Below are 93,795 nucleotides of genomic sequence, written 5' to 3' on the forward strand. Positions count from 1 at the left end.
CTCCCCGGAACGGCTCGCCGAGGTCGAGGACCTACTCAACAACCGTCCTCGTAGGACCCTCGGATGGGATACTCCTCTGAAGGCATACGACAAGACGCTCGTTGCGATGACCGCTTGAGACCGCCGTGTAGCCCGCTATACATTCGCACTCACAAGACGTCCTGGACCTTGTCGGCCGGTCGTGCGAGCACGGTCCCCTTGTCGGTCTTCACGATCGGACGCTCGATGAGGATGGGGTGATCGACCATGGCGGCAATCAGTTCGTCGTCCGACGCGTCGGCGAGACCCAGTTCTTTGTAGACGGCTTCCTTCGTGCGGATGGCCTGCGACGGCGTCAGGCCCGCGTCGTCGAGCAGCTTGCGTAGCCCGTCCTTCGTCGGCGGAGTCTCGAGGTACTTGACGACGGTCGGCTCGATCCCCGCCTCCTGGATCGCCTTCAGCACCGTCCGGGACGTGTTGCAGCGAGGGTTGTGGTAGATGATCGCGCTGGTGGTCATGACAGAGGATCTTGCCACTGTTTGTCCACGGGGCCCGGCGGGTAGGCGTCGGGAATGACTGATCGACGAGTAGTGATTGCCGGAGGACACGGAAAAATCGCTCAGCAGTTGACCGAAGTGCTGACTGCGCAGGGCGATCGGGCGGTGGCGTTGATCCGAAATCCCGACCACAGCAACGCCGTGGCGGCCCTGGGCGCGTTGCCGGAGGTCATCGATCTCGAACACGCATCGGTCGACGACGTCGCCGCACTCTTGCACGACGCCGACGCGGCCGTCTTCGCTGCGGGCGCGGGAGCGTCGGGAGGCGTCGAACGCAAGGACACCGTGGACCGGGCGGGCTCGGTGTTGCTGGCCGACGCGGCCGAGAAGGCAGGCGTGAAGCGGTTCGTCCAGGTCAGCTCGTTCGGCGCGGGCGAACCCGTCGCCGACGACGCCGAGGACACGTGGAAGGCGTACATCGCGGCCAAGACCGCGGCCGAAGAGGACCTGAAAGCGCGAACGAAGCTGGACTGGACCATCGTTCGACCGGGCGGATTGACCGACGACGACCCGACGGGACACGTCACGCTGTCGGAACCACCGCTGGAGCGCGGAACCGTGCCGCGTGCCGACGTCGCGCACGTCATCGCCCTGGTGCTCGAAACGCCGTCGACGATCGGGAAGACCGTGATGTTGACGTCGGGGGACACCCCGGTCGAGGACGCAGTCAAGGGCGTGTAGCCGGCGTAGGTTCTCCGTATGCACGTGCGTATCGACCCGGCGTCGAAGACCCCGCTGTACGAACAACTTCGCGCCGGGATCCTCGACCAGGTGCGTAGCGGAGAACTGATCGCGGAGACCAAGATTCCGACGGTGCGCGGTCTCGCCGAGGAATTGCAGATCGCGCCGCACACCGTTGCGAAGGCGTACAAGGAACTCGAAGCCCAGGGCGTCATCGAAGCACGCGGTCGGCTCGGAACCTTCATCGCGTCGGGTGGTGACCCCACCGAGGACAACGCCGCACGCGCAGCCGTCGCGTACGTGGCGGAGTTGCGCGCGTTGGGAATGGACGACGATCGCATCAGAGAACTCGTCGACACAGCACTCCGTCGAGGTTGACGCTTCAACAACGATGTGCCAGGGTGGTCGGGTCCCGTTGCCGTGCCCGAAGGAATTCTCATGAACTCGACCATCTTCCGCGACTTCGCCACCCTGGTTGCCCGGATCGGCCTGGGCATCGTCTTCATCGCCCACGGTTGGCAGAAGCTCAACACCAACGGTCTCGACGCCACCAAAGCCGGATTCGAAGGAATGGGCGTACCGCTACCTGCCGTGTCCGCCTACTTCGCGACGTTCGTCGAGCTGGTCGGCGGCATCGCGCTTCTGCTCGGCATCTTCACCCCGATCGTCGGCATCCTGCTGTTCCTCGACATGGTCGGTGCGTTCGCGTTCGTGCACTACGACCTCGGAGTCTTCGTGTCCGAGGGTGGCTACGAACTCGTCGTCGCGCTGGGCGTCGGCTCGCTGTTGCTCGCGGCTGTCGGTGCCGGACGCTTCAGCCTCGACGGTGTCTTCGGCGGTAAGACGAGCTTCTCGAAAGCTCGCGCATAACGCTTGCGGCACAGGCGCTTTGCACCCGTGCGCGCGAATGTACAGCCCGCTCTACATTCGCGCGCACGTGGCGCGCTAGCGCCAACTGGGCAGCCACAACTGCCGCTGCCACATCTCGGGCGTGATGGGCATGGCCGTCAGGATGGGCCACAACCAGATGAAGTTCGCGATGACGAGGCCGACGTAGAGGCACACCAACAGCAGTCCGGTGCCTCTCCGTTCGGCCGAGGCACGCGCCGATCCGATGATCTGCCCGAGTATCAGCGCGAAGCCCATCACCATGAACGGCGCGAGGGCGACGGCGTAGAAGTAATACATCTGACGATCGAGCGTCAGGAACCACGGCAGAAAACCCGCGGCGTAACCGGTGAGCACGACGGCGAAGCGCCAGTCGCGTCGCACGAACACCATCCACATGCACCAGAGCAGCATCGGGACGGCGAGCCACCACATGGCCGGGGTACCGATCAACATGATGGCTTTGACGCACGACCCCGCCGAGCAGCCCTGGACGGTGTCGCCGTCGGCGAAGTAGTACAGCATGGGCCGCAGACCCATCGGCCACGTCCACGGCTTCGATTCCCACGGGTGGTGATTGCCGGCCGAGTTCGTCAGACCGGAGTGGAAGTCCAGCACGTTGCCGCTGTAGTACCACAGTGACCGCAGCGCGCCCGGCACGAACGAGAAAGGCCCGTCCGTCCCGATCTGATTTCCGACGGCGTGACGATCGACGCCGTTCTCGCTCGCGAACCACCCTGCGTACGTGCACAGATAGACGAACACGGGGATCACGACGAGTGCGTAGAGGCCCGGACCGATGTCGCGCACGGCAGTGCCGAGCCAGGGGCGTCGAACACCGTTCGCGCGTCGGGCCGCGAGATCGAAAGCGACACACAGCAGTCCGAAGAAGGCAATGAAGTACACGCCGGACCACTTGGTGCCACATGCGAGTCCGAGCAGTATGCCCGCGCCGAACCTCCACCACCGCACGCCGAGTCGGGGGCCGAATTCGCTTGCGTCGATGCGTCCTTCGAGCCGGACCCTGGCCATGCGCGCGCGTACGTCGTCGCGGTCCACGACGAGACATCCCATCGCCGCGGTGACGAAGAACGCCAGGAAGATGTCGAGCATCCCGATGCGCGACGACACGAACGTGACTCCGTCGACGATCAACAGGATTCCGGCGATCGCACCTACAAGAGTCGACCGTGCCAAGCGTCGCACCGTGCGAATCACGATCAGCACCAACAACGTTCCGAGCAGCGCGGCCGAGAAGCGCCACCCCCAGCCGTTGTAGCCGAAGATCGCCTCGCCGACCGCGATCAACTGCTTGCCGACGGGCGGGTGCACGACGAGCCCGTACGCCGGGTTGTCCTCGATTCCGCCGCCGGTGAGGACCTGCCACCCTTGCGGCGCGTAGTGCTTCTCGTCGAACACCGGAGTGCCGGCATCGGTCGGGTAGCGCAGCATCGCGAACCGTGTGACGGCGGCGATGGCCGTGATGACCAGTGTGACGATCCAACCCCGCATGCGGTCGACGTCGCGGTAGAGATCGGCAGCCCGAGACGTCGGACCGGGACTGACGACGTACCGCTCGGTCAACAAGGTCACATGCCGATGGTAGGCGGCGGGCCGCGATACGGGACGATGGAGGCATGCTGATCCTTGCCGCAACCCCCATGGGCGACGTCGGCGACGCGTCGCCACGACTGCGCGACGCGCTCGCGACGGCCGAGGTCGTCGCGGCCGAGGACACGCGTCGCACCAAGCAGTTGGCGTCGGCGCTCGGGGTGACGATCACCGGCAAGGTGGTCAGCTTCTACGACCAGGTCGAGTCCAACCGTCTGCCGATGCTCGTCGACGCCGTCCGCGAAGGGAAGAAAGTCCTTCTCGTCACCGATGCGGGCATGCCGTCGGTCAGCGATCCCGGCTATCGACTCGTCGCCGCGTGCGTCGAGAACGACCTGCCGGTCACGTGCCTCCCTGGCCCCTCCGCGGTGACGACGGCACTTGCGCTCTCCGGTCTGCCCGTCGAACGCTTCTGTTTCGACGGCTTCCCACCGCGCAAGCAGGGACAGCGTCGTGCGTTCTTCGAGACCCTGAAGACCGAACCGCGGGCGTGCGTGTTCTTCGAGGCGCCGCATCGTCTGGATGCGTGCCTGGCCGACGCGGTCGCCGTGCTCGGCTCCGAACGACGCGCCGCCGTCTGCCGAGAGCTCACCAAGACCTACGAAGAGGTCAAGCGTGGAACCCTCGGCGAACTCGCGACGTGGGCCGCCGACGGGGTCCGCGGCGAGATCACCGTGGTTCTCGCCGGCGCACAACGCGTCGTCGAGAACCCCGAGGACCTGATCGACGACGTCGAAGAGCTGGTCGCGTCGGGCATGCGGCTCAAGGACGCGTGCGCCCAGCTGGCGGTGAACGGCGTCGGCAAGCGGGAACTGTACGAGGCAGTCCTCGCATCGCGGGCGGGAGTGGAGCCTGCGGAATGACCAGATCTACACCAGGGCGGGAGTGGAGCCTGCGGAATGACCAGGACCTACGTCTAACCCACGACCTGCTGCCGTAGCCCCTCGGTCGCGGCTTCGAGCACCGTCTTGGTGCCCTTCTTGACGAGGAAACCGGGCACCGGGATCTTCGGGTCGACCGTCAGCGAGAACGCGACGTGCGTGCCCTTCTCGGTCGCCGTCAGCGTGTACTCGCCGTGCTGCGCCTTCTGCTGCGAGCTTTCGACGAGATCCCACGACACCTTGTCGTCCGACCAGGTGTATTCGACGACCTGATCGTCGTTGATACCGAGGATCGACACGGCCATCTTGACGTGGTGCGGCTTCCCGTCGTCGTACCGATCCACGACCTCGATCTTCTTGTGGACCGGCGACCACGACGGCAACCCTTCGACGTCGGCGAGAACCTCGAGCACAGCTGCGGGTTCGGCCGCGATGTCGACCTCTTTGTTTCCTGTTACTGCCATGGTTGCAACGTTACTCACGCAGTGCTCGGGGCGGCGTCGAATGCGCAGTGCGATCGCACGAACTCGCCGATCTCGATCATCGCCCGACGTGCCTCCGGCAGGAAATCGGCCGCCTGGAAGACGTGCACCTGCTCGTCCCACACCTGCAGTTCGCACTCGACGCCCGCCTCCTCGAGGCGGATGGCCATGAGTTCGGCGTCGGCGAGAACCATTTCGGTCGAACCGACCTGGATCAATACCGGCGGAAGACCGGTCAGATCGGCGTCGACCGGCGAGATGCGAGGCCCGCGCTTGCCCTCGACGACGATCTTCGCGTCGACCCGGTCGGCCATCACCGTCAGCGCCGGAACCGCACCGGCCGGGAACACGGCACACTTCCGCGCGTTCTCGTGCTCGATCTTGCGCGTCGGGTCCATGTCGGTCAGTGGTGACATGACGAAGATGCCCGCAGGTCTGGGCAGGTTCACGGTCCGCAAAGCCAACGCGACCATGAACGCCAGATAACCGCCGGCGGAGTCACCTGCGATGAAGATCTGATCGGGCCGATAGCCGGCCGCAAGCAGGTAACGGTAGCCGTCGACGCCGTCTTCGACCGCGTGTGAGATCGGGTTTCTCGGCATCATGCGGTAGTCCACCGACAGAACCGGCGCGTCGGCGCTCTGCGAGACACGGGAGACGAGTCGGCGGTGGGTGTTCATGCCGCAACAGACGAACGCGCCTCCGTGCAGGTAGAGCACGACGTTGTCCTCCGAGACGCCGTCGGCGGTGACCCATTCCGCCCCACAGTCGGCGAGTTCGACGCGTCGGCTCCTGGTGCCCTTGAGCTGGGGAACCAACCGTCCGGCGTAATCGATCACGTGAAACGGCCACGGAAGATGTGCCGTCCTGGCCCAGACGGACAGAAACGGACGGACCGTGTGCTGCAGATACGCGGCGAGTGCCTTCGACGCCAGGCTTCCGCTGGGCATGTCGGCCCGGCTCGACGTGTGGGTAGCCGGGGTGAATCCCGGCCTTGGCGTAGCGGTGAGCACCGTTGTCATGCGCTCGCCTCCGATCTGCAGTTGCGTAGGACCATCGGTAACGGACAATAACCAGAGACTTAGGTCCTTTAAACGTAGAGTCGTGTTCGACGTCACACCGTTATGCAAACTAGGTGTAAAGGTGATCGCACATGGCCCTGATGCCCGTTACCGAATCCATGTTCCTGATCGCGGAATCGCGGGAGCACCCGATGCACGTCGGGGGTCTCCAACTGTTCGTTCCCGCAGGTGAACCGCATGATCTCGCAGACGAGATCCACCGCAGGTTCACAGGCGGTGAGGTGCACGACTTGTTCCGCAAACGGCCAGGCAGGCCAGTCGACATCGTCGGCAAACTCGCGTGGTCTCGCGAGACCGACATCGACTTCGAATACCACGTACGACGCGTGGTTCTTCCGTCTCCCGGGAGGATTCGAGAATTGTTCCAATTCCTCTCTCTTCACCACAGTACGCCTCTTGACAGATACCGTCCGATGTGGGAGCTGCACATCGTCGAGGGGTTGGCCGACGGGAGGATCGCGCTCTACACCAAGGTGCACCACTCGCTCGTCGACGGCGTGTCCGCTCTGAAGCTGATGCTGAACACGCTGACCGAGGATCCGGACGACCGAAACGGCGTCGCGACGTGGGACCCGAGCCTGTTCGACGGCAAGCCGAAGCGTCGCAGTCCGTCGACTCTCGAACGGATCACCGGAGGTCTGTCGACGGGGCTCGGACTCGCGGGGGACATGTTCGATTTCGTCCCGGCCGCGGCGCGCATCGGACTGCGTGCGTTGCGTGACGAAGGTGCGCAGCTGCCGCTGCGCGCACCGCGGACGATGTTCAACGTTCCGATCGGAGGTGCGAGACGATTCGCCGCCGATACGTGGTCGATCGAGCGAATGCGTTCGGTGGCAGAGAGATTGGACATCACGCTCAACGACGTGGTGCTGGCGATGTGTGCAGGCGCCCTACGTGCCTACCTGCTCGGCGAGAACGCGCTCCCCGAATCTCCTTTGATCGCAATGGTTCCCGTGTCGCTGCGCAAGCCGGGTGAGGGCGACGCGGCAGGCAACTCGGTGACGACCATTCTGTGCAATCTCGGCACGCACGAGTCGGACCCGATGACCCGATTGCAGTGCATCACCGAATCGACGACGCGCGGCAAGGACATGATGCGCGAGCTGAACACGTTGGAGTCCTTGGCATTCGGGGCCGTGACGATGCTGCCGTTGCTGTTCGGTCCGGTTCCGGGATTCGTGCGTAGCACCCCGCCGCCGTTCAACGTCATCATCTCCAACGTTCCGGGCTCGCCGAAGGAGCTGTACTGGAACGGAGCACGTCTCGACGGCATCTACCCGGCATCGATCGTATGCGACGGCATGGCGCTCAACATCACCGTCGCCAGCAACGGGGATTCGCTGAACTTCGGGCTCGTCGGATGTCGTCGTAGCGTCCCGCATCTGCAGCGGATGTTGACGCATCTCGAGACGTCACTGCAGGAGTTGGAGAAGGCGGCGTAGCCGCACGTGCGCGCGAATGTATAGCCCGCTACACATTCGCACGCACGGCGCGTAGTGCCTACTCGTACTTCGGGAACACCGGCGACGGCGCGGGCAATGCCTCACCGGGCACGATGCGCGTCGCGATGTCGCTGAACTGGTGCGCCGGGTTGCCGAGCTGTTCGAGGATCTTCGCCGCCGAACCGGGCATCACCGGCTGCACGAGAATGCCGACGATGCGCAGTACCTCGAGCGTCACGTACAGGACGGTCGCCATGCGGGCCGGATCGGTCTTGCGCAGCACCCACGGTTCCTGCTGCGAGAAGTACCGGTTGGTCTCGCCGAGCACCGACCAGATCGCCTCTAGTGCGGAATGCAGCGCCTGGACGTCGAACTCCTTGCGGCAGATGTCCAGTAGCGCGTCGGCGCGGGCCAGCAGAGCCTCGTCGTCCGCGGTGAACTCGCCGGGCGTCGGAACCTTGCCCTCGAGATTCTTCGCGACCATGGTCAGCGACCGCTGGGCCAAGTTGCCGAGTTCGTTGGACAGGTCCGCGTTCATCCGCGTCACAATGGCCTCGGGGCTGTAGCTGCCGTCCTGGCCGTAGGACACCTCGCGTAGCAGGAAGAAGCGCAGCGGGTCCAGACCGAACTCGGCGACCAGATCGAACGGGTCGACGACGTTGCCGACCGACTTGGACATCTTCTCGCCCTTGTTGTTCAGGAAGCCGTGCACGAACACACGCTGCGGCAACTCGATACCCGCCGACATCAGGAACGCAGGCCAGAACACGGTGTGGAACCGCGTGATGTCCTTGCCGATGATGTGCAGGCTCGCGGGCCAGAACTTTCGGAACTTCTCCGACGACGTATCGGGGTAGCCGACGCCGGTTAGGTAGTTCGTCAACGCGTCGACCCACACGTACATGACGTGGTCGGGGTCGTTCGGAACCTGGACGCCCCAGTCGAACGTCGTCCGAGAGATCGACAGATCCTTCAGTCCACTCTTGACGAAGTTGACGATCTCGTTGCGACGCGTCGCAGGTGCGATGAACTCCGGCTGCGTCTCGTACAGCTCCAGCAGCTTGTCCTGATAGGCCGACAGCCGGAAGAAGTAGGTGGACTCCTCCGTCCACTCGACGGGCGTCTTCGTCTCGGTGGCGACACGCGATCCGTCGTCGACGACCGTCGTCTCACCCTCGGTGTAGAAGGCCTCGTCGCGCACCGAGTACCAGCCCGCGTACGTGTCGAGATAGATGTCTCCGCGCTCGACCATCTTGGTCCAGATGGCCTTGCTCGCCTCGAGATGATCGGCGTCCGTCGTACGGATGAACCGGTCGTAGGAGATGTCGAGCGTCTTGTCCAGCTCCTGGAACACATCCGAGTTACGTGCTGCCAGGTCGCGGACGTCGATGCCTTCCTTGACTGCGGTCTGCTGCATCTTCAGGCCGTGCTCGTCCGTGCCCGTCAGGAACATGACGTCGAATCCGTCGAGGCGCTTGAAGCGCGCGATGACGTCGGTCGAGATGTACTCGTACGCATGCCCGATGTGCGGGGCACCGTTCGGGTACGCGATCGCGGTCGTGACGTAGAAGGTGGGCCGTGAGGCATCAGCTGGCGCAGTCATGGTGGCGCCTACTCTATCGGCGTGAGAAGAGAACGTCCCGCGCCACCTTTGCCCGAGCCGCTGCACAGCCTCGTCGACGCGCACACACACCTCGACGCGTGCGGTGCCACCGATGCCGCGTCGACGGCCGAGATTCTCGATCGCGCCGAATCCGTCGGCGTCGGACGCGTGGTGACCGTGGCCGACGACCTGGCTGCCGCGCGTTTCGCCGTCGACGCAGCCCAGTGGGACCCGCGGGTGTGGGCGGCCGTCGCCATTCATCCCACCCGCGCCAACGTGCTCGACGACGCCGTGAAGGCCGAGATCGAGCGGTTGGCATCCGATCCTCGCGTCGTCGCTGTCGGGGAGACCGGCCTCGATTACTACTGGCCGGGCAAGCTGGACGGCTGCGCGACGATCGACGAGCAGCACGACGGCTTTCGCTGGCACATCGATCTCGCGAAGCGTCTCGGCAAGCCGCTGATGATCCACAACCGCGAGGCCGACGAGGATCTGCTGTCCGTGTTGAAGCACGAAGGCGCTCCCGAGACGGTGATCTTCCACTGCTTCTCGTCGGGACCCGAGATCGCGCGAGCCTGCATCGACGCGGGCTACGTGCTCAGTCTGTCGGGCACCGTCAGTTTCAAGAACGCGCACGCTCTGCGTGAGGCGGCAGTGCTGATTCCCGACGACCAACTGCTCGTCGAGACCGATGCGCCGTTCCTGACGCCGCACCCGTTCCGGGGTGCGCCCAACGAGTCGTACTGCCTGCCGTACACGGCGCGGGCACTGGCGGAGATTCGTGGCCAGGATCCTGTCGAGCTGGCGTCGCACGTCACCGAGAACGCCGAGCGGGTGTATGCGCTGCGCGCCCGTGCGTGAACAGTCGGACCCTGGGCCAACCAAGCGCGCACGGGTGGCGTAGCCGCACCTCGGTTGCGGGAACTCCACCTTTTCGTTACCGTACCGTGATCCCCCCGCCGGGCGTTTCGCGAAACGGTAACGCTCCCGAGTCCAGGAATTGCTTTGTCTGGTATTACCCGCCTGAATTCGACCAGGTCGCTCACGTTGTATCTGGTAGTCGCCGCTCTGCTGGCCACTCTCATCGTCGGCGGCGCTGTCGCGGTCGCACGTCACAAGACGGTGACGATCGACGTCGACGGTGAGCTGATCTCACTCAGCACGATGACGTCCGACGTCAACGGAGCGTTGGAAGCCGCCGGTTACGCCCCGGGTGACAAGGATCTCGTCGCCCCGGCCGGTGACACCGAGCTGTCCGACGGCGAAACCGTCGTCCTGCGTCGCGCGCGTGAGCTGAACGTGACCGTCGACGGCCAGGAAGAGCAGATCTGGACAACGGCGCTGACCGTCGACGAGGCGTTGTCACAGATGGATCTCGCCGAGGACGTGCACGTGTCCGCGTCGCGCGGTGAGCGTCTGCCGCTCGAGGGAACGAATCTCGACGTCGCGACGCCGAAGGAGGTCTCCGTCGTCGACGGTGCCGCGGCGCCGACGCCTCTGACCCTGGCCGCGCCGACCGTGCGCGAGTTCCTCGAGGAAGCGGGAATGCCGCTCGAGCAGGCCGACACCGTGACGCCGGGTCCCGACGAGAAGGTCACCGAGGGTGCCCAGATCGTCGTGACGCGCGACCGTACCGAGACCAAGTCGGAGACCACCGAGGTCGCAGCCCCCGAGCAGCGCATCGAGGATCCGACGATGAACATGAGCCGCACCGTCGTCGAGAATCCTGGTTCGCCGGGCGTCTCGGACATCACGTGGAACATCAACCTCGTCAACGGCCAGGAAGTCGGACGCGAGAAGGTCACCGAGGTCGTCAAGGTCCCCGCGCAGCCGAAGGTCGTCCGGGTCGGCGCGAAACCCGGCACCGAGGTCCCTCCCGTCGAGAACGGCGCCATCTGGGATGCGCTCGCACAGTGCGAGGCCACCGGTAACTGGGCCATCAACACCGGCAACGGTTTCTACGGCGGCGTGCAGTTCGACCAGAACACGTGGGAGCGCCAGGGCGGCCTCCGCTACGCGCCTCGTGCCGACCTCGCGACGCGCGAGGAGCAGATCGCGATTGCGTCGGTCACCCAGAAGTCGCAGGGCTGGGGCGCGTGGCCTGCCTGCACCAGCCGTCTCGGCTACCGGTAGCGGGTGCGTACAGTCTTCGAAGTGTCAGAACATGTGAGGGAACCCGCGGCGTTGCTCGGGCCCGCGGAAGTGCGATCTCTCGCCGCAGAATTGGACGTCCGTCCCACCAAGACGCTCGGACAGAACTTCGTGCACGACGCCAACACCGTGCGTCGCATCGTCGCGTCGGCAGGCGTCGGTGGCGCCGACACCGTTCTCGAAGTCGGCCCCGGTCTCGGATCGCTGACGCTTGCGCTCCTCGATGTCGCCGACGCGGTCGTCGCCGTCGAGATCGACCCGAAACTCGCCGCGCGGTTGCCGGTCACGGCCGCCGAACGTGCGCCGTCGCAGGCCGATCAGCTCACCGTCGTTCTGTCCGACGCGATGAAGGTGCGTGCGTCGGACATTCCGGGTGAGCCGTCCGCGCTGGTGGCCAACCTTCCGTACAACGTCGCGGTTCCCGTTCTGCTGCACCTGTTCTCGGAGTTGCCGTCGCTACGCACCGCGCTGGTGATGGTGCAGGCAGAGGTCGCCGACCGTCTCGCCGCGGACCCGGGCAGCAAGATCTACGGCATCCCGAGCGTCAAGGCCAACTTCTTCGGCACCGTCAAACGTGCAGGCTCCGTTGGTCGTTCGGTGTTCTGGCCGGTGCCCAAGGTCGAATCCGGGCTCGTGCGTATCGACCGGTACGAGAACCCGCCGTGGTCGATGGACGACGAACATCGCCGTCGCGTGTTCTCGGTCGTCGATGCCGCATTCGCGCAGCGGCGCAAGACATTACGTGCGGCGTTGTCCGGTTGGGCGGGTTCGGCAGTCGAAGCCGAGCGTCGTCTGCGTGCGGCGGACATCGACCCGTCGGCGCGTGGGGAGACTCTCGACGCGGCCGCGTACGTGCGTCTTGCCGGCGTCACCCCGTCTTCCTGATCGGCATCGATGTCACGCGGCATCCGATAGACAGTTGCTACGGACCATCGATGCCGGCGGGAGCGCGCACACTCGCCAGGTACCGCTCACTCACTTTGCTGTGCCATTCGGCGACCTTCCGGCATTCGTCGCGCAGTTCGGCGGGTTCGACGACGGTGAAATCGGTGTCGAAGGCGTACAGCCACCGCGCGATCGACTGCAGCGAATCGCCCGACAACACGATCGTGCACGTGTCGTCGGTGCCGGATTCGAGTGTGCCCCAGTGCTCGTCGACCATCGGCGCGATCGTCTCGATGGCCGCGTGCAACAGGATTCGCGCTTTCACCTGCGTGTACGCGTGGTCGATTCCTTTCGCGACGAACGCCGCGGCACCGCCGTCGGGAAGTTCGCGACGCGTGAACCGCGGACCCGTCGGGATTTTCGGTTCCATGCGGTCGACGCGGAAGGACCGCCAGTCGTCGCGCATGATGTCCCATCCGAGCAGATACCAGCGGGCACCGGCACGCACGAGGCTGTACGGCTCGACCTCGCGCCTGGCTTCGGTGCCGTCGTGCCTGCGGTAGTCGAAGCGCAGGCGTTCACGGTTGTGACAGACGCCCGCCACGGTCGCGAGAACCGACGCGTCGACGGCCGAGCGCGCGGGCCGCTCGACGACGTCGATCCGCAACGCGTCGAGTCGATGTTGGATGCGCGACGGCATCACCTGACGCAATTTGGTCAGCGCCCGCAGCGAGGCCTCGCCGATGCCCGCGACCGAGCCGCCGGCCGCGCTCTGCAGGCCGAACGCGACGGCGAGCGCTTCGTCGTCGTCGAGAAGCAGCGGGGGCATCTCGGCGCCTGCACCCAGCTGATATCCGCCGCCGACGCCCGAGGTGGCGTTGACCGGGTAGCCGATCTCGCGGAGCTTGTCGACGTCGCGGCGCACGGTTCGCGGCGTGACATTCAGGCGCTCGGCGAGGTCCGCGCCCGCCCAGTCCCGACGTGTCTGCAGCAGCGACAACAATCTGAGCAGTCGTGCCGATGTTTCCCGCATAGCTCAGATGATGGCATCGATCGCGGACGATTGCCGTCCTCGATCAGCGGGCAGGAGGAGTGTCGTCGCATTTCTCCACTACTGTTGACTCTCGTGCTCTCAGTCGTTCCCAGCCCCGTCGTCGTTCGGGCGCCGTCGAAGGTCAACCTCCACCTGTCGGTCGGTGACCAGCGCGCCGACGGCTATCACGAGCTGACGACGGTCTTCCAGGCGCTGTCGCTGTCCGACGAGGTCTCGGTCGTGCCCGCGAAAGCTCTGAGGGTGTCCGTGCGGGGCGAGAACGCGTCGTCCGTTCCGACCGACGAGCGGAACCTCGTGTGGAAAGCTGCGGTCCTGCTTGCCGGCGCGGTCGGCCGCGAGCCGCTCGTCGACATCACCATCGACAAGGGCATCCCCGTCGCCGGTGGCATGGCGGGTGGCAGCACCGACGCGGCGGCGACGTTGGTCGCATTGAACGCGCTGTGGGAGCTCGATCTGTCGCGTGAGGAACTGACCGACTTGGCCGCCCAGCTCGGCAGCGACGTGCCGTTCGTTCTGCACGGCGGCACCGCCGTCGGAACCGGACGCGGTGAGAAACTGCTTCCCGTGTTGTCGCGCAACACGTTCCACTGGGTGCTCGCGCTCGCCAAGGGCGGCTTGCAGACTCCCGCCGTGTTCCGCGAACTGGACGAACTTCGCGAGAAGGGTTCACCGCCGCGCATCGGTGAACCCGAAGAGCTGATGCATGCCCTGGCATCCGGGGATGCGACGGCGTTGGCGCCGTTGCTCGGCAACGATCTGCAAGCCGCCGCGGTGTCGTTGCTCCCGCAATTGCGTCGTACCTTGCGCGCGGGCGTCGCGGCAGGCGCGTTGGCGGGCATCGTGTCGGGTTCGGGCCCGACGTGTGCGTTCCTGTGTGCCGACTCCGACACTGCCGTCGCGGTCGGTGCCGAACTGTCCGGTGCAGGCGTGTGCCGCACCGTGCGTGTTGCGAGCGGTCCGGTTCCCGGCGCTCGTGTCGTTACTAGTGAATCGATTGGTTTTTCTTGATGGTCAATCTCGTCAACCTCGAAAACGTCTCGAAGTCCTTCGGCGTCAAGCCACTTCTCGACGGTGTCTCCCTCGGCGTGCAGGAGGGCGAACGCATCGGAATGTTCGGCCTCAACGGCGGCGGGAAGACGACGACGCTCGAGGTGCTCGCCGGGCTCGAACCGCCGGACTCGGGCCGCGTCAGCCGCGTCGGGGGACTGCGGATGGCCGTCGTCACGCAGCGCGGTGTCCTGCCGCCCGGATCGACCGTCGGACAGGTGGTTCTGGATCCGCTCGGCATGGCAGAACACGAATGGGCCGGTGACGCGCGCGTCCGAAACATATTGACGGGCATCGGAATCGCCGATCTCGGTCCCGAGGGCAGTTCGGGTCTCGACGCGTCGATCGACAACCTGTCCGGAGGCGAGCGCCGACGCGTCGCACTGGCGGCGGCTCTCGTACAGGATCTCGACCTTCTCGTACTCGACGAGCCCACCAACCACCTCGACGTCGAAGGTGTGCAATGGCTTGCGGCGCACTTGGTTTCGCGACGCAGTGCACTCGTCGTCGTCACGCACGACCGCTGGTTCCTCGACACCGTCGCGACGCGGACGTGGGAGGTCGTCGGCGGCCGCGTCGAAGCGTACGAGGGTGGCTACAACGACTGGATCTTCGCGCGGGCCGAACGCGCTCGTCAGGCCGACGCGTCGGAGGAACGTCGACGCAACCTGGCGCGCAAGGAACTCGCATGGCTGCGCCGCGGTGCGCCCGCTCGAACGTCGAAGCCGAAGTACCGCATCGAAGCCGCCGAGGCGCTGATCGCCGACGTCCCCGCGCCCCGTGACTCCGTGGCGCTGGCGTCGTTCGCGACCCGCAGGCTGGGGCGTGTCGTCATCGAACTCGAGGATGCGCGTCTGGAGACGCCCGACGGCCGGGTCCTGGTGCGGGACTTCACGTGGCGTCTCGCGCCGGGAGAACGCGTCGGCCTCGTCGGCGTCAACGGCTCGGGCAAGACTACTCTGCTGCGCACGCTGGCCGGCGAACTGGAACCGGCGGCGGGCAAGCGAATTCAGGGCCAGACCGTCAAGATCGGCTGGCTGAAGCAGGAATTGGACGACCTGCCGAAGACCCTGCGGGTACTCGAAGCCGTCAAGGAGGTCGCCGAGCGAATCACGCTGGGCGACAAGGAAATTTCGGCAGGCCAGCTCGCGGAGCGGCTGGGGTTCACGCCTGCGCGTCAGCGCACTCCTGTCGGCGATCTGTCCGGTGGAGAACGACGCCGCCTGCAGCTCACCCGTGTGCTGATGGCCGAGCCCAACGTGCTGCTGCTCGACGAGCCGACCAACGACCTCGACATCGACACGCTGCAGCAGCTCGAAGATCTGCTCGACGGCTGGGCAGGCACGCTCGTCGTCATCAGTCACGACCGGTACCTGATCGAGCGCATCTGTGACTCGACGTGGGCACTGTTCGGCGACGGCAAGCTGACCAACCTTCCGGGCGGCATCGAGGAGTACCTGCGCAGGCGCGCGGTGCTGGCGGCGGACGCGGCCCCGGATTCCCTGACGACCGGTGGCCCGGCGAAGAAGGCCGTGCGCGACGCGGCATCGGAACGCGCGGCGCGCAAGGAACTGAGCAAGCTGGAAAAGCTCGTCGTACGGCTGTCCGATCGGGAAGTGGCGCTGCACGCCGAACTCGCTGCGGCCGCGACGGATCCGGGCAAGCTCGTCGAGCTGGACACGGAACTGAAGAAAGTCGTCGCCGACAAGGACGTCGCCGAGGAGCGATGGATGGAGCTCGCCGCCGAACTCGACTGACGTGCGTGGTCGCATCGTTGCGTACGGTGTGAAGATGGGATCTGGCGAATCGCACACACCGGCCGCGACGGCCCGAGCAACGACGTCGGTCGTCCGGACCGCCCTGGGAGATGCCTTCGACGAACTTCACCCGAAGGTGCAGTGGCGCTTCGGTTTGTCGGCGTCCGACGAGCGTTGCCAGGTCGGGGTCGGCGTCATGGAGGAGATGACGCACTCGGCGCTGATTCCGCCTCCGATGTTGTGGCTGGGGGCGCGACGGGGTCTGTTCCCCGGAGGCAAGGCCCGCGACGTTCCGTTCACGATCGTCAACTACGCCTACGTGGACGAGCTCGGGCGTGACACCCTCTCGTTCGTGCGTCGCTTCTCGTTCGCCGGTTCGCCACAGGGGATGAATTCGGTGATGGTGACGCCGACCGTATCCACGAGTCCAGGGCATGCGCTGGACTACCTGGGATTTCACTCGGACATGATCGTGCGCACGACGTGCAGCGTCGACGACGACGGTGGCCTGGTTCTGGAAAGCGGCGCCCCGAAAGTGTTGGGCGTGCCCACTCCACACCTCGCGTCGGCGACGACCATCGGTCGCGAATGGTGGGACGAACACGAGCAGCGACACCGCATCCAGATCGAGGTGACGTCACCGGTGATGGGTCGTCTGTTCCTCTACCGCGGGTGGTTCACGGCCGAGGAGCGGCCGTGCCCGGCGGGCGACATTCCCGCGTCCGCCAAGCCGACGCGGCTCGAACGCCGGGAGTAGCTCCCACACGGGTGTGGACCTTCCGGCCCCCTCGGACGGAAGGTCCACACCCGTTCAGGGGGAGGGTCAGCGATATCCCTTGGCGGGGTTGAGCAGATCCAGCACGATGGTCTGGCCGTTGGAGCGGACGTGGATTTCCGGGTTCTGAAGTCCGCCGGAGACGAGGTACTCACCGAGGAGCTGCAGCAGCTCGTCGGGACCGACGGAGGTGTCGGGAGTGCGGATGTCGCCGGTGCGGCTGCCCAACTCGTTCTGCGTCAAGCGTCCGGCGATACGTACCGATGCGACGCCCATGGCGGTGCGACGGTCGGGTGCACCGCTGCGGCCGATGCTCGACGAGGAGCTCGTGCTGTTCGATGCATGCGTGTTCGACCGGCCGTTGGTGGGCAGGCCGTGCTCGGAGATCTGCTCGCTACTGGTCACTTCAACCTCGTTCGATTCCTGGGATGGCTGCTCGGTCTTGGTGGTGTCGACATGCTTCTTCGCGTCGGACGTGCGGGAACTCGACTCCGACGCCTGGGGCTTCACCTTGTCGAGCGATGCTTCTGCGGGCGCCGAAGTGCTCGTGCGATCCACCGATTCCGGAGTGTCGGACTTGGCCGCGGAGACTCCCGGAGCCAGTGTGGGAGTGGGCGTGGTCAACCGGTGAGCCGGCGCCTGGCCGATCTTGATACCCGCCAGCGGATAGCTGGATCCCTGTGTCATCTTCAACCCCGAGTCGTCGGCATGAACCCTTCGGCTTCGAGCTCTAAACAAACTCGAAGCCCGTTCGGACCTCGGAAGAATAACACTTCGTCTGTTTAAGGGGTGATCTTCTCGCGTTCTTTCCGATTCTGGATGCGAAACCATGCTGTGAAGCCCCACAGAACGAACGCGGCGTACACGAGATACAGCACAGCCGACGGGTAGAAACCGGCGCTGAACAGGAGGGGAACGCCCACGGCGTCGACGGCGATCCAGATCAGCCAGAACTCGGTGATGCCACGGGCCATTCCGAACGTGGCGAGCAGCGAGCCGGTGAAGATCCAGGCGTCGGCCCACTTTCCGTAGGAGCCGAGGTAGTCGAAGAGCTGCGCGAAGCCGACGGTACCCACCACCATGACGGCGATCATCGCCACGCGTTCCCGCGTCGAAGCCCAGTGGGGCATCACCGGCCGTGCGTGGGTTCGTGCGGTTCGCGCCCAGCGCCACCAGCCGTAGACGCTGACCGTGATGAACAGCAGCTGCCTGCCGGCCTGGCCGTAGAGGTCGAGTGCCTGCGGAGTGTGGAACACGCCGCCGAGAAACACCGTGAACAGCAGGGCGTTGGCGACGATGCCCACCGGCCACGCCCAGACGACGCGTCGCATCCCGCCGATCGCCGACGCCAACCCGAACCCGTTTCCGACGATCTCCCGCCAGAGAATTGCATGACCCGCGATGGATACCTGCGCGTCGAGCAGCTGGATGAGCACTATTCGCCTGCGGCGACCAGAGGCTCTAGCGTCAGTTCCGGCATTTCCTTCTCGAGGTACTGCAGACGCCACTTGTCGCTGACGAGCGCGAGCAACGCCCCGTCGGTGCGCGTGAAGACCTCGACGCCGCGCTGACGGCCCAACTCGGTGGCCGACTCGGCGTCGGTGCGGCGCGCGACGGAGTATCCGAGCGGCTCGAGTCGGGCGTCGACGCCGAATTCGGTCTTCATGCGGGCCGTGACGACCTCGAACTGCATCGGGCCGACGGCAGCGAGCACAGGGGAGGCGTCGCCGCGAATGTCGTTGCGCAACACCTGTACGACGCCTTCCGAGTCCATCTGCTCGACGGCACGTCGGAACTTCTTGTACTTGTCCGCGCTGTCGACGCGCAGGGCCGCGAAGTGCTCGGGCGCGAAGGACGGGATCGGCGGGTACTCGACCTTCTTGTCGGTGAACAGCGTGTGCCCGGGCGCCAGCGCGGTCGCGTTGACGAGGCCGACGACGTCGCCCGGGTAGGCGTTCTCGACGGTGGAGCGTTCGCGGCCGAACACCGTCAGCGCGTACTTGGTGGTGAACGGCTTCCCGGTCTGTGCGTGGGTGACGACCATGCCGCGTTCGAACACGCCGGAGACGACGCGCATGAACGCGAGACGGTCGCGGTGTGCGGTGTCCATGCCCGCCTGCACCTTGAAGACGACGGCGCTGAACGGGTCGGTGACCTCGCGCGTGCCGCCCTTGATGTCCTCACGGGCGCCGGGCGCGGGTGCGAGGGCGACCAACGTGTCGAGGATCTGGCGGACACCGAAGTTCAGCATCGCGGAGCCGAAGATGACCGGTGACGTCTGGCCGGCGAGGAACAATTCCTGATCGTGAGCCTGTCCGCTCGAGACGAGCAGCTCGCTCTCCTCGAGCGCGGTCTCCCACTCCGAGCCCTCGCGCGCGAGAGCGGCGTCGGCGTCGAGCAGTTCCTCGGGGGCGATGGTCGCGCCACCTGCCGTGCGCGTGAAGCGAATGTAGTTGCCTGCCCGGACGTCGAGAAGCCCGCGGAAGTCGCCCGCGATACCGACGGGCCAGTACAGCGGCGTGGGCGTCAGTCCGATGCGCTGCTCGATCTCGTCGAGCAGTTCCAACGGTGACTGGCCGGGGCGGTCCCACTTGTTGATCACGGTGATGACCGGGATACCGAACTGGCGGCAGACCTGGAACAGCTTGAGGGTCTGCGGTTCGAGGCCCTTCGCGGCGTCGATGAGCATGACGGCCGCGTCGACGGCCGTCAGCACGCGGTAGGTGTCCTCGGAGAAGTCGGCGTGACCAGGGGTGTCGACGAGGTTGATGACGTTGGTGTCGTCGACGGTCGGATCGACCTGGTAGTTGAACTGCAGCGCCGTGGAACTGACGGAGATACCGCGGGCCTTCTCCATCTCCATCCAGTCGGACACCGTCGAACGACGACCGGCCTTGCCGTGAATGGCACCGGCCTCGGAGATCACACGGGCGTGCAGTGCGAGCGCTTCGGTGAGCGTCGACTTACCGGCGTCCGGGTGCGAGATGACGGCGAAGGTGCGACGACGGGCGACTTCGGACGCGAGTTCCTTGTGCGCGTTCTTCGGCTGGCTCGGTGCCGACTCGGTGGGGGTAGTGCCGACGTCTACCGAATCGGGCGTACTCAAGCGAACCTCTTTTGGGTGGAGTGGGGTTTGTTGCCGGTACCAGGGTACTCGGAGCCAGGAGCGGTAACGGTTCCCGCACGGAGCTTCGATGGAATACCCGTAAGCGCGACGCTGGACGAGCGAGGAGACGCCCATGAGTAAGTTCACGGAAGAAATGTTCGCCACGGCGGCGAGCAGTCCCCGCGGGCTCGTCACGGGTGAACCCGACGAGGCTCTCCGACAGTCGTGGGGCGAGATCCATCGGGTGGCGCGCAAGATGGCGGGAGCGCTTGCCGACGCGGGCATCGGCCACGGTGACGCCATCGGCATTCTCGCCGGTCAACCCGTCGACATCGCCCCTGCGTGTCAGGCGGCGTGGATGCGCGGTGGTTCGGTCACCATGCTGCATCAGCCGACGCCGCGCACCGATCTGGCGGTGTGGGGTGAGGACACCGAGACGGTCGTGACCATGATCGAGGCCAAAGCGGTGATCCTCGGTGCCCCGTTCGACATCGCCGCGCCGGTGCTCGAGGAGCGCGGCATCACGGTGCTGAAGATCGAGGACATGCGGGGCGGTCGCGACGTCGACCCGATTCCGACCGACGAGTCCGATATCGCGTTGCAGCAGTTGACCTCCGGATCCACCGGGTCGCCGAAGGCCGTGCGGATCACGCACGAGAACTTCTACGTCAACGCCTACGCGATGATCGATCGCATCAAGTTCGACGTCGACTCCGACGTCATGATCAGCTGGCTCCCGCTGTTCCACGACATGGGGATGGTCGGGTTCCTGACCGTGCCGATGCAGGTCGGTGCCGAGGTCGTCAGCGTGACGCCACTCGAATTTCTGCGTTCACCTCTGTTGTGGGCCAAGCTGATTCACAAGTATCGCGGGACCGTCACGGCCGCACCGAATTTCGCGTACTCGCTGTTGGCTCGCCGGCTTCGTCAGGCCGAGGACGGTATGGATCTCGACCTCAGCACGCTGCGGTACGCGTGGAACGGTGCCGAGCCGGTCGACCCCGACACCATGATCGCGTTGGCGGAGGCCGGTGCGCCGTACGGGCTCGATCCACATGCCCTTGCTCCGGTGTACGGAATGGCGGAAACGACGCTGGCAGTGTCCATTCCGGATCCGGGGCAGGGGCAGGTTCTCGACGTCGTCGACGCGGACCTGCTCGAAGCCATGGGCCGTGCCGTTCCCGCGACGAAGGGCAACGTCCGACGGCTCGCGACGCTCGGCAAGATGGTTCCAGGGCTCGAGGGACGCGTCGTCGACAAGGAGGGGCAGGTTCTCACCCCGCGCGGTGTCGGCATCATCGAGGTCCGCGGCAAGGCCGTCACGCCGGGGTACATCACCGTCGACGGTCCGGTGCCCACCCAGGATTCCGACGGGTGGCTCGATACCGGCGACGTCGGCTACTTCACCGAAGAAGGACTCGTCGTGGTGTGCGGTCGCATCAAGGACGTCATCATCATGGGCGGCCGCAACATCTATCCGACCGACATCGAGCGAGCCGCCGCGTCGGTCGAGGGAGTGCGGCCGGGTAACGCCGTCGCGATCCGGCTCGACGCGGGGGAGAAGCGCGAAAGCTTCGCCGTCGCAGTCGAAACGAACGACTATCAGAATCCCGACGAGGTCAAGCGCATCGAACGCGAACTCGTGCACGCGGTGTACTCGGAGGTCGGAGTGCGCCCGCGTACCGTCGCCGTGCTCGGGCCGGGTTCGATTCCGAAGACGTCGTCGGGCAAGCTGCGTCGCGCGAATTCGGCTGCGTTGCTGGGCTAGTCGTGCGTGCGAATGTATAGAGGGCTACACATTCGCACGCACGGGAGCGTCAGCGCATGTGCACTTGATTCTGCGCGGCCTCCAGCCCGACGCGCAGGATCAGTTCGGCCGCGTCGGCGGCTTCCTCGCAGATGACGCCGAGGTCCTTGCGTTCCGCGGCCGAGAACGGTTTGAGAACGTAGGAGGCCGGATCCATCCGGCCCGGCGGGCGGCCGACGCCGACGCGCACGCGCTGGTAGTCCTTCGTCGACAGGTGCTGCGAGATCGACCGCAATCCGTTGTGGCCGCCCTCGCCGCCGCCGACCTTGAGTCGAATGGTGCCGAAGTCGATGTCCAGCTCGTCGTGAATCACGATGATGTTCGCCGGTTCGACGGAGAAGAAGCGCGCCAGCGCCGCGACGGGTTGGCCGGACAGGTTCATGAACGTCCGAGGCTTCGCGACGACGACGGGGCGATCGTTCGAACGTGCCTGCACGACATCGGAATTCGACTTCTTGTGCGACGAGAACTTCGCGCCGATGCGTGCCGCGAGTACGTCCGCGACCATGAAGCCCACGTTGTGGCGAGTTGTCTCGTACTGCGGCCCCGGATTGCCGAGGCCGACGATCAGCGCGGTGTCGTTCACGGTGTTCATACTTTCTCATCGAGCGGCGAAACGAAAAACGCGCCGCTCCCGACCATGGGGAGCGGCGCGTTTCGAGCAGGTGAGATCAGCTCTCGTCGGAGCTCTCCTCGGATGCACCTTCTTCGTCGACGACGTCGCCGGTCGGAGCCTCGTCGCCTTCGGCCTCTGCCTCGAGTGCAGCCTCGGACGGAGCCTCGACGACGTTGACGAGCAGCGTCTCCGGGTCGGACACCAGGGTGACGCCGGACGGCAGCGTCAGGTCTGCTGCGGTGATCTGGGTGCCGATCTCGGCGCCCTCGACCGAGACCTCGAGGGACTCGGGGATGGACAGCGCGTCTGCCTCGATCTCGACGGCGGCGGTGTCGGTGGTGACGAGTGCGCCCGGAGCTGCATCGCCCTCGACGACGATGTTGACCTCGACGGTGACGCGCTCGCCCTTCTTCAGAACGAGGAGGTCGGCGTGCTCGATGTTGCGCTTGATCGGGTGAACGACGACCGACTTGGTCAGCGCGAGCTGCTCCTTGCCGTCGATGTCGAGCGACAGAACAGCGTTGGTGCCGTCCTTACGCAGGATGGCGGCGAATGCGCGGTAGTCGACCGCGAGGTGCTGGGGGTCGGTGCCGTGTCCGTACAGAACTGCGGGGACCTGGCCGTCGCGACGCGTGCGACGAGCTGCGCCCTTGCCGAATTCGGTGCGGACGATCGCTTTGAGGTTGTTGGTGTCTGACATGAAGAACGGCTCCTGCATTCACTGGGTGGACTTGGCTTCGTCGGGGCAGACACGAACGAGCAAGGCCCAGGGGCCGAGCCGCGTCGATCACGGTAGTTCCTGTCGGGGACCTACCCTCGCCGAGACAACCCGGAATACTTTACACCATGGGCGCCTGCGGCGCACGTGCACGACAATGCATAGCGGGCTATGTGTTTTCGTGCACGAGTCGTGTCGCGACATCACGCGCCACGTGGACCGCGTCGTCGCGTGCTCCCGCGGTGCTCATGACGACGGCACCCTCGTGGATCAGGGACAGTCGCACCGAGAGTTCGTGGGGCGACGCCAGGCCTGCTTCGGTGGCCAAGCGCTCGAACAGTGCCCGCGTCCACTCCTTCTCCGAGCGGATGACGTCGAGTGCCGGGTGGTCCGTGCCGCCGTACTCGGCGAACGCGTTGACGAACCCGCATCCGCGGTGGTTGTCGCGCATCCACGCGGCCAACGCGTCGTAGACGCCGAGGATGCGCTCGGATCCCGCGGGCAGTGGCTCCAGGTAGTCGAGGACGAAAGCGCACCACCGTTCGAAGCGCCGCTGCAGGTAGTGCATGACCAGCCCGTCCTTGGATCCGAACCGGTCGTAAAGGGTCTTCTTCGTCGTGCCTGCCTCGTCGGCGATGAGGTCGACGCCGACAGCACGAATTCCGCGGTCGTAGAACAGCGCGCTGGCGACGGTCAGGATGCGTTCGCCGGCAGGCGTGAGCGCCTTCGTCATGTGGTCTCCTTCACAGGTCCACTGCAAGTATACAGACCTGTATGGTTACCTCGCTGGTATGACTCGAACGGACGTTGTTGCCTCGATCTCTCTCGTGATCCTGTGGAGCTCCGGGTTCATCGGCGCGGAACTGGGGACGGCCTACACGTCGGCGAACACGCTGTTGGGCTGGCGCTACGTGGTCGCCGTCGTGATCCTGGGGCTGTGGTGCTGGTTCAGGGGACTGCGCCCGACGTGGACGAGCGTTCGCAGACAGGTGGTGCTCGGCTTCTTCTGTCAGTTCCTCTACCTCGCGTGCATCTTCGCGGGTGTCGCGGCCGGGGTCCCCGCCGGCACGTCCGCACTGATCGCCGCGATGCAGCCCCTCGTCGTCGCCGCGTTGTCGACGCGTCTGCTCGGCGAGCGGTTCGGGCGAGAGCGTGCGGTCGCGATGGCCGTCGGCTTCGGCGGGGTGATTCTCGTCGTCGCGGGTGACCTCGGTGGCGGCAGCGCGGCGTGGCCGGCGTATCTGCTCCCGGTCGTCGGGATGCTCTCGTTGTCCGTCGGCACCGTGCTCGAGCGCAGGATGCAGACGAACGATCCGATCCCCCTCGCGATGTTCGTTCAGGGTGCAGTCGCGGCGACGTTGTTCATGGCGTGGAACGTCGTCACCGACGACGTGGCGCCTCCCATGACGTCGGGATTCTGGGTGGCCGTCGGGTGGCTGGTCGTGTTGTCGACGTTCGGCGCGTACGGCGTCTACCTGTTCGTGGTGCGACGCCGCGGCGCGACCACCGCGAGCAGTCTGCTGCTTCTGACGCCCGCGACGACGATGGTGTGGGCCTTCCTGATGTTCGACGCGCCGATCACGTGGTTGGCGGTGATCGGCGCCTCCGTCGTCTGTGCGCGCGAATATATAGCCCGCTGTACATTCGCGCTCACGAGGCGCGAAGCGCCGCGACCATCTCGTCCAATTGCTCGACGGTGACGAAGTAGTGCGGCGACGCCCGGACGACGGCGTCGAGTCCACGCTGTGTCATGTCGACGAGCGTCGAACGCCGATGGCTGACGGTGACCGTCACGTTTCGCTGAGCGAGGGCATCGCGTACGTCGATCGGCGCCTTGCCGTCGACGGTGAACGAGACGATGCCGCTCTTGCGCTCACCGAGGTCGTGCACGGTCACCCCGCCCACACCACGCAGCGCCGCGCGCAGATACTCGGCGCGTTCGACGACGGCTTCCTGGACGTTGTCGATGCCGATGTCGAGCAGATAGTCGACGGCAGTACCCAACGCCAGCCGGGCCGCGACGTCGCATTCCCAGAACTCGAAGCGCGTCACGTCGGGCGCGAGCCGGAAGTCGTTCTCGCCCGTCCACTGCGCGCTGTGCAGGTCGAGAGCGGGCGGTTCGAGGGTCGTCGCCAACTCGGGACGCATGTACAGAAATCCGGTGCCGCGCGGTCCTCGCAACCACTTTCGACCGGTCGCGCTGAGTGCGTCGACGCCGAGTTCGTCGACGTCGACGCGTATCTGGCCGATCGACTGGCACGCATCGAGCAGTACGAGCGCGTCGTGGCGGTGAGCCAGTTCGGCGACCTCACGCGCCGGATTGACCAATCCACCGTTGGTCGGTGCATGCACGAGCGAGACGACGCGGACGGAATCGTCGAGCATCTTCTCGAACGCGTCGAGGTCGATCTGCCCGCTCGGATCGCTCGGCACGAACTCGACGACGGCTCCGACAGCCTCGGCCCGCTGCAGCGCCGCGATCGCGTTGCTCGCGTACTCGACCTCGCACAGCAGCACGCGGTCGCCCTCGGCCAGCGGGATCGAATAGAAGAAATCGCTCCACGCGCGAGTTGCGCTGTCGCTCAACGCAATGTCCGACGCGTGTGCTCCGATCAACGTCGCGATCGAACTCTTGACGCCCGCGAGATCGGACATGCGTTCGTTCGCTGCCCGGTAGCCGCCGACCTCCGCTTCCCGACGCAGATGCGCGACGGCGGTCTCGACGACCGGTGTCGGTGGGAGCGAGGATCCTGCGCTGTCGAGGAACACGGTGGTCTCCGCGGCAGGGGTATCGCGACGGATTCGGTCCAGGTCGAACATCTCGGCGCCTTCCGGAGACGGTATTTGTCGGTGCGCTGTGGTGAACTCGTGGCTAGTGTCGAAGACAGGCTTTCACACGGGAAGCCGTTCGGGCGCCAACGGCCCGCGCGTTTTCGGTGATACCACCCGGGGTAGTGGGGACGAGAGCTAGGAGGCTCCCATGTCGTCCAACGAGAAGTCCCTCGAATTGAGTTCGCGCCCAGCGGCAGAAGCATATGTCGCAAGTGTCTGTTTCAAACTCGGTCCACCGCAGCTCATCGGTGCCGAATTGGAATTTCTGACGCACACTGCCGACGGCGACAGGCCGTCTCTCGACCATCTCGCGACCGCTCTGGGAGAGTTCGCGCCGCGCAGCATCTCACCTGATTCACCCGCCTCGCCTCTGCCGGGCGGAAGCGCCGTCACCATCGAACCGGGCGGCCAGATAGAACTTTCCAGCTCGCCGTTCGCTTCGGTGCGCGAACTACAGGACGCAGTCGATTCCGACGCCCTCCACGTCGAGGACCTGCTCCGCACTCACGGCGTCGCCCTCTCGTCGATTCCCGCGGACACCGAGCGTGCCGCGAGGCGCCTTCTGGTTCTGCCGCGTTACTGCGCGATGGAGAACCGCTTCACCACCATCGGCCCGTTCGGCAAACTGATGATGTGCAACACCGCCGCGACGCAGATCAGCGTCGACGCCGGGGCGGACCGCGCCGACGTCACGCGCAGGTGGCAGATGCTCGAGGCCATCGGTCCTGCATTCGTCGCGGCCTTCGCGTGTTCGCCGCAGCTGCACGGCGCGCCGGACGACGGGTGGGCGTCGCAACGCATGCGCACGTGGCTGGAATTGGACGGCTCGCGCACCGACGTCCCGAGCACCGGTGACCCCATGACCGACTACGCAGCCTGGGCCGTCGACGTGCCGTTGCTGTGTATTCGCGGGGAGACCGAGAACTGGGAGGCCCCGGAGGGAATGTCGTTCGCGGACTGGATCGCCGACGAAGCACCGATCGGCCGCCGTCCCACCGAAGCCGACCTGGACTACCACCTCACGACGCTGTTTCCGCACGTACGGGCATGCGGGCATCTCGAGATCCGATATCTCGACGCGCAGCCGGACAACCAGTGGGTCGTTCCCGCCGCCGCGTTCGACGCGTTGTTGTCCAGCCCGGCCGTCACCGACGCGGCCTGTTCGATTGCAGGTCCGACGTCGGGCCGGTGGACGGACGCAGCCCGGGTCGGCCTCGCCGACGCCGAATTCCGGCACGGGGCCGAGGATGTGCTGCGCCTCGCCGCCGAACATTCCGTCGAGTACGGCGAGATGCTCATGCTCACCGCCGAGCGATGTCGCCGCGGCGAAACACCGACGTCGACCGTTCCGAGACGTTCGACCGACAGGGAGCCGGTATGACCGAGACCGAGCAGCTGAGAAGTGCCGTCGAGAAGGTCCTGACGCGCAGCCGGGCCCGCAGCGAAGCCCTCACTCAGTGCGTCGACGAGACGGATCTGATCGCACAGCATTCGCCGCAGATGAGCCCACTGGTGTGGGACCTCGCGCATATCGGCAACCAGGAAGAGCTCTGGCTGGTTCGCGACGTCGGTGGCCGTGAGCCGGTGCGCCGCGACATCGACGAACTGTACGACGCGTTCAAGCACTCCAGGTCGAGCCGGCCGTCGCTACCGCTTCTGACGCCCGACGAAGCGCGCGCGTACGTCTCGACGGTGCGCGACAAGGTGTGGGACGTGCTGGGCACCAGCCCGCTGGACGGCCGTCGACTCGAACGCGACGGGTTCGCGTTCGGCATGGTCGCGCAGCACGAACAGCAGCACGACGAGACGATGTTGGCGACGCATCAGTTGCGCGTCGGCCCTGCGGTGCTGACGGCGCCTCCGCCCCCGCCGGCCCGTGTGCCCGCGTCGGGGGAGGTCGTCGTCGCAGGTGGGGAGTTCACGATGGGGACCTCGCTCGACCCGTGGGCGCTCGACAACGAACGGCCTGCACATTCGACTTACGTGCCGTCGTTCGCGATCGACGTCGCCCCTGTCACCAACGCTCAGTACGCCGCGTTCATCGATGCGGGCGGCTACGAACGGCCCGAACTGTGGAGCGAACGCGGCTGGGCGCATCGGACTGCCGAGAAGCTGCAGGCACCGCAGTTCTGGGAGCGCGACTCGGGCGGTGCGTGGTGGCGTCGGGCGTTCGGTGTCTCGGCGCAGGTACGTCCGGATCAGCCCGTCGTGCACGTGTGCTTCTTCGAGGCCGAGGCGTATGCGCGCTGGGCAGGCAAGCGTCTGCCCACCGAGGCCGAGTGGGAGAAGGCCGCGCGGTTCGACCCGACGACGGGGACAGTGCGCAAGTACCCGTGGGGCGACGCCGAACCCAGCGAGGCGCACGCCAACCTCGGTCAACGACATCTCGAGCCGGCCGACGTCGGCGCCTACCCGGCAGGGGCGTCGGCGCAGGGCGTGCAGCAGCTGATCGGCGACGTCTGGGAGTGGACGTCGTCGAGCTTCGAGCCGTATCCGGGATTCGAGGCGTTCCCGTACGCGGAGTACTCCGAGGTGTTCTGGAGTGGGGACTATCGCGTGCTGCGCGGTGGTTCCTTCGGCACCGACGAGGTCGCCTGCCGCGGCACGTTCCGCAACTGGGACCACCCGATTCGCAGGCAGATATTCTCCGGAATCCGCTGTGCGCGAGACGTCGTCGATGTGTAGGCATCTGGGCTATCTCGGGCCCCTCCGTGGGGTCGGTGACGTACTGACGGCCGGTTCCCATTCTCTGCGTGTGCAGTCCTACGCACCGAAGGACATGCGCGGCGGGGGAACCATCAATGCCGACGGTTTCGGTGCCGCGTGGTGGGGTCGAGGTGGTGTGTCCTCCTACCGCAATGCGATGCCGATCTGGTCCGATCCTGCCGTCGACGACGTTCTGGCCGGCGTCGAATCCACGGCGGTCGTCGCCGCAGTACGGTCCGCGACGGTCGGCATGCCGGTCGAACGCAGCGCCTGCGCGCCGTTCACCGACGACACCTGGGCCTTCAGCCACAACGGGGTCGTGTTCGGGTTTCCCGAGGTACTGGTCGAACTCGCGTCCGAGGTCCCGACGCTCGATCTGTTGACGCTGCCCGCTCCGACGGATTCCGCCGCATTGTGGGTCATCCTGAGGCACCTCCTGCGCGACCACGAACCCGAGAAGGCCCTGCGTGAGTTGGCATCCCGGGTTCAGGCCGCGTCGCCGAAACCTCGGCTCAATCTCCTTCTCGGCGACGGCCGAACCCTGTACGCCACCACCATGTATCACTCGCTCGCGGTGTTGGACACCGGCGACTCCGTCACCGTGGCGTCCGAACCGCTCGACGACAACCCCGCGTGGACCCCGATCGGCGATCACCAATTCGTGTGCGCTCGACCGGGTCACATCGACATCACCGATCTTTGACCGAAGGAGACCCATGTCCGACACCGCGCTCGACGTCCACATCTCGCCGGAACGGCTGCTCGACGATCTACGCGCCGATGTGCGGCAGGGTCTGACGGCGTCGCCGAAGTGGTTGTCGCCCAAATGGTTCTACGATGCCGCGGGCAGCGAGCTGTTCGAGCAGATCACCGAACTCCCCGAATACTTCCCGACCCGCACCGAGCGTGCTCTCATCAAAGCGCACGCGTACGACATCGCCGAGCGCACCGACGCCGCGATTCTCGTCGAGCTCGGTTCCGGCTCGTCGGACAAGACCCGTCTGCTGCTTGCCGCCGGAACGAAGCACGGCTCGCTGCGCAAGTACGTTCCGCAGGACGTGTCTCCGTCCGCGTTGACGGGAGCGATCGAGCAGCTCTCGCAGGAGTTTCCCGCGCTCGAGATACAGGGGATCGTCAGCGATTTCACCGACACGCTGCACAACCTGCCTGCCGACGGACGTCGGACCATCGCATTCCTGGGCGGCACGCTCGGCAATCTCGTGCCCGACGAGAGAGCGATCTTTCTCGCCGACATCGCGCAGGCACTCGTCGCCGACGAATTCCTCGTTCTGGGAGTGGGTTTGGTGATCGATCCCGACGTTCTCGTTCCGGCGTACGACGACTCGATCGGCACCACGGCCGAATTCAATCGGAACGTGTTGTCGGTACTCAACTCTCGCCTGGGTGCCGACTTCGATCCCGAGAAGTTCGAGCACGTCGCTCTGTGGAACTCCGAGGCCGAGTGGATCGAGATGCGCCTTCGTGCCAAGGGAACACAGCACGTCCGGATCGACGATCTCGATCTGGACGTCACCTTCGAGGACGGCGAAGAGCTGCGGACGGAGATCTCGGCGAAGTTCAGGCGCGACGGTATCGAGCAGGAACTCGTCGACGCGGGCTTCCGCATCGACGAGTTCTGGACCGATCCGCAGGATCGATTCGCGTTGATCCTTGCGCGAAGGGCGCCTTCGGCGCCTGTGCGCGGATAGCTGGCCTGGGCTACGACTTTCCATGCACGGGTGGCTATGCCTCACTCAGCGCGACAACCGGCGAGATCCTGGTGGCTCGACGCGACGGGACCAGCGATGCGACGAGGGCGAGCACTGCGGCGCACAGCACCGTCCCCGCGATGACGGCCCACGGGAGTGTCGGCACCGTGATGCCCGACTGCGCGATCGACCCCAGCAGCGACTGCGCCGCGGCCCACCCGTAGACGATGCCGAGCAGCAGCCCGAACCCCATCGATGCGATCACCATCTGCGCGCTCTCGGACACGATCATGCTGCGAATCTGCTTGCGCGTGAAGCCGAGTGCGCGCAACAGCCCCAGCTCGCGGGTCCGCTGCATGACGCTGAGCGACAAGTTGTTCACCATTCCGACCGCGGCGATCACACCGGAGAACCCGATCAAGCCGGTCATGATACCGACGGTCACGGTCAGAACCTGATCGAGCGACTCGGCACTGAACTCGTTCTCGAGCATCGAACGGTAGCTGTACATCGCGACGGAGAACGTCACCACCAGCGTCACCCCGATCAGCAGACCCAGCGCGGTGCGCGTACTCCGTTCGGGGTACCGCGTGGCGTTGGCTGACGCCAGCCGCGCCGACGGCGAGGCTCCGAACAGTCGACCCACCACCCGCAGCAACCACGGCACGATCCGACGCGCACCCACCATGACTCCCGTGAACGACGCGGCCCCGCCGGCGAACGCAACGAGAACACCTGCGGGCGTGACGGTTCCGACGACGACACCCAGGCCGAGCAGAATCACGCCTCCCGCGATCAGGACGATCGCCGACGCCGTACGCGCGGTGCGTCGTGGCGCACTGCCTCCTGGCACGTCGACGACGGCCCCGGTGGCCTGGATCGGCGTGACGTCCAGTACCCGTTTCGCCCCGATGTACGACGCGGCCCACGTGGTTCCGACGACGATGACGACGGGCGTCGCAACAAGGGGCTGAACCGTCGTGTAGGCGACGTCGGGCAGCTTGCCGGAAGACACGGCAATCGCCCGCGCGAGGTGGCTGGATGCGACGCCCACCACGAGTCCGACTGCCGCTCCGAAGAATCCGACGGACAGTCCTTCGCGCGACACCGAACGGCGTAGCTCGCGGCCGGACGCGCCCAGAAGTCGGAGCAACGCAATGGTTTTGGTGCGTCCCGCCACGATGGTCCCGAAGGTGTTGGCCGTGACGACCGCAGCAACGTACAACGCCAGCAGAATGAAGACCATGGCGACGCAGTACAGTGCGATCGCGACCGAGCCCTCGCCGTCGTCCCCGAAGATGTCGAGCAGGAACGCCGTCGCCTGGATCAGGACGACACCGAAGAACGACGCCAACGCCGTCACCAGAATGCTCGCACCGTGCTCTCGTCGTCCGGACGAGTTCGTCATCGCCCTCATGCCGCCGTCTCCATCGCGAGCATGTAGCTGGAGATCTGTTCGGGTGTCGATCGGCGACGCTCGTCGACGATGTGTCCGTCGGCGAGAAACACGATGCGATCGGCGTACCCGGCCGCGACGGGGTCGTGGGTGACCATGACGATCGACTGTCCGTACTCGCGCACGGCTGCGGCAAGCAGCGACAGCACTTCGCGCCCGGTGCGGGAATCGAGATTCCCGGTGGGCTCATCGGCGAAGATCAGGTGTGGACGCGACCCGAGTGCCCGAGCGATCGCGACGCGTTGCTGTTGGCCGCCGGACAATTGATGTGGCCGATGACCCGTCCGTGCACCGAGACCGAGCGTCGAGATCAGATGCTCGACCCAGGCCGCTTCCGCATCGCTGGGTGCGCGGCCGTCGAGCTCGAACGGCAACATGATGTTCGCCCGGACGTCCAGCGTCGGAACGAGATTGAACGACTGGAAGATGAACCCGATCTGCCGACGCCGCAGTTCGGTGAGGGCGTCGTCGCCGAGATCGGTGATGTCGGTGTCGGCGAGCGCGACGCGGCCGGACGTGACCGAGTCCAAGCCGGCCATGACATGCATCAGCGTCGACTTGCCGGAGCCCGACGGCCCCATGATCGCGGTGAATTCGCCGCGATGGATGTCGAGGGACACGCCGTCGAGAGCGTGGACGGTGTTCGTCGTGTCCCCGTAGCTTTTGCGAACCTGGTGTACCCGAGCGACGGGCGGATGTGTTGTGGTCATGCCTGAAACGCTAGAAGCGCGCGGCCGCAGAAGAATCAGGCTGCAGGCCAGTCGTCGTACATCTCGGGGATGATGTGTGGCTAAGGGTGCGTCAGCTCACCAACCCGTGCTCGAACGCGTACACCACCAACTGCACTCGGTCACGCACGTCGAGTTTGGTGAAGATTCGGCTGATGTGGGTCTTGACCGTCGCCTCGCTGAGGTACTCGCTCGTCGCGATCTCGGAGTTGCTCATGCCTTTCGCCGCGAGCCGGAAGATCTCCTGTTCGCGGGCGGTCAAGCGAGTGAACGGCTCCGGAACGACCGGGTCGGCAGGTGTCTCGGTGAAGTGGTTCAGCAGCGCCGTCGTCGCCGACGCGGCGATCACCGAATTTCCTGCATGCACCGTGCGGATGGCGGCCAGTAGGAACTCGGGGTCCGCGTCCTTGAGCACGAATCCGCTCGCGCCCGCCTTGATGGCGCGCGCTGCGCTTTCGTCGAGGTCGAAGGTCGTCAGCACCACGATCTTCGGGGGAGTCGCCGACGCGGCGACGATCTCCTCGGTGGCCGCGATACCGTCCAGCACGGGCATGCGGATATCCATCAGCACGACGTCGGGGGATGCTGTCGTCGCCAAGTCGACTCCCTCACGGCCGTTTCCGGCCTCGCCGACGAACTCGAGATCGGGTTGCGACGACACGAGCATCCTGATGCCTGCTCGAAACAGTTGCTGGTCGTCGACGAGCGCGACGCGGATCCGTGTCATCGGGCTACCGGGATTCGTGCCACGAGTGTCCATACTCCTTCGTCGAGACCGGTCGTCAACGTTCCCCCGGACAGTGCTGCCCGCTCACGCATTCCTACCAGGCCGTGTCCGCCCGAACCTTCGGTGCTGCGCACGCGGTTGCGCACGGTCATGGTCGTGCCTGCGTCGTCGGACTCCAGGTGTACCGAGACCGGGTGCGACGAATCCCCGTGGCGGAGGGCATTGGTCAACGCCTCCTGCGCGATGCGATACAACGTGAGCTGTCCACTCGCACCGAGCGCGTCGACGTCCTCTGCGCCGGTGAGGTCGATTCGCAGCCCCGCCGTGCGCATGCGATCCACGAGTGTGCCGAGGTCCTGCGACTCGGTAGCGGGGACGTCGTCGGCGCTGTGACGGAGTTGGGCGAGCACTCCGCGGACGTCGCGCAACGCATCGCGCGCGGTGGCCCCGATGGTGCCGAGGGCCTTGTCGACCGACTCGGGATCCGAGGCGCGTGCGTAGCGGGCGCCGTCGGCCTGTGCGATGACGACGGCGAGGGAGTGCGCGACGATGTCGTGCATGTCGCGGGCGATGCGGTTGCGCTCGTGCTCGACGGCCATGTCCTGCAACGCCTGTGCCTGTTCCATCTCGGCCAGGGCCCGCTGATGTTTCTCCTCGATCGTGGTGCGATTCGCCAGCGCGATGCGGCCGAGCGACCACGACAGCCCGAGTATCGCCCACGATCCGACGAGCACGATGACGAGTTGGCGGACGTACTCGCCCGCGGTGCGCGTGCCCTCGTACAGGAAGTCTGCGTCGCCGCCGACGAACGTGAGGAACAGTGCGGCGACGACACCGCCCACCACCACCGACGCCAGGCCGAGCTGACGGATACGAGTGGATCCGTACGCGGCCGTCGCGAAGAGCACGAACAGGATGGCGATGTTGGCTGCCTGGGTGCCGAGGCCCGCGGCCATCTGACCGATCGCGCAGATCCACGACAGACCGAGCGCCGACGCCGGGGACAGCCTCCGCAACGCAAGTGCCACACCGTATCCGACGAGGACGACGATGGCGGCGACACCGTTGTGTGCGATCGCCGCGCTGGACAGAAGCACCATGAAGACGACGGCGAAACCGACGTCGAGGGCGATCTGAAAGCGCGTGAGCGACCTGAACACCCGATCCACCCTAGTGCGGCTGCGCCACCCGCGCGTGCATAGTCGGACTCCAGTCCAACTAATCACGCACGGGCCGCGCAGCGGCATCAGTTGGTGCGGCGACGAGCCTTCTCGAGCGCGGCGAGGGTCGTCAGTACCGTCGTGCGCTGCTTGTCGAGATCCTTCAGACGCGCACGAGCGGGCAGGCTCTGCTGGCCGTCGAGCGCGGCGATCTGCTCGTCGATTCCGGTGAGCTGACCGAGCAGCTTCTGAACGCGCGACTGCAGCTCGATCAGGTCGATGCCGGTGACACCGGCCTGCGCCTTCTTCGGTGCGGGTGCCTTCGCGGGAGCCGAGGACGAAGACGACGAGGTGCTCGGAGCCACACGCGGGGCAGCGACGGCCGCAGCGGCCCTGGGGCGCAACGCTTTGCGGACGGCGGCCGGGTCCGGCAGCTTCTCGAGGCGGATGCTGTTCAGGACGGCGCGGGCGTCACGAGCGGTGACGCGGTACTCACGCTCTTCCTCGTCGTCCGATGCGAGCGTGCCGCCGAGGGGGCGGAGGCCGTACATGCCGATGAAGTGCTTGGCCTCGTCGATGATGGCTTCTTTTTCACGGCACAGGCCGCAGCGAGGCTCGTTGCGATAGTCCTCGATCGAGTCGGTGCTGCCGCACCAGACGCACCCACCCGGGGTCCAACGAGCGATTCGGACGGTAGAAGTTGCAGCCGGGCTGTCCAGAGTTTGTGCGTCGATCACGACGAACCATCTTAGGGCACAACGCAAGCCGTCCCGCACACCCCCTCCCGGCCGAACTGCGCTTTTCGATCACCGTAGTGATCAAGCTCATTCGACCAGGGGGGATGTGCGGGACGGTGCGAAAAGATACCGAGCGGACTGCTGAAGCCTATGCAGATCCGTTGAACAGGCTTGTGACGGAACCGTTTTCGAAGACCTCGCGGATGGTGCGGGCGAGGAGCGGCGCGATGGACAGCTCGGTGAGCGTGTCGAAGCGCTTGTCCTCGGTGATCGGCAGGGTGTTGGTGACGACGACTTCCTTGGCACCGCATGCAGCCAGACGCTCTGCGGCCGGGTTGCTCAGGACGCCGTGGGTGGCGGCGATGACGACGTCGCCTGCGCCGGCTTCCTTGAGGACCTTGACGGCTCCGGCGATGGTGCCGCCGGTGTCGATCATGTCGTCGATCAGGATGCAGGTGCGGCCTTCGACGTCACCGACGACGCGGTTGGACTTGACCTGGTTGGGCACCAACGGATCACGCGTCTTGTGGATGAAGGCGAGCGGTGCGCCGTCGAAGCTGTCGGCCCACTTCTCGGCGACGCGGACGCGGCCCGAGTCGGGGGAGACCACGGTGATGTGCTCGAGGCTGTACTTGTCGCGGATGTGCTCGGCGAGCTGGCTGTGCGCGTGCATGTGATCGACGGGGCCGTCGAAGAAGCCCTGGATCTGATCGGTGTGCAGGTCGACGGTGATGATGCGGTCGGCGCCTGCGGTCTTCAGCAGGTCGGCGACGAGGCGAGCCGAAATCGGTTCGCGGCCACGGTGCTTCTTGTCCTGGCGGGCGTACGGGTAGAACGGCAGGATCGCGGTGATGCGCTTGGCCGAACCACGCTTCAAAGCGTCGATCATGATGAGCTGTTCCATCAACCAGGTGTTGAGTGGGAACGGGTGGCTCTGCAGCACGAATGCGTCGGAGCCGCGAACCGACTCCTCGAAGCGGACGAAGATCTCGCCGTTGGCGAAGTCCCGCGCCGTCTGAGGGGTGACTTCGATCCCCAGTTCTTTCGCCACCTGCTGTGCGAGTTCCGGATGGGCTCGACCCGAGAAGAGCATGAGGTTCTTCTGGTTGTCGATCCAATTAGGGGTGGTCACTACTGTTCGCCGTCCTTCGATTCATGCGACTCGGCGGCCAGTGCGCGTGCTGCAGCTTCCGCTGCGGCCGTGCCTGGACGCTTCTTCTCGACCCAGCCCTCTATGTTGCGCTGGGAACCAGCGGAAACGGCGAGCGTCCCCGGTGGTACATCGTTGCGGAGCACTGTTCCTGCTCCGGTGTAGGCGCCGTCGCCCACGCGGACGGGAGCGACGAACATGTTGTCCGATCCCGTGCGTACGTGAGAGCCGACCACGGTCCGCGACTTGTTGACGCCGTCGTAGTTCACGAAGACCGACGACGCTCCGATGTTGGAGTGTTCGCCGATCGTCGCATCGCCGACGTAGGTCAGGTGCGGGACCTTGGAATGGTTGCCGATGGTGGAGTTCTTCGTCTCGACGAACGTGCCCACCTTGGAGCCGGTGCCGATCTCCGACCCCGGACGGAGATATGCGAAGGGCCCGACGGTGGCGCCGGGCCCGATGTGTGCCAGCTCTGCCTGCGTGCGAACGACGCAGGCGCGATCGCCGACGACGACGTCGCGCAGCGTGGTCTCCGGGCCGACGACGGCGTCCTCGCCGACGTGCGTGTTGCCGAGCAACTGCACTCCCGGCTCGAGACGCACGTCCGCGCCGAGAGTGACGTCGATGTCGATCCACGTCGTCGACGGGTCGACGACGGTCACGCCCGCCCGCATGTGCTTCTCGACGATGTGGCGGTTCAGCACGGCCGTCACGCGCGCGAGCTGAACGCGGTCGTTGACGCCCATGACGAGGTCGGGGTCGGCGAGCTGCGTGCCGTAGACGGACAGGCCGCTGCTCTTGCTGATCTTGACCACGTCGGTCAGGTACAGCTCCTGTTGCGCGTTCTGCGTACTGATCCGTCCGAGTGCCGTACGCAGTGCGGCCGCGTCGAACGCGTAGACACCGGAGTTGACCTCGGTGATCGAGATCTGCTCGGGGGTGGCGTCGGAGTGCTCGACGATCTCGCCGACCTCACCGTCGTCGGTACGCACGATGCGCCCGTATCCGTTGGCGTCGGCGGGGACGAACGTCAGGATCGTCGCGGCGGCCTTGGTCGGAGCACTCAGGTGCTCGTCGAGCAGAGCCTTGAGGGTGTGGCCGTCGAGAAGGGGCACGTCCGCGGCGGTGACGACGACGGTGCCCTCGAAGTCCTCGGGCAGTGCCTGCAGTCCGCACTGCACCGCATGGCCGGTACCGAGCTGCTTGTCCTGGACGGCCGTGTGGATGGTGCGTCCGAGTTCGACGCCGAGCTCGTCGACGGCCTCGGTGACGCGCTCGCGGTCGTGGCCGACGACGGTGACGAGGTAGTCCGGCCCCAGGTCGGCGGCTGCGTGCAGCGCGTGGGCGAGCATCGTGCGGCCGGCGAGTGCGTGGAGAACCTTCGGAGTCTTCGACCGCATTCGGGTGCCTGCACCCGCTGCGAGAACGACCACGGCGGTGTGCACTGGCAACTGAGCTCCTCGGCGAAAATCGCGCATAACTGATCCAAAGGCTTCTTCGCTCCGCCGCCAGGACTCGAACCTGAACTATCTGAACCAAAATCAGAGGTGCTGCCATTACACCACGGCGGATCATGACCAGCGGTTTCGTAGTGACCCCGCGACCCAATCACCCAGGTTACGCAGCCACGGCTCCACCGCCGAGCGCAACGAGTCTCGCATGAGATGTGGTTGTCAGTCGAACCGCTGCCGTAAAACGTGTCCGACGCACCATTAGGCTCGTGACCGAGGCTCCGCGACGGTCGGGGGACGAGCGAGAACCGTGGGAGGCTGTCATGTCCGAACCCGAGCGTCCGCCGCGCGTACGCATGACCGGGACGCAGCGCCGCGAGCAGTTGATCGAGATCGGTCGCTCGTTGTTCGCCGAGCGCGGGTACGAGGCGACGTCGGTCGAGGAGATCGCCGGTCGCGCGCACGTGTCCAAGCCCGTCGTCTACGAACATTTCGGTGGCAAGGAAGGCCTCTACGCCGTCATCGTCGACCGCGAGATGTCCACTCTGTTGTGGATGATCACGTCGTCGCTCGAGAACAACAGGTCGCGCATCCGCGTCGAACGTGTCGCGTTGGCCCTGCTCACGTACGTCGAGGAGCGCACCGACGGCTTCCGCATCCTGGTGCGAGACTCTCCCGTCGCCGCTGCCGACGGCAAGTACTCGTCCCTGCTCAACGACGCCGTCAGCAAGGTCGGGCACATACTCGCGGGCGACTTCACGCGTCGCGGATTCGATGCCGGTTTCGCGCCCCTGTACGCGCAGGCACTCGTCGGCATGGTGTCGATGACGGCACAGTGGTGGCTCGACGTCCGTGAACCGTCCAAGGAAGTGGTAGCGGCTCACGTTGTCAATCTGTGTTGGAACGGTCTCACCAATCTGGAGGCTGCACCGCAATTGGGCGAGGAATGAGCGGTCCATTTTCACTCTCGTGAGCAAAAGAGCGAGTACAGTCGCTTTCACTGCGGTGAGATGCACGTCACACGTGCAGGTGATAATTGTTCGGACCGGAAGCAAGTTGAGAGAGGCCGTAAAGCCACCGGGTGGTACCGTTCGTTCGTAATTTGCGCAGTGGCGGCCCAGTATTGCGAAGGCGGAATCAATGGTCAGACAGGCCCGCGCCGAGATAACTCGCGACACCGTCTTGGCGGGCGCAGCGAACGTATTCCTGCGTCTCGGCTACGCGAATGCGAGTCTCAGCGAGATCATTTCTCAGTCTCAGGTCACCAAGGGTGCTCTGTACTTCCACTTCGGGTCGAAGGAAGAGCTGGCCCGCGCGGTCATCGACGAGGGAAACACGCGACTGACGACGGCGTGCAGGCAGTTCAACGACGGCCGCATCCCCGCTCTCGAAGCAGCGATCGGTATCTCGTACATCGTGGTGGATCTGTCGGTCAGCGATCCCATGGTGTCGGCCATGCTGCGGCTCAGCCACCAGATCGGCGACTACCGCGGAACCCAGGGCAACGTCATGGCCGGGTGGGCGGATGCGTTCGACACCCTGGCGGCCAAGGCCATCAAGCAGGGCGACATCGATTCGACCGCAGACTCCAGGACCATCGGCTCGCTGGTCCTCGAGATCCTGACCGGCGTGCACATGGTGGCCGTGGCCACGGCCAACACTGCCGAGTTGCCGTCGCGCATGGAACGTCTGTGGTACTACCTGCTCCCGTCTCTCGTGACGCCGGGCAAGCTCGAGTACTTCCGTGAGTTCGCAGCACGACGGGTCATCCGGCACTAGGGCTTCCGCCTCGCCAGGTACGGCCGGATAGGATCGAGCGCGATCGCCGGTTTTCCGCCCCGTCCTGCGGGGTGGATGCCGGACTGACAGTCGTGCCGATCTTGCTCAGGAGCCCCGCAGTTGCCTTCCGATTCTTCGCTTCATCTGTCGGGTCTCGCGCGCGTCGCTCTCGCCGACGCGACGCTGCAGTCCGTCGCCGAGGCGGTGGGTGCCGCCGAACGCACTCTGGTCGGCCCCAACGCGTCGAGGCCGTTCGTCGCGGCAGCGATGGCCGAGCGGACGCAGGTTCTGGTGGTCACCGCGACCGGGCGTGAAGCCGACGAGCTGACCGCCGAACTCGAGCAGATCCTCGGTGACTCGGTGGTGCAGTTCCCGTCGTGGGAGACGCTGCCGCACGAGCGTCTCTCGCCCAGCGCGGACACCGTCGGCAAGCGACTGCAGGTGCTGCGCCGCCTCGCGCGTCCCGACGACGCCGATTACGGCCCGCCCATCCAGGTCATCGTCACGACGGTCCGCTCACTCGTGCAACCGATGTCTCCGGGGCTGGGGGAGATCGAGCCGGTCACGTTGAAGGTCGGCGTCGAGACCGACTTCGACGGCCTGATCCACCGTCTCGTCGAGCTCGCCTACACCCGCGTGGACATGGTCGGCAAACGTGGAGAGTTCGCCGTCCGCGGCGGCATCCTCGACATCTTCTCGCCGACGGCCGATCACCCGGTGCGCGTCGAGTTCTGGGGTGACGAGGTCACCGAGCTCCGCGCGTTCTCCGTCGCCGATCAGCGATCTCTGGCCGACGTCCAGGTCGATTCGGTCATCGCCCCGCCGTGTCGGGAACTGATCCTGACGCAGGAAGTCCGCGATCGTGCCGCGGCGCTGAGCGCGGACAACCAGGCCGACGCGGCTCTCGTCGAGATGCTCGACAAATTGTCCGGTGGCGTTCCGGTCGAAGGCATGGAGGCGCTGCTGCCGTTGCTTCAGCCCGGCGAACTCCAGCTGCTCGCCGACATCCTTCCGCGTGGTGCTCACGTCCTGCTCTGCGATCCCGAGCGAATCCGTACGCGCGCAACCGATTTGGTGCGCACCGGGCAGGAATTTCTCGAAGCGTCGTGGACGGCGGCGTCCGTCGGCGGCGCGGCCCCACTCGACGCGTCGACACTCGATACGTCCAGCCTGGGCGGTGTCGGCCTCGATCTCGGTGCATCCGCCTATCGCTCGCTGCGGCAGGTTCGGGAATCCGCCGAGGCACACGGTCGCCCGTGGTGGACCATCAGTCCGCTGGCTTCCGGCAGTGACGACGAGGTCGAACTCGCCATCGAAGGTGTCCCCGAGGTCCGCGGCTCCGAGGAACTACTGGCCGGTGTCTTCGCGATGTTGCGCGGACATGTGTCGACGGGCGGTCGCGCCGTCATCGCCGTCGCCGGGGCGGGCACCGCTACGCGCATCATCGAGCGACTCGGCGAGGCGGATGTGCCTGCGGCGCACATCGACTCGGGTGCCGAGCCGCTGCCCGACGTCGTCAGCGTCCTGTGCGGTTCGCTGCACGAGGGACTGATTCTGCCCGACGCTGGACTCGTCGTCGTCACCGAAAGCGACCTCACCGGCAACCGCGTCACCGCGGCCGAAGGCCGAAAGATGCCCGCCAAGAGGCGGAATCAGGTCGACCCGCTCGCACTGGTCGCGGGCGACAGCGTCGTACACGATCAGCACGGCATCGGCCGGTTCGTCGAGATGATCGAGCGGACGGTCGGCGGTGCGCGTCGGGAATACCTCGTCATCGAATACGCACCGAGCAAGCGCGGTCATCCCGGTGACCGGTTGTTCGTGCCGATGGACTCGCTCGACCAGCTCTCGCGCTACGTCGGCGGTGAGCTGCCTGCGCTGAGCAAGCTCGGCGGATCCGACTGGGCCAATACGAAACGCAAGGCGCGCAAGGCCGTTCGCGAAATCGCAGGCGAGCTCGTGCAGCTGTACGCCGCACGCCAGGCCGCGCCAGGTCACGCATTCGGCCCGGATACGCCGTGGCAGCGCGAGATGGAAGACGCGTTCGGGTTCACCGAGACGATGGACCAGATGACGGCCATCACCGAAGTCAAGGCCGACATGGAGAAGGCGGTTCCGATGGACCGCGTCATCCTCGGCGACGTCGGATACGGCAAGACCGAGATCGCGGTGCGCGCGGCGTTCAAGGCGGTGCAGGACGGGAAACAGGTCGCCGTGCTCGTGCCGACAACCCTTCTGGCGCAACAGCACCTGCAGACGTTCCAGGCCCGCATGGCGTCGTTCCCGGTGACAGTGAAGGGTCTGTCCCGCTTCACCCACGGCGCCGACGCCAAAGAGGTGATGACCGGTCTCGCCGACGGGACCGTCGACATCGTCGTCGGAACGCACCGCCTGTTGCAGACCGGCGTCACGTGGAAGGACCTCGGTCTCGTCATCGTCGACGAGGAGCAGCGATTCGGCGTCGAGCACAAGGAGCACATCAAGTCGCTGCGGACGCACGTCGACGTCCTGACGATGTCGGCGACGCCTATTCCTCGTACGTTGGAGATGAGTCTTGCCGGCATCCGGGAGATGTCGACCATCCTCACCCCGCCCGAGGAGCGCCACCCGATCCTCACGTACGTCGGTGCGTACAACGACAAGCAGGTGGCCGCGGCTATCCGACGCGAACTCCTGCGCGACGGCCAGGTGTTCTTCGTCCACAACCGTGTCAGCTCGATCGACAAGGCAGCCAAGCGTATTCGTGACCTGGTGCCCGAGGCGCGCGTCGCGACGGCTCACGGCCAGATGAACGAGGAGACGCTGGAGAAGACGGTGCAGGGCTTCTGGCAGCGCGAGACCGATGTGCTGGTGTGTACCACCATCATCGAGACCGGCCTCGACATCTCCAATGCCAACACACTCATCGTCGAACGCAGTGATTCTCTCGGTCTGTCGCAGCTGCATCAGCTGCGAGGACGCGTCGGGCGAAGCCGCGAACGGGGATACGCGTACTTCCTGTACCCGGCCGAGAAGCCGTTGACCGAGACCGCGTACGACAGGCTCGCGACCATTTCGCAAAACTCCGATCTCGGTGCCGGTATGGCCGTCGCGATGAAGGACCTCGAAATCCGCGGCGCCGGTAACGTTCTCGGCGCCGAGCAGTCCGGTCACGTGGCGGGCGTCGGATTCGATCTGTACGTGCGGCTCGTCGGTGAGGCCGTCGAGGCCTACCGCGCGGCGGCCGACGGCAAGCCGATCACGACGGACGAGGCGCCCAAGGAGGTGCGTATCGATCTTCCGGTCGACGCGCACATTCCGCCCGACTACGTCACCAGCGATCGGCTTCGGCTGGAGGCGTACCGAAAGCTCGCTGCCGCATCGGATTCCGACGAGATCAAGGCTGTCGTCGACGAGCTGACCGACCGATACGGTCCGCTGCCCGAGGAAGTCGGACGGTTGGTGTCGGTCGCGAAACTTCGGCTCATCGCGAAGGAGTACGCCCTCACCGACATCACTGTCGCGGGAACCCAGGTCAAGCTGGCTCCGATGGATCTTCCCGACTCCAAACAGATTCGCCTCAAGCGGCTCTACCCGAACGCGCAGTACCGTGCCACCACCGGCGTCGTGCAGCTGCCGCTGCCGCGCGTCGAGGGTGGTGGCGTCGGCGCCGCCCGTGTACGCGACGTCGAACTGGTCCAGTTCATCGCCGATCTGATCTTGTCCTTGGACGGCAAGCCGTCTCGATCGGTGCTGCTGGAGCAGACTGTGGGGGTGTGATGACGGTAGTGCTGCTCGATCCGGCCCGGCCGACGATGGTCCCGGCCGAGGCGATCGAATTCCTCAGCGGGGTAGTGGAATTCACCGAGGAAGTACCGGTGCGGACCAGATGGCTCTTCTCCGGGACCGCGCGCGCCGACGGGTCCGCGGCCGTGCTCGTCAGCACCGATCCCCGTAATCCCGATGTGCTGGATCGGATCAGGCGCGGTGACCGCGTCGTCGAGTCGCCCAAGCTACCCGGCGACGACCTCATCGCAGCTGTGGTACTGATGGATCGCCTCCGCACGATCGGGGGATGGGAAGCGCAGCAGACACATGCGTCGCTCAGTGGCTACCTCCTCGAAGAGACCTACGAGCTGCTCGACGCCATCCACAGCGGCAACCTCGTCGATCTGAAGGAGGAACTCGGCGACATTCTGCTGCAGGTACTCTTCCACTCACGCATCGCGCAGGACGCCGAGGAGAACGCGTTCGACGTCGACGACGTCGCCGCCGGTCTGGTCACCAAACTGACCCACCGGACACCCCATCTGACCGACGGTTCGACGGGTCCGATCGACGTCGCCACGCAGGAGAAGGCGTGGGAAGAACGCAAGGCGGCCGAGAAGGCGCGTGGATCCTGCCTCGACGGCATCGCGATGGCCCAGCCCGCACTTGCGTTGGCGCAGAAGGTCGTTGCGCGCGCTACCAAGGCCGGGCTGCCCGATGAACTCGTACCCGACGACCTGCGCACCGTCCACATCGGGGTCGACCACAGTCACGGCGGCGAGAGCGCCGAGGACCTGTTGCGTCGGAACGTCCTCGACTTCGCCCGGCGCGTCCGAGGTGCCGAGGAATCCGCCAAGCTCCACGGCGCGCAGCCGGGAAAGCTCACCGCCATCGAGTGGATCGAGAATTGGGGCCGGAAGTAGGGGTTTTCGTTTCCCCGCTTTCCGGAGCGAGGGTGACATTCGGTCACTCGGAGTGACCGAGGGCCGCCCTCGCTCCAGCCGGGCCCGCGGCCACCCCCGCATGAATGACGCTTCCAAGCCATCAGATCGTATGGATGAACCATTCAAGCGATCGCGGCCCCGACTACCTACGCCAGAACAGATGGTGCGTCACGCCGCTGGGGCTGGGGACAACTTCGTGTTCGAAGCGGTCGTTCAGCTCGTCGGGCGATTCCCAGAGCTTCAGGCCGTCCCCGAGCTCCAAGTCGGAGACGGCTACATGCATGGTGTCGACGAGGTCCGCGTCGAGGAACTCGCGGATGGTGGTGACGCCACCACCCAATCGCACGTCCCGGCCGTCGGCTGCTTTCTTCGCCTGGTCGAGCACGGTTGCGGCGTCGGCGTCGACGAAATGGAAGGTCGTCTCGCCGAGCGTGATCGACGGGCGTTCGTGGTGCGTCAGAACGAAAACGGGTGTGTGGAAGGGCGGTTCGTCACCCCACCAGCCCTCCCACTCGAGGTTCTCCCACGGCCCCCGTTGCGGCCCGAACTTGTTGCGGCCCATGATCTCGGCGCCGATGTTGTGCGCGAAGTCCCGCGTGAAGTAGTCGTCGAGACCGCGGGTGCCGCCCGGATCGGTGCGGTTCGGCCAACTCGCGGTGGCGCCGGCCCACGCGAACATGCCGGAGTGATCGAATCCGAACGGGCTCTCGAAGCTCTGATTCACCCCCGCCGCGACGCCGTCGCTGGAGACGTTGAAATTCTGGACTCGTACTAGCTGTGGCACGTGCGCTCCCGTCGTAGATGATTGAAGTACGGGAAATGGACCGAGCAGGCACCCGAAACTCATCGCATGAATGGCGCGCCCAAGCTATCTGATCGTATGAATGTGACATTCAAGCGATCAGCCGAACAGCGTCGAACCCCAGTACTCCGATTCGCCCAACCCTGGGGGACAGGCGAACACAGCCGATCCGACGTGCTGGATGTACTCGTTCATCGCGTCGTGGCGAGCGAGGTTCAACTGCATGGGAACGAACTGAGTCAGCGGGTCGCGGCAGTACGCGATGAAGAACAGTCCGGCGTCGAGGTGGCCGAAGCCGTCGGATCCGTCGGTGAAGTTGTAGCCGCGGCGCAGCAGTTGCACCCCACCCAGTTCTTCCTTCGACGCCAGCCGTACGTGCGCGTCCTTGTCGATCAGGAACCCTTGCGGCCCTTTCGATTCCAGATCCAGGTCGTCGAACTCGTCGCGAAGACCCAGCGGTGCACCGGTTCCCTTGCTGCGGCCGATCACTCGTTCCTGCTCGTTCAGCACCGTGCGGTCCCAGGATTCGATCAGCATGCGAATGCGTCGTGCCACGAGGAACGACCCGCCGCGCATCCATTCCTGATCGCTGTCGCCGACCCACACGAATTCGTCCAGGGCGCCGGGGTCCTCGGCTTTCAGGTTGGCCGTTCCGTCCTTGAAACCGAACAGGTTTCGCGGGGTCGCCTGTGACGTCGAGGTCGACGACGTCCGCCCGAATCCGAGCTGCGACCACTTGACCGACACGGTGCCGAAGCCCACCCGAGCCAGATTTCGAATTGCGTGGACAGCAACTTGGGGATCATCAGCGCAGGCCTGGATACACAGATCGCCGCCGGACCTGAGAGGATCCAAGTTGTCGCCGGGGAAATGCTGCAGGTCGGCCAACGACGCCGGTCGCGAACCCTCCAGGCCGAACCGCGTGAACAATCCCGGCCCGAACCCGATCGTCAAGGTCAACGACGAGGCCGAAAGCCCCAGTGCCTCACCGGTGTCCGTCGGCGGCTTGTATTCGCCCGCGTCGACTGCGCCGCCGTCGAATGTCTCTTCGCCCCGCGTCAATCTCTCGGCCATGAGTGTCCACTCACGGAGCATCGCAACGAAGTCGTCGCGCGAATCCGTCGTGACGTCGAAGGCGACGAAGTGCATGCGGTCCTGTGCAGGCGTGACGATGCCTGCCTGGTGGTCGCCGCGAAAGGCGACGACGTCCGACGCCGCGTCTTCCTCACGAGACCCGGCACAACCGCCGGCGATGGCCCCGGCTCCGACGAGAGCTGCCCCCGCCCCGACGGCGCCGAAGAGGCGCCGTCGGGAAAAGCCGTTGTTCCTAGGTTCCTGCGACGACACCTTGCACCTGGCTCACTTCTGCGGACAGGGCGTCGATCTTGTTCGACAGTTCCTGTCGCTGGGGTTCGGTGACGGTGTCGTAGGAGACGAAGCCGTCACCCTGGCGGTACTGGGCGAGTTCTGCATCGAGCTCGGCGAACCGGGAGTCGATCTGCGTTCCCAGTGCGGCGTCACGCTGATCGATGATCGGACGCACCGCGGCGACGGCAGCCTGCGAACCGTCGACGTTGGCCTGGAAGTCCCACAGGTCGGTGTGAGAGAAGAAGTCCTCTTCACCGCTGATCTTGGTTTTCGCGACCTCGTCGAGGAGTCCCTGTGCACCACCGGCGACCTGGATCGGATCGACCGTGAAGTCGTCGGCCTTCACCTTCTGGGCGAGTTCGGCGATGTCGGCCTGCAGCTGATCGGCCATGGCGTTCGTGTCGGGCTGAATTCCCTGCTCCCACAAATCTTTTTCGATCCGGTGGAAGCCGGTCCACGTGTCTCCGGGCTCGACGTCGGGTTCACGCAGATCGATGCGGGGATCGAGGTCGTCGGGGAAGCTCTCGGCCACAGGCTCGATGCGTTCGTAGTAGCTACGGGTGACGGGGAACTGAGCCTTCGCGGCGTCGATGTCACCGGCCTTGACCGAGGTCACGAACTGAGCGACGGTCTCCTGCAGTGCGTCGACCTGGCTGACGACGTAGCGCTTGTATCCCGACGCGGCCTCCTCGAGCAGACCGTCGTCGTCGGCCTGGCGGACCGCATCGCCGGTGACGACGAAGTCGCCGCGGATGCCGTCGCCGACCATGCCTGCCTTGCATGCCGTGTGGTACGTGCCCGGGTCGGGCAGCGACACGATGAGTTGACGCGTCAGCCCGGGGCCGATGTTCTCGATTTCGCCCATGACGCGGTCGCCCTCGCCGTAGACGTAGAACTCGGTGACCTTCGTTCCGTTGTTGGTGATCTGGAACGTCGAGTTGCCCGTCGTGCCTTCGGTATTCGCGACGTCACACGTGGTGTCGGTCGCTGCTACCGCGATGTCTCCTGCACTGGCTTCGGACGACGACTTCTCCGTACAGCCGGCGAGCGCCAGGGGAAGAACCGCGACAGCGGCGAGAGCGTAGGTGGTACGACGCATCGAGACGACGCCTTTCATGAGGTGAGTGCGGGTTCGGGAACACGAACCGGACGCAGGAAGAGGAACAGAACGACACCGAGGTAGAGCGCCCAGCCGACGACCTGCAACAGGGTCGGTTCGGGACGGAAATTGAAGATGCCTGCGAGCACGGTGCCGTACCAGCTCGAGGCGTCGAATTGCGAGGTGATGTCGAATGCGACTGTGCCGCCACCGGGGAGTAGCCCGCCGATCTGCAGTGCGCGGATGCCGTACGCGAGGATGCCCGCGGCGACGACGATGAGGAAGATGCCGGTGTACCGGAAGAATTTTGCGAAATCGATGCGGATCGCACCGAAGTAGAGCAATACCGTCAGGACTGCGGCGGCGACGATGCCGAGCAGCAGTCCGAGCAACGGCCACGAACTGCCGTGTGAGTTTTCGGCGTACCCGACCATCAGCAACGCAGTTTCGACGCCTTCACGTCCGACGGCGAAGAACGACAGCGTCAGCACCGCGATCGGTCCGACGGACAATGCGCGTTCCATTCCGCTGCGCAGTTCCCCGGACATGTCCTTGGCGGCCGTCCGCATCCACAGCACCATCGTCGTGACGATCGCGACGGCGACCAGCGAGGCGAGGCCCGCGATGACCTCCGCGGTCAGACCGGTGACGGTCGAGGTGCCGTAGTGGATGACGAAGAAGATGACCGCAACCATCGCCACTGCGATGCCCACGCCCATCCAGACCCATTTCAGGGCGTCGCGACGCTGGGCTTTCATGAGAAACGCCACGAGGATCATGACGACGATGCCCGTCTCCAGTCCTTCACGGAGTCCGATGAGTCCGCTGCCGAACATCTGCGTGGCGATCGACGGAGCGGATCCTGAGGCGGCGAGTACGGACAACGTCTGATGCTCCTGAACGACGAAACAAGGGTAGGCGACCCTACATGCGGTTGTGAGCAACATACACCCTCTTTCGGCCGAGAAAACCCCCTTGAACTGCGCATTCTCCCCGCTTTAGGTTTCTATTACTTTTGATGTGCAGGATGGATCGAGTGAAGAACCGTCTGGGCTGGGTCGCCGCCGTCGTGTCGGTGGGATTCGTGGCCGCTGCCTGTGGCTCGACCGAACCGCCGCGTCAGATCCCCGAGGGCATCCCGCCTGGTCCCGGCACCCCCGTGCCGATGATCGATTTCAATGCGCCCGGCCGGACCGCCGACCTGCTGCTCGCGTGGGCAGAACCGCAGTCGGCGGAATTGAACATCTCGGCTCCGGCCCTCGCCGCGTATGCGCATGCCGCGGCCATCATGGAGGCGACGTCACCGGACTGCGGCATCGCGTGGACGACGCTCGCCGGCATCGGATACATCGAGAGCAGGCACGGCACCTATCAGGGATCGTCGGTCGCACCCGACGGGACCGTGTCCCCGCCGATCCGTGGAATCCCGCTCGACGGCGCACCGGGCGTCGCCGAGATCCCCGATACCGACGGGGGTCTCATGGACGGCGACCCCGAACACGACCGCGCGATGGGCCCTATGCAGTTCATCCCCGAGACCTGGCGCAAGTGGGGCGTCGACGCCAACGGCGACGGTGTGGCCAACCCGGACAATCTCGACGACGCGGCCCTGACCGCGGCTCGTTATCTGTGTGCGCGCGGCGGCGACCTCCGCACTCCCGAGGGATGGGAGCGAGCCCTCATGGCCTACAACCAGTCCGGGGTCTATCTGCGCGACGTGCGCGACGCGGCCGCCGCCTACTCGGTCGGGACGCGGGCCTAGCTCTGCTTTGCTCGCAGGCACAGCTCTGGTCGCTCCTGCAGGCTCCGCTCCTGCCGTGGCATGCGGGCGTCGTCGGCGAGCGGCTAGTCTGACACCCGGCAGACATCAGCCCGCCCCCGTTACAAGGAGATGCATTCGTGGCCATCATTGAGCAGGTCGGAGCTCGCGAGATTCTCGACTCCCGTGGCAACCCCACGGTCGAGGTCGAGGTCGCACTGGACGACGGAACTCTGACCCGCGCGGCAGTTCCCTCCGGTGCATCCACCGGTGAGCACGAAGCCGTCGAGTTGCGCGACGGTGGCGACCGCTACCTGGGCAAGGGCGTCGAGAAGGCCGTCAACGCTGTTCTCGACGAGGTCGCACCGGCCGTCATCGGCCTCGACGCGATCGAGCAGCGTGCCGTCGACCAGGCTCTTCTCGATCTCGACGGAACCCCGAACAAGTCCCGCCTCGGCGCGAACTCGCTTCTCGGTGTGTCCCTGGCCGTCGCCAAGGCTGCTGCCGAGTCGGCTGGGCTCGAGCTGTTCCGTTACCTCGGTGGACCGAACGCGCACATCCTGCCCGTCCCGATGATGAACATCATCAACGGCGGCGCGCACGCGGACAGCGGCGTCGACGTCCAGGAATTCATGATCGCGCCGCTCGGTGCTCCGACGTTCAAGGAGTCCCTGCGCTGGGGCGCCGAGGTCTACCACTCGCTCAAGTCCGTGCTGAAGGCCAAGGGCCTGTCGACGGGTCTCGGTGACGAGGGCGGTTTCGCTCCCGACCTCGCCGGCACCAAGGCAGCACTCGACCTCATCCTCGAAGCGATCCAGAAGGCCGGACTCGAGCCGGGCCGCGACATCGCGCTCGCTCTCGACGTCGCAGCGACCGAGTTCTACACCGCAGGCACCGGCTACGCCTTCGAGCGTGAGACCAAGTCGGCCGAGGAGATGTCGGCGTTCTACGCACAGCTGGTCGACGCGTACCCGCTGGTGTCGATCGAGGATCCGCTCGACGAGAACGACTGGGACGGTTGGGTCGCCCTGACCGACACCATCGGTGACAAGGTGCAGCTCGTCGGCGACGACCTGTTCGTCACCAACCCGGAGCGTCTCGAGGACGGCATCGTCAAGGGTGCGGCCAACGCGCTGCTGGTCAAGGTCAACCAGATCGGAACGCTGACCGAAACCCTCGACGCCGTCGACCTGGCGCACCGCAACGGCTACAAGACGATGATGAGCCACCGGTCCGGTGAGACCGAGGACGTCACCATCGCCGACCTCGCGGTTGCTGTCGGCAGCGGCCAGATCAAGACCGGTGCCCCGGCTCGTTCCGAGCGCGTCGCCAAGTACAACCAGTTGCTGCGAATCGAAGAAGCTCTCGGTGACGCGGCGCGTTACGCGGGCGAGCTGGCTTTCCCCCGGTTCAATTACGAGGGATAGTTTTCGGCTCGACAGTGAAGGTGGGACATGGCGGCACGACGAGGAAGACCGGGGACCAGTCCAGGTGGACGGGATCCCAGGCCTCGTGGCCGCACGTCGACCGCCCGTAATCGGCAGGCCGGAGCTGCGTCGGGAGACCAGCGCAGCTCCGGTGCACCCGCGCCGGAAACATCCGAGCAGGCGCGCGACGCCGTCGTTGCCGGTAGGGCAGCGCCGAAACGCGTCGGCGCCCGGAAGTCGACACGAAGTGACCGCACGTTTCTGGGATTGTCGACGGGGCGGGCCGTCGTTCTCGCCGTCGTCGTCTGTGCGTTGGCGTTGACGCTCGCGATGCCGCTGCGCACGTATTTCTCGCAGCGCGCCGAGCTTCAGCAGGTGCTCGCCGAACGCGAGAATCTGGAGAACGACGTCAGAAATCTGGAGCTCGAGAAGTCTCAGCTGAACGAGCCTGCGCGCATCGCTGCCGCAGCTCGTACCCGGCTGTTCTGGGTCATGCCGGGGGAGACGCCGTACACGGTGCAGCTGCCCGGCGACGTCGCGAAGTCGGATCGAGAAGAAGAAGCAAACAAGCAATCTGCGGGTCCGTGGTATCGAGACCTGTGGGAATCGGCAGTGCAGCCGCAACCGACCGACGAGCCGGAAACCCCTCCGCTCCCGGCGCTCGTGCCTGCACCTGCTCCAGCAGCAGAAGGAGGACCGGTCGGGTGAGTCCGGCAGTCTCGCAAGAAGATCTCGACGCAGTCGCAGCCCAGCTCGGGCGTGAACCGCGCGGCGTTCTGGAGATCGCGTACAGGTCGCCGGATGGAAAGCCCGGCGTCGTCAAGACTGCGCCGAAGCTTCCCGACGGCACTCCGTTCCCGACTCTGTACTACCTGACCGATCCGCGGCTCACCGCAGAGGCGAGCCGGCAGGAGTCGGCGGGTGTGATGCGGGAGATGACTGAACGTCTCGGCACCGACTCCGATTTGGCCGCGGGCTACCGGCGCGCCCACGAGTCCTACCTCGCGGAGCGCAACGAGATCGAGTCTCTCGGAACGGATTTCACCGGCGGCGGAATGCCCGACCGGGTGAAGTGTCTGCACGTGCTCATCGCGCATTCTCTGGCCAAAGGCCCGGGATTGAATCCGCTCGGCGACGAGGCTGTGGCGCTCGCTGCCGAATCGTCGTTGCGCGGCACCGCGATTCCAGCCGACTGGCCCACCGTCGCCGAACTACGCGGAGAGACAGCATGACTCGCGTCGCCGCCATCGACTGCGGTACCAACTCCATCAGGCTTCTGGTCGCCGATATCGACGACGGTGTCCTGACGGACGTCGCCCGCGAGATGCGCGTCGTCCGGCTCGGACAGGGCGTCGACGCAACGGGATCCTTTGCGCCGGAAGCCATCGAACGCACCCGGGTTGCGTTGGCCGAGTACGCCGAGATCATCCGTTCCTCCGGTGCTTCCGCACTGCGGATGGTGGCGACTTCAGCGACGCGCGACGCGTCCAACCGCGAGGACTTCTTTGCGATGACGCGCGAGATCCTCGACCCCATCGTGCCTGGATCCGTCGCCGAGGTCATCACCGGCGACGAGGAAGCGCGTCTGTCGTTCGCGGGTGCTGTCGGTGAATTGAGTTCGGGTGACGCGCCTTTCGTGGTGGTGGATCTCGGTGGTGGGTCGACCGAACTCGTCCTGGGCGACGCCGACGGTGTCGAGGCGGCGTACTCCGCGGACATCGGTTGTGTTCGACTGACCGAACGGTGCCTTCCGTCCGATCCTCCGACCGACGAAGAGATCGCTGCCGCACGGGCTTTCGCTGGTGAGCGACTGCAGGTCGCATTCGACGCCGTACCCGTCGAGAAGGCGAGGACGTGGGTCGGCGTCGCAGGCACGATGACGACGTTGGCCGCGCTGGGCCTCGAACTCGAGCAGTACGATCCGAACGCAATTCATCTGTCCCGCATCTCTTTCGCGAAGTTGCGTGAGGTCTGCGACGGACTGTTGCACATGACACACGACGAACGTGCTGCGCTCGGCCCGATGCATCCGGGACGGGTCGACGTCATCGGCGGCGGATCGTTGGTCACGTTGGCGCTTGCCGACGAATTCGCCCGGCGCGCAGGTATCGACGAACTCGTCGTCAGTGAGCACGACATTCTCGACGGCATCGCTCTGAGTGTGGCTCCGCCACCCGTGCGCGCGTAGGCGCCTCCGGCGCTCGTGCGCGCGAATGTAGTCCAGGGACTACATTTCTGCTCACAACGGGTGACCAGCGACCCTGCATTTCTGCAGTTCGCGTCTGCGGCGGTGTTCCTTGCATCGCATGACGTTTCGGTGTTCTCTGTGCTGGGGGTCACAACTTCCGAAGCGAGGATTATCGATGACGACGACGCAGGCTCCGTCCGAAAAGGGTTTGGCGCGTGCGGCGCAGGCTCTTGCCCGCGCCACCGAGAAATGGTTCCCCGACGCTTACATCTTTGCCCTGGCCGGGGTGGTCGTCGTCGCCGTGGCGGCGTTCGTCAACGGGTCGTCGCCGCAGAATGTCGTCGATGCCTTCGGTAACGGCTTCTGGGATCTGACGGCGTTCACGCTGCAGATGGCGATGGTGGTACTGACCGGGTACGTGGTGGCGACGTCGCCGCCCGTTGCTCGGCTCATCACGCGCCTCGCGCGGATTCCCAGTTCTCCCAGCAGCGCAGTCAGTTTCGTGGCACTGCTGTCGTGTTCGGTGTCGTTCCTCAACTGGGGACTCAGTTTGGTGTTCGGTGGTCTGCTGGCGCGAGCGATCGCCCGCCGGGACGATCTCCGGGTCGACTACCGGGCCCTCGGCGCGGCCGCATTCATGGGTCTCGGAGCGGTCTGGGCGCTCGGCATGTCGTCGTCGGCCGCGCAGTTGCAGGCCACCGCGAGCTCGCTGCCCGCGTCGTTGCTGCAGATCACCGGCGTCCTCGATTTCGGCAAGACGATCTTCACGTGGCAGTCGCTGCTGACGTGTTTCATCATTACCGTGCTGACCGTCGTCATCGCGCATTTCTCCGCGCCGAAGGGTGCGGCGATCAAGACCGCGGAGTCGATGAATGTCGATCTCGACGACACCGTTGCCGAACCTGCACCGCGCAGTCGCCCCGGTGAGTGGCTGGAATACAGTCGCATTCTGCCGTGGTTCGCCGGTGCGATGACGCTGGGTTGGCTTGTGTCGCAGCTGTTGACGCTGCCGGTACTCACTGTGGTGTCGTCGTTGAACGGATACCTGTTGGTGTTCCTGATGCTCGGCCTCGTGCTGCACGGGACTCCGCGACGCTTCCTCGATTCCGTTGCGCAGGCAGTTCCGGCGACGGCAGGCATCCTGGTGCAGTTCCCGCTGTACGCCGCAATGGCCGCGATTCTGACGGAGGCCGAGGGCAGGGGAGGCGTCACGATCTCCGAACACCTTGCGCACTTCTTCACCGACGTCGGCAGCGGCGGGGGATTCGCCGTGGTCATCGCGATCTACACCGTCGTGCTCGGGTTGTTCGTGCCGTCGGGTGGCGGCAAATGGCTCGTCGAGGCGCCCTACGTCATGCAGTCCGCGACGGACGTGCAGATGAACCTCGGCTGGACCGTCCAGATCTACAACGTCGCCGAGGCTCTGCCGAACCTGATCAACCCGTTCTTCATGCTGCCGTTGCTCGCCGTACTGGGCCTGCGGGCACGTGATTTGATCGGGTTCACGTTCCTACAGTTCATCTTTCACTTCCCGGTGGTGCTGCTGCTCGTCTGGCTGTTGGGTACGACATTCCAGTTCGTGCCGCCGGTGATCCCGGGGTAGGGCTGGGCCGATATGATCGTCACCGCTGGAGCCCAGGTTCCAGCGGTGGCCCCTATAGCCCAATTGGCAGAGGCAGCGGACTTAAAATCCGCACAGTGTCGGTTCGAGTCCGACTGGGGGCACTGTTTGGCCGCAGGTCAGAGGTGGTGTCGGACGTGAATGGACGTTCGAACACGTGCGAGAGCGACACAGATTGACACAACTCAAAATAACCGACGTAGCTAGACGTCGATGATCGTAGGTGGATCACTATGGTCACACACCTGCATGCCTCGGCCGTTGGTGCGCGGTCGCGCACCGTGACGCAGCGAGCGGCCCTGTGTATGTCAAGACCCGCGTCGACCCAGGGGGCCTAGTCCGCGACGACAAGACGGGCGTGACGGTCAGGTCAATTAAGTTCGGTGTGAACCGATTCGTCTGTATCTATTTGATCATCAGACAGTAATTCCTTGAATCTGTAGACCGTCTTCTTCTTGGGTGCGGTCTGTTCTGAGACTCTAATTCTGACGTAACGACCATATGTGAGCTCTCCGCTGTCCAGAAGTTCAGCTGGTACTTCCTTGATCTTTCGCTTTCCTCGCCGTCCCGGGCTCACCAGTTCGATCCAACCGGCGTCGCTCAAGCCGCGAACGTTGCCTGCAATCACTTGGTTTTCGACCAGTTCTTCGCGATACGCGAAGAAGCGCATGGCATCTGCTCGTCCGCGCTCCGTTAGCGTTGAGCGCAAACGCTCACCGATGGTGACAAACGCGTCGACTTGGACGTCGGCGTGGAAATCGTTGAGAGCGACCACGAACTTTCGAACAGAATCGAGCAGGGCATCAGGCCTTTTCGAAAGTAGATCCCACGCGTCACCGCGCTCGAACTCGTTGTGCATATCCAGAATCGTGCTCAAGGCACCCTCAAACGCGTCCGGTACTAGGTGTGGAGCAAGGGAACCATCAGCGGGTCCAGCAACGTAGGGCTTCAGGTGCACGATGACGCTGCCCTCGCTGACTGAAGTACCCCAGGTTTTGTTCCTATGCGGTTACGAGGGCCGGGGTGGCCGACTCGCTGGGTTGTGAGATGTCGATCAGGGTGGTCTCGTATTCAGCCGGGGGCATGGAGCCGAGCGCTTCGTGCAGACGCTGATGGTTGTACCACCACACGTATTCGAGCGTCGCGAACTCGACGTCGTCGACCGTTCGCCACGGTCCACGCCGGCGGATCAGCTCGGTCTTGAAGCTCGCGTTGACGCTTTCGGCGAGGGCGTTGTCGTAGGAGTCGCGAACCGTGCCCACCGACGGTGTGATGCCCAGCTCGATCAAACGATCGGTGTAGGTCACAGACAGGTACTGCGACCCGTGGTCGGAATGATGTGTCAACCCGGATAGATCGGTATTCGCCTGCCACACAGCGTGATCGAATGCAGGGAGGGGCAGGTCTTCGGTGCGCATGGACGACGCCACGTGCCATCCCACGATCTTGCGGGTGCACACGTCCGTGACGAAGGCGACGTATGCGAAACCCTACCACGTCCGGACGTAGGTGATATCGACCACCCACAATCGATTCGGTTGTGTTGCAACGAAATTACGTTTCACACTGTCCCGCGGCCGCACCCCAGCAGGGTCGGGTCGGGTGGTGAACACCTTCTTCGAGCGTTGCACACCGCGCACCCCGGCGCAGCGCATCAACCGGCGCGTCTGTTCACGGCCGACCCGAACACCCCGGCGGCTCAGCTCTGCGTGCATCTTCTTGACTCCGTACACCGAAAAATTGTTCTCGTGCACGGTCTTCACCAGTGGCACCAGTGGCACCAGTTCGCCGTCGCGGATTGAACGTGCCGATGCAACACGATTTTTCGCTGCACGGTAGCCTCGCGAGGTAAGGAAGACCACACCCGCCGCCCGCAGAGCGCGACAGATGAACGAGGGTCTCGAAACGATCGCGGTACGCGTCGATGAACGCGATCATCTCGTCGTGGTCCGGTCGAGTTCCGAGGCGAAAAACGCGCTCGCCGATTTCAGTAGCTCGTTCGTTCGCTCGAGTTCGGCGACCCGCTTCTTCGGCCTGCGGATCTCGTTGTGCTCGTCGCTGCTGACCCCCCGCCGTTCACCGGCATCGACCTGGGCCTTGCGTCGCCACGGCGAGGGTGAGGTAGTCAGAATAGTTCACCGCGTGCCCGAGAGTGTTGGACAGCAAGTATGGAGGGAGTGTGACACTTGCGGTGAACAGCAGTAGGCAGAACAAGGCCACATGCAAGATCGCGACGCCGATGACCAGGGTTACTACAGTCGCGGCGTTGTACAGCGCGGATCGTTGCCGCTCTTGCGGCGATTTCGGTCGCTCCCACAATTCGTGATCGAGGACGAGCCACAGAACCATCGCTGCGATCGACAGCACGGTCGCCACGCTCATGCGCCAGGGACCCATGGTGTCGGCGAACAGCCAGATCGTGCTGGTGGCCAGTGCGAACGCGCCGGTGGCGAATGCACCGACGAGTACTTTCGACAACCCGGTGACCAGTCGCCACGGGCGGTTCGCTCGCACCATTCCCGACAGCAGACGCACCCGCCGAAGCCCCGAGGGCGCGAAGTAGCGTGTGCCGCCGTCGATCTGCTCGGACGGGAACCGTCTGCTCGCACCCGGTGGCGCGAGGTCCGGTTCGTCCAGAGCGCGGGAAACAACCAGTTCGACGGCTGTCTCCACCCGGCCCTCGATGTGTACTCCGCCGACTGCGGCGACGGAGATGAGTGCGAACAGGTGGTCGACGCTCACGTCGGCGACCACCGGCACGGTGTTCTCGCGCCGAGGCAGGTCGGTGAGGTATACGACGACGTCTTCGCGCTCGGACGATGGTTCGACCGCGTCGACCACATCGAACAAGGTGGCCTGCTCGTCCGAGAGATAGGGTTCGCTGCGTACTTGCGTCGTCCACCGGCGCTTGCGACGATCGCGGCTTCCCAGTTGTTCCGGCAGGCGCTGCGCCAGCCGGTGCGCCAGGGCCGTGGGTTTGCCCGGATCAGCGATCAGCAGCACCGAGACGTGCTCGTCCGCTGCGCTGGACTGTGACTGTTGGTTGTGTTCGTTCCCCGACACCAGTGCCAGGGTAGTGGGTCGATCAACTCCGCAGCAGCCGATTGCACAGAAGGATTGCCATGTCCGGCAAAGACGCGGAGCGAAAACGAACCAGAGCCAGGTAAAGAACACCGCTTCGTGCGGTTGGCCCGTATGTCAAGCCGTAACCGCAACGTAGAAGGACACTTTCGTTCTTTCCGCGGGTTGAGGGCCAGTTCGACAGGCACACCTGTTTCGAAGAACACGGGCGTCCGGGTGGCGGCGCGCGGCGCTACAACACTGTGCTTTCTTTCATAGTGTCCCGCGAGAGATTCGTTCCGATGATTCGATTAGACCGAAGTCATTGCAGCACTGCAAGATTGGGACTATCCACTGTCTACTCATTGCTCCGCAGTCCGCGAACTACAGACACCTTCGATCACACCCTGGAACACTCGTGTGCCCGAATCGAGCCGACCTGGTCGAAAGCCGCGCTGCACATTTCGCCGATCCAACCGCGCCGCACCTGCTGGTCCGGCGGGTGGGACGGCACTAGATCCGTGCGCGGATCGATCGACTCGCCCGACCGGCCTCGAAAGCATATCGGTGAACCCGCACCGTTGTCTCGGACGGACAAACACTAGATTCTGTTGCTCTCGAAGCGCGTCTGCGCGATAGCATCTGCCCCCCGGGCTCGAAGCATCTGCTCTCACGGACGCGTTGTGGAAGGCACACGACCGAGGCGTGACCTTCACCCTGCTCGACGACGGCGCACTCGACGAACTGTCGTCGAAAATCATTGCACAACTGAATTATTCGATAGTCGAACACGTTGATTCCGCTCACGTGGGGACAACGATGACCATTCGCATCGCACTCCCGGAACGGGGATACCTGGCCACCGTCACCATCACTGCACGAAAAGCCTTGCAGACAACTGCAATGCGGGTCCACCCGCCCGCGCCTGAATACACCTCGCGGGACTTGAAATCCGCACAGTGTCACGGGCGGGAGAGTGCGCGGCCTAGCGCTAACGCACCAGTTCGGACTGCGGGTGCGAGAAGTTCCGGCCGGAATTGATCAGCAGGTACCGATACCGAGAGGGCGGCGATGGGTTCCGTTCCGACCAGGATGGGTGATGCGAGGCAGCACCCGCCGTCGGCGGCTTCGCCACGTTCGACGGCGACGCCGGAGCGTCGGATTTCGGTGAGTTGCCGTTTCAGGGTGGCGGGATCGACGATGGATTTGTCGGTGTATCGGCGAAGCGGCTTTGCGAATACGGCGTCTCGGAACGCGTTGGATTCGTGCGCGAGGATGGCTTTGCCCACACCTGTGCACGTCAGGGGTAGTCGGCCACCGATTTGGGACGGCAGCGGCAACGGCTTGTGGCCTTGCAGTTTCTCGATGTACACCACGTCGTGGTCTCTGCGTACCCCGAGGTGCACCGTGTGTCCGGTGACAGCGTGCAGATCGTGCATGAATGGCATGGCGGCAGAACGTAATTGATGCTTGACGGGGACACGTTCACCGAGTTCGAACAACCGCATTCCCAGCTCGAACTTGGTCCCTGCGCGCTGTATCCAGTGGACGGTGACCATATCGACGAGCATGCGGTGCACGGTCGATCGCGGCAAACCTGTCCGAGTGCACACCTCGGCGAGCCCCAGCGCGCCGCCGGCCGGGAACGAGTCCAGGATGAGGGTGTAGCGCTCGAGCAAGGACATGTCATCCCGTTTCATGAGATGAATCCTATGCGCAGGTGGCCGTCGGTCCTAGCGTCGCCACCATGACAGTTCTCGAACCACATGTCCTCGACGATGCAGCGGAGCGGCTGGCCCAGGCGTCGAGCACGGGCGTTCCATGTCCGCCCGTACGCGACTTGATCGGCCGTGACGACGTCGATGCGGCCTATCGGATACAGACGATCAACATCGATGCGTCGGTGCGTGACGGACGCCGCGTCGTCGGCCGGAAGATCGGGCTGACCTCTCCCGCGGTGCAGAAACAGCTAGGAGTCGATCAACCCGACTTCGGTGTGCTGTTGGACCACTTCGACGTGTCCGGTGACGCTGCTATCGATTCTTCGCGACTGTTGCAGCCGCGGATCGAGGCAGAAATAGCATTCAGGGTGGCCGCGCACATCGACCATACGATCACAGCGGACCAGGCGCCCCAGTACGTCGATCGGGTGTATGCGTCGTTCGAGATCGTCGACAGCCGTATTGCCGACTGGGATATCAGTCTTGCGGACACTGTGGCCGACAACGCCTCTTCCGGGTTGTACGTTCTCGGGGATTGGCTACCTGTCACCGACGCGCCGGAACTCGCCGGCGTCGCAATGACACTGACAGCAGACGGCGAACAGGTGTCGACAGGGAAGGGATCGGACTGCCTGGGCAGCCCGTGGGAAGCGCTGGTCTGGCTGGCGAATACCAGCCTCTCGTACGGTGCACCGCTCCGAGCGGGCGAGGTCGTCCTGTCCGGCGCGCTCGGCCCGATGGTCCCGGTGACACCCGGATCGCGCTATACCGCCTCGATCTCCGGTCTCGGAGATGTCACCGCAACGTTCACCCTCTGAACCTCGGCCCAGTTGGCCACGAACGAAAGCAGCGCATCATGGAACGCACGAAAGTAGCGGTGATCGGATCGGGCAACATCGGAACCGATCTCGTCATCAAACTCGAACGGGTAGCACGCAACGTCGAGATCGCCGTCTTGGTCGGTATCGATCCCGCCTCGGACGGGCTGGCTCGGGCTCGTCGCCTAGGAATCGAGACCGTCGATTCCGGTGTGCAAGGGCTCATCGAGCATCCGTTGTTCGATCAGATCGACATCGTCTTCGACTCGACCTCCGCCAAAGCACATGTCGCAAACGCGGAAGCGCTCCGTCCCTACGGCAAGAAGCTGATCGATCTGACACCCGCAGCCCTCGGCCCGTACGTAGTCCCTGCCGTGAACCTCGATGCACACCTCGGGGCTCCGGATGTCAACATGGTGACCTGCGGCGGCCAGGCGACCATTCCGATCGTCGCCGCCATCTCCGCGGTGACTCGGGTGCACTACGCGGAAATCGTCGCTTCGATCGCGTCGAAGTCCGCAGGTCCTGGAACTCGGGCGAACATCGACGAGTTCACCGAAACAACCTCTGCGGCAATCGAACAGGTCGGTGGCGCTGCACACGGGAAGGCCATCATCGTCCTCAATCCTGCCGAGCCGCCGCTGATCATGCGCGACACCGTGCTGGCGTTGGTGTCCGATCCGGATCAGGCGGCGATAGAGCAGTCGGTTATCGACATGGTCGACGCGGTCTCCACCTATGTTCCCGGGTATCGCCTCAAGCAGCGAGTGCAGTTCACCGCGCTCGACGACGCCGAGTCGGTGGCGACTCTGACCGGGGGAGTGGAGAGAGGACCTGGTTTGTGGAAGGTGTCGGTGTTCCTCGAAGTCGAAGGCGCCGCGTATTATCTCCCCGCATACGCGGGAAATCTCGACATCATGACCTCCGCGGCCCTGCAGGTCGCGGAAAAGATCGCTGAAAACACCGTAGTGGGGGCTGTGTGATGACCGATCGATCTTCAGTCCTCGACGGAGCGGCGCTCTACATTCAGGACGTCACCCTGCGTGATGGTATGCATGCGATGCGGCACCGCATCAGTCCCGAGAACGTCGCTCGTGTGGCGGGCGCCCTCGACCGCGCCGGAGTCGATGCCATCGAGGTCACGCACGGTGACGGGCTTGCAGGCCACAGTCTGACCTACGGGGCAGGAAGCAACACCGATTGGGAATGGATCGAAGCGGCCGCCGCGGTGGTGCACCGCGCCAAGCTGACCACGCTGCTACTGCCGGGTGTCGGCACTGTCGCGGAGTTGAAGCGTGCGTTCGCTCTCGGGGTGACCTCGGTGCGGGTGGCCACCCATTGCACCGAAGCCGATGTCGCCGCGCAGCACATCGACACCGCCCGCGGGCTCGGTATGGACGTGTCCGGATTCCTGATGATGTCGCATCTCGCCGAACCCGCGCAGTTGGCGGAGCAAGCGAAATTGATGGAATCGTATGGTGCGCATTGCGTTTACGTCACCGATTCCGGTGGGCGTCTCACCATGGCGGGCGTGCGCGAGCGGGTGCGGGCATATCGTGATGTGCTCGACCCGCATACCCAGATCGGTATCCATGCCCACCAGAATTTGTCACTGTCGGTTGCCAATTCGGTGGTAGCTGTGGAGGAAGGTGTCACTCGCGTCGATGCGTCCCTCGCCGGTCATGGTGCAGGAGCAGGTAATTGCCCGATCGAACCGTTCGTCGCGGTAGCAGATCTGCACGGCTGGAAGCATGGGTGCGATCTGTTCGGCCTGCAGGACGCAGCCGACGACATCGTCCGCCCGTTGCAGGACCGTCCAGTGCAGGTCGACCGAGAAACGCTGACTCTCGGCTACGCCGGGGTGTACTCGAGCTTCCTGCGTCACGCCGAGGCAGCTGCGAGGCAGTACGGACTCGACACGCGTGCAATACTTCTCGCGGTCGGAGAACGCGGCTTGGTCGGAGGCCAGGAAGACCTGATCACCGACATCGCATTGGACCTGGCAGCAGCAGACCCAGCAACTGGTCGGTCGTAAGTCGATCGTCGCCGTCACCCGTCACACAGCGCTTCTGCTGTGTGGCGGGTGCTTTTCGCTGCTACGCCGTTGCTTTCGCAACGCCCCGGTAGGACAGTCTTTATCGACGTTGCCATCCCTCGGGCGCGATGTTCTGCGGTGGCGATGCGGAGTAGCGCCGACACCAGGGCTTCCACGACGAGTGGGCTCACGCCGCGGTCCATGTCGCGCACGTCCGAGCCGTGGCTCGGTGTTCCGCGGGTCCGACGCGGACTGTGTCGGTCGCGTGTACTCGGATGCGGCGCCGGAAGCCGAGACATTCGTTGCGGAAGAAATGGTTTCGCCGAAGACCACCGCCGTGTGCAGAGCGCCCGAGCCTCGATCGAAAACGACCGGTGGCGTGACCTGCAGTGAAATTGCAGATCACGCCACCGGTGGGTGGTGCGAATATTCGATGTGACGTGGTGGGTCCGTTCAGCAATCGACGGGTGCCCCGAAGAGATGGTGTGGCTGCTTCCATCTCACAGCCACCGATGCATATTTCTCGACGGGTATTCGATGGATCAGCCCGGTCGGGTCAGTTGAGCGCGTCTCGATCCCACGTAGTAGTCGTTCGCCCACGCTCTCGCAGCAGGACTTTGCGAATTTTGCCATTTTCGGTCGTCGGGAGGGTTTCGACGATGTCGACGAAACGAGGAACGGCGAATTTCGCCAAGCGGCTGCTGCAGTGGTCGACGACATCACGTGGGCTGAGTACGACGCCAGTTTTGGGGACGATCGACACCATGACCTCGTCTTCCGCCATCTCCGATGGCACCGGATACGCGGCTACAGTTTCCACCGCGGGGTGTGATCCGATGACTTGTTCGACCTCGAAGGAAGAGATGTTCTCACCGCGCCGACGGATGACGTCTTTCATGCGGTCGACGAACCGGAACCAGCCGTCGGGTTCGCGCACTACGCGGTCCCCCGTGTGAAACCACAGGTTCCGCCAAGCTTCGGTGGTTTTGTCGTGCATGCCGTAGTAGCCGGTGGCGAAGGCGTACGGCACCCGGGAGCGGAGCAGTAGTTCTCCCGGCGTGCCATCGGCAACAGGGGAGTCGTGCTCGTCGACGACTACCGCTTCGAAGTCTGGTTGAACCTGACCGATGTACCCGGGTCTGGGCAGATCCGGCGCTGAGGTCAGTACCGAGTTGGTTTCGGTCGAACCGAAACCGTCGACGAGTCGAATGCCGAACCGGTCGAAGAAAGGCTCGGCCAACGCTGCCGGCGTTGCAGGCGACAAGGCACAGCGGACAGTGTGTCGACGCTCGACCGGTTCGCTCTCCCGGGACCAGAGAATGTTGATCATGGCCCCGAGGAGGTAGGTGACGGTCGCGCCCGAGTCGTTCAGCTGGGACCAGAATCGGCTCGCGGAAAAGCGGCGCCCCACAACGATCGTCGCTCCCGCGACGAGGGTTTGAACGAAGGCGTTGAGGGCGTTGGTGTGGAACAGCGGAAGCACCGTGAACAGGGTGTCCTCTTCGGTGATGCCGAGCTGCTCGGTGACCGTTATGCCCCACCAATAGAACTGGGCGTGTGGACAGCAGACGCCTTTCGACACGCCGGTAGTGCCGGAGGTGTACAGCAACGCGGCCGTGTCGCCGGGTGCAACTGGGCAGGCTGGGACCGTGCCTGCCGGCGCGGGGAAGGGCCGCACGTCATAGCCCGCCACACCCGCGTCGGTCGAATCCAGCGTCCAGACCTGCTCGAGGTGAGAGGGGGCTGACACAGATTGCAAACGGGCGAGCAGGTCGGACTCGATGACCAGAATTTTCGAGTTCGAGTTTTCCAGCGCATGACGGAGTTGGGTTCCCTGCAGCGCGGCGTTCAACGGTACGGCGACGGCCCCTACCCATGCGCAACCGAGGATGGTCTGAATCAGCTCGAGTCGGTTTTCCGACAACGTCGCGACGGTGTCCCCGCGCCGAATTCCGTTGGCTTGCAATACGCCTGCGGTGGCCGCGGCCAGATCTCGGACTTCGGCATAGGTCAGTGCCGCATTCCCGATCTTCAGCAGGGTCTTGTCGCCGTAGAGCTCTGCCTGGCGTGTGAGCAGGGCGGGGATAGTGCACTCTTTCATGGGGAGACCGCGCAGTGGTGCGATGCGGTCGATGGTGCTCTGCATGTTCTTTACTCCTAGACGGTGGGCTGCGGTACTACCGCCATCGGTCCGCCAGTTCGCTGCGTATCCGGTGCTACCAGGTCGATTTCGGCTCCGGGAATTCCGCCTTCACCGACTATTTTCCCGACGACCATCGGCCCGAGGTCGGTGCGGATGGTCGCGTACAGGACGGGCGGAGTGCCGCGCTGGAGGGAAGTTTCCTCGATGACACCTCGGTGAGCTGTCGCGGGCTCGAACAGGCTGTTGTGGCAGTGCGGGCACAGCGGTCGTGGGGGGAAAACCGCCGCCGCGCATGTCGTACAGCGTTGCATCGTGATGGTCATGTCAGACCCTTTCGAGAATTGCGAGGTTGGCGCAGGCGCCGTAGCGGTAGGTGACCATGCCGTAACCACTGACGACGGCAGTGCGTGCGTCAGGGACCTGCCGGTTGCCGGCGTCGCCGAGCAATTGAGTCACGGCTTCGACCAGTCCGTGCATTCCTGCTGCCGAACCTGCCTGCCCCGCGGACAGTTGACCGCCGGAGGTATTGACCGGCCAGTGGTCGCTCAGGAGGCGGTCGGCGATGTCGCGGACGTTTCCTGTTGGCGCGAAACCCATGTCGGCCAGTTGGATCAGTGCCATGACCGGGTAGTCGTCGTAGACGCTGACCACGTCGACGTCGGAGGGATTCAGACCTGCACGGTTCCACAATGCGGGAGCGATACCGGCCAGCCCGGTACGCAATCCGTCTCCTTCGTGACGATCCCAATTCACAGACCCACCGATAGCGCTCACACGCACGGAGGATTGCCCTGCTCGAACGTTCTCCTGGCGTGTGATGACGATGGCGTCCGAGCCTGTGACTGGTGGAACGCAGTCGAACCGGCGCAGCGGTGAGGCGATGATGGGGGACATCAGGTAATCGTCCATGGTCATTTCCGATTGATAGACCGCACCCGGATTTATTGTGGCCCAACGTCTCTGGGCAACTGCTACCGCACCGTATGCTGTTTCGTCGAGGCTGTGCTGCCGCATGTGGCGCTGGGTGAGCATGGCGAACATGGCGTTCGGTCCGCCCATGCCCAACGGGGTTACGTAATCGCGTGTGATGACGTTGTAGTCGTCGACGACCGACTGGAAGTCCGAGGCTGTCATGCGGTCGCCGGCCACTTGGACGATGGTGTCCGCATCGCCCGCCTCGATAGCGCGGACGGCGTGCTGAAGCATGTTCACGCCGCTGGCTCCACCGTTGGTGTCCTCCATCAGCCATCGCAGCGACAGACCGCTACGGAGGGCGAGGTCGACTGCGTGATCGGGCTTGAGAGTGAAGCTCGACACTCCAAGCCCATCGACGTCGGCGAGGGTCATGCCGGCCTGCGAGACGGCGCGAGCGATCGCGGTGGTCAGAAGTTGCTCGGTGGTGGCGGTGTCGTCTGGATGCCGGGTGTAGGGAACTTCGACGGCGCTGACGATGGCTGCGTGGATCGCGTTCATACGGGCTCACCGATCCCGTTCAAGGTGCGCACATTCGAGGCTCCGGGGGGCATTCCGGACAGCGAGTCGATGCCTCTGGTTTCTGGAGCCTTGATCACGGCGATGGTGCTGAGGACGCCGAAGAGGGCGAGGTACACAGCGATGGGCCAGTACGTTCCGGACCAGGCGAGCAATGCTGTTGCAATCAGCGGGGCAACGCCTCCGGCGAAGATCGCGGCAACTTCGTGTCCTATCGACAAACCGCTGTAGCGAACCTTGCCGGTGAACAGTTCACTGAAAAAGCTCGGCTGCGTGCCGATCATCGCGCTGTGGCAGATACTGATGGCAACGATGATCGCTACCCAGATCAATGCAGTGTTCTGGGTGTTGATCAGAAGGAAGAAGGGTGCGGCCCACACGATCACGCCGACTGCACCGATGAGGTACACCGGGCGTCGTCCGATGCGATCGGACAGAGCGGCGAACCCGACCATCGTGAAGGTTTCCAAGATGTTGGCCACGATGATCGCGGTCAGGATCACTCCGCTTCCGACACCGATATGGACGCCGTAGGCGAGTGAGAACACCGCGAATATGTACGATCCGCCGTTTTCGGCCATGCGGGCGCCGACGGTCACCAGGATCGAGCGGCGCTGCGTCTTGATCGCTTCCAGCGCCGGATAGCGGACCTTGGCCTCGTCCGCTTGAAGTTCTTCGAATACGGGAGTCTCTTCGACCTTCATGCGAATCACGAGACCGGCGATCATGAGCACCAAGCCCAACAAGAACGGAATCCTCCAACCCCAGGAGAGGAAGTCGTCTTCGGGCAGGAGATTGACAAGAGCAAAAACCGACGAGGACAGGATGAAGCCAAGGGTGACTCCGACTTGACTGAAGGCGGAGAAGAATCCGCGTCGCGCGGGCGGTGCGTTTTCACTGATCAACAGGACCGCGCCGCCCCATTCCCCGCCTACTGCGATGCCTTGAACGACGCGCAGTACGACCAGCAGAACCGGGGCCCAGATGCCAATTTGGGCGTGCGTCGGAAGGAGACCGATCAGGGCGGTGCACACACCCATCATCATGAGTGTGATGACAAGCATCGATTTGCGTCCGACGCGGTCACCGAAATGCCCGAAGATCACTCCACCGATAGGCCGGGCGACGAAGCCGATCGCGAACGTTCCGAACGCGGCGAGCGTTCCGACGAGGGAGTCGTCCCCGGTGAAGAACAAGGGTCCGAAGACCAGGGCCGCGGCGGTTCCGTACAGAAAGAAGTCGTACCACTCGAGGGCGCTACCGACGAGGCTTGCTGTGGCCGCCTTACGCGTCCTGGTTTGTACTGATTGATTGGGCATGGCAGGAATCCATTTCCTATTGTGCGTAATTCATACGTCGAGGAAGCACGTCAGCGGGCCATCGATGTGCAGTGCGGGAATGCCGGCGTACTGGAGGGACATGACGGCTAGTGGCCGAAGGCTTCGACCAGCCACCACGACCCTTCGTCGGAGATGATCTTGGCGTCCAAAACCATGGGGCGGTCGGGTTGGTCGAGCCACGATTTGATCGGGAGTAGATCGTCGAGGCCCCTGACGGTGATCGCCTCGCACCCGTAGCCGCGGGCGATGGCAGCGATGTCGGTGTCGGGGAAGGTCACTGCGTCGAGGGCGACGTCTGTTCCGAAGTGGTGGACTTCCGCTCCGTACTTGGCGTCGTTGTAGACGACGACGAGCATCGGCAGGTTCATCCGGACCGCTGTCTCTAGTTCGCTGATGCCCATCAGGAAGCCGCCGTCGCCGCAGGCGGCGATCGGAACCCGGTCCGGTTGAGCGATCGCGGCGCCGATCGCCGTTGCGAGGCCGAGGCCGACCGACTGGAACGCCTGCGTGAAGCAGAAGCCGTACTCGTCCGGGACATCGAGATACATACTCGGGTAGCCGAGGAAGTTGCCGGAATCCACTGACAGCACGCGCGAACGCGGCAACAGCCGATTCAAGTGTGCGCTCATCGCCCGGGGGTCGATGCGGTCGTCGGTGCTCTCATCGTCGAACGGAACTTGATGCCATCGGCCTTCGGCCTGGATGCGTTCGAGCGTCGCGTTCGTCCTGTAACCCGCCTTCTCCACCTTTGCCTCCGCCAGCAGAGCCGACGCATCGGCAGCCGTCTCTGCGACGCCGGCCCAGACACCGAGGTCGATCGGCCGATTCCGGCCGATGGCGCCCTGGTCGATGTCGACCTGGACCACCTTGGCGCTGTCTCCGATCAATCGGCCATGGCGCATGGTCCACATGTTGAGGGTGCATCCCCAGCCGACGATGAGGTCGGCGTCGGTGATGAGCTCTGCAGCGAGGGGAGTGGAGAAACCGCCGGCGACGTCGATGCTCCATGGCTGGCCCTCGAACATTCCGCGTGAAACGGCGGATGTCGCGAGCAACGCTCCGCATCGATCTGCCAGCTCGGCCAGAGCGTGCTTCGCTCGACCTCCGCGGGCGCCGCGACCGGCGACGAAAACAGGCCGTTCCGCTTGCTCGAGCAACGCTGCGAGCTCTTCGAGGTCCGCTCGCTGTGGACGAGGAGCCATTCTCGCAACGGTCGGTGACAACGAGACGGTCCCCGGGAAGAGACAGTCCTGAACGTCGATCGGAATGTTGAGCACGACCGTGCGTCTCTGCAACGCGCAGATGTCGTAAGCATGAGTGAGGTCGGAGACTGCGGTTGCCGCTGAACGAATCCGCAGTGCCACTGCCCCGCACCCGCGTGCAATCGACTCCTGGTCGATGTAGAAGTTCGACTTCGGGTCGGTGGCTTCCGCTGTCAACACCAGCAGCGGACTTCGACTCTTTGCGGCCTCGACGATGCCGGTCAGCGCGTTGGTGTAGCCGCAACCCTGGTGCAGAGACAGCACGGTGACCTGCTCGCTCATGCGGGCGTGGGCGTCCGCCATAACAGCAGCTCCGCCCTCGTGGCGTGCTGCAACGAAGCGGGCGCCGGCATCCACCAGTGAGTTGGTGTAGTGGAAATTCCCACTTCCAACCACACCGAACGCTACGCGGACACCGAGGTCGTACAAGGCTCGACCGATAACTTCGCGAACGTACATGATCAATCCTTCTTTTCGGGTTCGGTGGAGGTGGTAACGATTGCCATTACTCGGGCGGGACTTCCCGAACCGCCGACGATCTTCAGCGGCGCCACGACCAGCACGCCCCCTGTCAGGGGGAGTGACGCCAAATTTCGCAATTGGGTCACTCCGTATTTGCCGGCGCCGAGTAGGTAGTGATGGCACGGAAAGGGCGGGTCGAAGGCGAACGCTTGACCGGCGTCGATACCGACGGTCTCCACTCCGACGCCCCGGATCGGACTGTTCTCGGCCAACCACCGGGCGCATTCGACCGATATACCCGGCGTGTGCGGGCCGTCGTCGTCTGCGTTGATGAACCGCTGCGTGTCAGTGGACCGGCGGTCCCAACCCGTGCGGTAGAGCAACCACCCGCCCGCCGGCAACGGGCCGTGGCGTTGTTGCCACTCCTGCACATCGCTTACGTCGAGCAGAAAATCGGGGTCGTCGGCAACCCTCTTCGATTTGTCGATGACAACGAATGGGCTGACCAGGTCGCTGACCGGGACACGTGCGACATCGGCGAGGTCCCGCCCGGTGATCCAGTGACATGGGGCATCGAAGTGAGTTCCGACGTGCTCACCGGTGTGAATGCCGTTCTGGTAGGAGGTCTCTCCTCGTTCATCGTAACGAGCCAGCTCCTCGAGGGAGAAGTGCGGAATCGGCTCCATACCCTCGGGAAGGGGCAGCACGGGGGTCTCGTGCGACAGCGGGGCGGTGAGGTCGACGATGCTGATCGTCTTGTTTCCCAACCCCTCTGCCAGATTGGTGATGGAGGCAACAAGCTCGGGCATGCCGTAGATACTTCAGTGTGTGGGCTGGTCCACATAATGCCCTTCTTGCACGCACTATGCCCGTACAGGCATCGCTGCAGCCTGCGGCTATGCTCACGTCATGGAGCGTCGACTGAAGCACCTGCTGGACGGCGGGTTCAAGCTGCGCCACCTCCAGTTGATCACCGCGATAGCGAACAATGGAACCATCGTCGGCGCGGCGCGAGACTTGTATGTCACACAACCCGTCGTGACACGGGGTTTGCGTGAAGCGGAAGAAATTCTGGGAGTCGAACTCTTCGACCGCAGCTCGCGGGGAGTGACCCCGACTGCGTACGGGACGTTGCTGCTCGAACACGCCGAAATGATCCTTACCAGCATGGAGCGTCTGGCCGAGAACATCGATCACCTCCAGACGAGCGGTACCCGGCCCATCCGGGTGGGGACGAACATGACCGGTTCGTACGCCTTGCTTCCTCGCACTTTGATATCGGTCAAGGCCGCGAACCCCGCGCTGAAAGTGTCGGTGGTCGAGGGCACCGACGAAGCGCTTCTGGAGTTGCTGGCGCACCACAAGCTCGACGTTCTGATCGGGCGGATGATGAACGACAGTCCTCCGACTGTCGTTCAGCGACATCTGTACGACGAACCCATCCGCATCATGGGACGGGTCGGCCATCCTGTCTTCGCGATGGACGACCTCGAGCCGGAGCATCTCGCGGCCTTCCCGTGGGTGCTGCCGCCACCTACAGCCGTGGCGAGCCGACTCGGCGGTTCGTTCGGCGAAACCGGATCGTGGGTGCCAACCAATGTCATCGAATGCACCTCCATCTTGACGATCCGGTCGATCCTTCACGCAACCGATTCGTTGGCTCCACTGCCCGTGTTGGTCGGAACCAACGATCCAGGACTGCGCATCGTCCCCTGGGCGCTCGATACCCTTCCCCGCGCCCTCGCCGTCACTCATTCGACGGAGTCGGAACCGAGTGAGAGTGCGCGATTGTTCATCGAACACCTCCTCGGCGAAGCCAAAGCGATCGAGATCGAGCTCTCCGAGGCGCGCATCGACCTCGCCTAGCACCAGACGGGCGCTCCGGCGTTCGGCTTGAGCCCGTGATGCGGATCGTCGATGCGGCAGCTATGTCCGAACAGGCATGGAATGTTCGGATTCGGTATTTGTTCGGCATAGCGCCCTGGGTCGACCATGAGTTCATGACATCAACCCCCGGCGGCTGGATCCGCAATTTCGTCGACGGTGCATTCGTCGAGCCCGATCCGCAGCGCGGATTCGATCAGATCGATCCGGCGACCGGGCGCGTACTGGCCCAGGTACACGAGGCCGACCAGAAGTTGGTCGATCGCGCCGTTCGTGCCGCGCGTCGTGCCCTCCACAACGGTTGGGCCGACACCCCGGTACGCGACCGTGCCGCGGTGCTGCGCCGCGCTGCGGACCGGATCGAGGAGCGCTTCGAGGAATTCGTCGCCGCCGAGATGGCGGACACCGGCAAACCGATCACGCAGGCGCGAGAGCTGGATGTGGCGCGGGCACTCACCAACTTCCGGACATTCGCCGACGTCGCCGCCGCCGCCGGCCAGGAATCGTTCATGACCGACCTGGCGGGCGGTCGGCAGGCTCTCAACTACGCAGTCCGCAAGCCGCTCGGCGTCGTCGCGGTGATCGTGCCCTGGAACCTGCCTTTGCTTCTGCTGACTTGGAAGGTTGCGCCGGCACTGGCGTGCGGCAACGCTGTGGTGGTCAAGCCCAGTGAGGAGACACCCGCGACCGCAACCCTGCTCGCGGAGGTTCTGGACGAGGTGGGGTTGCCTGCCGGTGTGTACAACGTGGTACACGGCTTCGGCGGCAACTCCGCCGGCGAACACCTCACGACCCATCCCGGGATCGACGGGGTGACCTTCACCGGTTCGTCCGCGACCGGCTCGCACGTGATGAAAACTGTTGCACCCCGGGTACGGCCGGTGTCGTTCGAGCTCGGAGGCAAGAACGCGGCGATCGTGTTCGATGACGTCGACATCGACGAGGCACTTACCGGACTCACCAGATCCGTTTTCACCAACACCGGGCAGGTGTGCTTGTGCACCGAGCGAGTGTATGTGCACCGCAACGTGTTCGACGACATCGCCACCGGCCTTGCCGAGCGAGCCGAGCAACTGCGGCTGGGCGACCCATCCGACGCCGCCGTCACCACCGGGCCATTGATCTCGCAGGGACATCGGGAAAAGGTGATGAGGTTCTTCACTCTGGCCGAGCAGTCCGGCGCCAAAATCCTTACCGGCGGCGGTATCCCAGATGTCGGCAGGGAGTTCGCGTCGGGCTCATGGGTCGAGCCCACGCTGTGGACGGGACTGACCAACGAGGATCCGGTGCTGCGTGAAGAAATTTTCGGTCCAGTCGCGGCGCTGGTGCCATTCGACACCGAAGCGGAGGCGATCGAGCTCGCGAACGACACCGAGTACGGGTTGGCTGCGTCGGTGTGGACCAACGACCTACGGCGCGGCCACCGAGTAGCGCAGAAGATGAACGTCGGAATTTCCTGGGTCAACACATGGTTCACACGCGAACTGCGTTCTCCCTTCGGCGGTGTCGGACTGTCCGGCATCGGCCGAGAAGGTGGCGAGTCGTCACTGCACTTCTACACCGAGCCCACCAACGTCTGTGTGGCGCTGTGACTTCGGGGAGAACAGAAGCGATGAAAGCAAAGATGTTGGACCGCAGAGAGATCGACGTACTCGCCGGTCGATTGGACGACGCGCGGGTGCAGGTTCTCGACGTTCCCAGCCTCGCAGACGACGTCGAAATTCACATCGACGACGCCTACCGCATCCAGGACGAGCTGGTGGCCAGGTATTTGCGCCGCGGGGAAGCACTCGTCGGTGTCAAGCTCGGATTCACCAGCAAGGCCAAGATGGCACAAATGGGTGTTTCCGAGGTGATCGTCGGCAGGCTCACCGACGCGATGAGCGTCGACGACGGTGGCCGCGTGGAGCTGCACCGGTTCATCCACCCGAAGATCGAACCCGAGGTCGCATATCGTCTGGCGCTCGACGTCGACCTCGACGATCCCACGGTCGACGTCGAATCCTGCGTCGACGCAGTCGCTCCCGCGATGGAAATCATCGACTCCCGCTACCGGGACTTTCGATTCACCTACACCGACGTCGTCGCTGACAACACCTCGGCGGCCGCGTATGTGATCGGGCCATGGCAGCCGATGCGCGCCATCGGCGATCTTCCTGTACGGCTCGAGGCAGGCGCACATACCGTCGACGGCTCGACCGAGGCGATCCTCGACGACCCCATCAATGCCCTCCATTCATTGCTCGAGGTAAGCCGCCGTCGGCGTATCCCGTTGCGCCCCGGCGATGTAATCCTCGCGGGGGCTGCTACCGCAGCCGTCCCTTTGACGGCCGGTCTCGCGCGATGCGAGATCGACGGGTTGGGCGTGGTCTCCGTGGAGGTGACAGCATGAGCGCTGACGCTGCCAAGGTGATCGAGCGGCTCGCCACGCCCCGGGGCCGCTTCCCCCACGTGAGAATCGCCGGCGACTTCATCTACGTCTCCGGAACGAGCTCGCGCCGACCGGACAACACGTTCGTCGGCGTCGAGGTCGATGAGATGGGAACGACGAACCTCGACATTCGAGCACAGACGCGCGCAGTCATCGAGAACATCGAGTCGATCCTCGCCGAGGCAGGCGCAGAGCTGACCGACCTCGTGCAGGTCACCTCCTACCTCGTCTCGATGAACGACTTCGGCGGATACAACGAGGTATACGCCGAGATGCTCGACGAATCCGGACCCACCCGCACCACCGTTGCGGTGCACCAACTTCCGCACCCGCACCTGCTCATCGAAATCCAGGGCGTCGCCTACCTGCCTGCTCACCGCCGCGCCGACACCCCCGACACGAAGGATCACTCATGACCACCATCCCGTCCGTCATCGATTTCCAGAAGTGGATCGTCGAGAACAGGCATCTACTCGCACCGCCGGTCAACAACCAAACCATGGCGTTGGGCGACGACTTCGTCGTGCAGGTCGTCGGCGGCCCCAACCAGCGCACCGACTACCACCTCGATCCGTACGAGGAGTGGTTCTATCAGCTCGAAGGCGACATTCACGTCGACGTCATGACCGAAGACGGACCGCAGCGCGTACACATCCGGGAAGGTGAAACCTGGCTGTTACCAGGCAACATCCCACACTCGCCACAGCGCCCCACCGCAGATTCGATCGGCCTGGTCATCGAACGCGTACGGCGAGAAGGAACACTGGAGAAGTTCCAGTGGTACTGCCTCGACTGCAACCACCTGATCCACGAAATCGAACTACAGGTGCGTGACATCGTGTCCGACCTGCCACCGGTTTTCGTCCAGTTCTACGAAGACGAGAAAGCCCGCACGTGCGACAAGTGCGGCGCCCTCCATCCCGGGAAAGGCTGACATGGGCGGCATCATCGACGTCCACACCCACTATGTCCCCAAGGGGTGGCCGGACCTGACCGCCGACGCCGGACCTGACGCCCCTTGGCTGCGGGTCGAAACCGAGTCCGAGGCCGTCATCATGATGGGATCCAAACAATTTCGTCGAATCCAGGCCGACGCCTGGGACGCGCAGATTCGACTGCGGGACATGGACGCCGACGGCGTTCGGACCCAAGTCGTCTCTCCTACACCGGCATTTTTCAACTACGGTCGCACCGGTGCACAGGCGGAGCGGATCGCTCGTATCTTCAACGACCTTGCACTCGACATCGTCGCTCCCGCCCAGGACCGGCTGATCCCGTTCTGTCAGGTGCCGCTGCAAGACCCCGACGCGGCCTGCCGTGAAGTGGAACGATGCATGGCAAACGGACACCGCGGAGTCGAAATCGGCAACCACGTCGGCGACTACGACCTCGACAGCGAGGGCGTGGTGACGTTTCTGCAGCACTGCGCCTCCCTGAACGTTCCGGTGTTCGTCCATCCTTGGGACATGGACTCCACGCCGCGCCTGAACCGCTGGATGGCGCAATGGCTTACCGCGATGCCCGCCGAGACGCATCTGTCCATTCTCGCGTTGATCCTCGGTGGTGTCTTCGACCGCATCGACGATCGTCTGAAGATCGGCTTCGCTCACGGCGGAGGCTCGTTCGCGTTCTGGCTCGGTCGAGTGGAGAACGCCTGGCACCGCCGCAACGACATCATCGGCACCTCGGACATGCCACCGTCGCACTACCTCGGCCGCTTCTACGTGGACTCCGTTGTATTCGACGACCGCGCGTTACGCCTGCTCGTCGACACGGTCGGAGTCGACCGAGTAATGGTGGGCAGCGATTACCCGTACCCGCTGGGGGAGCGACCGGTGGGCGAGGTCGTGCGCAAGAGCGAATTCCTGGATGAGTCCTCACGGAACCTCGTTCAACGCGGCAACGCCGAGCGATTCCTCGGGCTCGTCGACACATCGACGGTGTGAACGATCGAGATTGCGGACGCCGAACTGTCCGTCGCTGACGGATGGGTGTGTGTCCCGCTTGGCTGATGACGCCTCCGCGCGACGGTCGGACTGCACGGTCGCGTCCGGGCTGGCGGGCTGCAATTGATGCTGTGGCCAGCGGCGTGTTCTGGTCGCCGCTGGCGCTACGGCGCGTAGTGCCGGTGGCGACGACCGGGACCACCGAATTGATCGTCGTGGTCAGTGTCGTTGCGTCGCTGACTGATTCACTGAGCAGCGCCGCGGGGGAGCTGATGACGTGCTCGGTCGTGATCGGTGCGGTAGCGGCACTGCCCTTTACTCCCGTGGCCTGTTCACCGGTGTCGAGCGGCCACCGAACTAGCCGTCAGGAGAAGTGGTTGTCACTCGCGCCCGTACGAAGGGCCGCCCCTGGTGGCCCGAGACGCCAGCGCTCGGCAGGAAAGACCGTCGGATGGCGTTGACAGGCCGGCGCATTCTCTGTACCTTTTGGTACAATTTGTACTGATCGGTACAAGAAACGCTCCAGAAAGAAGCCTCTCATGCCCCGTCCTCCGCTTCCTCCGTTCACCGAGGCCACCGCGATCCAGAAGGTTCGCGCCGCCGAAGACGCATGGAACACCCGTGATCCCGAGCGCATTTCGCTCGCGTACAGCGAGGACAGCTGGTGGCGTAACCGCTCGACCTTCGTCCAAGGCCGCGCCGCGATCGTCGAATTCCTCACCGGCAAGTGGGAGCGCGAGCTCGACTACCGGCTCATCAAGGAGCTGTGGGCCTACACCGGCGACGTCATCGCAGTGCGTTTCGCCTACGAGTATCGTGACGTCACCGGCCAATGGTTCCGCGCCTACGGCAACGAAAACTGGCACTTCGACGAGGACGGCCTGATGACCCACCGCCACGCGAGCATCAACGACCTCGAGATCACCGAGTCCGACCGCAAGTTCTTCTGGGACGCCTCCGGCCCCCGACCGGCCGACCACCCCGGCCTGAGCGATCTCGGTCTGTGATGGCCCGAACCGTCCTCGATCGTTCCGATGCGATCCGCGCCCTCGCTGGAGTCTTCCGCAAACGAGGCTTCGAAGCCGGCTCGCTATCGGTCATCCAGCAAGAGACCGGACTCGGCCGCGGCAGCCTCTACCACTTCTTCCCCGACGGGAAGACGGACATGGCCCGTGCCGTCCTCGAGCAGGTGGGCGAGTGGTTCGAGGAACGGATCTTCGCCCCCCTGCGCACGGCCGAGAACGCCGCGCACGCGGTCGAGGCGATGTCGCAGGAGGTCGCCGACTACTTCAGGTCCCGCGAGAGCGTGTGCCTGTTCGCGGCAATTACGCTGGGCCAGGAGAAGGAGACCTTCGCCGAGGCGGTTCGCCAGTACTTCACCGATTGGGTCGACGCCCTCGCCGAAGCACTGCGACGCGGCGGATTCTCGACCCCGGAGGCGACAGACCGCGCCCTGGACGCGGTCGCGACGATCCAAGGCGGGCTGGTCTTGGCCCGCGCCTACGGCGACTACGCGACCTTCCTGCGGATCCTCGACCGCACTCGGCAACACCTGCTCGCCGGCGCTACGAACACGCGGTAATCCAGATCGGTATGACACACCCCGTACGCGGAAATCTTCGTGACCACGTCGTTCGGACCCGGATCAGGAACGACGATGGTCTCGACCGAGACCGCCTCGCCCTTCGCCTTCGCGACGACGGCACGCACCCGCTGTGGCGTTACTACTCCTGAGAATCGGTATCGCTGATGTGTTACGCGTCGCAGTGATGCCCGACCCAAGCGTCGATGTGGATCGTGTGGGCAAGCTGCCTGCGTTCCAACGCTGTCTTGCCGCCCCAGATGCCGTGTGTCTCATTGCTGACGAGTGCGTAGCGAAGACATTCCGTACGCACCGGGCATTGCCGACAGACCAGCTTCGTCTGCCGTTCGATCGATGCAACCGACGGCCCGAGGGCGTCGGCGGCGGGGAAGAACATACTCACGGGCATGGATCTGCACGACGCATGCATCTGCCATTCCCAGCAGCACGCGCAGGGCGGGGGCAGCCGAACAGCCGAATCGTGGCGCACCGTCGACCCACTTTCTAGTCTGCAAGTCAGTTGAATCCGACGAAAAATGCTGTTCGTCGGCGACAGCTACCCCGGTCGTCCAGCCCCATGAGACTCGACGACCGGGAAGCGCCGCGCTTCGCGTCAGACCGGTGCGCCTGCGACGGCGCGAGACTGCTCGATCTCGTCGGGAACTGCGGCCGCGACGCTCTCGGCGTCGGGAGACGGTGGGCCGAAGTGTGCGTACTTCTCGATGTGCTGGTCGAGGCTCAACGGACTGGGCGTGCCGTAGGTGAAGTATGTTTCCCAAGGCAGAGCGGCGCCGCCGACGGCCAAGCCGGTGTCGATGTCCGACATCTGCCAGGTCTTCGTTTCGGCATCGGGTTCGAGGTGCAGGTAGCCGGCCTCGCCGAACAGTTCGATACGGTTTCCACCCGGCTCGAACACGTACAGGAACTGGCCCTGCGTGATGCCGTGCTTGTCCGGCCCGGCCTCGATGCGAATGTCGTAATCTCGGAACATCTCGACTGCGTCCGAATTGTGTTGGCCGGTGCCGTAATAGAACGCGACGTGGTGCATCTTTCCGCGGCCCCCGGTCATGTCACGCATGCAGGCGACTTCGTGGCCGAGGATATTGGAACTCATCCAGGCACCGATCTCGACGTCCCCATCCACGACGCGTTCGGTAGTTCGGAAACCGAGATGACGCTCGAAAGAGTTCTTGACGGCGGTGACGTCGGATGCCATCAGATTGAGGTGGTCTATCCGCTTGACCGGAACGCCCTGCAGAGGCTTCTTCGACTTGCGCGTGAGGATCTTGCTTTTCAGTTCGGGCGGAGCGACATACGTCTCGGCTTCCCAGAGCAGCTGCAGGTTGTGGCCGTCGGGCGACTTGTACTCGAATGTCTTGCCGTAGCCGAACTCGTCCTCGCTCCACACCCCTTCGACGTTGCCCTGTTTCAGCGATTCCGCGCGCCGATTCAGTGATTCGGGCGAGCTGGTGCGCAGAGCGGCGTGGCCCATACCTGCTTCGGGCGACTCGGTGATCTTGAGGCTCCACTGGTACGGGTCTTCGTAGCCGCGGAGATAGGCGGACTGGCCTTCCGTGCGGGTGACGTACATCCCGAGGAACTTCGTGAAGAAGTCCAGAGTCTCCTGCGGTTTCGGGCTGAAGAGTTCTACCCGGGCGAGGTGGGCGATCTCATGGCGTGAATCGTTGTCGCTCATCGGTTCTCCTGCATGTCCGTGATTGGTGATGTCTCGAGCATGGACAGCCGAAGTGCCCCGAGTCACGCCCGTTCGGAATGCCCGAACAGTGACACCCTCGAACGCCGACGGCGTCCGCGCCTGCCGGATCGCAGCCCGCCGCCTCCGCACTGTTTCTAGCGTCGGGGCATGACTTTCACGCCGCACAGGAAAGGCCGCTCATGAGTCGATTGACAGCTGCGATAGTCGGGTCCGGCAACATCGGGACCGATCTGATGTACAAACTGCTGCGTTCACAGCACATCGAACCGCGCTACATGGTGGGCATCGATCCCGCGAGTGACGGCCTGTCACGAGCACGCGACGAGGGACTCGAAGCGTCGGCTGGCGGAGTCGATTGGCTCCTGGCCCGCCCTGAGCGGCCCGATATCGTCTTCGAAGCCACGTCCGCGGCGGTGCACGGCGCTGCGGCGCCGAGGTACGCCGAGGCGGGAATCCGTGCAATCGATCTGACGCCCGCGTCCGTCGGCCCGTACGTCGTGCCTGCAGTCAATCTGCACCAGCACCTGGATGCACCCAATCTCAACATGGTCAGCTGCGCCGGCCAGGCGACGATACCGATCCTCTACGCCATCAACGAAGTCGCCGACGCGTCGTACGGCGAGATCGTCGCCGCCATCGCGTCCAAATCTGCTGGACCCGGTACCCGACAGAACCTCAGCGAGTTCAGCGAGAAGACCGGTCGCGCACTGGCTTCGGTCGCGGGGGTCCCCAGCGCCAAGGCAATCTCGGTGGTGAATCCGGCTGAGCCACCGATGAACATGCGCGACACGGTCTACGCCAAGGTGCGCAATCCCGACAGCGACGCGATCGAGCGCGCGGTCGTCGACATGGTTGCCCGCGTCCAGGAATACGTGCCGGGGTACTCGCTCCGCCTCGTGGATGTCGACGGCGAACTCGTCACCGTGATGCTCGAAGTAGTCGGAGCGGGCGACTACTTGCCCACGTACGCAGGCAACTTGGACATCATCACGGCCGCAGCAGTACAGGTCGCCGACGTGATCGGCCAACGGTCGGCCCTGGTCGAAGGAGTAGCACGATGAACAACAGGATCACACTCGTGGACACCACGCTTCGCGACGGAATGTCAAGCGTGTCACACCGATTCACCACACAGAACGTTGCCGACATCGCACGGGGACTTGCTCGTGCGGGCATACCCACCATCGAAGTGGCTCACGGCATCGGTTTGGGAGCATCGTCCATTCAGTACGGCTATGCCGCCGCGACCGATCCCGAGTACGTCGCCGCCGCGGTCGCCGCGGCACCCGATGCTCACATCGCCGTGCTGTACGTGCCGGGTATCGCGACGCTCGCGGGGCTACAGGGCGCGATCGACGCCGGCATCGACACCGTGCGAGTTGCCGTTCATTGCACCGAGGCGGACTGCGGACAGCAACCCATCGAATGGGCCGCAGAGCGTGGGTTGACGGTGATGACGTTTCTCATGATGAGCCACAAGCTGTCACCCGAGGCGCTGGCCGAACAAGCGATCAAGCTCGAATCCTACGGTGCAGACGTGATCTACGTCGTCGACTCGGCCGGCGCCATGGTTCCCGCGCAAGCAGGCGCGCGTGTGGCACGGTTGCGCGATGCCGTGGGTACCGACATCGGGTTCCATGCGCACAACAACCTCGGGGTGGGAATCGCCAACGCGCTCACGGCTGCTGAGAACGGAGCCACCTTCATCGACGGGTCCTTGCGTGGGCTCGGCGCAAGCGCCGGCAACGCTCAGACCGAAGTTCTCGCAGCGGCTTTCGAGCGTGCCGGGTGGGAGACGAACGTCGATCTCTTCCCGCTGATCGACACCGCCGAGAACACCGTCGCGCCGCTGATGTCCGAACCGCAGATCGTCGACGAGACCGCACTGGTCCTGGGATACGCAGGGGTCTACTCCACGTTCTTCCATCCCACCAAGCGAGCGGCGAAGAAGTTCGGCGTCCCGGCCAGGGACATCCTCCTCGAGCTGGGGCGCCGTGGCGTCATCGGTGGCCAGGAGGACATGATCGTCGACGTCGCCGCCGAGCTGGCCGGTCGCACCTCTCACGTTCCCGCAGGAGTCTGACCCATGACCCACACCATCCACCATCTCATCGGCAACGAATGGCGAGCAGCCTCCGACGGCGCTTCGTTCGACAGTCACGACCCCCATGACGGCTCCCACCTCGCCACCGTCGCCCGGGGCACAGCAGAGGACGGCGACGCCGCAATCACCGCCGCCCGTACAGCATTCGACGAAGGTCCGTGGGCGCGTATGGCACCCAAGGAACGCGCGAAGATCTTGCATGCCGTCGCGGACGCAGTCGACGACCATCGGGCTGAACTCTCCGACCTGGAGACGCGGGACGGCGGCAAGACCATCACTCAGTCGTCACACGCCGAAATCCCGCGCGTGGCACACAATCTGCGCTTCTTCGCGGATTACGCCGCGATGGCGGAGAACGAGGCGTATCCCGACGGCGATCTCCTTTCCTACACGCTGTACCCCCCAGCTGGAGTCGTCTCGGCGATCAGCCCGTGGAACGCGCCTCTGATGCTCGCGACCTGGAAGATAGCTCCCGCGTTGGCATTCGGCAACACCGTGGTCTTGAAACCGGCGCCGCAGACACCGTTGACCGCCAACCGATTCGCGGAGCTCGCGCTCGAAGCAGGTCTGCCGGAGGGCGTCCTCAACGTCGTGCACGGATTCGGCGGCGAGGCAGTGGCCGGACCGCTGACGTCCGACCCCCGGGTCGATCGCATCACCTTCACCGGGTCGAGCGCAACGGGTGTGAAGATTCTGCAAGCTGCGGCAGCGAACCACACACCGGTGTCGGCGGAGATGGGCGGAAAGTCGGCAAACATCGTGTTCGACGACGCGGATCTGGATATCGCGGTGCCGATGTCCATCCGGGCGATCTTCGGCGGAAACGGGCAGGTCTGTCTGTCGGGTTCTCGGTTGCTCGTACAGAGCGGGATCATGGACGCTTTCCTCGACCGATTCGTCGACGCAGCCCAGAACCTGGCCGTCGGTGATCCGAAGGATCCGGCCACCGTCGTCGGACCGCTCATCGAAGAGAAACATCTCGAAAAGGTCCACGGCTACGTCGAACTCGCGCAGGAGGAGGGCGGAAAAGTCGTCACCGGTGGGAGTCGACTCACCGACCCCGCCCACGCCCCAGGGTTCTACTACCCGCCGACGGTCATCACCGGTCTGACGAACTCGTCACGCACTGCACGGGAAGAAATCTTCGGTCCGGTGGAAACCGTACTCGGGTTCGACACCGAGGACGAAGCACTGCGAATCGCGAACGACTCACCGTACGGCCTCGCCGGAATTCTGTTCACTCAGAATCTCTCTCGTGCCCACCGTATGGCTGCGCGATGGCGTGCAGGCACCGTGTGGATCAACACGTTCTTCGAGCGTGATCTGCGCCTGCCGTTCGGTGGTGAAGGAATCAGTGGCCTCGGACGAGAGGGCGGGCGATACTCGCGAGAATTCTTCACCGAGCCTCGCGCGGTGACTATCCGATTGAGCCGTTAGATGAGCAGCCTGTGCGTGGTCGTCGGGGCCACCGGTGCGCTCGGAACCGCCGTCACACGCCGACTCGTGACGGCAGGGCACCGGGTGCTTGCGGTGGCACGCAGCGCCGACGCCCTCGACGCTCTCGCGTCTCGGCATCCCGCCGTGACCCCGTGCGTGGCAGACATCGGTTCCGACGACGCGATCGAGGCGATCTCGACGGCCGTCGACGCGCCTGTGCGACTGGCGCTGTTCGCGGCGGGGCTCCCGGTGAAAGGATCCGCCGATACGATCGATCCGTCCGGCCTTGCGATTGCGGCGAACATCAAATCCGGGGGCGTGGTCCGGTTGCTGCATGCTGTTCGCGATCATCTGCAGGAAGGAGCGCGGTTCGTGGCCGTCGCGGGCTCGCTCGGTGTGGAGCCAGGTCCGTTCGACGCCGGCCCCGGCACCGCGAACGCCGCGCTGTTCAATCTGATGCGTCAGATCGGGGCACTCTATGGACCGAAGGGCGTCACAACGCACACCCTTGCCCCTGGCCCGATCGACACACCGAGGCTCGACGCATTCATCGAGCGGGAATCGAGCGAGACCGGGGCCCCGCCCGACACGATCCGCGAGAGATACTACGCCGCAACGTCATTGGGCCGCTTGCCGACGCTGGACGAGGTTGCGTGGATCGTCGAGATGTTGCTCGCACCGGAGGCTTCGGTCCTGCACGGCAGCATTCTGACCGTCGACGGCGGCACCCGCCACGGAATCTTCTAGGAGTATTCGATGCCTGTCGCGCATTTTCATCTGGTCGACGGTTCGTTCAGTGCCGACCAGGGGCAGCGCTTGCTCACCGAGGCGAGCCGCCTGTATGCAGACATCCTGAACGCGCCGATCGACAGGATCCGCGCGTTCATCGTCCGATACGGTGCGATGGACGTCGCGGTGAGCGGAGCGTTCTACGCGTCCAGTTCGCCGTATTTCACGGCCATCGTGTTGGCGGGCAGACCCGCGTCGCAACGACAAGATCTCCTGGCCCGCTTCACCGATCTCGTGGTGGACGTGTTGGACGTCGACCGACGCGGGGTTCGCGGGCGCATCGTCGAGGTGCAGCCCGAGAATTGGGCAATCGGCGGCACTCCGGCTGCGGTGGCGCGTGCCGACGAAATCGCGGCACGCGCCGTGCACTAGGGATCGGCTCCGCTGAGCATCGTTGCCGAACGGTGCCTGCGGGCAGACCTGCTGTCACCGTTCGGCGATGGTCACGTCCCCTGCAGCGAAGTGCGTCTTCCGGACCTCTCGGATGATCACGCGCACGGTGCTCACCGGCACACCGAGGGCGCGTTGTGCGCCCTCGGTGAGCTCGTGAATCAACGCACGCAGTTGTTCAGGGCTGCGGCCCTCTGCAATCGTCACGTCGATGATCGGCACGTTATTCTCCCGCCACCGTGACGGAACCGAGAGAAGTGAAGTGCGCCGCGATACGTGAACCTGGTTGCACGGGAACGGCATCGGTCATGCCGCCCGTCAACACCACCCATCCCGGTTCGATGGCCAACCCGCGTTCCGCGAGAGTGTTCGCGGCGAACGCCAAGGCCTCCGCAGGGTGCCCGTGCACCGCTGCTCCGGTAGCGGAATCGACAACTTCTCCGTCCACTTCCAACAGGCACGCCTCCAACGCGAGATCCAGGTCCTCGGGGCTGCGTCCGATCGGTCCGGTGACGTAGCGTCCCGACGAATTGTTGTCTGCGATGGCGTCCATCATCGTGAACTCGTACCCGGAGAATCTACTGTCGATGATTTCGATGGCGCCGACCACATGGTCGACCGCAGCGAGGGCCGTCGCGGCGGAAACCCCAGGGCCGCTGAGGCGTCGGCCCATGACGAACGCGATCTCGGGCTCGGCCCGTGCGTGAATGTGGCGCCTCAGCGGAACGGGCGCACCGATCGGCAGAATCATCGCGTCGGTGAGCCAAGCCGTCGACGGCGAATCCACCCCTACCTGAATCTGTTTGGCGCGTGACGTCACCCCGAGCTTGACGCCCGTCACCGTCTGTCCGCCGGAGATGCGCATGCGGAGCGCTACGTCCTGCGCGTCGTAAGCGGCACGGAGATCGAGTCCGTCCCACTCCGCTCCGATGGATGTCTGTGGTTCCGCTCGCCGCTCCGCTCCTAGCAGAGTTTCAGCGATCTGCGCGACGCTCCACTGCGTCATGACTCTCCCTCCTCGTCGAAAATTGCAGTGACCGAGCCGATTCCACCGATGTTCGCCACTACCGACTGGCCTGGAGCGACGGCGAACGCCCGGGTCATGGAACCGGGCAGAACGACATGCCCGGGTTCCAATGTGACGCCCAGCGGGCCGACCGTGTTGGCGAGCCAGACCAGCGCGTTGATCGGTGAGCCCAGCACGGCGCCACCTGCGCCCGTGGCGATCAGTGCGCCGTCCATGTGCAGCGTGCAGCCGGCGAGCCGCAGATCGACCGCGTTCAGCGACATCGGCTTGCTACCGAGGATCACGCCACCGGACGATGCGTTGTCCGCGATGGTGTCGACGATGCCGATTTTCCAGTCGCGGATCCGCGAATCGACCACTTCCAGGGCGGGGAGAACGAAGTCTACGGCGCGCACGGCATCGGCGACGGTGACGCCCGGCCCCGTGAGGGGCTTACCGAGCACGAAAGCAATTTCTGGTTCGATGCGGGGCTGCAGAAAGATTCCTGACGGAATCGGTTGGTGCTCGAGGTGGAACATTCCTCCGGTCAGATGTCCGAAGTCCGGTTGCCCGACGCCCATCTGTCGCTGGATTGCTCGGGACGCGAGTCCCACCTTGTGACCCTTGATCACCTCGCCGTCTCGCACCCACTGCTCGACCTGCGCTTGCTGCACTCTGTACGCGAACTCGACGCCGGCCTCGGGGTAGCGGGGCGAGAGCGGCTCGATCGGCCGACCGGTTCGATAGACCTCGAGCAGCAGGTCTGCCGCGTCGTGTACGGCGTTCTCGTCGGTAGCTGCGCTACTCCCTGTCACAGCGGTCACGACGCGAACCTTCCCTGCACTGGAGCGGTCGTTCGGTTGCGACCGAGCGGCACGACGGCCTCGGCTACCTCGGCGAGTGCCCTGGTCACCTCGTTCGCGGCACCGACGACGGCTCGGTGGAACTCGACGCGGTTGGCGACGAAACGTGACGCCGGAACGCTCATGCTGATGGCGGCGACCACCTGGCCCATGTCGTCTCGGACCGGGGCTGCGACACAGTCGACGTCGGCGACCGCCTCGCCGAGATCGAAGGCGCAGCCTGCCGACCGCACCGCGTCGAGCGCCTCTACCAGTCCGGCCGCGCTGGTGATGGTGGTCGGTGTTCTACGACGGAGCGTGGTCGTGTCCAGAAAGCGTGCGAGCTCGACATGGTGCAGTTGAGCGAGCAGTACTTTACCCACCGCGGTGCAGTATGCGTCGAGCCGTGTTCCCACGCGCGCGCCCTGCACCGTGATGTTGTGTGTGCCGAGCACCTTGTCGACGTACAACACTCGGTTTCGTTCCATGACCGCGAGATGTGTTGTCTCGCCGTAGTTCTCGACGAGCCTGTCCAGGACGGGGGCTGCGCAGGTGCGAACGTCCACGGTGCCGCGGAGCGCTTGACCGAGTTCGACCACACGCCATCCGATCCGATACCGCCCGCGTGCTCGGCACTGGAGCAGCCCGATGTCTACGAGCGAGGACAGCAAGGCGTGTGCACTCGATCGCGGGAGATCGATGGTATTCGCGACCTCCGATACCCCCCACTCCGGTCGTTCGACCGTAAAAAGGTCCAGTACGGGACCGATCTTCTGCACTGTCTGCAGCGTCGCCACGGTATCTCCTCGTTGTCTTCCTTCTGTGATCTGCAACACTAGGAACCGAAGGAGGATCCGACCATGACCGCCGACGCACGAAAAGATGGCTCGGAGCGCACGGACACGTCGGTGTACATCGACACCAGTGGTCTCGGATCTCGCGAAGGCCGTGACACCTGGGCCAGTGCGCTCGAATCGACGTACTGCGAGATGGGCCTCGAATGGGGTTCACCGCACGCACACTTCGACGCGGAACTGGTCGGACGTCCGTTCGGCGATCTCTACGTCAGCACCGTGCGCGCCGATCCGCACACAGTCATTCGGACACCTGCGATGATTTCCGGCGACGACGACGACTTGTTGTTGTGCCTGGTCATGCGGGGCCGTGGCCACGTCGAACAGGACGGGCGGTCGGCCGACCTGCGGCACGGTTCCTTCGCCTTTCTCGATCCTTCGCGACCGTTCGTGTTCGCTTCTCCGACCGAATTCGAGCAAGTGGTGGTGCGCACCCCGCGACGCCTGCTCACGTCGCGGCTGCCGTCTCACATCGTCGATGCGGTTGCGGCTCAAGGCGTATCGGCGGGTGAGGGTGTAGGTCGCGTCGTGAGCCGTCTCCTGCAGGAGATCGCCGGTCTCGATCCCGGCGTAGCGCCCGGCGCCGCGTCGTCGTTGTCGGCGTCGATGATGGACATGTTGGTCACCGCACTTGCCGACGGGACGGTTCTGCAGAGCCACACCGAGCTCGCTCATGTGCGAGACCTCCGGCGCGCTCAGCAGCTCCTGGGGTCACGAATGCACGACCCGGACCTCACGATGTCCGACGCTGCTCGCGATCTCGGCATGTCTGTTCGCCATCTTCAGAACTTGTTCCGACGAGCCGACGCAACACCCATGAACTGGTTGTACGCCGCAAGGCTCGACCGGGCGCGCGGCCTGCTCATCGGCTCCGATGCCACCATCAACGATGTGGCGGAAACCGTGGGTTTCCGAGACGTCTCGCATTTCAGCCGCACATTCCGCAAGCGCTTCGGAGCGAGTCCCGGCGAATACCGCAAAGCCAACTCGACGAGCTGATTTTCCGCCCATCCGAACGGACACGGGACGCACTGCGCCCGATGTTCGGAACTACCGAACGATGTTCGGGTGGACTTCGAGCGCGTCTCAGTCTTGTGATCGCGGACACAACCGAACCACTTCGGGGTCCGCGTTCGACCTGACTACACGCGCCGCAGAAGGAGAATCATGACCGCCACTCTCGGCTTCATCGAAGACATCACGATCGAAGAGCTCGAAAAGGACCCGTACCCGTTCTACGAGCGCCTGCGCCGAGAAGCGCCGGTGGCGTTCGTCCCCGCCCTCGGCATGTACATAGTGTCCTCGAAAGATTTGTGTGCGGACATCGCGAAGGATTCCGACAACTGGCCTGCGGTCATCTCTGCGGCCGGCGGCCGCACGTTCGGGCCAGGTGCTCTGCTGAACACCAACGGCGAAGAACATCGGAAGTTGCGCGACATGATCGAGCCCCATCTGCAGCCCAGTGCGGTCGACAAGTACATCGACGCACTGGTCCGGCCCTACGCACGCGAGCGTCTCGAAGCCTTCGACAGCGACGGGCGGGCAGATCTCGTATCGGCGTACTGCGAGCCGGTCAGCGTGCGTGCGCTCGGCGATCTGCTCGGATTGAACGACGTCAGCACCGACAATCTACGGGAGTGGTTCCACAAACTCAGCGTCTCCTTCACGAACGCTGCCGTCGACGACAACGGGGATTTCGCCAACCCGGACGGGTTCGAGCCGGGTGACGAGGCGAAAGCCGAGATCATCGCGCACGTCGATCCCAAGATCGATCACTGGATCGACCATCCCGACCACTCCGCGATATCGCACTGGCTGCACGACGGCATGCCCGAAGGGCAGACGCGTCCACGCGAGGTCATCTATCCCAACCTGTATGTGTTCCTGCTCGGCGCGATGCAGGAGCCCGGTCACGCGATGGCGACCACGGTTGCGGGATTGTTGAGCAGACCCGACCAGCTCGAACGCGTCGTCGACGATCCGACGTTGATCCCTCGTGCCCAGTCCGAGGGAATGCGTTGGGTAGCACCGATCTGGTCGGCGGTCGTCAAGGCTGCGACGAAAGACGTCACCGTCGGCGGTGTCGACATCCCCGCGGGATCGGCCGTCATGCTCTCCTACGGATCGGCGAACCAAGACGAACACGCGTACGACGCGCCCACCGCCTACGACCTCGACCGGCCCGTCACTCCGAACATGACCTTCGGTGCGGGCGCACACGCCTGCGGGGGAACGTATTTCGCGAACGCCGTCATCAGAATCGGTCTGGAGGAGCTGTTGGAGGCCATCCCGAACCTCGAACGCGACGACACTCGTGACGTCGATTTCTGGGGCTGGGGTTTTCGGGGGCCGAAGGAACTTTTCGTCAAGTGGGAGGTGTGAGATGACCGCCGAACATCGCGTCCGACTTCCGGGCCGCGACATCGGGTGTGAGGAGCAGCAGTCCATCCTCGACGCGACCCTGCGCGGCGGAGGATGGCTGTCGCATTCCTGCACACAGGGAACGTGCGGCACGTGCAAGGTGAAGGTTCTCTGCGGCACCGTCGACCACGGCGCATCTCCCGAGTACACACTTACGGCCGAGGAACGGGAACGGGGCCTGGCGTTGGCGTGTATGGCGAGTCCGTGCACCGACGTCGTCGTCGAACCCCTCGGTGTCGTGGCCGACGACGGCACGCCGCGGTATCCGCTACGCGATTACGAAGGCACCGTGACCGTGCTCGACGACATCGCGTCGAACACCCGTCGGCTGAAAATCCGCCTCGACGCAGCAATGGAATTCAATGCAGGCCAGTACGCCGAGATTCTCGTTCCCGGAACGGGCGTCGGGCGTCAGTACTCCATGGCCAATGCGCCGAGCGAGTCTCGCGAACTCGAATTCCACATCAAGCGCACCGACCACGGAATCGCTACCGCTGGTTGGATATTCGGCAACCTCGCCGTCGGTGATCGGGTGTCGCTGCGCGGGCCACTCGGGCAATTCGGGATCGCACGACGGCACGACGAGCCCGCGATCCTCATCGGCGGCGGAACGGGGTTGGCGCCGCTGACCTCGATAGTCCGCCACGCCCTCGAACACGACTTGTTGCCGGAGTTGCACCTCTACCACGGGGGAAGGCGTCGGGACGACCTGTACGACGGTGACTACTTCCGCGATCTCGAACGGGCCCATCCTCAGTTCCACTACCGTCCCGCGCTGAGCGAGGAGATCTGGGACGGCGCGTGCGGGTTGGTCACCGATGTCGTGCTCGACGACTTCGCCACCTGTAAGGGCCTGCGCGCGTATTTGTGTGGGCCACCGCCGATGGTGGATGCGGCGGTGAAGGCGCTCAAGCGACGGCGCATGGCGCCGCGGCTCGTCGCGCGAGAGGAATTCACGGCGTCGACTCCTGTTCTCTCGAGCGTTCTTTGACGACGGCGGAAGCCGGTGCTCTTTCTCGTCGAGAGCACCGGCTTCCACTGACGGTGACCGGTCTAGAAACCCCACGGCTCATCTCTACCGACGACCGCGAGCGACCGGAAGCTTCCGGTGTAGAACACCAGGGGGCTGCCGTCGTCGTAGGCGAGTTCCTCGACCCGGCCGAGATGCAACGAGTGGTCTCCGGCGGGATACGTCGCCTCTAGGGTGCACGACAGATGCACGAGGGCACCCTCGAGAAGTGGAACGCCGCGGCGCCACACGAAGCGGACGAGGTCGGGGCGGCGAACAGCGTTCGCGAAGTGCAAGGACAGCGGCTCTTGATCACCGGCGAGTACCGACACTCCGTACTTGCCGGTATCACGAATGCGCGCGTCCATCTTCGCCCGGGTCGAGATGGACACCAATACCAACGGCGGATCGAGCGACACGGAGGTGAAAGCGTTGGCAGTCATGCCGTGTACCGATTCTTCGTTCTCGCTTTCGGCGGTCGTCACTATCGTGACACCGCTGGCGAACCGCCCCAGGGCCTTACGCATGACGAACGGCGAAATTTTCACGTCAGCGCCGCCGAACGATCTCGAGGTCGTCGTTCGAAATCAGATCGGGGCGCGTCCAGCCGTCGACGTCGTATTCGGACATGCACTGCTCTGCAAAGCCTTTGAGCTTCAGGTCCTCGCCCGCACCCTGATACGCGAACAGGGTCTGAAAGCGGACGGCTTCGTGATCGCCGCCGTAGTTGCGCTCGTACAGCTCGTGTCGTCCGCCGAATTCGGTACCGACTGCGTCCCACAGCAACTTGAGCAATTTGACGCGATCGACGGCCTCGACGCCACCGGAACCACGAACGTATTGATCCAGATAGGGACGAATTCGGTCGTCGCCGAAATCGCTGACATGGCTGTTGAGGTAGATCAGTCCGCTGCCGAGGGTCTGCTGGATGATTTCCTTGATTCTCGGGTAGCCGATGCCCATGAAGGTGCGGTAAGCCAAGCCGTATCGCGTATTCGGTTGCACCGCACCGCCGACCCAGTCCTCGGGCGACTTGGCCATGGCGTCCGACAGTCCCCAGAACATGTCTCGCCAGTTGAGTATTTCACCGACCTGCATCTGAACGCCGCGGAAGCTCGCCGAGCCGGTGAGCTCGACAGCCTTCATGACGCAGCCGGCAATGAAGTCGAGCTTCACGGCAAGCCGCGCGCAACCATGAAAGGTGAAGCGCGGCAGGAAACCCGAGCGCATCACGAACCCGTTGGATGCCTCGACGTCGTAGGCGAATATGTTCTCCCAGGGCACGAGCACGTTGTCGAGAACCATGATCGCATCGTTCTCGTCGAAGCGGCTCGACAACGGGTAGTCGAAAGGGCTGCCCATGACAGCCGCGCTCATTTCGTACGACGTGCGGCAGAACAGTTTGAGACCAGGGGAGTCCATCGGCACGGTGAAGATGACGCCGAATTCTTTCTTGCGAATCGGCAGGCCGTAATGGGCGATGAAGTTCGCATTGGTGATGGCCGAACCGGTGGCCACCACCTTCGCGCCGGACACGACCAAACCTGCATCCGTCTCTTTCACGACGTGGATGCACACGTCCGCGGTCTCGTCGGCCGGCTTGTCTCGATCGATGGGAGGGTGCACGATCGCATGGTTGAGGTAAAGCAACCGCTCCTGCGCTTCCTTGTACCAGCGCAGGGCATTCGGCTTGTACTCGCCGTAGAAGTCGGCGTTGGCGCCGAGCGTGCCCAAGAACGACGCCTTGTAGTCGGGCGAACGTCCCATCCAGCCGTACACTTCCCGCTGCCAGGTGACGATAGCGTCCCGGGCGAGAACGAGATCGTCAGCGCTACGCGCAGTCTTGAAGAACGGGTGCGTGAATCCGCCGTTGCCCGTATCCGTCGGCACCGCGAGAACGCCTGCAGCCTCGGGACGGTGAATGGCGTCGTACATGCGGGCAACGGAACGCACCGAATTGCGGAACGCCGGGTGGGTGGTGACGTCGTCCACTCGTTCGCCGCGGAAGTAGACTTCGCGGCCGTCGCGCAACGACTCGATGTACTCGTCGCCCGTCATCGGACGAATGTCGTTGAGCGATTGGGATTCCTGGGAATTCAACACTGCAGTCATGAAGTGGTGTCCTCTTTCGTCAGCCGAAGTTTGTCTGTGATTCGGAACACTAGAAGCGTGAGGTGAGGTTCGACCATGACCAACGACGCACGACGGGATGACTCCGCGCGCACACTTCGGTCCGTCACGTTCAGCACTCGTGATCTCGGTACCAGAGAGGGCCGCGACGCGTGGGCGCGGGCGCTCGACTCGACCTACTGCGAGATGGATCTCGACTGGGGTGAACCGCGTGGTCGCTTCGACGGTGAGCTGACAGGCAAACAATTCGGTGACCTGTTCGTCACCACGGTGACCGCAGATCCCCACACCGTGGTACGCACGCCGGCATCGATCTCGTCCGACGAGCGGGCGCACTACTTGCTGTGTGTCGTGACGGCGGGCCACGTCCACATACGGCAAGACGGGCGTGTGTCGACTCTCGACGGTGGGGCGTTCGCCTTGCTGGATCCTGCGCGCCCATTCGTCTTTCGGTCAGATGCTCGGTTCTCTCAACTGGTGATTCGCGCACCTCGTGAAGCTCTGGATTCTCGATTGGCGATCCACGATGGCTCGACCATTACAGCGCAGGCGATTTCGAGCAATTCAGCAACAGGTTCGATCGTCAGCACGTTCCTGCAGAGCATCGCAACATTGGAATCGGACATCGTGTCGAGAGCGGCGCAGTCACTGTCGTTGTCGACTCTCGACATGCTGGTGACATCGATGAACACGGAACTCGCCCGTACCGACAGGCCCACCGAACTACGGGCGCGCCATCTTCACAGTTATCAAACGCAACTGGAAAGCACGTTGCATGATCCGAACGTCTCGCTCACCGACGCGGCGCATGCGACCGGAATGTCGCTGAGATATGTGCAGAACTTGTTCCGCGACATCGGAACCACGCCGTCGGCCTGGCTCGCCTCGCATCGGCTGGAGCGGGCACGGCGACTGCTGACGGAGTCCGATATAACCGTGCAGGAAGTCAGTGAGGCCAGCGGTTTTCGCGACGTCTCACATTTCAGCCGCACGTTCCGGAAGCAGTTCGGCATGAGTCCCGGGCGTTACCGGAGCGCATCGGCCGGTTCATAGGCCTCGATACACGTCAGTCACAACTGCTTTGCAAATTCCAACGCGATGTTTAGCGCCCGTGCGTCGAGTCTGCGAGGCGGGATTGCGGACAACGCCCGATCCGCCCTCTGCAGCAATCTCGACCCGCGATGCGTGATACAAAGAAGGTGCTGTTGGCGCTTTGCGGGGTTTTGCTGCACTGCAACGTATCCTGCGCTTGCCAACGCACCGGTGGTGACTCCGATACTGGTGCGATGTCGGAGGAGCGATCGACTGAGGGCTGTATAGGTGACCGGTCCATGCGCCTCCAGATGACGAAGAATCTCGTACCGAGCCCAGCTCACCCCGACGACCGTGAGCTGTTGTTCCAGTGAAGCGCGCAACGAGTCCGCGGTACGCAGGAACGCCATGTAAGACGCAACCAAGTCAGAAACTTCGGGTCGCGACGGATCGGGTATGGGTGGCGAATGGGCGACGGTCGTCTTCACTCGGCGCCCTACTTCAGTTCTGCGAGGACGGTGCCTTGGGTGATGGCAGAGCCGGGGGTGACGGCGAGGCCGGTGACGACGCCTGCTTTGTGGGCGTTGACGGGGTTTTCCATTTTCATTGCTTCGAGGACGGCGATGAGGTCGCCTTCGGCGACTTCTTGTCCTTCTTCGACGGCGACCTTGACGACGGTGCCCTGCATGGGTGCGGTGACGGCGTCACCGGATGCGGCACCGGCGCCGCCGCCGCCACGCTTGCGCGGCTTGGGCTTGCGGCGGATCGCACCATCGGATGCTGCGCCGCCGCCGAGGGAGAACTGGCCGGGCAGGGACACCTCGATGCGCCTGCCGCCGACCTCGACGACCACGTTCTGGCGCGGCAGTGCTTCGTCGTCGTCGAGTGCGTCTGCTGCGGTGAACGGGGGAACTTGGTTGTCCCATTCGGTTTCGATCCACCGGGTGTGGACGTCGAAGGATTCTCCGTCGCCGATGAACGCGGGGTCGGAGACCACTGCGGCGTGGAACGGGATGACGGTGGCGAGGCCTTCGACCTTGAACTCGGCCAGCGCGCGGCGGCTGCGGGCGAGTGCTTCCTCGCGGGTGGCGCCGGTGACGATGAGCTTGGCGAGCATGGAGTCGAATTGGCCACCGATCACCGAGCCGGACTCGACACCGGAATCGACGCGGACGCCGGGGCCTTCGGGGGCGATGAAGGTGGTGACCGGTCCGGGTGCGGGCAGGAAGCCGCGGCCGGCGTCTTCACCGTTGATGCGGAACTCGAAGGAGTGTCCGCGCGGTTCGGGGTCTTCGGTGATCGACAGTTCTTCGCCGTTGGCGATGCGGAACTGCTGCAGCACGAGGTCGATGCCGGAGGTTTCCTCGGTGACGG

90 protein-coding genes, 2 tRNA genes and 2 pseudogenes are annotated in these 93,795 nt (G+C 64.6%); 48 read left to right on the forward strand and 46 right to left on the reverse strand.

Annotated features, from left to right (window positions below; translation table 11 throughout):
* Positions 1–149 precede the first annotated feature (149 nt).
* On the reverse strand, positions 150–497 hold the full coding sequence (gene arsC, locus RhoFasB10_RS15035) for an arsenate reductase (glutaredoxin) (RefSeq protein ID WP_167677037.1): 348 nt from the start codon (positions 495–497) through the stop codon (positions 150–152).
* 54 nt (positions 498–551) lie between these two features.
* On the opposite strand from arsC, the gene RhoFasB10_RS15040 reads away from it, so the two are divergent.
* From RhoFasB10_RS15040 to RhoFasB10_RS15050, 3 genes are read left to right on the forward strand one after another with little or no spacing between them, the layout of a single operon-like run.
* Complete coding sequence (locus RhoFasB10_RS15040) at positions 552–1,217, forward strand: NAD(P)H-binding protein (RefSeq protein ID WP_167677039.1); 666 nt, start codon at positions 552–554, stop codon at positions 1,215–1,217.
* A gap of 18 nt (positions 1,218–1,235) precedes the next feature.
* Complete coding sequence (locus tag RhoFasB10_RS15045) at positions 1,236–1,595, forward strand: GntR family transcriptional regulator (RefSeq protein WP_068423937.1); 360 nt, start codon at positions 1,236–1,238, stop codon at positions 1,593–1,595.
* A 60-nt stretch (positions 1,596–1,655) separates the two neighbouring features.
* Entirely contained in the window at positions 1,656–2,087 is a 432-nt protein-coding gene (locus tag RhoFasB10_RS15050; RefSeq protein WP_068424033.1) for a DoxX family protein, read from the forward strand.
* Between the two features lie 75 nt (positions 2,088–2,162).
* On the opposite strand, the gene RhoFasB10_RS15055 is transcribed toward RhoFasB10_RS15050, so the two are convergent.
* Entirely contained in the window at positions 2,163–3,617 is a 1,455-nt protein-coding gene (locus RhoFasB10_RS15055) for a phospholipid carrier-dependent glycosyltransferase (protein WP_167677133.1), read from the reverse strand.
* Positions 3,618–3,742: 125 nt separating this feature from the next.
* On the opposite strand from RhoFasB10_RS15055, the gene rsmI reads away from it, so the two are divergent.
* On the forward strand, positions 3,743–4,579 hold the full coding sequence (rsmI, locus tag RhoFasB10_RS15060; protein ID WP_068423941.1) for a 16S rRNA (cytidine(1402)-2'-O)-methyltransferase: 837 nt from the start codon (positions 3,743–3,745) through the stop codon (positions 4,577–4,579).
* 53 nt (positions 4,580–4,632) lie between these two features.
* On the opposite strand, the gene RhoFasB10_RS15065 is transcribed toward rsmI, so the two are convergent.
* Positions 4,633–5,061 carry an SRPBCC family protein gene (locus RhoFasB10_RS15065; protein WP_068424035.1) on the reverse strand — a complete coding sequence of 143 codons (429 nt, stop codon included), beginning with the start codon at positions 5,059–5,061 and terminating at the stop codon, positions 4,633–4,635.
* A 14-nt stretch (positions 5,062–5,075) separates the two neighbouring features.
* Positions 5,076–6,101: an alpha/beta hydrolase gene (locus tag RhoFasB10_RS15070; protein ID WP_068423943.1), complete on the reverse strand. Its 1,026-nt coding sequence runs from the start codon at positions 6,099–6,101 to the stop codon at positions 5,076–5,078.
* 131 nt (positions 6,102–6,232) lie between these two features.
* Between RhoFasB10_RS15070 and RhoFasB10_RS15075 the strand changes: the two genes are divergently transcribed.
* The gene (locus RhoFasB10_RS15075; RefSeq protein WP_167677041.1) at positions 6,233–7,603 is read left to right on the forward strand and encodes a wax ester/triacylglycerol synthase family O-acyltransferase; all 1,371 of its coding nucleotides are present in this window, start codon (positions 6,233–6,235) and stop codon (positions 7,601–7,603) included.
* Positions 7,604–7,661: 58 nt separating this feature from the next.
* Here RhoFasB10_RS15075 and metG read toward each other — a convergent pair whose 3' ends face one another.
* A complete protein-coding gene (gene metG, locus RhoFasB10_RS15080) occupies positions 7,662–9,206 on the reverse strand; it encodes a methionine--tRNA ligase (RefSeq protein WP_068423947.1) in 1,545 nt (514 codons plus the stop codon).
* Positions 9,207–9,227: 21 nt separating this feature from the next.
* Here metG and RhoFasB10_RS15085 point away from each other — a divergent pair, with 21 nt between their 5' ends.
* The 3 genes from RhoFasB10_RS15085 (at position 9,228) to rsmA (ending at position 12,242) form a co-directional block, all read left to right on the forward strand.
* Positions 9,228–10,067 carry a TatD family hydrolase gene (locus RhoFasB10_RS15085; protein WP_068423949.1) on the forward strand — a complete coding sequence of 280 codons (840 nt, stop codon included), beginning with the start codon at positions 9,228–9,230 and terminating at the stop codon, positions 10,065–10,067.
* A gap of 144 nt (positions 10,068–10,211) precedes the next feature.
* The gene (locus RhoFasB10_RS15090) at positions 10,212–11,339 is read left to right on the forward strand and encodes a resuscitation-promoting factor (RefSeq protein WP_068423951.1); all 1,128 of its coding nucleotides are present in this window, start codon (positions 10,212–10,214) and stop codon (positions 11,337–11,339) included.
* Positions 11,340–11,360: 21 nt separating this feature from the next.
* On the forward strand, positions 11,361–12,242 hold the full coding sequence (gene rsmA / locus RhoFasB10_RS15095) for a 16S rRNA (adenine(1518)-N(6)/adenine(1519)-N(6))-dimethyltransferase RsmA (RefSeq protein WP_167677042.1): 882 nt from the start codon (positions 11,361–11,363) through the stop codon (positions 12,240–12,242).
* Between the two features lie 37 nt (positions 12,243–12,279).
* On the opposite strand, the gene RhoFasB10_RS15100 is transcribed toward rsmA, so the two are convergent.
* Entirely contained in the window at positions 12,280–13,275 is a 996-nt protein-coding gene (locus RhoFasB10_RS15100) for a YafY family protein (protein ID WP_167677044.1), read from the reverse strand.
* Positions 13,276–13,368: 93 nt separating this feature from the next.
* Here RhoFasB10_RS15100 and RhoFasB10_RS15105 point away from each other — a divergent pair, with 93 nt between their 5' ends.
* Genes RhoFasB10_RS15105 through RhoFasB10_RS15115 form a run of 3 tightly spaced genes read left to right on the forward strand, consistent with a single transcriptional unit; the run spans position 13,369 to position 16,857 of the window.
* Entirely contained in the window at positions 13,369–14,304 is a 936-nt protein-coding gene (locus tag RhoFasB10_RS15105; RefSeq protein WP_114330154.1) for a 4-(cytidine 5'-diphospho)-2-C-methyl-D-erythritol kinase, read from the forward strand.
* On the forward strand, positions 14,304–16,100 hold the full coding sequence (locus RhoFasB10_RS15110; protein WP_167677046.1) for an ABC-F family ATP-binding cassette domain-containing protein: 1,797 nt from the start codon (positions 14,304–14,306) through the stop codon (positions 16,098–16,100). The genes RhoFasB10_RS15105 and RhoFasB10_RS15110 overlap by 1 nt, the downstream gene beginning before the upstream one ends.
* 34 nt (positions 16,101–16,134) lie before the next feature.
* Positions 16,135–16,857: a DUF4166 domain-containing protein gene (locus tag RhoFasB10_RS15115; protein ID WP_068424038.1), complete on the forward strand. Its 723-nt coding sequence runs from the start codon at positions 16,135–16,137 to the stop codon at positions 16,855–16,857.
* A 66-nt stretch (positions 16,858–16,923) separates the two neighbouring features.
* On the opposite strand, the gene RhoFasB10_RS15120 is transcribed toward RhoFasB10_RS15115, so the two are convergent.
* From RhoFasB10_RS15120 to RhoFasB10_RS15130, 3 genes are all read right to left on the reverse strand, one after another.
* A complete protein-coding gene (locus RhoFasB10_RS15120) occupies positions 16,924–17,562 on the reverse strand; it encodes a hypothetical protein (protein ID WP_068424040.1) in 639 nt (212 codons plus the stop codon).
* 95 nt (positions 17,563–17,657) lie between these two features.
* Positions 17,658–18,311, reverse strand: coding sequence for a nicotinamide riboside transporter PnuC (gene pnuC / locus RhoFasB10_RS15125; protein WP_167677048.1), 654 nt, complete (start codon positions 18,309–18,311; stop codon positions 17,658–17,660).
* The gene (locus RhoFasB10_RS15130; RefSeq protein WP_068423961.1) at positions 18,311–19,981 is read right to left on the reverse strand and encodes a peptide chain release factor 3; all 1,671 of its coding nucleotides are present in this window, start codon (positions 19,979–19,981) and stop codon (positions 18,311–18,313) included. The genes pnuC and RhoFasB10_RS15130 overlap by 1 nt, the downstream gene beginning before the upstream one ends.
* Before the next feature lie 133 nt (positions 19,982–20,114).
* On the opposite strand from RhoFasB10_RS15130, the gene RhoFasB10_RS15135 reads away from it, so the two are divergent.
* Complete coding sequence (locus tag RhoFasB10_RS15135; protein ID WP_167677050.1) at positions 20,115–21,749, forward strand: fatty acyl-AMP ligase; 1,635 nt, start codon at positions 20,115–20,117, stop codon at positions 21,747–21,749.
* 49 nt (positions 21,750–21,798) lie between these two features.
* On the opposite strand, the gene pth is transcribed toward RhoFasB10_RS15135, so the two are convergent.
* From pth to RhoFasB10_RS15150, 3 genes are all read right to left on the reverse strand, one after another.
* A complete protein-coding gene (gene pth / locus RhoFasB10_RS15140; RefSeq protein WP_167677052.1) occupies positions 21,799–22,383 on the reverse strand; it encodes an aminoacyl-tRNA hydrolase in 585 nt (194 codons plus the stop codon).
* Positions 22,384–22,459: 76 nt separating this feature from the next.
* A complete protein-coding gene (locus RhoFasB10_RS15145) occupies positions 22,460–23,104 on the reverse strand; it encodes a 50S ribosomal protein L25/general stress protein Ctc (protein ID WP_206030974.1) in 645 nt (214 codons plus the stop codon).
* Between the two features lie 187 nt (positions 23,105–23,291).
* Positions 23,292–23,855 carry a TetR/AcrR family transcriptional regulator gene (locus RhoFasB10_RS15150; protein ID WP_167677056.1) on the reverse strand — a complete coding sequence of 188 codons (564 nt, stop codon included), beginning with the start codon at positions 23,853–23,855 and terminating at the stop codon, positions 23,292–23,294.
* A gap of 58 nt (positions 23,856–23,913) precedes the next feature.
* On the opposite strand from RhoFasB10_RS15150, the gene RhoFasB10_RS15155 reads away from it, so the two are divergent.
* Complete coding sequence (locus RhoFasB10_RS15155) at positions 23,914–24,822, forward strand: DMT family transporter (RefSeq protein WP_084423661.1); 909 nt, start codon at positions 23,914–23,916, stop codon at positions 24,820–24,822.
* Here RhoFasB10_RS15155 and RhoFasB10_RS15160 read toward each other — a convergent pair.
* Complete coding sequence (locus RhoFasB10_RS15160) at positions 24,773–25,942, reverse strand: aminotransferase class V-fold PLP-dependent enzyme (protein ID WP_167677058.1); 1,170 nt, start codon at positions 25,940–25,942, stop codon at positions 24,773–24,775. The genes RhoFasB10_RS15155 and RhoFasB10_RS15160 overlap by 50 nt on opposite strands.
* Before the next feature lie 160 nt (positions 25,943–26,102).
* On the opposite strand from RhoFasB10_RS15160, the gene egtA reads away from it, so the two are divergent.
* The 4 genes from egtA to egtD are packed head-to-tail and all read left to right on the forward strand — an operon-like array spanning position 26,103 to position 30,369.
* Positions 26,103–27,335, forward strand: a complete 1,233-nt coding sequence (gene egtA, locus RhoFasB10_RS15165) for an ergothioneine biosynthesis glutamate--cysteine ligase EgtA (protein ID WP_068423976.1) — start codon at positions 26,103–26,105, stop codon at positions 27,333–27,335.
* Positions 27,332–28,639, forward strand: coding sequence for an ergothioneine biosynthesis protein EgtB (gene egtB, locus RhoFasB10_RS15170; RefSeq protein ID WP_167677059.1), 1,308 nt, complete (start codon positions 27,332–27,334; stop codon positions 28,637–28,639). The genes egtA and egtB overlap by 4 nt, the downstream gene beginning before the upstream one ends.
* Positions 28,632–29,363, forward strand: a complete 732-nt coding sequence (gene egtC / locus RhoFasB10_RS15175; RefSeq protein ID WP_068424042.1) for an ergothioneine biosynthesis protein EgtC — start codon at positions 28,632–28,634, stop codon at positions 29,361–29,363. Before egtB ends, egtC begins: the two co-directional genes overlap by 8 nt.
* A 13-nt stretch (positions 29,364–29,376) precedes the next feature.
* Positions 29,377–30,369 carry an L-histidine N(alpha)-methyltransferase gene (gene egtD, locus RhoFasB10_RS15180; RefSeq protein WP_068423980.1) on the forward strand — a complete coding sequence of 331 codons (993 nt, stop codon included), beginning with the start codon at positions 29,377–29,379 and terminating at the stop codon, positions 30,367–30,369.
* A 34-nt stretch (positions 30,370–30,403) separates the two neighbouring features.
* On the opposite strand, the gene RhoFasB10_RS15185 is transcribed toward egtD, so the two are convergent.
* From RhoFasB10_RS15185 to RhoFasB10_RS15220, 8 genes are all read right to left on the reverse strand, one after another.
* Complete coding sequence (locus tag RhoFasB10_RS15185) at positions 30,404–31,786, reverse strand: ABC transporter permease (RefSeq protein WP_068423983.1); 1,383 nt, start codon at positions 31,784–31,786, stop codon at positions 30,404–30,406.
* Positions 31,783–32,535: an ABC transporter ATP-binding protein gene (locus RhoFasB10_RS15190; RefSeq protein ID WP_167677061.1), complete on the reverse strand. Its 753-nt coding sequence runs from the start codon at positions 32,533–32,535 to the stop codon at positions 31,783–31,785. The genes RhoFasB10_RS15185 and RhoFasB10_RS15190 overlap by 4 nt, the downstream gene beginning before the upstream one ends.
* A 91-nt stretch (positions 32,536–32,626) precedes the next feature.
* Positions 32,627–33,280, reverse strand: a complete 654-nt coding sequence (locus RhoFasB10_RS15195) for a response regulator transcription factor (RefSeq protein WP_068423987.1) — start codon at positions 33,278–33,280, stop codon at positions 32,627–32,629.
* Positions 33,277–34,440 carry a histidine kinase gene (locus tag RhoFasB10_RS15200; RefSeq protein WP_068424044.1) on the reverse strand — a complete coding sequence of 388 codons (1,164 nt, stop codon included), beginning with the start codon at positions 34,438–34,440 and terminating at the stop codon, positions 33,277–33,279. Before RhoFasB10_RS15200 ends, RhoFasB10_RS15195 begins: the two co-directional genes overlap by 4 nt.
* Positions 34,441–34,526: 86 nt before the next feature.
* Entirely contained in the window at positions 34,527–35,177 is a 651-nt protein-coding gene (locus tag RhoFasB10_RS15205; RefSeq protein WP_174551390.1) for a hypothetical protein, read from the reverse strand.
* Positions 35,178–35,325: 148 nt separating this feature from the next.
* Entirely contained in the window at positions 35,326–36,309 is a 984-nt protein-coding gene (locus RhoFasB10_RS15210; RefSeq protein ID WP_084423662.1) for a ribose-phosphate diphosphokinase, read from the reverse strand.
* On the reverse strand, positions 36,309–37,781 hold the full coding sequence (glmU, locus tag RhoFasB10_RS15215) for a bifunctional UDP-N-acetylglucosamine diphosphorylase/glucosamine-1-phosphate N-acetyltransferase GlmU (RefSeq protein ID WP_068424049.1): 1,473 nt from the start codon (positions 37,779–37,781) through the stop codon (positions 36,309–36,311). The genes RhoFasB10_RS15210 and glmU overlap by 1 nt, the downstream gene beginning before the upstream one ends.
* A 49-nt stretch (positions 37,782–37,830) precedes the next feature.
* Positions 37,831–37,901: transfer RNA gene (locus tag RhoFasB10_RS15220), tRNA-Gln, on the reverse strand.
* A gap of 203 nt (positions 37,902–38,104) precedes the next feature.
* On the opposite strand from RhoFasB10_RS15220, the gene RhoFasB10_RS15225 reads away from it, so the two are divergent.
* From RhoFasB10_RS15225 to RhoFasB10_RS15240, 4 genes are all read left to right on the forward strand, one after another.
* Complete coding sequence (locus RhoFasB10_RS15225) at positions 38,105–38,731, forward strand: TetR/AcrR family transcriptional regulator (RefSeq protein WP_084423669.1); 627 nt, start codon at positions 38,105–38,107, stop codon at positions 38,729–38,731.
* A 190-nt stretch (positions 38,732–38,921) separates the two neighbouring features.
* Positions 38,922–39,560 (forward strand): ScbR family autoregulator-binding transcription factor, encoded by a 639-nt coding sequence (locus tag RhoFasB10_RS15230; protein WP_068423989.1) that lies wholly within the window; start codon positions 38,922–38,924, stop codon positions 39,558–39,560.
* Between the two features lie 120 nt (positions 39,561–39,680).
* On the forward strand, positions 39,681–43,319 hold the full coding sequence (gene mfd / locus RhoFasB10_RS15235) for a transcription-repair coupling factor (RefSeq protein WP_068423991.1): 3,639 nt from the start codon (positions 39,681–39,683) through the stop codon (positions 43,317–43,319).
* Positions 43,319–44,230 (forward strand): MazG family protein, encoded by a 912-nt coding sequence (locus RhoFasB10_RS15240; protein ID WP_068423993.1) that lies wholly within the window; start codon positions 43,319–43,321, stop codon positions 44,228–44,230. The genes mfd and RhoFasB10_RS15240 overlap by 1 nt, the downstream gene beginning before the upstream one ends.
* A 163-nt stretch (positions 44,231–44,393) precedes the next feature.
* On the opposite strand, the gene RhoFasB10_RS15245 is transcribed toward RhoFasB10_RS15240, so the two are convergent.
* The 4 genes from RhoFasB10_RS15245 to efeU form a co-directional block, all read right to left on the reverse strand.
* Positions 44,394–45,035, reverse strand: coding sequence for a dihydrofolate reductase family protein (locus RhoFasB10_RS15245; RefSeq protein ID WP_068423995.1), 642 nt, complete (start codon positions 45,033–45,035; stop codon positions 44,394–44,396).
* Positions 45,036–45,152: 117 nt separating this feature from the next.
* Entirely contained in the window at positions 45,153–46,400 is a 1,248-nt protein-coding gene (efeB, locus tag RhoFasB10_RS15250; RefSeq protein WP_068423997.1) for an iron uptake transporter deferrochelatase/peroxidase subunit, read from the reverse strand.
* Complete coding sequence (efeO, locus tag RhoFasB10_RS15255) at positions 46,381–47,520, reverse strand: iron uptake system protein EfeO (protein ID WP_206030983.1); 1,140 nt, start codon at positions 47,518–47,520, stop codon at positions 46,381–46,383. Before efeO ends, efeB begins: the two co-directional genes overlap by 20 nt.
* A gap of 14 nt (positions 47,521–47,534) precedes the next feature.
* The gene (gene efeU / locus RhoFasB10_RS15260) at positions 47,535–48,404 is read right to left on the reverse strand and encodes an iron uptake transporter permease EfeU (protein ID WP_167677135.1); all 870 of its coding nucleotides are present in this window, start codon (positions 48,402–48,404) and stop codon (positions 47,535–47,537) included.
* 152 nt (positions 48,405–48,556) lie between these two features.
* Here efeU and RhoFasB10_RS15265 point away from each other — a divergent pair, with 152 nt between their 5' ends.
* The 7 genes from RhoFasB10_RS15265 to RhoFasB10_RS15295 all read left to right on the forward strand — a co-directional run bounded on the left by RhoFasB10_RS15265 (position 48,557) and on the right by RhoFasB10_RS15295 (position 54,619).
* Positions 48,557–49,282 (forward strand): lytic murein transglycosylase, encoded by a 726-nt coding sequence (locus RhoFasB10_RS15265; RefSeq protein ID WP_346764405.1) that lies wholly within the window; start codon positions 48,557–48,559, stop codon positions 49,280–49,282.
* Between the two features lie 137 nt (positions 49,283–49,419).
* On the forward strand, positions 49,420–50,706 hold the full coding sequence (gene eno / locus RhoFasB10_RS15270) for a phosphopyruvate hydratase (RefSeq protein WP_068424000.1): 1,287 nt from the start codon (positions 49,420–49,422) through the stop codon (positions 50,704–50,706).
* A 27-nt stretch (positions 50,707–50,733) separates the two neighbouring features.
* Positions 50,734–51,414 (forward strand): cell division protein FtsL, encoded by a 681-nt coding sequence (locus RhoFasB10_RS15275; protein ID WP_167677067.1) that lies wholly within the window; start codon positions 50,734–50,736, stop codon positions 51,412–51,414.
* Positions 51,411–51,938: a DUF501 domain-containing protein gene (locus RhoFasB10_RS15280; protein WP_167677069.1), complete on the forward strand. Its 528-nt coding sequence runs from the start codon at positions 51,411–51,413 to the stop codon at positions 51,936–51,938. The genes RhoFasB10_RS15275 and RhoFasB10_RS15280 overlap by 4 nt, the downstream gene beginning before the upstream one ends.
* Positions 51,935–52,894: a Ppx/GppA phosphatase family protein gene (locus RhoFasB10_RS15285; protein ID WP_167677071.1), complete on the forward strand. Its 960-nt coding sequence runs from the start codon at positions 51,935–51,937 to the stop codon at positions 52,892–52,894. The genes RhoFasB10_RS15280 and RhoFasB10_RS15285 overlap by 4 nt, the downstream gene beginning before the upstream one ends.
* A 175-nt stretch (positions 52,895–53,069) precedes the next feature.
* On the forward strand, positions 53,070–54,497 hold the full coding sequence (locus RhoFasB10_RS15290) for a TIGR00366 family protein (protein ID WP_068424009.1): 1,428 nt from the start codon (positions 53,070–53,072) through the stop codon (positions 54,495–54,497).
* A 48-nt stretch (positions 54,498–54,545) separates the two neighbouring features.
* Positions 54,546–54,619: transfer RNA gene (locus RhoFasB10_RS15295), tRNA-Leu, on the forward strand.
* A gap of 266 nt (positions 54,620–54,885) precedes the next feature.
* Here the strand turns inward: RhoFasB10_RS15295 and RhoFasB10_RS15300 are convergent.
* The 5 genes and pseudogenes from RhoFasB10_RS15300 to RhoFasB10_RS15320 form a co-directional block, all read right to left on the reverse strand.
* The gene (locus tag RhoFasB10_RS15300) at positions 54,886–55,392 is read right to left on the reverse strand and encodes a hypothetical protein (protein WP_157105271.1); all 507 of its coding nucleotides are present in this window, start codon (positions 55,390–55,392) and stop codon (positions 54,886–54,888) included.
* A gap of 124 nt (positions 55,393–55,516) precedes the next feature.
* Positions 55,517–55,990 (reverse strand): annotated as a pseudogene (locus RhoFasB10_RS26655) (integrase core domain-containing protein); the annotation flags it as partial.
* Positions 55,991–56,005: 15 nt separating this feature from the next.
* On the reverse strand, positions 56,006–56,377 hold the full coding sequence (locus tag RhoFasB10_RS26365) for an IS3 family transposase (RefSeq protein WP_167677075.1): 372 nt from the start codon (positions 56,375–56,377) through the stop codon (positions 56,006–56,008).
* Positions 56,378–56,591: 214 nt separating this feature from the next.
* Positions 56,592–57,578: a hypothetical protein gene (locus tag RhoFasB10_RS15315; protein WP_346764406.1), complete on the reverse strand. Its 987-nt coding sequence runs from the start codon at positions 57,576–57,578 to the stop codon at positions 56,592–56,594.
* A 959-nt stretch (positions 57,579–58,537) separates the two neighbouring features.
* Positions 58,538–59,275 (reverse strand): IclR family transcriptional regulator, encoded by a 738-nt coding sequence (locus tag RhoFasB10_RS15320; RefSeq protein WP_206030977.1) that lies wholly within the window; start codon positions 59,273–59,275, stop codon positions 58,538–58,540.
* A gap of 47 nt (positions 59,276–59,322) precedes the next feature.
* Here RhoFasB10_RS15320 and RhoFasB10_RS15325 point away from each other — a divergent pair, with 47 nt between their 5' ends.
* Genes RhoFasB10_RS15325 through dmpG (RhoFasB10_RS15335) form a run of 3 tightly spaced genes read left to right on the forward strand, consistent with a single transcriptional unit; the run spans position 59,323 to position 62,149 of the window.
* The gene (locus RhoFasB10_RS15325) at positions 59,323–60,114 is read left to right on the forward strand and encodes a fumarylacetoacetate hydrolase family protein (RefSeq protein WP_167677077.1); all 792 of its coding nucleotides are present in this window, start codon (positions 59,323–59,325) and stop codon (positions 60,112–60,114) included.
* Between the two features lie 38 nt (positions 60,115–60,152).
* Positions 60,153–61,097, forward strand: coding sequence for an acetaldehyde dehydrogenase (acetylating) (locus RhoFasB10_RS15330; protein ID WP_167677079.1), 945 nt, complete (start codon positions 60,153–60,155; stop codon positions 61,095–61,097).
* A complete protein-coding gene (gene dmpG, locus RhoFasB10_RS15335; RefSeq protein ID WP_167677081.1) occupies positions 61,097–62,149 on the forward strand; it encodes a 4-hydroxy-2-oxovalerate aldolase in 1,053 nt (350 codons plus the stop codon). The genes RhoFasB10_RS15330 and dmpG (RhoFasB10_RS15335) overlap by 1 nt, the downstream gene beginning before the upstream one ends.
* 556 nt (positions 62,150–62,705) lie before the next feature.
* On the opposite strand, the gene RhoFasB10_RS15340 is transcribed toward dmpG (RhoFasB10_RS15335), so the two are convergent.
* The 6 genes from RhoFasB10_RS15340 to RhoFasB10_RS15365 all read right to left on the reverse strand — a co-directional run bounded on the left by RhoFasB10_RS15340 (position 62,706) and on the right by RhoFasB10_RS15365 (position 69,656).
* The gene (locus tag RhoFasB10_RS15340) at positions 62,706–64,295 is read right to left on the reverse strand and encodes an ATP-dependent acyl-CoA ligase (RefSeq protein WP_167677083.1); all 1,590 of its coding nucleotides are present in this window, start codon (positions 64,293–64,295) and stop codon (positions 62,706–62,708) included.
* An 11-nt stretch (positions 64,296–64,306) separates the two neighbouring features.
* Positions 64,307–64,615 carry a zinc ribbon domain-containing protein gene (locus RhoFasB10_RS15345; RefSeq protein WP_167677085.1) on the reverse strand — a complete coding sequence of 103 codons (309 nt, stop codon included), beginning with the start codon at positions 64,613–64,615 and terminating at the stop codon, positions 64,307–64,309.
* A gap of 1 nt (position 64,616) precedes the next feature.
* Positions 64,617–65,765 carry a thiolase family protein gene (locus RhoFasB10_RS15350; RefSeq protein ID WP_167677086.1) on the reverse strand — a complete coding sequence of 383 codons (1,149 nt, stop codon included), beginning with the start codon at positions 65,763–65,765 and terminating at the stop codon, positions 64,617–64,619.
* Positions 65,762–67,102, reverse strand: a complete 1,341-nt coding sequence (locus RhoFasB10_RS15355) for an MFS transporter (protein WP_167677088.1) — start codon at positions 67,100–67,102, stop codon at positions 65,762–65,764. The genes RhoFasB10_RS15350 and RhoFasB10_RS15355 overlap by 4 nt, the downstream gene beginning before the upstream one ends.
* Positions 67,103–67,209: 107 nt before the next feature.
* Positions 67,210–68,844 (reverse strand): thiamine pyrophosphate-binding protein, encoded by a 1,635-nt coding sequence (locus RhoFasB10_RS15360; protein WP_167677090.1) that lies wholly within the window; start codon positions 68,842–68,844, stop codon positions 67,210–67,212.
* A 2-nt stretch (positions 68,845–68,846) separates the two neighbouring features.
* Entirely contained in the window at positions 68,847–69,656 is an 810-nt protein-coding gene (locus tag RhoFasB10_RS15365) for a cyclase family protein (RefSeq protein ID WP_167677092.1), read from the reverse strand.
* Positions 69,657–69,756: 100 nt separating this feature from the next.
* On the opposite strand from RhoFasB10_RS15365, the gene RhoFasB10_RS15370 reads away from it, so the two are divergent.
* From RhoFasB10_RS15370 to RhoFasB10_RS15405, 8 genes are all read left to right on the forward strand, one after another.
* On the forward strand, positions 69,757–70,713 hold the full coding sequence (locus RhoFasB10_RS15370) for a LysR family transcriptional regulator (protein ID WP_167677094.1): 957 nt from the start codon (positions 69,757–69,759) through the stop codon (positions 70,711–70,713).
* A gap of 134 nt (positions 70,714–70,847) precedes the next feature.
* Complete coding sequence (locus tag RhoFasB10_RS15375; protein ID WP_167677096.1) at positions 70,848–72,323, forward strand: 2-hydroxymuconic semialdehyde dehydrogenase; 1,476 nt, start codon at positions 70,848–70,850, stop codon at positions 72,321–72,323.
* Positions 72,324–72,343: 20 nt separating this feature from the next.
* On the forward strand, positions 72,344–73,123 hold the full coding sequence (locus RhoFasB10_RS15380; protein WP_167677097.1) for a fumarylacetoacetate hydrolase family protein: 780 nt from the start codon (positions 72,344–72,346) through the stop codon (positions 73,121–73,123).
* On the forward strand, positions 73,120–73,578 hold the full coding sequence (locus RhoFasB10_RS15385) for a RidA family protein (protein WP_167677099.1): 459 nt from the start codon (positions 73,120–73,122) through the stop codon (positions 73,576–73,578). The genes RhoFasB10_RS15380 and RhoFasB10_RS15385 overlap by 4 nt, the downstream gene beginning before the upstream one ends.
* Complete coding sequence (locus RhoFasB10_RS15390; RefSeq protein ID WP_167677101.1) at positions 73,575–74,096, forward strand: 3-hydroxyanthranilate 3,4-dioxygenase; 522 nt, start codon at positions 73,575–73,577, stop codon at positions 74,094–74,096. Before RhoFasB10_RS15385 ends, RhoFasB10_RS15390 begins: the two co-directional genes overlap by 4 nt.
* 1 nt (position 74,097) lies before the next feature.
* Positions 74,098–75,108, forward strand: coding sequence for an amidohydrolase family protein (locus RhoFasB10_RS15395; RefSeq protein ID WP_167677103.1), 1,011 nt, complete (start codon positions 74,098–74,100; stop codon positions 75,106–75,108).
* A 539-nt stretch (positions 75,109–75,647) separates the two neighbouring features.
* Positions 75,648–76,115, forward strand: coding sequence for a nuclear transport factor 2 family protein (locus RhoFasB10_RS15400; RefSeq protein ID WP_167677105.1), 468 nt, complete (start codon positions 75,648–75,650; stop codon positions 76,113–76,115).
* Positions 76,115–76,690: a TetR/AcrR family transcriptional regulator gene (locus tag RhoFasB10_RS15405; RefSeq protein ID WP_167677107.1), complete on the forward strand. Its 576-nt coding sequence runs from the start codon at positions 76,115–76,117 to the stop codon at positions 76,688–76,690. Before RhoFasB10_RS15400 ends, RhoFasB10_RS15405 begins: the two co-directional genes overlap by 1 nt.
* On the opposite strand, the pseudogene RhoFasB10_RS26370 reads toward RhoFasB10_RS15405, so the two are convergent.
* The 3 genes and pseudogenes from RhoFasB10_RS26370 to RhoFasB10_RS15420 form a co-directional block, all read right to left on the reverse strand.
* Positions 76,684–76,875 (reverse strand): annotated as a pseudogene (locus RhoFasB10_RS26370) (hypothetical protein); the annotation flags it as partial. The gene RhoFasB10_RS15405 and the pseudogene RhoFasB10_RS26370 sit on opposite strands and share 7 nt — an antisense overlap.
* Positions 76,863–77,120, reverse strand: a complete 258-nt coding sequence (locus RhoFasB10_RS15415) for a WhiB family transcriptional regulator (RefSeq protein ID WP_167677109.1) — start codon at positions 77,118–77,120, stop codon at positions 76,863–76,865. The gene RhoFasB10_RS15415 and the pseudogene RhoFasB10_RS26370, both read right to left, overlap by 13 nt.
* 183 nt (positions 77,121–77,303) lie before the next feature.
* Positions 77,304–78,386, reverse strand: a complete 1,083-nt coding sequence (locus tag RhoFasB10_RS15420; protein ID WP_167677111.1) for a VOC family protein — start codon at positions 78,384–78,386, stop codon at positions 77,304–77,306.
* Between the two features lie 200 nt (positions 78,387–78,586).
* Between RhoFasB10_RS15420 and RhoFasB10_RS15425 the strand changes: the two genes are divergently transcribed.
* From RhoFasB10_RS15425 to RhoFasB10_RS15445, 5 genes are read left to right on the forward strand one after another with little or no spacing between them, the layout of a single operon-like run.
* Positions 78,587–79,468, forward strand: coding sequence for an acetaldehyde dehydrogenase (acetylating) (locus RhoFasB10_RS15425; RefSeq protein WP_167677113.1), 882 nt, complete (start codon positions 78,587–78,589; stop codon positions 79,466–79,468).
* The gene (gene dmpG, locus RhoFasB10_RS15430) at positions 79,465–80,490 is read left to right on the forward strand and encodes a 4-hydroxy-2-oxovalerate aldolase (protein ID WP_167677115.1); all 1,026 of its coding nucleotides are present in this window, start codon (positions 79,465–79,467) and stop codon (positions 80,488–80,490) included. Before RhoFasB10_RS15425 ends, dmpG (RhoFasB10_RS15430) begins: the two co-directional genes overlap by 4 nt.
* A 3-nt stretch (positions 80,491–80,493) precedes the next feature.
* Entirely contained in the window at positions 80,494–81,948 is a 1,455-nt protein-coding gene (locus tag RhoFasB10_RS15435; RefSeq protein WP_167677117.1) for an aldehyde dehydrogenase, read from the forward strand.
* The gene (locus tag RhoFasB10_RS15440; RefSeq protein ID WP_167677119.1) at positions 81,949–82,695 is read left to right on the forward strand and encodes an SDR family oxidoreductase; all 747 of its coding nucleotides are present in this window, start codon (positions 81,949–81,951) and stop codon (positions 82,693–82,695) included.
* A 9-nt stretch (positions 82,696–82,704) separates the two neighbouring features.
* Positions 82,705–83,109, forward strand: a complete 405-nt coding sequence (locus tag RhoFasB10_RS15445; protein ID WP_167677121.1) for a tautomerase family protein — start codon at positions 82,705–82,707, stop codon at positions 83,107–83,109.
* Between the two features lie 54 nt (positions 83,110–83,163).
* Here the strand turns inward: RhoFasB10_RS15445 and RhoFasB10_RS26375 are convergent, their stop codons facing one another.
* Genes RhoFasB10_RS26375 through RhoFasB10_RS15465 form a run of 4 tightly spaced genes read right to left on the reverse strand, consistent with a single transcriptional unit; the run spans position 83,164 to position 85,772 of the window.
* Positions 83,164–83,349: a tautomerase family protein gene (locus tag RhoFasB10_RS26375; RefSeq protein WP_114332514.1), complete on the reverse strand. Its 186-nt coding sequence runs from the start codon at positions 83,347–83,349 to the stop codon at positions 83,164–83,166.
* Position 83,350: 1 nt separating this feature from the next.
* Positions 83,351–84,133, reverse strand: coding sequence for a fumarylacetoacetate hydrolase family protein (locus RhoFasB10_RS15455; RefSeq protein ID WP_114332513.1), 783 nt, complete (start codon positions 84,131–84,133; stop codon positions 83,351–83,353).
* On the reverse strand, positions 84,130–84,948 hold the full coding sequence (locus RhoFasB10_RS15460; protein WP_167677139.1) for a fumarylacetoacetate hydrolase family protein: 819 nt from the start codon (positions 84,946–84,948) through the stop codon (positions 84,130–84,132). Before RhoFasB10_RS15460 ends, RhoFasB10_RS15455 begins: the two co-directional genes overlap by 4 nt.
* Positions 84,949–84,953: 5 nt before the next feature.
* Complete coding sequence (locus RhoFasB10_RS15465) at positions 84,954–85,772, reverse strand: IclR family transcriptional regulator (protein WP_114332512.1); 819 nt, start codon at positions 85,770–85,772, stop codon at positions 84,954–84,956.
* Positions 85,773–85,835: 63 nt separating this feature from the next.
* Here RhoFasB10_RS15465 and RhoFasB10_RS15470 point away from each other — a divergent pair, with 63 nt between their 5' ends.
* The 3 genes from RhoFasB10_RS15470 (at position 85,836) to RhoFasB10_RS15480 (ending at position 89,241) form a co-directional block, all read left to right on the forward strand.
* Positions 85,836–86,828, forward strand: a complete 993-nt coding sequence (locus RhoFasB10_RS15470) for a helix-turn-helix domain-containing protein (RefSeq protein WP_114332511.1) — start codon at positions 85,836–85,838, stop codon at positions 86,826–86,828.
* A gap of 168 nt (positions 86,829–86,996) precedes the next feature.
* Entirely contained in the window at positions 86,997–88,211 is a 1,215-nt protein-coding gene (locus tag RhoFasB10_RS15475) for a cytochrome P450 (protein WP_167677123.1), read from the forward strand.
* Between the two features lies 1 nt (position 88,212).
* Entirely contained in the window at positions 88,213–89,241 is a 1,029-nt protein-coding gene (locus tag RhoFasB10_RS15480; protein WP_167677125.1) for an FAD-binding oxidoreductase, read from the forward strand.
* A 62-nt stretch (positions 89,242–89,303) separates the two neighbouring features.
* Here RhoFasB10_RS15480 and nphA read toward each other — a convergent pair whose 3' ends face one another.
* Positions 89,304–89,786 carry an NADH-dependent flavin reductase gene (gene nphA, locus RhoFasB10_RS15485; protein WP_114332550.1) on the reverse strand — a complete coding sequence of 161 codons (483 nt, stop codon included), beginning with the start codon at positions 89,784–89,786 and terminating at the stop codon, positions 89,304–89,306.
* Positions 89,787–89,808: 22 nt separating this feature from the next.
* On the reverse strand, positions 89,809–91,371 hold the full coding sequence (locus RhoFasB10_RS15490; protein ID WP_167677127.1) for a 4-hydroxyphenylacetate 3-hydroxylase N-terminal domain-containing protein: 1,563 nt from the start codon (positions 91,369–91,371) through the stop codon (positions 89,809–89,811).
* Positions 91,372–91,446: 75 nt separating this feature from the next.
* Here RhoFasB10_RS15490 and RhoFasB10_RS15495 point away from each other — a divergent pair, with 75 nt between their 5' ends.
* Positions 91,447–92,442, forward strand: a complete 996-nt coding sequence (locus RhoFasB10_RS15495) for a helix-turn-helix domain-containing protein (RefSeq protein ID WP_167677129.1) — start codon at positions 91,447–91,449, stop codon at positions 92,440–92,442.
* Positions 92,443–92,917: 475 nt separating this feature from the next.
* Here the strand turns inward: RhoFasB10_RS15495 and RhoFasB10_RS15500 are convergent.
* Positions 92,918–93,795, reverse strand: an 878-nt coding sequence (locus RhoFasB10_RS15500; protein ID WP_167677131.1) for a biotin/lipoyl-containing protein, incomplete at its 5' end; no start/stop codon positions are given.

This window comes from Rhodococcus sp. B10, assembly GCF_011770055.1.
Taxonomy (GTDB): Bacteria; Actinomycetota; Actinomycetes; order Mycobacteriales; family Mycobacteriaceae; genus Rhodococcoides; species Rhodococcoides kyotonensis_B.

Bases quoted from the DNA above. Each gene is read 5' to 3' on its own strand.
- arsC (WP_167677037.1), bottom strand. From the start codon at position 497: ATGACCACCAGCGCGATCATCTACCACAACCCTCGCTGCAACACGTCC.
- RhoFasB10_RS15040 (WP_167677039.1), top strand. From the start codon at position 552: ATGACTGATCGACGAGTAGTGATTGCCGGAGGACACGGAAAAATCGCT.
- RhoFasB10_RS15045 (WP_068423937.1), top strand. From the start codon at position 1,236: ATGCACGTGCGTATCGACCCGGCGTCGAAGACCCCGCTGTACGAACAA.
- RhoFasB10_RS15050 (WP_068424033.1), top strand. From the start codon at position 1,656: ATGAACTCGACCATCTTCCGCGACTTCGCCACCCTGGTTGCCCGGATC.
- RhoFasB10_RS15055 (WP_167677133.1), bottom strand. From the start codon at position 3,617: ATGCGGGGTTGGATCGTCACACTGGTCATCACGGCCATCGCCGCCGTC.
- rsmI (WP_068423941.1), top strand. From the start codon at position 3,743: ATGCTGATCCTTGCCGCAACCCCCATGGGCGACGTCGGCGACGCGTCG.
- RhoFasB10_RS15065 (WP_068424035.1), bottom strand. From the start codon at position 5,061: ATGGCAGTAACAGGAAACAAAGAGGTCGACATCGCGGCCGAACCCGCA.
- RhoFasB10_RS15070 (WP_068423943.1), bottom strand. From the start codon at position 6,101: ATGACAACGGTGCTCACCGCTACGCCAAGGCCGGGATTCACCCCGGCT.
- RhoFasB10_RS15075 (WP_167677041.1), top strand. From the start codon at position 6,233: ATGGCCCTGATGCCCGTTACCGAATCCATGTTCCTGATCGCGGAATCG.
- metG (WP_068423947.1), bottom strand. From the start codon at position 9,206: ATGACTGCGCCAGCTGATGCCTCACGGCCCACCTTCTACGTCACGACC.
- RhoFasB10_RS15100 (WP_167677044.1), bottom strand. From the start codon at position 13,275: ATGCGGGAAACATCGGCACGACTGCTCAGATTGTTGTCGCTGCTGCAG.
- RhoFasB10_RS15110 (WP_167677046.1), top strand. From the start codon at position 14,304: ATGGTCAATCTCGTCAACCTCGAAAACGTCTCGAAGTCCTTCGGCGTC.
- RhoFasB10_RS15115 (WP_068424038.1), top strand. From the start codon at position 16,135: ATGGGATCTGGCGAATCGCACACACCGGCCGCGACGGCCCGAGCAACG.
- RhoFasB10_RS15120 (WP_068424040.1), bottom strand. From the start codon at position 17,562: ATGACACAGGGATCCAGCTATCCGCTGGCGGGTATCAAGATCGGCCAG.
- RhoFasB10_RS15135 (WP_167677050.1), top strand. From the start codon at position 20,115: ATGAGTAAGTTCACGGAAGAAATGTTCGCCACGGCGGCGAGCAGTCCC.
- pth (WP_167677052.1), bottom strand. From the start codon at position 22,383: ATGAACACCGTGAACGACACCGCGCTGATCGTCGGCCTCGGCAATCCG.
- RhoFasB10_RS15145 (WP_206030974.1), bottom strand. From the start codon at position 23,104: ATGTCAGACACCAACAACCTCAAAGCGATCGTCCGCACCGAATTCGGC.
- RhoFasB10_RS15150 (WP_167677056.1), bottom strand. From the start codon at position 23,855: ATGACGAAGGCGCTCACGCCTGCCGGCGAACGCATCCTGACCGTCGCC.
- RhoFasB10_RS15155 (WP_084423661.1), top strand. From the start codon at position 23,914: ATGACTCGAACGGACGTTGTTGCCTCGATCTCTCTCGTGATCCTGTGG.
- RhoFasB10_RS15160 (WP_167677058.1), bottom strand. From the start codon at position 25,942: ATGTTCGACCTGGACCGAATCCGTCGCGATACCCCTGCCGCGGAGACC.
- egtA (WP_068423976.1), top strand. From the start codon at position 26,103: ATGTCGTCCAACGAGAAGTCCCTCGAATTGAGTTCGCGCCCAGCGGCA.
- egtB (WP_167677059.1), top strand. From the start codon at position 27,332: ATGACCGAGACCGAGCAGCTGAGAAGTGCCGTCGAGAAGGTCCTGACG.
- egtC (WP_068424042.1), top strand. From the start codon at position 28,632: ATGTGTAGGCATCTGGGCTATCTCGGGCCCCTCCGTGGGGTCGGTGAC.
- egtD (WP_068423980.1), top strand. From the start codon at position 29,377: ATGTCCGACACCGCGCTCGACGTCCACATCTCGCCGGAACGGCTGCTC.
- RhoFasB10_RS15185 (WP_068423983.1), bottom strand. From the start codon at position 31,786: ATGAGGGCGATGACGAACTCGTCCGGACGACGAGAGCACGGTGCGAGC.
- RhoFasB10_RS15190 (WP_167677061.1), bottom strand. From the start codon at position 32,535: ATGACCACAACACATCCGCCCGTCGCTCGGGTACACCAGGTTCGCAAA.
- RhoFasB10_RS15195 (WP_068423987.1), bottom strand. From the start codon at position 33,280: ATGACACGGATCCGCGTCGCGCTCGTCGACGACCAGCAACTGTTTCGA.
- RhoFasB10_RS15225 (WP_084423669.1), top strand. From the start codon at position 38,105: ATGTCCGAACCCGAGCGTCCGCCGCGCGTACGCATGACCGGGACGCAG.
- RhoFasB10_RS15230 (WP_068423989.1), top strand. From the start codon at position 38,922: ATGGTCAGACAGGCCCGCGCCGAGATAACTCGCGACACCGTCTTGGCG.
- RhoFasB10_RS15240 (WP_068423993.1), top strand. From the start codon at position 43,319: ATGACGGTAGTGCTGCTCGATCCGGCCCGGCCGACGATGGTCCCGGCC.
- efeO (WP_206030983.1), bottom strand. From the start codon at position 47,520: ATGCGTCGTACCACCTACGCTCTCGCCGCTGTCGCGGTTCTTCCCCTG.
- RhoFasB10_RS15275 (WP_167677067.1), top strand. From the start codon at position 50,734: ATGGCGGCACGACGAGGAAGACCGGGGACCAGTCCAGGTGGACGGGAT.
- RhoFasB10_RS15285 (WP_167677071.1), top strand. From the start codon at position 51,935: ATGACTCGCGTCGCCGCCATCGACTGCGGTACCAACTCCATCAGGCTT.
- RhoFasB10_RS15290 (WP_068424009.1), top strand. From the start codon at position 53,070: ATGACGACGACGCAGGCTCCGTCCGAAAAGGGTTTGGCGCGTGCGGCG.
- RhoFasB10_RS15320 (WP_206030977.1), bottom strand. From the start codon at position 59,275: ATGAAACGGGATGACATGTCCTTGCTCGAGCGCTACACCCTCATCCTG.
- RhoFasB10_RS15325 (WP_167677077.1), top strand. From the start codon at position 59,323: ATGACAGTTCTCGAACCACATGTCCTCGACGATGCAGCGGAGCGGCTG.
- RhoFasB10_RS15330 (WP_167677079.1), top strand. From the start codon at position 60,153: ATGGAACGCACGAAAGTAGCGGTGATCGGATCGGGCAACATCGGAACC.
- dmpG (WP_167677081.1), top strand. From the start codon at position 61,097: ATGACCGATCGATCTTCAGTCCTCGACGGAGCGGCGCTCTACATTCAG.
- RhoFasB10_RS15340 (WP_167677083.1), bottom strand. From the start codon at position 64,295: ATGCAGAGCACCATCGACCGCATCGCACCACTGCGCGGTCTCCCCATG.
- RhoFasB10_RS15345 (WP_167677085.1), bottom strand. From the start codon at position 64,615: ATGACCATCACGATGCAACGCTGTACGACATGCGCGGCGGCGGTTTTC.
- RhoFasB10_RS15350 (WP_167677086.1), bottom strand. From the start codon at position 65,765: ATGAACGCGATCCACGCAGCCATCGTCAGCGCCGTCGAAGTTCCCTAC.
- RhoFasB10_RS15355 (WP_167677088.1), bottom strand. From the start codon at position 67,102: ATGCCCAATCAATCAGTACAAACCAGGACGCGTAAGGCGGCCACAGCA.
- RhoFasB10_RS15360 (WP_167677090.1), bottom strand. From the start codon at position 68,844: ATGTACGTTCGCGAAGTTATCGGTCGAGCCTTGTACGACCTCGGTGTC.
- RhoFasB10_RS15365 (WP_167677092.1), bottom strand. From the start codon at position 69,656: ATGCCCGAGCTTGTTGCCTCCATCACCAATCTGGCAGAGGGGTTGGGA.
- RhoFasB10_RS15370 (WP_167677094.1), top strand. From the start codon at position 69,757: ATGGAGCGTCGACTGAAGCACCTGCTGGACGGCGGGTTCAAGCTGCGC.
- RhoFasB10_RS15375 (WP_167677096.1), top strand. From the start codon at position 70,848: ATGACATCAACCCCCGGCGGCTGGATCCGCAATTTCGTCGACGGTGCA.
- RhoFasB10_RS15380 (WP_167677097.1), top strand. From the start codon at position 72,344: ATGAAAGCAAAGATGTTGGACCGCAGAGAGATCGACGTACTCGCCGGT.
- RhoFasB10_RS15385 (WP_167677099.1), top strand. From the start codon at position 73,120: ATGAGCGCTGACGCTGCCAAGGTGATCGAGCGGCTCGCCACGCCCCGG.
- RhoFasB10_RS15390 (WP_167677101.1), top strand. From the start codon at position 73,575: ATGACCACCATCCCGTCCGTCATCGATTTCCAGAAGTGGATCGTCGAG.
- RhoFasB10_RS15395 (WP_167677103.1), top strand. From the start codon at position 74,098: ATGGGCGGCATCATCGACGTCCACACCCACTATGTCCCCAAGGGGTGG.
- RhoFasB10_RS15400 (WP_167677105.1), top strand. From the start codon at position 75,648: ATGCCCCGTCCTCCGCTTCCTCCGTTCACCGAGGCCACCGCGATCCAG.
- RhoFasB10_RS15405 (WP_167677107.1), top strand. From the start codon at position 76,115: ATGGCCCGAACCGTCCTCGATCGTTCCGATGCGATCCGCGCCCTCGCT.
- RhoFasB10_RS15415 (WP_167677109.1), bottom strand. From the start codon at position 77,120: ATGCATGCGTCGTGCAGATCCATGCCCGTGAGTATGTTCTTCCCCGCC.
- RhoFasB10_RS15420 (WP_167677111.1), bottom strand. From the start codon at position 78,386: ATGAGCGACAACGATTCACGCCATGAGATCGCCCACCTCGCCCGGGTA.
- RhoFasB10_RS15425 (WP_167677113.1), top strand. From the start codon at position 78,587: ATGAGTCGATTGACAGCTGCGATAGTCGGGTCCGGCAACATCGGGACC.
- dmpG (WP_167677115.1), top strand. From the start codon at position 79,465: ATGAACAACAGGATCACACTCGTGGACACCACGCTTCGCGACGGAATG.
- RhoFasB10_RS15435 (WP_167677117.1), top strand. From the start codon at position 80,494: ATGACCCACACCATCCACCATCTCATCGGCAACGAATGGCGAGCAGCC.
- RhoFasB10_RS15440 (WP_167677119.1), top strand. From the start codon at position 81,949: ATGAGCAGCCTGTGCGTGGTCGTCGGGGCCACCGGTGCGCTCGGAACC.
- RhoFasB10_RS15445 (WP_167677121.1), top strand. From the start codon at position 82,705: ATGCCTGTCGCGCATTTTCATCTGGTCGACGGTTCGTTCAGTGCCGAC.
- RhoFasB10_RS15455 (WP_114332513.1), bottom strand. From the start codon at position 84,133: ATGACGCAGTGGAGCGTCGCGCAGATCGCTGAAACTCTGCTAGGAGCG.
- RhoFasB10_RS15470 (WP_114332511.1), top strand. From the start codon at position 85,836: ATGACCGCCGACGCACGAAAAGATGGCTCGGAGCGCACGGACACGTCG.
- RhoFasB10_RS15475 (WP_167677123.1), top strand. From the start codon at position 86,997: ATGACCGCCACTCTCGGCTTCATCGAAGACATCACGATCGAAGAGCTC.
- RhoFasB10_RS15480 (WP_167677125.1), top strand. From the start codon at position 88,213: ATGACCGCCGAACATCGCGTCCGACTTCCGGGCCGCGACATCGGGTGT.
- nphA (WP_114332550.1), bottom strand. From the start codon at position 89,786: ATGCGTAAGGCCCTGGGGCGGTTCGCCAGCGGTGTCACGATAGTGACG.
- RhoFasB10_RS15490 (WP_167677127.1), bottom strand. From the start codon at position 91,371: ATGACTGCAGTGTTGAATTCCCAGGAATCCCAATCGCTCAACGACATT.
- RhoFasB10_RS15495 (WP_167677129.1), top strand. From the start codon at position 91,447: ATGACCAACGACGCACGACGGGATGACTCCGCGCGCACACTTCGGTCC.